Source organism: Caloramator sp. (assembly GCF_020054765.1).
Lineage (GTDB): Bacteria > Bacillota > Clostridia > Clostridiales > Caloramatoraceae > Thermobrachium > Thermobrachium proteoclasticum.
Genome location: NZ_JAIHAO010000004.1, coordinates 1 through 94,711 on the forward strand (window position 1 = coordinate 1; position 94,711 = coordinate 94,711).

General features: G+C 32.2%; 117 protein-coding genes, 2 pseudogenes and 1 other annotated feature. Of the genes and pseudogenes, 14 read left to right on the forward strand and 105 right to left on the reverse strand.

Features of this window, described 5'->3' with window-relative positions:
• Window positions 1–175: 175 nt before the first annotated feature.
• From JG776_RS02190 to JG776_RS02205, 4 genes are all read right to left on the reverse strand, one after another.
• Complete coding sequence (locus JG776_RS02190; RefSeq protein ID WP_291964262.1) at window positions 176–1,093, reverse strand: patatin-like phospholipase family protein; 918 nt, start codon at window positions 1,091–1,093, stop codon at window positions 176–178.
• A gap of 120 nt (window positions 1,094–1,213) precedes the next feature.
• Entirely contained in the window at window positions 1,214–3,865 is a 2,652-nt protein-coding gene (locus JG776_RS02195; RefSeq protein WP_291964264.1) for a valine--tRNA ligase, read from the reverse strand.
• 16 nt (window positions 3,866–3,881) lie between these two features.
• Window positions 3,882–4,040, reverse strand: a complete 159-nt coding sequence (locus tag JG776_RS02200) for a hypothetical protein (protein WP_291964266.1) — start codon at window positions 4,038–4,040, stop codon at window positions 3,882–3,884.
• Window positions 4,041–4,073: 33 nt separating this feature from the next.
• Window positions 4,074–4,281 (reverse strand) — a binding site (T-box leader).
• A gap of 52 nt (window positions 4,282–4,333) precedes the next feature.
• Window positions 4,334–4,822, reverse strand: coding sequence for a hypothetical protein (locus JG776_RS02205; RefSeq protein ID WP_291964268.1), 489 nt, complete (start codon window positions 4,820–4,822; stop codon window positions 4,334–4,336).
• Window positions 4,823–4,962: 140 nt separating this feature from the next.
• On the opposite strand from JG776_RS02205, the pseudogene JG776_RS02210 reads away from it, so the two are divergent.
• Window positions 4,963–5,193 (forward strand): annotated as a pseudogene (locus JG776_RS02210) (ABC transporter substrate-binding protein); the annotation flags it as partial.
• A 174-nt stretch (window positions 5,194–5,367) separates the two neighbouring features.
• Here the strand turns inward: JG776_RS02210 and JG776_RS02215 are convergent.
• From JG776_RS02215 to JG776_RS02345, 27 genes are all read right to left on the reverse strand, one after another.
• Window positions 5,368–6,141 carry a hypothetical protein gene (locus JG776_RS02215; protein ID WP_291964272.1) on the reverse strand — a complete coding sequence of 258 codons (774 nt, stop codon included), beginning with the start codon at window positions 6,139–6,141 and terminating at the stop codon, window positions 5,368–5,370.
• Between the two features lie 2 nt (window positions 6,142–6,143).
• Complete coding sequence (locus JG776_RS02220; RefSeq protein ID WP_291964274.1) at window positions 6,144–6,770, reverse strand: type II toxin-antitoxin system antitoxin SocA domain-containing protein; 627 nt, start codon at window positions 6,768–6,770, stop codon at window positions 6,144–6,146.
• A 184-nt stretch (window positions 6,771–6,954) separates the two neighbouring features.
• Window positions 6,955–7,128 (reverse strand): hypothetical protein, encoded by a 174-nt coding sequence (locus tag JG776_RS02225; protein ID WP_291964276.1) that lies wholly within the window; start codon window positions 7,126–7,128, stop codon window positions 6,955–6,957.
• Between the two features lie 10 nt (window positions 7,129–7,138).
• Window positions 7,139–7,831, reverse strand: coding sequence for an N-acetylmuramoyl-L-alanine amidase (locus tag JG776_RS02230; protein ID WP_291964277.1), 693 nt, complete (start codon window positions 7,829–7,831; stop codon window positions 7,139–7,141).
• 4 nt (window positions 7,832–7,835) lie between these two features.
• Window positions 7,836–8,135 (reverse strand): hypothetical protein, encoded by a 300-nt coding sequence (locus JG776_RS02235; protein WP_291964278.1) that lies wholly within the window; start codon window positions 8,133–8,135, stop codon window positions 7,836–7,838.
• Between the two features lie 83 nt (window positions 8,136–8,218).
• Window positions 8,219–8,395 (reverse strand): hypothetical protein, encoded by a 177-nt coding sequence (locus JG776_RS02240; protein WP_291964280.1) that lies wholly within the window; start codon window positions 8,393–8,395, stop codon window positions 8,219–8,221.
• A 33-nt stretch (window positions 8,396–8,428) separates the two neighbouring features.
• Window positions 8,429–8,743, reverse strand: coding sequence for a hypothetical protein (locus tag JG776_RS02245; protein WP_291964282.1), 315 nt, complete (start codon window positions 8,741–8,743; stop codon window positions 8,429–8,431).
• Window positions 8,744–8,791: 48 nt separating this feature from the next.
• Window positions 8,792–12,505: a hypothetical protein gene (locus JG776_RS02250; RefSeq protein ID WP_291964284.1), complete on the reverse strand. Its 3,714-nt coding sequence runs from the start codon at window positions 12,503–12,505 to the stop codon at window positions 8,792–8,794.
• 16 nt (window positions 12,506–12,521) lie between these two features.
• Window positions 12,522–12,869, reverse strand: a complete 348-nt coding sequence (locus JG776_RS02255) for a DUF6711 family protein (RefSeq protein WP_291964286.1) — start codon at window positions 12,867–12,869, stop codon at window positions 12,522–12,524.
• 18 nt (window positions 12,870–12,887) lie between these two features.
• A complete protein-coding gene (locus tag JG776_RS02260) occupies window positions 12,888–15,695 on the reverse strand; it encodes a tape measure protein (RefSeq protein ID WP_291964288.1) in 2,808 nt (935 codons plus the stop codon).
• Window positions 15,692–15,940 (reverse strand): hypothetical protein, encoded by a 249-nt coding sequence (locus tag JG776_RS02265; protein WP_291964290.1) that lies wholly within the window; start codon window positions 15,938–15,940, stop codon window positions 15,692–15,694. Before JG776_RS02265 ends, JG776_RS02260 begins: the two co-directional genes overlap by 4 nt.
• An 80-nt stretch (window positions 15,941–16,020) precedes the next feature.
• Window positions 16,021–16,341 (reverse strand): hypothetical protein, encoded by a 321-nt coding sequence (locus tag JG776_RS02270; RefSeq protein WP_291964291.1) that lies wholly within the window; start codon window positions 16,339–16,341, stop codon window positions 16,021–16,023.
• A 19-nt stretch (window positions 16,342–16,360) separates the two neighbouring features.
• On the reverse strand, window positions 16,361–16,969 hold the full coding sequence (locus JG776_RS02275) for a hypothetical protein (RefSeq protein ID WP_291964293.1): 609 nt from the start codon (window positions 16,967–16,969) through the stop codon (window positions 16,361–16,363).
• A 2-nt stretch (window positions 16,970–16,971) separates the two neighbouring features.
• On the reverse strand, window positions 16,972–17,133 hold the full coding sequence (locus tag JG776_RS02280) for a hypothetical protein (protein WP_291964295.1): 162 nt from the start codon (window positions 17,131–17,133) through the stop codon (window positions 16,972–16,974).
• Window positions 17,134–17,191: 58 nt separating this feature from the next.
• Window positions 17,192–17,578, reverse strand: a complete 387-nt coding sequence (locus tag JG776_RS02285) for a phage tail tube protein (protein ID WP_291964297.1) — start codon at window positions 17,576–17,578, stop codon at window positions 17,192–17,194.
• 3 nt (window positions 17,579–17,581) lie between these two features.
• Window positions 17,582–17,944, reverse strand: a complete 363-nt coding sequence (locus JG776_RS02290; protein WP_291964299.1) for a minor capsid protein — start codon at window positions 17,942–17,944, stop codon at window positions 17,582–17,584.
• A 1-nt stretch (window position 17,945) separates the two neighbouring features.
• Window positions 17,946–18,305 (reverse strand): HK97 gp10 family phage protein, encoded by a 360-nt coding sequence (locus tag JG776_RS02295; RefSeq protein WP_291964301.1) that lies wholly within the window; start codon window positions 18,303–18,305, stop codon window positions 17,946–17,948.
• The gene (locus JG776_RS02300; RefSeq protein WP_291964303.1) at window positions 18,305–18,598 is read right to left on the reverse strand and encodes a hypothetical protein; all 294 of its coding nucleotides are present in this window, start codon (window positions 18,596–18,598) and stop codon (window positions 18,305–18,307) included. The genes JG776_RS02295 and JG776_RS02300 overlap by 1 nt, the downstream gene beginning before the upstream one ends.
• Complete coding sequence (locus JG776_RS02305) at window positions 18,595–19,068, reverse strand: DnaT-like ssDNA-binding protein (RefSeq protein WP_027309355.1); 474 nt, start codon at window positions 19,066–19,068, stop codon at window positions 18,595–18,597. Before JG776_RS02305 ends, JG776_RS02300 begins: the two co-directional genes overlap by 4 nt.
• 100 nt (window positions 19,069–19,168) lie before the next feature.
• Window positions 19,169–20,134 carry a major capsid protein gene (locus JG776_RS02310; RefSeq protein ID WP_291964305.1) on the reverse strand — a complete coding sequence of 322 codons (966 nt, stop codon included), beginning with the start codon at window positions 20,132–20,134 and terminating at the stop codon, window positions 19,169–19,171.
• Window positions 20,135–20,158: 24 nt separating this feature from the next.
• Window positions 20,159–20,773, reverse strand: coding sequence for a phage scaffolding protein (locus tag JG776_RS02315; protein ID WP_291964308.1), 615 nt, complete (start codon window positions 20,771–20,773; stop codon window positions 20,159–20,161).
• Window positions 20,774–20,910: 137 nt separating this feature from the next.
• The gene (locus JG776_RS02320) at window positions 20,911–21,156 is read right to left on the reverse strand and encodes a hypothetical protein (RefSeq protein ID WP_291964310.1); all 246 of its coding nucleotides are present in this window, start codon (window positions 21,154–21,156) and stop codon (window positions 20,911–20,913) included.
• Window positions 21,146–23,683 carry a phage minor capsid protein gene (locus JG776_RS02325; protein ID WP_291964311.1) on the reverse strand — a complete coding sequence of 846 codons (2,538 nt, stop codon included), beginning with the start codon at window positions 23,681–23,683 and terminating at the stop codon, window positions 21,146–21,148. Before JG776_RS02325 ends, JG776_RS02320 begins: the two co-directional genes overlap by 11 nt.
• Window positions 23,683–25,119, reverse strand: a complete 1,437-nt coding sequence (locus JG776_RS02330; RefSeq protein ID WP_291964313.1) for a phage portal protein — start codon at window positions 25,117–25,119, stop codon at window positions 23,683–23,685. Before JG776_RS02330 ends, JG776_RS02325 begins: the two co-directional genes overlap by 1 nt.
• A gap of 4 nt (window positions 25,120–25,123) precedes the next feature.
• Window positions 25,124–26,341 carry a PBSX family phage terminase large subunit gene (locus tag JG776_RS02335; RefSeq protein WP_291964315.1) on the reverse strand — a complete coding sequence of 406 codons (1,218 nt, stop codon included), beginning with the start codon at window positions 26,339–26,341 and terminating at the stop codon, window positions 25,124–25,126.
• On the reverse strand, window positions 26,328–26,795 hold the full coding sequence (locus JG776_RS02340; protein ID WP_027309415.1) for a hypothetical protein: 468 nt from the start codon (window positions 26,793–26,795) through the stop codon (window positions 26,328–26,330). The genes JG776_RS02335 and JG776_RS02340 overlap by 14 nt, the downstream gene beginning before the upstream one ends.
• Window positions 26,796–26,827: 32 nt before the next feature.
• Window positions 26,828–27,112: a hypothetical protein gene (locus JG776_RS02345; protein ID WP_291964318.1), complete on the reverse strand. Its 285-nt coding sequence runs from the start codon at window positions 27,110–27,112 to the stop codon at window positions 26,828–26,830.
• A gap of 61 nt (window positions 27,113–27,173) precedes the next feature.
• On the opposite strand from JG776_RS02345, the gene JG776_RS02350 reads away from it, so the two are divergent.
• Window positions 27,174–27,344: a hypothetical protein gene (locus JG776_RS02350; protein WP_291964320.1), complete on the forward strand. Its 171-nt coding sequence runs from the start codon at window positions 27,174–27,176 to the stop codon at window positions 27,342–27,344.
• A 19-nt stretch (window positions 27,345–27,363) separates the two neighbouring features.
• Here the strand turns inward: JG776_RS02350 and JG776_RS02355 are convergent, their stop codons facing one another.
• The 24 genes from JG776_RS02355 to JG776_RS02470 all read right to left on the reverse strand — a co-directional run bounded on the left by JG776_RS02355 (window position 27,364) and on the right by JG776_RS02470 (window position 37,900).
• A complete protein-coding gene (locus JG776_RS02355) occupies window positions 27,364–27,498 on the reverse strand; it encodes a hypothetical protein (protein ID WP_291964322.1) in 135 nt (44 codons plus the stop codon).
• Between the two features lie 145 nt (window positions 27,499–27,643).
• The gene (locus JG776_RS02360; RefSeq protein WP_291964324.1) at window positions 27,644–28,165 is read right to left on the reverse strand and encodes a hypothetical protein; all 522 of its coding nucleotides are present in this window, start codon (window positions 28,163–28,165) and stop codon (window positions 27,644–27,646) included.
• Between the two features lie 4 nt (window positions 28,166–28,169).
• On the reverse strand, window positions 28,170–28,418 hold the full coding sequence (locus JG776_RS02365) for a hypothetical protein (protein WP_291964326.1): 249 nt from the start codon (window positions 28,416–28,418) through the stop codon (window positions 28,170–28,172).
• Window positions 28,412–28,645: a hypothetical protein gene (locus JG776_RS02370; protein ID WP_291964328.1), complete on the reverse strand. Its 234-nt coding sequence runs from the start codon at window positions 28,643–28,645 to the stop codon at window positions 28,412–28,414. Before JG776_RS02370 ends, JG776_RS02365 begins: the two co-directional genes overlap by 7 nt.
• Before the next feature lie 3 nt (window positions 28,646–28,648).
• Window positions 28,649–28,981 carry a hypothetical protein gene (locus JG776_RS02375; protein ID WP_291964330.1) on the reverse strand — a complete coding sequence of 111 codons (333 nt, stop codon included), beginning with the start codon at window positions 28,979–28,981 and terminating at the stop codon, window positions 28,649–28,651.
• Window positions 28,982–28,992: 11 nt separating this feature from the next.
• Window positions 28,993–29,541, reverse strand: a complete 549-nt coding sequence (locus tag JG776_RS02380; protein WP_291964332.1) for a DUF5651 domain-containing protein — start codon at window positions 29,539–29,541, stop codon at window positions 28,993–28,995.
• Window positions 29,498–29,665: a hypothetical protein gene (locus JG776_RS02385; RefSeq protein ID WP_291964334.1), complete on the reverse strand. Its 168-nt coding sequence runs from the start codon at window positions 29,663–29,665 to the stop codon at window positions 29,498–29,500. Before JG776_RS02385 ends, JG776_RS02380 begins: the two co-directional genes overlap by 44 nt.
• A 1-nt stretch (window position 29,666) precedes the next feature.
• On the reverse strand, window positions 29,667–30,041 hold the full coding sequence (locus JG776_RS02390) for a hypothetical protein (protein ID WP_291964336.1): 375 nt from the start codon (window positions 30,039–30,041) through the stop codon (window positions 29,667–29,669).
• Window positions 30,038–30,439 (reverse strand): HNH endonuclease, encoded by a 402-nt coding sequence (locus JG776_RS02395; RefSeq protein WP_291964339.1) that lies wholly within the window; start codon window positions 30,437–30,439, stop codon window positions 30,038–30,040. Before JG776_RS02395 ends, JG776_RS02390 begins: the two co-directional genes overlap by 4 nt.
• 17 nt (window positions 30,440–30,456) lie before the next feature.
• Window positions 30,457–30,789 carry a MazG nucleotide pyrophosphohydrolase domain-containing protein gene (locus tag JG776_RS02400; RefSeq protein ID WP_291964342.1) on the reverse strand — a complete coding sequence of 111 codons (333 nt, stop codon included), beginning with the start codon at window positions 30,787–30,789 and terminating at the stop codon, window positions 30,457–30,459.
• Between the two features lie 106 nt (window positions 30,790–30,895).
• Window positions 30,896–31,081 (reverse strand): hypothetical protein, encoded by a 186-nt coding sequence (locus tag JG776_RS02405; protein ID WP_291964344.1) that lies wholly within the window; start codon window positions 31,079–31,081, stop codon window positions 30,896–30,898.
• Complete coding sequence (locus JG776_RS02410) at window positions 31,075–31,536, reverse strand: hypothetical protein (protein WP_291964346.1); 462 nt, start codon at window positions 31,534–31,536, stop codon at window positions 31,075–31,077. Before JG776_RS02410 ends, JG776_RS02405 begins: the two co-directional genes overlap by 7 nt.
• Before the next feature lie 10 nt (window positions 31,537–31,546).
• On the reverse strand, window positions 31,547–31,933 hold the full coding sequence (gene ssb, locus JG776_RS02415) for a single-stranded DNA-binding protein (protein WP_291964348.1): 387 nt from the start codon (window positions 31,931–31,933) through the stop codon (window positions 31,547–31,549).
• 13 nt (window positions 31,934–31,946) lie between these two features.
• On the reverse strand, window positions 31,947–32,291 hold the full coding sequence (locus JG776_RS02420) for a DUF5406 family protein (protein WP_073249309.1): 345 nt from the start codon (window positions 32,289–32,291) through the stop codon (window positions 31,947–31,949).
• Window positions 32,288–32,470, reverse strand: a complete 183-nt coding sequence (locus JG776_RS02425; RefSeq protein ID WP_073249311.1) for a hypothetical protein — start codon at window positions 32,468–32,470, stop codon at window positions 32,288–32,290. Before JG776_RS02425 ends, JG776_RS02420 begins: the two co-directional genes overlap by 4 nt.
• 170 nt (window positions 32,471–32,640) lie before the next feature.
• A complete protein-coding gene (locus JG776_RS02430) occupies window positions 32,641–32,793 on the reverse strand; it encodes a hypothetical protein (RefSeq protein WP_291964352.1) in 153 nt (50 codons plus the stop codon).
• On the reverse strand, window positions 32,790–34,049 hold the full coding sequence (locus JG776_RS02435) for a replicative DNA helicase (RefSeq protein WP_291964354.1): 1,260 nt from the start codon (window positions 34,047–34,049) through the stop codon (window positions 32,790–32,792). Before JG776_RS02435 ends, JG776_RS02430 begins: the two co-directional genes overlap by 4 nt.
• Window positions 34,050–34,060: 11 nt before the next feature.
• Window positions 34,061–34,825, reverse strand: coding sequence for a DnaD domain protein (locus JG776_RS02440; protein WP_291964356.1), 765 nt, complete (start codon window positions 34,823–34,825; stop codon window positions 34,061–34,063).
• Window positions 34,826–34,841: 16 nt separating this feature from the next.
• A complete protein-coding gene (locus tag JG776_RS02445) occupies window positions 34,842–35,297 on the reverse strand; it encodes a hypothetical protein (protein WP_291964358.1) in 456 nt (151 codons plus the stop codon).
• Window positions 35,298–35,315: 18 nt separating this feature from the next.
• On the reverse strand, window positions 35,316–36,065 hold the full coding sequence (locus tag JG776_RS02450; protein ID WP_291964360.1) for an ORF6N domain-containing protein: 750 nt from the start codon (window positions 36,063–36,065) through the stop codon (window positions 35,316–35,318).
• Window positions 36,066–36,079: 14 nt separating this feature from the next.
• Window positions 36,080–36,355: a LysM domain-containing protein gene (locus JG776_RS02455; protein ID WP_291964362.1), complete on the reverse strand. Its 276-nt coding sequence runs from the start codon at window positions 36,353–36,355 to the stop codon at window positions 36,080–36,082.
• A 115-nt stretch (window positions 36,356–36,470) separates the two neighbouring features.
• Complete coding sequence (locus JG776_RS02460) at window positions 36,471–37,214, reverse strand: hypothetical protein (protein WP_291964364.1); 744 nt, start codon at window positions 37,212–37,214, stop codon at window positions 36,471–36,473.
• Complete coding sequence (locus tag JG776_RS02465) at window positions 37,215–37,757, reverse strand: host-nuclease inhibitor Gam family protein (RefSeq protein ID WP_291964367.1); 543 nt, start codon at window positions 37,755–37,757, stop codon at window positions 37,215–37,217. It abuts the gene before it with no gap.
• Window positions 37,757–37,900: a hypothetical protein gene (locus tag JG776_RS02470; protein WP_156897906.1), complete on the reverse strand. Its 144-nt coding sequence runs from the start codon at window positions 37,898–37,900 to the stop codon at window positions 37,757–37,759. Before JG776_RS02470 ends, JG776_RS02465 begins: the two co-directional genes overlap by 1 nt.
• Before the next feature lie 84 nt (window positions 37,901–37,984).
• Here JG776_RS02470 and JG776_RS02475 point away from each other — a divergent pair, with 84 nt between their 5' ends.
• Window positions 37,985–38,209 (forward strand): DUF2188 domain-containing protein, encoded by a 225-nt coding sequence (locus tag JG776_RS02475; protein ID WP_291964370.1) that lies wholly within the window; start codon window positions 37,985–37,987, stop codon window positions 38,207–38,209.
• Here the strand turns inward: JG776_RS02475 and JG776_RS02480 are convergent.
• The 4 genes from JG776_RS02480 to JG776_RS02495 are packed head-to-tail and all read right to left on the reverse strand — an operon-like array spanning window position 38,206 to window position 39,759.
• A complete protein-coding gene (locus JG776_RS02480; RefSeq protein ID WP_035166532.1) occupies window positions 38,206–38,433 on the reverse strand; it encodes a hypothetical protein in 228 nt (75 codons plus the stop codon). The two genes, JG776_RS02475 and JG776_RS02480, sit on opposite strands and share 4 nt — an antisense overlap.
• A 16-nt stretch (window positions 38,434–38,449) precedes the next feature.
• Window positions 38,450–38,617: a hypothetical protein gene (locus tag JG776_RS02485; protein ID WP_291964374.1), complete on the reverse strand. Its 168-nt coding sequence runs from the start codon at window positions 38,615–38,617 to the stop codon at window positions 38,450–38,452.
• Window positions 38,618–38,649: 32 nt separating this feature from the next.
• Window positions 38,650–39,471: a phage antirepressor KilAC domain-containing protein gene (locus tag JG776_RS02490; RefSeq protein ID WP_291964376.1), complete on the reverse strand. Its 822-nt coding sequence runs from the start codon at window positions 39,469–39,471 to the stop codon at window positions 38,650–38,652.
• Window positions 39,472–39,522: 51 nt separating this feature from the next.
• Window positions 39,523–39,759, reverse strand: a complete 237-nt coding sequence (locus JG776_RS02495) for a helix-turn-helix domain-containing protein (protein ID WP_291964378.1) — start codon at window positions 39,757–39,759, stop codon at window positions 39,523–39,525.
• 173 nt (window positions 39,760–39,932) lie between these two features.
• Here JG776_RS02495 and JG776_RS02500 point away from each other — a divergent pair, with 173 nt between their 5' ends.
• The 4 genes from JG776_RS02500 (at window position 39,933) to JG776_RS02515 (ending at window position 43,114) form a co-directional block, all read left to right on the forward strand.
• A complete protein-coding gene (locus JG776_RS02500; protein WP_291964380.1) occupies window positions 39,933–40,388 on the forward strand; it encodes a helix-turn-helix domain-containing protein in 456 nt (151 codons plus the stop codon).
• 60 nt (window positions 40,389–40,448) lie between these two features.
• Window positions 40,449–41,492, forward strand: a complete 1,044-nt coding sequence (locus JG776_RS02505) for a tetratricopeptide repeat protein (protein WP_291964382.1) — start codon at window positions 40,449–40,451, stop codon at window positions 41,490–41,492.
• Window positions 41,493–41,579: 87 nt separating this feature from the next.
• Window positions 41,580–42,002: an ImmA/IrrE family metallo-endopeptidase gene (locus JG776_RS02510; protein WP_291964384.1), complete on the forward strand. Its 423-nt coding sequence runs from the start codon at window positions 41,580–41,582 to the stop codon at window positions 42,000–42,002.
• 134 nt (window positions 42,003–42,136) lie between these two features.
• Window positions 42,137–43,114 carry an exonuclease domain-containing protein gene (locus tag JG776_RS02515; protein WP_291964386.1) on the forward strand — a complete coding sequence of 326 codons (978 nt, stop codon included), beginning with the start codon at window positions 42,137–42,139 and terminating at the stop codon, window positions 43,112–43,114.
• A gap of 691 nt (window positions 43,115–43,805) precedes the next feature.
• Here the strand turns inward: JG776_RS02515 and JG776_RS02520 are convergent.
• Together JG776_RS02520 and JG776_RS02525 are read right to left on the reverse strand one after the other, a co-directional pair.
• Window positions 43,806–44,210 (reverse strand): type II toxin-antitoxin system HicB family antitoxin, encoded by a 405-nt coding sequence (locus tag JG776_RS02520; RefSeq protein WP_291964388.1) that lies wholly within the window; start codon window positions 44,208–44,210, stop codon window positions 43,806–43,808.
• A gap of 54 nt (window positions 44,211–44,264) precedes the next feature.
• Entirely contained in the window at window positions 44,265–44,447 is a 183-nt protein-coding gene (locus JG776_RS02525; RefSeq protein WP_291964389.1) for a type II toxin-antitoxin system HicA family toxin, read from the reverse strand.
• A gap of 74 nt (window positions 44,448–44,521) precedes the next feature.
• Between JG776_RS02525 and JG776_RS02530 the strand changes: the two genes are divergently transcribed.
• The 4 genes from JG776_RS02530 to JG776_RS02545 all read left to right on the forward strand — a co-directional run bounded on the left by JG776_RS02530 (window position 44,522) and on the right by JG776_RS02545 (window position 48,639).
• Complete coding sequence (locus JG776_RS02530) at window positions 44,522–46,162, forward strand: recombinase family protein (protein WP_291964392.1); 1,641 nt, start codon at window positions 44,522–44,524, stop codon at window positions 46,160–46,162.
• A gap of 42 nt (window positions 46,163–46,204) precedes the next feature.
• Window positions 46,205–46,990, forward strand: coding sequence for an ABC transporter substrate-binding protein (locus JG776_RS02535; RefSeq protein ID WP_291964486.1), 786 nt, complete (start codon window positions 46,205–46,207; stop codon window positions 46,988–46,990).
• 94 nt (window positions 46,991–47,084) lie between these two features.
• The gene (locus tag JG776_RS02540) at window positions 47,085–47,852 is read left to right on the forward strand and encodes an ABC transporter ATP-binding protein (protein ID WP_291964394.1); all 768 of its coding nucleotides are present in this window, start codon (window positions 47,085–47,087) and stop codon (window positions 47,850–47,852) included.
• Window positions 47,842–48,639 (forward strand): ABC transporter permease, encoded by a 798-nt coding sequence (locus tag JG776_RS02545; protein ID WP_291964397.1) that lies wholly within the window; start codon window positions 47,842–47,844, stop codon window positions 48,637–48,639. Before JG776_RS02540 ends, JG776_RS02545 begins: the two co-directional genes overlap by 11 nt.
• Window positions 48,640–48,671: 32 nt before the next feature.
• Here the strand turns inward: JG776_RS02545 and JG776_RS02550 are convergent, their stop codons facing one another.
• The 11 genes from JG776_RS02550 to JG776_RS02600 form a co-directional block, all read right to left on the reverse strand.
• Window positions 48,672–50,414 (reverse strand): aldehyde ferredoxin oxidoreductase family protein, encoded by a 1,743-nt coding sequence (locus tag JG776_RS02550; RefSeq protein ID WP_291964399.1) that lies wholly within the window; start codon window positions 50,412–50,414, stop codon window positions 48,672–48,674.
• Between the two features lies 1 nt (window position 50,415).
• Window positions 50,416–50,817, reverse strand: coding sequence for a 4Fe-4S binding protein (locus JG776_RS02555; RefSeq protein ID WP_027307688.1), 402 nt, complete (start codon window positions 50,815–50,817; stop codon window positions 50,416–50,418).
• Between the two features lie 104 nt (window positions 50,818–50,921).
• Complete coding sequence (gene clpB, locus JG776_RS02560; RefSeq protein WP_291964403.1) at window positions 50,922–53,513, reverse strand: ATP-dependent chaperone ClpB; 2,592 nt, start codon at window positions 53,511–53,513, stop codon at window positions 50,922–50,924.
• Between the two features lie 12 nt (window positions 53,514–53,525).
• Complete coding sequence (locus tag JG776_RS02565; RefSeq protein ID WP_291964405.1) at window positions 53,526–54,134, reverse strand: hypothetical protein; 609 nt, start codon at window positions 54,132–54,134, stop codon at window positions 53,526–53,528.
• Between the two features lie 88 nt (window positions 54,135–54,222).
• On the reverse strand, window positions 54,223–55,509 hold the full coding sequence (locus JG776_RS02570) for a helix-turn-helix domain-containing protein (RefSeq protein WP_291964407.1): 1,287 nt from the start codon (window positions 55,507–55,509) through the stop codon (window positions 54,223–54,225).
• Window positions 55,510–55,523: 14 nt separating this feature from the next.
• Entirely contained in the window at window positions 55,524–56,819 is a 1,296-nt protein-coding gene (locus JG776_RS02575; RefSeq protein WP_291964408.1) for a helix-turn-helix domain-containing protein, read from the reverse strand.
• A gap of 114 nt (window positions 56,820–56,933) precedes the next feature.
• Window positions 56,934–57,110, reverse strand: a complete 177-nt coding sequence (locus JG776_RS02580) for a YtxH domain-containing protein (protein ID WP_073249605.1) — start codon at window positions 57,108–57,110, stop codon at window positions 56,934–56,936.
• 71 nt (window positions 57,111–57,181) lie between these two features.
• Complete coding sequence (locus tag JG776_RS02585; RefSeq protein ID WP_291964412.1) at window positions 57,182–58,120, reverse strand: hypothetical protein; 939 nt, start codon at window positions 58,118–58,120, stop codon at window positions 57,182–57,184.
• Window positions 58,121–58,201: 81 nt separating this feature from the next.
• Entirely contained in the window at window positions 58,202–58,744 is a 543-nt protein-coding gene (locus JG776_RS02590; protein ID WP_291964414.1) for a flavodoxin family protein, read from the reverse strand.
• 198 nt (window positions 58,745–58,942) lie between these two features.
• The gene (locus JG776_RS02595) at window positions 58,943–59,338 is read right to left on the reverse strand and encodes a hypothetical protein (protein ID WP_291964416.1); all 396 of its coding nucleotides are present in this window, start codon (window positions 59,336–59,338) and stop codon (window positions 58,943–58,945) included.
• A 44-nt stretch (window positions 59,339–59,382) separates the two neighbouring features.
• Window positions 59,383–60,558 (reverse strand): FprA family A-type flavoprotein, encoded by a 1,176-nt coding sequence (locus JG776_RS02600; protein WP_291964418.1) that lies wholly within the window; start codon window positions 60,556–60,558, stop codon window positions 59,383–59,385.
• 149 nt (window positions 60,559–60,707) lie between these two features.
• Here JG776_RS02600 and JG776_RS02605 point away from each other — a divergent pair, with 149 nt between their 5' ends.
• The gene (locus JG776_RS02605; RefSeq protein ID WP_291964420.1) at window positions 60,708–61,769 is read left to right on the forward strand and encodes a hypothetical protein; all 1,062 of its coding nucleotides are present in this window, start codon (window positions 60,708–60,710) and stop codon (window positions 61,767–61,769) included.
• Between the two features lie 308 nt (window positions 61,770–62,077).
• On the opposite strand, the gene JG776_RS02610 is transcribed toward JG776_RS02605, so the two are convergent.
• From JG776_RS02610 to glp, 8 genes and pseudogenes are all read right to left on the reverse strand, one after another.
• Entirely contained in the window at window positions 62,078–62,572 is a 495-nt protein-coding gene (locus tag JG776_RS02610) for an ECF transporter S component (RefSeq protein WP_291964422.1), read from the reverse strand.
• 67 nt (window positions 62,573–62,639) lie between these two features.
• Window positions 62,640–63,026 carry a (deoxy)nucleoside triphosphate pyrophosphohydrolase gene (locus tag JG776_RS02615; protein ID WP_291964424.1) on the reverse strand — a complete coding sequence of 129 codons (387 nt, stop codon included), beginning with the start codon at window positions 63,024–63,026 and terminating at the stop codon, window positions 62,640–62,642.
• 377 nt (window positions 63,027–63,403) lie between these two features.
• Window positions 63,404–63,865 carry a peptide deformylase gene (def, locus tag JG776_RS02620; protein WP_291964426.1) on the reverse strand — a complete coding sequence of 154 codons (462 nt, stop codon included), beginning with the start codon at window positions 63,863–63,865 and terminating at the stop codon, window positions 63,404–63,406.
• 17 nt (window positions 63,866–63,882) lie between these two features.
• The gene (locus tag JG776_RS02625; RefSeq protein ID WP_200790233.1) at window positions 63,883–64,317 is read right to left on the reverse strand and encodes an MOSC domain-containing protein; all 435 of its coding nucleotides are present in this window, start codon (window positions 64,315–64,317) and stop codon (window positions 63,883–63,885) included.
• A 12-nt stretch (window positions 64,318–64,329) separates the two neighbouring features.
• Window positions 64,330–64,803 (reverse strand): annotated as a pseudogene (moaC, locus tag JG776_RS02630) (cyclic pyranopterin monophosphate synthase MoaC); the annotation flags it as partial.
• On the reverse strand, window positions 64,800–65,744 hold the full coding sequence (moaA, locus tag JG776_RS02635) for a GTP 3',8-cyclase MoaA (RefSeq protein WP_291964427.1): 945 nt from the start codon (window positions 65,742–65,744) through the stop codon (window positions 64,800–64,802). The pseudogene moaC and the gene moaA, both read right to left, overlap by 4 nt.
• A 12-nt stretch (window positions 65,745–65,756) precedes the next feature.
• Window positions 65,757–67,625 (reverse strand): molybdopterin biosynthesis protein, encoded by a 1,869-nt coding sequence (locus JG776_RS02640; RefSeq protein WP_291964428.1) that lies wholly within the window; start codon window positions 67,623–67,625, stop codon window positions 65,757–65,759.
• A gap of 4 nt (window positions 67,626–67,629) precedes the next feature.
• A complete protein-coding gene (gene glp, locus JG776_RS02645; RefSeq protein WP_291964430.1) occupies window positions 67,630–68,817 on the reverse strand; it encodes a gephyrin-like molybdotransferase Glp in 1,188 nt (395 codons plus the stop codon).
• Window positions 68,818–68,926: 109 nt separating this feature from the next.
• Here glp and JG776_RS02650 point away from each other — a divergent pair, with 109 nt between their 5' ends.
• On the forward strand, window positions 68,927–69,424 hold the full coding sequence (locus JG776_RS02650) for a MogA/MoaB family molybdenum cofactor biosynthesis protein (RefSeq protein WP_291964431.1): 498 nt from the start codon (window positions 68,927–68,929) through the stop codon (window positions 69,422–69,424).
• 11 nt (window positions 69,425–69,435) lie between these two features.
• On the opposite strand, the gene JG776_RS02655 is transcribed toward JG776_RS02650, so the two are convergent.
• The 25 genes from JG776_RS02655 to JG776_RS02775 all read right to left on the reverse strand — a co-directional run bounded on the left by JG776_RS02655 (window position 69,436) and on the right by JG776_RS02775 (window position 93,069).
• The gene (locus JG776_RS02655) at window positions 69,436–69,669 is read right to left on the reverse strand and encodes a MoaD/ThiS family protein (RefSeq protein WP_291964433.1); all 234 of its coding nucleotides are present in this window, start codon (window positions 69,667–69,669) and stop codon (window positions 69,436–69,438) included.
• On the reverse strand, window positions 69,662–70,384 hold the full coding sequence (locus tag JG776_RS02660) for a HesA/MoeB/ThiF family protein (protein WP_291964435.1): 723 nt from the start codon (window positions 70,382–70,384) through the stop codon (window positions 69,662–69,664). Before JG776_RS02660 ends, JG776_RS02655 begins: the two co-directional genes overlap by 8 nt.
• 273 nt (window positions 70,385–70,657) lie before the next feature.
• Window positions 70,658–71,086 (reverse strand): hypothetical protein, encoded by a 429-nt coding sequence (locus JG776_RS02665; RefSeq protein WP_291964437.1) that lies wholly within the window; start codon window positions 71,084–71,086, stop codon window positions 70,658–70,660.
• Window positions 71,087–71,198: 112 nt separating this feature from the next.
• Window positions 71,199–72,938, reverse strand: coding sequence for an NADH-dependent [FeFe] hydrogenase, group A6 (locus tag JG776_RS02670; protein WP_291964439.1), 1,740 nt, complete (start codon window positions 72,936–72,938; stop codon window positions 71,199–71,201).
• A 15-nt stretch (window positions 72,939–72,953) separates the two neighbouring features.
• The gene (locus JG776_RS02675; RefSeq protein ID WP_291964441.1) at window positions 72,954–74,744 is read right to left on the reverse strand and encodes an NADH-quinone oxidoreductase subunit NuoF; all 1,791 of its coding nucleotides are present in this window, start codon (window positions 74,742–74,744) and stop codon (window positions 72,954–72,956) included.
• A gap of 10 nt (window positions 74,745–74,754) precedes the next feature.
• Window positions 74,755–75,120: a (2Fe-2S) ferredoxin domain-containing protein gene (locus JG776_RS02680; RefSeq protein ID WP_291964443.1), complete on the reverse strand. Its 366-nt coding sequence runs from the start codon at window positions 75,118–75,120 to the stop codon at window positions 74,755–74,757.
• A complete protein-coding gene (gene nuoE / locus JG776_RS02685; protein WP_291964445.1) occupies window positions 75,117–75,611 on the reverse strand; it encodes an NADH-quinone oxidoreductase subunit NuoE in 495 nt (164 codons plus the stop codon). Before nuoE ends, JG776_RS02680 begins: the two co-directional genes overlap by 4 nt.
• Before the next feature lie 177 nt (window positions 75,612–75,788).
• Complete coding sequence (ptsP, locus tag JG776_RS02690) at window positions 75,789–77,498, reverse strand: phosphoenolpyruvate--protein phosphotransferase (protein ID WP_291964447.1); 1,710 nt, start codon at window positions 77,496–77,498, stop codon at window positions 75,789–75,791.
• A gap of 20 nt (window positions 77,499–77,518) precedes the next feature.
• Entirely contained in the window at window positions 77,519–77,779 is a 261-nt protein-coding gene (locus JG776_RS02695) for an HPr family phosphocarrier protein (protein WP_027308403.1), read from the reverse strand.
• A gap of 44 nt (window positions 77,780–77,823) precedes the next feature.
• Window positions 77,824–78,306 carry a PTS glucose transporter subunit IIA gene (locus tag JG776_RS02700; protein ID WP_291964449.1) on the reverse strand — a complete coding sequence of 161 codons (483 nt, stop codon included), beginning with the start codon at window positions 78,304–78,306 and terminating at the stop codon, window positions 77,824–77,826.
• Window positions 78,307–78,410: 104 nt separating this feature from the next.
• The gene (locus JG776_RS02705; RefSeq protein ID WP_291964452.1) at window positions 78,411–79,244 is read right to left on the reverse strand and encodes a PRD domain-containing protein; all 834 of its coding nucleotides are present in this window, start codon (window positions 79,242–79,244) and stop codon (window positions 78,411–78,413) included.
• A 150-nt stretch (window positions 79,245–79,394) separates the two neighbouring features.
• The gene (locus JG776_RS02710) at window positions 79,395–80,033 is read right to left on the reverse strand and encodes a V-type ATP synthase subunit D (protein ID WP_291964454.1); all 639 of its coding nucleotides are present in this window, start codon (window positions 80,031–80,033) and stop codon (window positions 79,395–79,397) included.
• 2 nt (window positions 80,034–80,035) lie between these two features.
• Window positions 80,036–81,418 (reverse strand): V-type ATP synthase subunit B, encoded by a 1,383-nt coding sequence (locus JG776_RS02715; protein WP_291964456.1) that lies wholly within the window; start codon window positions 81,416–81,418, stop codon window positions 80,036–80,038.
• Window positions 81,411–83,183, reverse strand: a complete 1,773-nt coding sequence (locus JG776_RS02720; protein ID WP_291964458.1) for a V-type ATP synthase subunit A — start codon at window positions 83,181–83,183, stop codon at window positions 81,411–81,413. Before JG776_RS02720 ends, JG776_RS02715 begins: the two co-directional genes overlap by 8 nt.
• A 4-nt stretch (window positions 83,184–83,187) precedes the next feature.
• Entirely contained in the window at window positions 83,188–83,511 is a 324-nt protein-coding gene (locus tag JG776_RS02725; protein ID WP_291964460.1) for a V-type ATP synthase subunit F, read from the reverse strand.
• Entirely contained in the window at window positions 83,504–84,493 is a 990-nt protein-coding gene (locus JG776_RS02730) for a V-type ATP synthase subunit C (protein ID WP_291964462.1), read from the reverse strand. Before JG776_RS02730 ends, JG776_RS02725 begins: the two co-directional genes overlap by 8 nt.
• A 33-nt stretch (window positions 84,494–84,526) precedes the next feature.
• Window positions 84,527–85,120, reverse strand: coding sequence for a V-type ATP synthase subunit E (locus tag JG776_RS02735; RefSeq protein ID WP_291964464.1), 594 nt, complete (start codon window positions 85,118–85,120; stop codon window positions 84,527–84,529).
• Window positions 85,121–85,133: 13 nt separating this feature from the next.
• Entirely contained in the window at window positions 85,134–85,640 is a 507-nt protein-coding gene (locus JG776_RS02740; protein WP_291964466.1) for a V-type ATP synthase subunit K, read from the reverse strand.
• Between the two features lie 14 nt (window positions 85,641–85,654).
• Window positions 85,655–87,565: a V-type ATP synthase subunit I gene (locus JG776_RS02745; RefSeq protein ID WP_291964468.1), complete on the reverse strand. Its 1,911-nt coding sequence runs from the start codon at window positions 87,563–87,565 to the stop codon at window positions 85,655–85,657.
• A complete protein-coding gene (locus JG776_RS02750; RefSeq protein ID WP_291964470.1) occupies window positions 87,552–87,878 on the reverse strand; it encodes a V-type ATPase subunit subunit G family protein in 327 nt (108 codons plus the stop codon). Before JG776_RS02750 ends, JG776_RS02745 begins: the two co-directional genes overlap by 14 nt.
• Before the next feature lie 130 nt (window positions 87,879–88,008).
• Window positions 88,009–89,697 (reverse strand): radical SAM protein, encoded by a 1,689-nt coding sequence (locus JG776_RS02755; protein WP_291964473.1) that lies wholly within the window; start codon window positions 89,695–89,697, stop codon window positions 88,009–88,011.
• Window positions 89,609–90,208, reverse strand: a complete 600-nt coding sequence (locus JG776_RS02760) for a hypothetical protein (protein ID WP_291964476.1) — start codon at window positions 90,206–90,208, stop codon at window positions 89,609–89,611. Before JG776_RS02760 ends, JG776_RS02755 begins: the two co-directional genes overlap by 89 nt.
• Window positions 90,209–90,281: 73 nt before the next feature.
• Window positions 90,282–90,869, reverse strand: a complete 588-nt coding sequence (locus JG776_RS02765; protein ID WP_291964478.1) for a flavin reductase family protein — start codon at window positions 90,867–90,869, stop codon at window positions 90,282–90,284.
• A gap of 5 nt (window positions 90,870–90,874) precedes the next feature.
• Window positions 90,875–91,597: a zinc dependent phospholipase C family protein gene (locus tag JG776_RS02770; protein WP_291964480.1), complete on the reverse strand. Its 723-nt coding sequence runs from the start codon at window positions 91,595–91,597 to the stop codon at window positions 90,875–90,877.
• A 65-nt stretch (window positions 91,598–91,662) separates the two neighbouring features.
• Window positions 91,663–93,069: a hypothetical protein gene (locus tag JG776_RS02775; RefSeq protein WP_291964482.1), complete on the reverse strand. Its 1,407-nt coding sequence runs from the start codon at window positions 93,067–93,069 to the stop codon at window positions 91,663–91,665.
• A 305-nt stretch (window positions 93,070–93,374) separates the two neighbouring features.
• On the opposite strand from JG776_RS02775, the gene JG776_RS02780 reads away from it, so the two are divergent.
• Complete coding sequence (locus JG776_RS02780; RefSeq protein ID WP_291964484.1) at window positions 93,375–94,490, forward strand: aminopeptidase; 1,116 nt, start codon at window positions 93,375–93,377, stop codon at window positions 94,488–94,490.
• Window positions 94,491–94,711 lie beyond the last annotated feature (221 nt).

The window sequence follows — 94,711 nt, forward strand, 5'->3', positions numbered from 1 at the left end:
ACAGGACGTGCCGAGCCGAGCGGCCATCAGGACGATGGCATCGCGAGGGTAGGACTTTTTCAAATAAAGAAAAGCTTAGAATTGCTTGGCGAAATGAACGAATGCATTAAAATCCTTCATGGGTCTAATCAATATATAACTTTTTCAACAGACTGAGGGTATTTAAAAACACCCTTTATTTCATCCTATATCTAATTATATACTCATCAAAATCCCAAGTTTCAAGAAATTTTTGTGCTGAATTATATCCTGACATATATAGTTTTTGCTTCATAGAATTAGATATAGAAAAATCAGTAGTATTTACTCCAAGAGTAGGAATCAAAATAGTTCTTACAAAATCCTTATTTTTTATATACCTTAATTCATTCTCCTCAAGCATTGTATTTACAATGTCCATTATATAATCTCTTAAGGATATATAATCCTTTTTAGGCTTTGGTGCTGGTTCCTGCAACTTAAATCCAAAGGTTGGCCAACGTGGGACACCATCAACATCAAATATCCAAACAGGAAAATTACTTAAAATTCCACCATCAACAATATAATGCATCTCTTCCTTTACCTTTAATTTAACTGGTTTAAAGTAAAGTGGAATACTCATACTCATACGTACTGCCTTTGCTACCTCAAATTCTAAAGGATCTATTCCATATTCCTTCAAATCATCTGGAAGTACTAATATATCCTTTTTAGTTATATCTGATGCAATTATCTTTAGTATAGGTTCATCATTTCTAATGAAATCTTTAAATTTTACCTTTCCCTTCTTCTCTAAAAGACATCTAAGCCACTCTTCAAACGCATCTCCTGAATAGATTGCTTTACTAATAATAAGCCCCAATATCCCCCCTATTAATGGCAACGACTGAATCGAATCTTTATCTTGAAATTTAATAAAATCAAAATTAAATAGAATCTGTTTCAATTCATCAGCGTTATAGCCCGCTGCAATTAAAGAAGCTACAATTGAACCTGCCGATGTGCCTGCAACCTTGTTAAATCTATATCCTCTCTCCTCCAAGTATTTTATTGATCCTAAGAAGGCAATCCCCTTTACTCCTCCACCCTCAAACACAGCATCAATATACATCCAAATCATTCCATAAATTACTTACAATATTATATTATGAGCAAATTCTTAAATTGTTTTTAATTATAATAAAAAGACATAGGCAATGTATAGCTACATTACCTACGTCTATTTAATCTACTACTTAAGTTCATTAAGTCTTCCCATAACCTTCTCAAGCATTTCTTTATACTTTGCAAGTTTTTCCTTCTCCTCATCAACAAGCTTTTGTGGTGCCTTTGCTACAAAGTTTGGATTATTAAGTTTGCCTTCTGCCCTTTCTACTTCCTTTTCAAGCTTTTCTTTTTCTTTAGTTAGCCTTTCAATTTCCTTTTGTTTGTCAATCAAGTCTTCAAGAGGCATATATATTTGTGCACCCTCTGTAACCTGAGATACTGCATCCTTTGGTATTTCATTTTCGCCTATAAATACAACCTCAGATGCAAAGGCAAGTTTTTCAAAATAAACAGCACCATCTTCAAATGCCTTCTTTGCGGCTTCATTTGAAGGTATAATCATTATCTTTGCTCTTCTTGAGTTTGGAACATTCATTTCTGCCCTTACATTTCTTATGGCTCTTATAGCATCAATTACATATTCCATTGATTTCATATCTTCTTGATAATTTCTATCTTCCCTAAATTCTGGCCATTTAGCAATTGTTATTGATGGTGTTTCATCAGTTATATGCTTGTAGATTTCTTCTGTTATAAATGGCATAAATGGATGTAGAAGCTTTAAGCTATCCTTTAATACTTCAATTAATGTTATTTGTGCTGCAGCCTTTGACTTTTCATCATCTCCATATAATCTTGGTTTTACAAGTTCAATATACCAGTCACAAAGCTCTGACCAGATAAAATCATATATTTTTTGTGCTGCAATACCAAGTTCAAATTTATTTAGATTATCAGTAACTTCCTTTGCTACTTCATTTATTCTACTTAGTATCCATCTGTCTGCTGTATTTCTTATATCATTTGCTTCACTCTTGTATCTATTTACAAGCTCCTCATCATAGTTCATAAGCATAAATCTTGATGCATTCCAAATCTTATTAGCAAAATTTCTTGATGCCTCTACCCTTTCCATATAGAATCTCATATCATTTCCTGGTGAATTTCCTGTAACAAGGGTAAATCTTAATGCATCTGCACCATATTTATCTATTATCTCAAGTGGATCTATACCATTGCCAAGGGATTTTGACATCTTTCTTCCCTGTGAATCTCTAACAATACCGTGTACTAATACGTGTTTAAATGGAACACTTCCCATTTCATTTATTGCTGAGAATATCATTCTTGCAACCCAGAAGAAGATTATATCATAACCTGTAACTAAAACATCAGTTGGGAAGAAATACTCTAAATCCTCTGTCTTATCAGGCCAACCCAATGTTGAAAATGGCCATAGTGCAGAACTAAACCAAGTATCTAACACATCTTCATCCTGTTTCAAATTAGATGAATTACACTTTGTACAAACATTTGGCTCATTTGATGATACTATTACCTCTCCACAGTCTTGGCAGTACCAAACAGGAATTCTATGTCCCCACCAAAGTTGTCTTGAAATACACCAGTCTTGAATATTTTCCATCCAGTTGAAATAAACCCTTGCAAATCTCTCTGGAACAAATTCAACTTCTCCATTTTTTACAGCCTCAATTGCTGGTTCTGCAAGTGGCTTCATCTTTACAAACCACTGCTTTGACAAAAGTGGCTCAACTGTTGTTCCACATCTATCGTGAGCACCAACATTATGATTATGCTCCTCAATTTTTACAAGTAGCCCTAATTCTTGAAGATCATTTACTATTTGCTTTCTTGCATCATATCTATCAAGTCCAGCATATTTACCTGCAAGCTCATTCATTGTTCCGTTATCATTCATAACAACTATTTGTTCAAGATTATGTCTTTGACCTACTTCAAAGTCATTTGGATCGTGAGCTGGAGTAATCTTTACAGCACCAGTTCCAAATTCCATTTCAACATATTCATCAGCTATTATAGGAATTTCTCTATTAACAAGTGGAAGAATTAGAGTTTTTCCTATTAAATACTTATATCTTTCATCATTTGGATTAACTGCAACTGCAACATCTCCAAGCATTGTCTCTGGTCTTGTTGTTGCAATAACTATATATTCATCGCTATCCTTTACAGGATATTTAATATGCCATAGGTTACCTTGCTTTTCTTGATATTCAATTTCTGCATCTGAAAGAGCTGTCATACATCTTGGACACCAGTTTATAATTCTATTTCCTCTGTATATAAGTCCCTTATTATATAATCTAACAAATACTTCTCTAACAGCCTTATTTAAACCTTCATCCATAGTAAATCTTTCGCGAGTCCAGTCACAGGATGCACCCATCTTTTGTAACTGTTTCTTTATTCTCTCTCTATAGGTATGTGTCCAATCCCAAACGTGATTTAAAAACTCTTCCCTTCCTATCTCCTTTTTGTTTATACCCTTCTTTGCAAGTTCAGCCTCAACCTTTACCTCTGTTGCTATACTTGCGTGGTCCTCTCCTGGAAGCCATAGTGTTTCATATCCCTGCATTCTTTTCCATCTTATCAATGCATCTTGAAGGGTATTATCAAGGGCGTGCCCCATATGAAGCTGTCCTGTAATATTTGGAGGTGGCATTACTATTGTAAAAGGTTTTTTCTCTCTATCAACCTTTGGTGTAAAATATCCCTTTTCTAACCATTCATTATATAATCTTTCTTCAAACTCCTTAGGATCATAATTCTTTGCTATATTCTTGTTATCTTCCATTTTAGAACCTCCTTTATTATATAATACTCATAATCTTCAAACATCCTATTGCTGCTATTGTTAGTCCTATTAACTTTATAATAAGTTCTTTATTTTGGCTAAAGCTAAATAGTTTAATTATTTTTTTAGAGCCATAGGTTAATATGCCACCAACTACTGCAAGTATGTATCCCACCAAAACACCTCCATATAAAAAGGTCCTTCGCACGCTAAGGGCGAAGGACCGCGGTACCACCTTAATTCTGCAAAAATGCAGCTCTTATTTTAATAACGGTTTCCCGTTTCATCCTACTCAATTTCAGATGAAAAGCTCCAAAGCTACCTTCGATAGTACTTTACCTAAGAAGACCTCTCAGCCTATGAGTCTTCCTCTCTTTTAGGTGTTACTACCTACTCCTCTTCTTCACAGCTTCTATCTATTAACTTTTATTTATTATTATATTACAAAATACTACATTGTCAACATATTTATCTTCTATTTTGAAGAAGAAGATAAAAACCACCCAATACCATAACTACGGGTATAAAATACTGCTTAACAAAGGATTTAACCATTATGTACAATTCATTTGTCCCAAAAGCTTTATTTACTATTGAAAGTACACCAGCCAATATTAACAAAACTGCTAATATGTTAATTAAATATTTTATATCTATATTTTTTTTATTGCCGTATGCATCCTTGCTATAAAATCCACTAAATATAAAATAATCGTCCTCTACATATTTACCTGCATCTAAAAGCGAAGCAGTTTTGAAGGTATCCACAAAGGCATATATCCAAATAAAAAATTGCAATATACTTCCAATAGCACTTAACCCAAAAACCGAAAATACGGGTTTAATTAATAAAAATAGTGCAAGTGCCTCCAATCCCTTTCTATAAAGACCTAAATACATATATCCAACACCTGGAATTAGTGCTGCTATAAATGTAGAAAGTGAATTTCTCCTCATATTTCTCACCTCTTCCCTTTATTTTATATAATTATTACATTTTTTAACCATAAAATCAAGATTAACACAGACGAAAAATGTAACTAAACACCATCAAGCAACATAATATAAATTGATATAAAAAAAAAGGAGATGTATGTATGAAATTTAAAAAAACAATAGCTATACTATCGATATTGATTTTAACTTTATCAGCTTTTTCTGGATGTAAAAAAGAAGAAACAAAGAAGGATTTAGTAAAGGTAAGACTTAATGAAGTAGTTCGTTCAATCTTCTATGCACCTATGTATGTTGCAATAAGTCAAGGATTCTTTGAGGAAGAAGGACTTGAAATTGAGCTTTCAACAGGGCAAGGTGCAGATTCGACTATTACAAAAACACAATATTAAAAATAGTCATCTAGGATAATTGTTTTTTAACCCTAGTTGACTATTTCATATAGCCAATTCTTTACCATACCACCACCTCTATTATATTATTCTACGCTGAGGTAGGATTTCCTGCAAAAATAAAAAGCCCATGGAGGGCTTTTATTATTTTATTTTTTAAATTTTTTTATAGTATGCAATTATAGTAATTATAATCAAAACAAAGCAAACCAAATTAAATATGTATGCTATTGGATATTTCTTAAAACATTGTATTACACGTAATCCATACCACCCTTTACAATTATCACACAAATATTTTTTGCATTCTGAACTTATTTCTTTTTTTGTTAATTTGGATATAGAATGCAAAAGCATAAATATTATGTTAAACGTAACAAATCCAACTATTAATATCACAAAAGTTAAACGATATTTACTTACCAAGTGCATATTATTTAATGCACTGCCTAAAATATTTATACCTCCAAAAAAAGCTATTATTACTGCTGAAAATATACCTAAAATAGATATTATATCTCCATATATCATTTTAAGTTTTTCCTCTTGTTCATTAAATAAAGTTTGTAGTTCCTTTTTAGATTCATCTGTATAGTTTTTAACTATTTTTAATTGTTCTTCATTGTGTTTCTTCCTTATAGTTTCTAAAACTACATGATCGTACATCTTATCAACTTTTTCTGCATATTCATTCATATTATTTTTTTTTAAATAATCTACAAGTAATAATAAATTACCAATTAAATATTCTGTATCCTGATCATCTAATTTATACAAAACATAAGAGGATATTCCTGAATAATGGTGTCTTTTATTTTTATCATAAAAATCAACAATATTAGCAGCAATTTCTTCTTTACGTTTATCATTATCTTTTTCTATATCAAAATCAGAAATTTCTTCTAGTAAATTATGTATTTTATCCCTCATTACTATCCCCCATATATTCTATTTTTATTTTTTTCAAAATAATCCTTTATACTATCAATTGAAATTATTTCATTTCTTTCACTATATTTTTCCCAAGGGTCCTCCATATGCGTTCTTTTTACTAATTCCCACGCATCAATTCCCAAATACCCATCTATCACTTTATCAATTAACCTTTTGTCTTCATTCAAAATTTTATTTTGTTCAAATTCTTCAAATTTTGTAATAAACTTTAAGTTCTCTTTGTCTAAAAGAAGTTTATAATAACCCTTTTGAATATCCGAAATTTCATTATTTGCGTAATCTTTATATTCATCATAAACTTCCTTCACGACAGGCCCATGTCTCCAATTTAAAATTTCCTCTTTAAAACAAGGAATCCCTTTTTCAACTAAAAATGCAGCTTGAATATAATACAATATTTTTTGTAATTTTAAGTTACTTACTGGATTCCCTTTTTCAATAGCATAATTAATTACATATTGAGCTATATCTAAAGCGTTATATTTTCCCTCCTTGTTCATAATAAAATCCCCCTTATCTTTTATTTCTTCATCTGTAATATATTTCTTGCCATTGTCAGAATTAATGAACAATTTCATCAAATTAAATAATACTTTTTTTAACATATATTATATACCTCCATTGCTGTTAATACAATACATTTAATGTTAATATTTTCAAATACATATTTACTAATATTTATTTTGATTCTTCCACATTTAGAATTAAAATATAACTCAAAAAATAAAAAATCCTGACACTATCTTTCGACAGTACCAGGATAAAATTAAAAAAAGAAAAAGCCCCAGCCTATTTGCTGGGGTTCTTCGCAACTGATTGTCCGAAATATACACCTACAACCATCATATATGCAGCCATGAACTGTTCTGATGTGATTTTGCCTATCAATGCTAAATAGCAAAATACAAGTGTCATAAAAATTGATATAAGCCACTTCGCACTTAAGAATTTATTCCAATTCATACTATCCCTCCTATTCAAATAAAGATTTTCTTGTAGCAGGTCCTACATATCCATCTACAACAAGGCCCTTCTTTTTCTGAAAATCTCTCACAGCTCTATCAGTAGCAGGGCCAAAACTACCATCTACTGCAAGATTATATCCAAATTCATTCAGTTTCTCTTGTAGTTTTTTAACATATTCTCCCTTATGGCCCATCTTCATAATAGGCCAGTCTGGGATTTTTCTTTCTTTCAATTGTTCCTTGAACAATTGCCATTTTGACCAATTATTCGCTGACATTGAAGCAGGACAAAGTTTCCTTGATGTGTCATAATGTCGCACAACTCGGTCAAGTGGAATGTTGTACTTCTTCATCAAATACTTTGTTAGTTCAATAGTGTTTGCAACTGCTTTGTTGTAGTCTCCGTCTGCATTTACACAAATTTCAATCCCTATGCTGTTTTTATTAGTTATGCCGAACTTGCCTTTCCCATCCCCACAATGCCAGCTTGCGTTGGCTTCATCAACTATTTGTAATATTTTTTTATCGTCTACAAAGTAGTGTGCACTTGCGTTTCTGTTGCCACCATTGAAATAATTGTAGTGTGCGTCTGCGTTTGCACCTTTGTTTTTGTTGCCTGTATCGTGAATGACAATATATTTTATTGTTTGTCCATTTCTTGAGCTGTAGTTATATTTTATCAGCTTTTTTTCGATGTTCATACTTTCACCTTCCTAATACATTTGATACTAAAAAAGCAACAGCTCCCGAAATGAGAGCTGTTATAACCTTATCCCAGTTATTTGCTGGTCTTTTTTCTATGTCGTCTATTTTATCCGCTATCTTACCTACTGCTTTTCTTATATCGTTTATTGCTTCAAATATCCTGTCAAACTTTTCTTCAAACTTTGCATTTGTTTGCTTCATATCAATTATGTCGGCTCTGATGTTGTCTACATCTTTTTCAAGCTCAGACACTCTTTTTGCAAGAGTGTCTACATAGATACAGTCTTTGCAGTCATTCATGTTGCACCTCCGATTATTTTGTAATTAAATTAAAGTCCACTATGTCACCCCCCTCTCTTTAAATAGAAAGAGGGGGAATAAAACTATTCACCCTCTTGTTGTGTTTCTTTATTTGCTTGTTGTTGTTGCTTTTGATTATTAATGTTTAAAATTGTTATTTGTTGTAAAATGTTTTCAAGGACTAGTTCTACCACTTCGGCAGGTAAACCACTATCATTAATCACTTTCACAATGTCATTTCTAAAATTTTTAAGTTGCATATTTCTACCCCCTTTATTAAATATATTCTGTTATTAAATATCTTCTGCGTTTACAAACGTTTTATCATATAACTCATTATTTTTAACAAATTCATATGCTTGTCTTAATGGGTTGTTATTTAATTCATTTAACAAGTCAGTATTAAAGAATTTATCAAATTCTTTTGGATTACAATTAAAAGTTTTAATATCAAGTGGGGTTGAGTTATTATCTCTTGCTTCCTTGTTTAAATACCCCGCTATACGTATTTTTGCTATTTTATATTGATAATTAACTCCTAACTCAATAATTCTCCAATATGAAGCATTTACTCCATATAAAGTTGGCAATTCTTTTTGTAACGCCATTAAACCACCTCCTATATAATATAACCCACAAGGAAAGGGGTTTGTGAATTATTCCCCTAACCTTGTGTTTAATTCCTGAATTTTTATTGTTAATTCTTCAACTTTATTTTGAAGTTCTTTAACGACTGCCCCTATAAAAGCGGAGAATTCATAAATGCCTAAACTCTTTGTAAATTCTCCTGTAGACGCTTCATAATCTTGAACGTAATATGGAAGGTCTTGCACCATAGCGCCCAAATGATAATCCCATTCGCCTTCTTTGCTGTTTAATTTATATGTGTAGAAGTTTATACTTTTAAACGTTTCGTAAAGGTCTTGTGTATCGGCAGGTAATATATCAGCCTTTTCTTCAATGTTTGACGATGTTGCGACACCACCGTAAGAATATATTTTAAACATTCTTCTATTTGGAGTCCCTACATAACCAAATGCGTCTGCGTGGGGAATTAAAGTAGGTTCTCCATAACCATTACTACTTGTTCCATCATCATTCATAATAAATTTTCTATTGTTATCACCATAGGTATACATATTAAAATGTATTTCTGATGAAGTACCTGTTGCCGCATTGAAATAAAGCCCAGCATCTGCTTCTTGTGATATTGACATATTCAAATTGCCCGGGACACCAAAACCTATCCAACCATATCTTGTGGACTGTGCATCACTATCTGGATAAAATGCCATATATATGTGGTCAGTTGAACTACCTGCTTTTAAATTTAATACCTTTCCGCTACCTGCTTGTAGGGTTAATTCCCCAACAACGTGTAGTTTTGTATCAGGGGACATTGTTCCAAGTCCCATTTTACCGTCTGTGGTAATTGTTGCTATTGGCTCTGCTACCAATGTTCCACTACCGTTACGACGCACTGGTGCTGTTGATATATGCAGGTTAGGGGTAACACTACCATAATCATACAGATGCCCTATAAAGAAATTTCCTGTTTCACTTGCTTGTGCTGTATTACCAAACAGTATTCCTGCAACATCTTTCTCATCAGAACCACGTTTAACTTCTATGAGAGTGTTACCTCTTGTTACATTAAACCCCGCCTTCATTGAAAGAGTGCTACCATTTACTGTAAAGTTGCTGTACCCAGAAATTTCAAAGGTATTTGTTGCCCTATATGTTGCGAAACTCACATCACCTTCGGTTGAAATGTTAACCAACCCAGACGCCCACGAGTCATTTGATACTAATGTTATATCATATATTGCAGGACACCTTTCCGCATATTGCCCTCTACCTGTTTCATTCAAGAAGTATATAGCGTGTTGATTAACATCTTCTTCAACCCAATAATTCCCAGAGAATATATTAAGATTAGAGTTAGATACTTTGATAGCTGTTCCAAGTTCATTTACAACAATGGGGTTATTGTTTGGGTCAGTTCCTACTGTAAACGCTATGTTTCCAAAAGCGTCTTTCACTGTAATTGCACCATTATTAACAGTTATACCATTTGTATCCAACACTACCACATCTTTATTACTTGCGTCTTTAACAAAGATTTTTGCACCATTTACACCATCTTTTACTGTCAATGCCCCTGTTGTTATTTTTGTTGCGTCTAAATCTGCTATTTTCGCATTTGTGATTGAGCCATCAGCAATTTTCACAGTAGTTATTGCACCGTCTGCTATAATCGCACTACCTGCTGTTATTGTATTTGCTGCTATCTCATTAGCTGTTATAGTCCTTGAAGCTATTTTGTCTGCCGTTATAGCACCTGCTACAATCTTGTCCCCTGTTATTGAATTTGCTGATATATGATTGTTTTGAATAGCGTTATTTGCAATTTTATTTGCATCTACTGCACTATTTGCTATCTTATCACTTGTTATAGCACCAGTTGATATTTGTTCATCAGTGTGTGGTTTCCATTCACTCGCCACACTACCTCTTTGTAGCATAGGTCTTGCAACCCATATTCTACCATTACGAGTAGGATTGCACCTTATTCTAACTCTTGTCGTTCCTGTGGGGGCTGTTCCACTTACTATAAATCTTTGCCACGTATTGTTGTTTGTAGGTAATATAGAAGTGGATGTTGTTGATATTCTTGATGTATCGTTATACCACTCAAATGCTAAATCTACACCTCTATCAAGTGTTGTTTTATCATCTGTATAACTATAAACACTTGCTACAAATTTTTGCCCTGCGGTTGCGGGTATAAACTCGCTATATATTGCATACCACTTATCGGCTGTTTCACCTGTTATATCTGCTTTCATTGTATTAGAGGTATCATATTTTACACTTGTATCTCTTGTCCATTTACCAGTCGTTACAGTCCAATACGATGCATCATTTAACCATGCGGTATTATGAATTAAATTGTCGCCATCAATGGTTAAAGCACCTGCTACTATATTATCAGCCTTTAAATTTACTATATTTACCTTATTAGCATCAATAGTTCCTGCTGTTATTTTATTCGCTGTTAGACTTACTATTTTAGCATCTGTTATGCTACCGTCTGCAATTTGTGCTGTTCCAACTGCACCCGTTCCTATTAGGGCTGTTGTTATAGCACCATTTTGAATTTTTGCTGTACTTATTGAAGCATCAGCAATCTTTGCATTTGTGATTTGTCCATCTCCAATCTTAGCACTCGTTACTGCTAAGTCATTTATCATTGCAGTATCTACTTTTAAGTTATCTATTCTAGCATTTACAGACTGTAAATCTGTAATATTTGCTTTTTCAATTAAAGCCTCTTTTATAGCTACTTGTTCACTTGCAATTCTTTCAACTTTTGTTATTACCGTTCCTTTAAAGGTGTATTCTGATTGTCCTTGTGTTTGAGATAAGGCAAATATTTCAGTTTTAAAAGGTGTATGTGTAATCTGCATAATAGGGATAACTATATTTGTATCGTTTATATTTACAGTTATTTTATCCCCTACATCTAAATAAGGAATAGATTGTAATACTATTTTATAAGGTGTATAAGTAAATCCATTTAGTGTAGAATGAATAGAATTTAATATTGTTTGTGTTATGAATGGATTAGATATAACTAATTCTTTTCCATCTGCTGATAATGTTCCTGCTGTTATAGTATTGCCTGCATCGTCTAAAACTACTGTTATTTTGTCTAATCTATAGTCTGTATCACTTATTTTTTGGACTTCTATATAATTATCATTTGTAAATGTTTCTGTTGTATTTGTATAAGTATAAAATTCTATTTTATTTTCTCTTGTAAACCTTACATTCTTTCCTAACATACCAGCAATAAGACTTAAAACTTCTCTATAAGTATATCCACTTAAACTGTTTTGTATTGTGTATGCTGGTAGTGTTCCTAATAAAGTAGTGTTTAGTTTTCCTGCTATTTCATTAACTATTTGTGTTATAGTTGCAGGATAAGTTAAGGCACTATAATATATAGACTCTGCTTTTATCATTGTATCATAACAAATAATCTCATATACATTATTTTTGTTGCTTATTGAGTCTACCCAAAACACTCCCATAGGTAGATATTCTATATCCCCGTTTATATCTAACCCAATAAAAAATTCTATTTTTTTAGGACTAACTAATGTTACATCAATTAATTTTATATTTAGTTGTTTTGATATAGCATTTCCTATTTCAAATCCTTCAATTCCTGCCATATCATTTATAGTAAAATCAACTAACTTATCTTCATATATAACTGTGTTTGTGTCTATTACTATTTTATATTTAAACTCTCTTGAGGGCTGTTTAACAAGAGTTTTATAATTGCTACTTACATTATACATTCATCTTTACCCCCTTTTATTTTTCTATCAAAGATAACTTCAAACCTTCCCAAACATAATTATTACCATCGACTTTAAATAGTGGTGCTGTTCTATCACCTACGTAAAATGTTTTTGTAACAACTTGTCCTGCTTTTGCGTCGGGATATTCTACAGTAAAAAATACGTTTGATGTTGCGTTTAAAATAGTTGAAATTTCAGACATTGTTAATACAGACCATTCTAAGTCTAATTTAACCTTCGTTGCTATTCTATCTCTTATTAATTCTCCTTTTAGGTTTCTATTACTTTCCCCGTCAATATCATATAAGCTATATCTAAAAATTGACGGGGACTTTACTGTCTGCCCATTGATTTTAAGCATTTAAAGTCCCCTCCTTTGTTATCTTATTAATGTTTTACCTGCTTGTTTCTGATAATCATTAATTCCATTGATTATTTCTTTATATATTGTTCTATCTCCAAGTTGAATATTTATTTGTATAGGTTTATTATTTGTATTATGTTGTTGTGGATTTACCACCCCATTTATTGAGCCTATACCAGCAATAACAGGCTGTATTTGTGGACTTATTTTATATGAGCCGTTTAAACCTGCAATTAAATTACTTGTTTCTCCTATTACGGACTTTAACCTTCCTTGTCCGTGCTTTAACCCGCCAACTAACATATTTGTTAAGTTCGGCATCCATTTGTCTGCATCACTGTTAGGTCCTTCTTTAGTAGGAGAGTGGAAACCTAAAAAGTCTGCAATTACTCCTGCTACATTCTTCATTGTTCTTTTTAGTTCATTATATTTTGCTTTCATTCCTTCGACGATTGTGTTAATTAGGTTTTTACCCCAATCTTTTATTTTAGAAGGGACTGTTGTAAATTTTCCTGTTATAGTGTTCCTTAAGGAGTTCCATTTTGAATTTACTTCATTGTTCTTTAAATTATCCCAAGCCTTAACTAAATCATTTTTTATTGTTGTCCACTTTGTAGATAAACCTGTTTTTACCTCTCCATATTTATCAACTATTTTATTTTTTATTTCATTCCACTTGTTAACAACATCACTGTTTTTAAAGTTATTCCAATTAGTAATTATATTGTTTTTGATTTCAGTCCATTTTGAAGGCAAGCTTGATTTTAATTCACCGTATTTATCTGCTATTTTATTTTTTATTTCATTCCACTTGTTAACAACATCACTGTTTTTAAAGTTTTCCCAAGTATTAACTACAGTTGTTTTTATACTTGACCAACTATTGCTTAAACCTTCTTTTAAACCATTCCAAGTATTAACTACACTATTTTTTATTTTTTTCCATAATGAAGGTGTATCTTTTTTCTCAAAGTCTTCCCATTTTGAAGTTAAGCCGCTTTTTATATCTTCCCAACTACTAAATAAGTTTGAGCCGTCTAATTTAGGTAATTGTATACCATTTATATTATCTAATTTAGGTGTTTCTACTCCCCCACCACTTGAATTTTGTTGTATTTTATGGAGTTCATCAAAGGACTGTAAATTTTCTTGTATAGCCTTCTTTCTGTCTTTTAAGGCTTTTGTATTCTTCTGTATTTTATTTGTATTATCTTGTGTTGCTTTTGAAGTTTTATTGATTAGGTCTTTTGCTGTTTTTTCTAAACTGTTTGCGTCTTTTGTTGCATTTTTACTTTGAGTATATACATTTTTACGGCCTGCAAGAATTTGCTTTTCCTTTTGGATAGCCCCTTGTATAACTCCTAAAGCTTTGTTGAATGTGCCTTTTAAGAATGGGAATATAACCCCTAAACCTTTCATACCATTGATAATACCATATATAGCATATAGTATACCTACCTTCATATATCCCCAAGCTTGAAGGGTGTAATACTTCACTGCGTCCCAATGTTTCACTAAAAACATACCAGCTGTAATTAGTAAGGAAATTCCTAATACTATCCAACCAATAGGGCCTAATGCTGTCCATAGGCTGTATAATGCTACTTTTACCTTCCCTAAAACTCCTGTGAATACAATCCCTTGCATTGACGCCAACGCCATTTGAACTTTATATATTCCTATTGCCCTACTTACTAATCCTAATAACCCGCCTGTCGCTGTCAATTGCCCATTTATCACGGCTTGAACTACTCCCCAAGCCTTTGTCGCAATTGTTGCAAGAGTTGTTAAGACTGTAGTTATTTTTAAGGCAACTGCATAGATTAAAGCCCCCGTCACTATAGGACTAAATATATTCCAATGTTGCATAATAAAGCTAAACATTGAGGACAAAGTATTTATAACTGATGATATTGATAATCTTAAAACCTCAAATAATGCAAATGCATTACTTCCAAACGTTTGAAGTATAGCAAAGCCTAACCCGCCTTCTCTAAAAGCTTGCACAAATCTACTTGAAAAATCCTTTACTTTAACTAACCAACCGTTTATATTTGTGAATAGTTTTGAGGACAACTCACTTATAAACTGTGTCCAAATATCTTTAATAGTTGATACTGTTCCTGTCCAAGTGTTTTCCATTTTAGACATCATATTAGGAAACCTTTGTTCCAGACCATTTATTAAAGCTTTTACGGCAAATTCTGCGGGGATTAAACCTTCTTCGGACATTTTTCTAACTTCTGCTGTAGATTTACCCATTGCGTCGGCTAATATTTGCCACGCTGGCACTCCTCGGTTTACAAGTTGTAGCATATCTTGAGCATTAACACGACCTGCCATTCTCATTTGACCTAAGGCAATTATAACCCCTTGCACCGACTCTGTTCCTTGCCCCATTCCTGCCATTGCATCGCCTATTGCTTTTAGTGAGGGTAATACTTCATCGGCACTAAAACCCATTGCTAACATTTGCTTACTGCTTTCTAATAGTTTGTCGGCTGTAAAAGGTGTTTTTGTTGCAAACTCTATTAAACTATTTATAAACTCATTAGCACTATCTGCACTTCCTAATAAACTTTCAAATGCTATTTTATTATTTTGTAATTGTGAATTAAATCCTATCGATGTATCCCAAGCGTTCTTTATCCCTTGTCTAATTAGTTCAAACATTCCTTGTCCTATTGTAAAAGATACTGCATTTCTGAATATATTGCTGATACTATTTCCTGTTTCTTTTGCTTTTTTTTGGGCAGTCTCTAAATCTTTTTCATACCTTGTTAAATTAGCACTTAGCTTAACAAACAATTCTCCTACATTCATCTTTTCACCTCCTCATTTGAAGTGTATTTTAAGCCTCTCTGTTGTGCTATATTTCTCCACTCTTCTATTACAGTATTTTGTGTGCTCTCTGTTTCAATAAAAGAGGTAACTAATTTATCATAAGCCTTAGTTACCTCTTTATAAAGGTCGTTCTTTCCTCCAAACATAGCATTTATAACTTGCCCTAACCATGCAAACTTAGTTAGGTCTTTCATATAGTCAATCTGCTCTTGCTTTTGTATCATCTCTAACAACTCATAACATTCTTTACAAGTTAATTCTTCTATGTCTGATTTTTTATAGCCTATCCTACTAAATATAAATATTATCTCGCTTGTAATTGAGCCATAGAAGTAAGTACCTTCTTTACTCCGAAAAAATTTACATCTATAAATGCCCTAATCAGTTCCTCAATTTCAGAAGGGTAAGCCTCGTCAATGTCGCCCTCTGCCACATCATTAAATATTTTTGGTATATTATCCTTTAGGGCTGTGATTAAAGCTGTTTTTACATCGTCTGTATTTTCAGCCTTAAATACCTTATCAAATTCAACTCCTAATTTATCAGCTAATGCGTTAAGCTCCTTTATTTTCATCTCTCTTACTGTGATTTTCTTTCCTGCAAATTCAACTGTTTTTACTCTCATATATTAAACCTCCCTTTTCTTATCCGTGATATACTAATATTCCTGTACCTTCAAAGTCTATACTTTCCTTCACTACATCATCGCATGGTGTATCGACACTGCACTTTTTAATAACTGTGTAGCCTTCATACACTTTATTGGTTGTGCTGTCAACATATAAAGATACAATAAACCTACTACCTAATCTACTAAAGAATGTACCGTCTGCCCAATAGCCTTCTGCACTTGCACTCCAACCATTAGTCGCAACAATTTGCTCCTTCCATCCGTTAGATGTAAATGTAGTAACTTCTTTTAAATCTTGTTCAATATCAACCTTCCAATTAAAGAATGTCGCACATTGTGTCGGTGTGTAGTATTTACCACTAACAGTTATTACATCACTTCCACTATTAGCGGTGTCAAATATTATATAACCACCTGCGTGATGTATAGTAAACCCTGTTGTAATAGTTGTCCCATTTTTCTTAACTGTGATAGGGTAGCTATCGTCCCAATATCTTTTAGCTCTATTTGTTATATAATAAATTTTATAAGTTGCATCATTAGATGTTGTCGCCTCATCTGTAAAAGTTGTACTTGTTCCGTCTGCTATATATATAGCTCCTACTTTACCTATTAGAGCCATTTTTATGCCCTCCTTTCTTTCTTGGGCTTATATTCTTCAAATTTACCTGTTTGTATTAATTTTTGTCCTTCTTCATCATTAATGTCTATGATGTCACCTTCTTTTGCTGCAAACCTTAAATTTAAATCTATATATTCATCCTTACCTATATATTTTATTAACAATAATGCCACCTCCATATAAAAATAAAGAGTTAGGGATATAACCCCTAACTCTCAATTATTAAGCATAAGATAATGCTCCAGTTCCTTCTAAATCGACGCTAAACTTTACAGCATCATCTACTTGTTCGTCTATTGATATTTTCTTAATGTATGCTGTACCTGTGTATTTGTTAGTTCCGTTGACATTCAATTCAAGTGATACAGTAGTACCGTTTAATAATGCGTCTTGTAGTGCCTTTTGTCCATTTGTATCTGATGATACATTCCATGTTCCTTCTGCGGATGCACTCCAAGACTTGATACCTGCAATTTGAGTTTTCCATCCGTTTGAACTAAAGTTTGTGGTTTCTTTTAGGTCTGCCTCAAGGTCAAGTTTCCAGTTTTGAATTTCTGTTACTGTGTTAGTTCCTATTTTAACAAGTCCGCTTTTTCCTGTTATCGCCATAATTTATACCTCCTTAAACACCTTAAAATTCACACTAAATTCCCACCTATTATTTTCATCTAATCCTAAACTAACAGGACTTTGCATTGCTTTAATTAGTGGGTATATATCTGTATTGCCATTTAGAAGCTTAAATATTTCTTGTATTCTATTTCTTGTTTCTTCATAACCTAAGCCTCTTACCCATATTTGGAAAGTAGGATATTCAATTGCCTTATCGAATAATAGTTCAGGTTCATAACCTCCTGTTTCAAATATAGCTATTAAATTATCTGGGTTTTCTGGAATTTGAGCAAAAAATACATCTTCTCCAACTACCCCTATTCCTTTTTGTTCAAGGTAACTTCCTATTTCATCTAAAAGCATCTTAATCACCTATTACTTGTTTTATTTTATCAGCAATATACTTTTCATATTTTTTTACATTTTCTTTATATGGGTCTTCCAAATATTTAGCCTTTCCACCCTTAGGATGTTTAAAATGCAATCCCTCATGCTGCCTTCGTGCATAAGGTAAATCATAACCTACCATTACAGTCATTTCTCCATTATTATCTTGAATTGGACTTACACTGCAATTTCTTTTTAAATCTCCCATATCAATAGGAGCTTGTTCTGCTGACTTCCCTTGCAAATCAGCACCACAAGTTAATAAGGCTTTTTTTGCTGCTTTTCTCACTATTTTTTTTGCTAAATTACCTTTCCATTCAAGTTTATAATCGCTCATTATACCCACACCTTCCTAAAAAGAAAAACACCGTCCAAATCAACGGTGTCTAAATAATTCATAACATTATATTGTTTACCTTCATATTCCAGCTTATCATCAAGTCCTACTTTTTCTGACATATAAAATATACCTTGTGATACTGATTCTTTTCCTTGTTTGTCTTTTATAAGCTTCATTCCACCTTGGAACCTGCACATTACTTCAACTGCTGGAGCATATACAGGTTGGCCATAGGCATTATTACCTGTTTTCCTATACCATTTAACCCTTTGATTAAAATAATCCTTCATCTAATCACCACCGCCCCAGCAATATAAGGCTTCAATAGTTCTAATGCTTCTTTACTAAGTAGCTTCCCATACCCTTTATATTCTTCTGATACATCACCAAAAGTCACTCTAACTACATTCTGTTCTTGTGCTTTAGTCCTTGCACTATTCCCATATTTAAGTAATGCTAAAGCTTCTTCGCAAGTTGCGGCTTTAACTTCGTCTGGAATTGTAGGCTGTTCAATTACTCCAAAAAAGCCTATTTTTTGTCCAACACCAACTACTATCCTTGGAAATTGAAGTATCTGCCCTGGTTCAGCTTTTGTCCCTTTAAAACTTAGTCTATTTATTCGTCTTGTTGCTTCTTTGAGAGCCTTTTCTTTTGTTCCTTGGTCTGATCCTGTCCATTCGTCGCAGTAGAGTTTCCCTCTAAAATATTCTTCTGCCCATTCAAGTGTGCAGAAGCTGTCAATTCCTTCTGTGAGTGCCATTGTTCTTCACTCCTTAATCTTCTTACTCTATTGAATGCTGTTACACTCATTATACCACTCCTATTAAAATTTTATAAGGCAGGTTAAACCTGCCTTATTATCATATCTTATGTTTAAATGCTACTATTCTAATGTTCTTGTTCTCATATACTCTGTTCCAATTTGCAGCAGTTGCTAATTCTGCATTTGTTGGAGATGACCCTGCAACATTTGCTGATGTAAATGCTACTCCTCTTGGATGTAATATAAATGTCTTTCTATTGATTAAGTAATCTTCTCCAGCAAGTGAATCTCTATCTGTTTCTGTTGCTACAAATCCTACTGGATTACCACTACCGTATGCAATTGCACCTTCTCCAAAGATGTAAGTTGTAAATATACCTGTTCCACTATCATATGGGCATCCATCATCAACTATTACTCTCTTACCCATGTATGTTTTAATTGATGAAGAACCATCAGAAGGTTGAACAGTTTGAATTAAGTTTTGCTTAGCAAGTGCAGCTTCAACAGCTGAATGCATAATAATAGCAGTTAATTTATCCTTAGCATCACCAAGCTTTTGAACTGCATCTATGAATGTCGTACCTGTGAATTTTGATGCATCTCCTGATTCTCCTGAAACATCGTGTAAATTTCCTACCATTGAATTTGAAGCAAATACACCCCTAAGTAATGATAATAATGCTTTTTGCATTTGTCTTGCCCAATATCCAGCAACTAAATCTGCTATTGCCCTCATTGGGTCATCTCCTGCTAAATTTGCTGCTAAATCATTTACTGCCCAAGCTTTTCCTCTTCTTAATATTACTGCTACATCTTGCCCTGCAGTAATCTTATCTGGTGTTAATGCTGAATTATCACTTAAGACTTCATCGTCACCAGTCAAATCATTCCAAAATGGCATATTTATTGTTTTTGCTCCCGCTGAAGCAAGTCTGTCAAACTCTGGAGTATGTGATAAAATGCCACTTTGATATAGAGCTGAAAGTTCAGCTGTTCTTTGAATTACATAAGGATTAAACACCTCTGGAATTATAACATCTTGAATTTTTGTAATAGCCATAATTTATTCCTCCTTTTTCGTTTATTATTTTACTCCTGCTGCAGCCTTAAGTTGTTCTGCTAATGCAGGGTTTTCTTTTAAAATTTTTGCTTGTTCTGTTAAATTAAATGTTTCTTTTGACCATGGGTTTTTAATTGCTGAATTTGCTCCTCCTGCAGGATTAGAGCCACTACCTATTTTTGTTTGCGGCTCACCAAATAAAAAAGCCTTTGATTCAGCAATTGATTTTAATTGCTCTTCAAGGCCTTCGATGGATCCATCTTCTTTGATATTAAGCTTTGATTTATCAATTAGCATTGAAACAATATCTGGGTCTTTTGCATTTGCCTTTATCGCAGCCATTTTTATTGCTGCAGTTAAGCTTACATCTTTAATCTTATTCTCTGACTCTTGAAGTTTTGCTTGGAGCTCCTGAATTTGATTTTGCAATTCTTCATTACCTTTTGCTTGTTTTTTCATATCCTCAAGCTGTCTGTTTAAATCATCAGCTTGCTGCTTATAAAGTTTCTTTTGCTCATTAATTTCATCAAACTTTGCTTTTGGGATATATGAGCCATCGTTGACGATTAGTTCCTTATCCCCTATTTTTTCTTTTACTTTGCTGTAAAGTTCTTCTCCTAAAAGTTCTTTTAAGTCCATAACATAAACCTCCTTTTATTATTCCCACTTGCCTTTTTATGCTGGTCGGCTCCAGCTGCGGTCTTGTTCTTTATGCCCTACAATACCAAAAAGGGCAATATAAAAAGCACCTGCAGTTGCAAGTGCCTGTTAACAAATCATATTTCATAAATAGAGATTATTTCGTTCTCATAAATACAAATTACTTCACCTATGTTATTTTTTATATCATTATCATTATTTGTTATAACTTCATCAAGTCTTACACATATACTGTCATATTCTTCATCAAAATCTTGTCCAAAGTTATAATCTTCTACAAAACCTTTTATTTTAATATTACCTTCTATTTCTATCAAAACATACTTTCCATGATAATCCTCCAAAAATCTATCATGCATCATCCTTCAACTCCTTTAGTGGTTTTATCGGAACAACATGAATTCCTGTTTTAGAGAAATGTATACAACATCTATTTGTCTTATATTCTTTTCCTTCTTTATCTCTATATATTCCAATAATTTTATCACATTCAATATATAGTCGATTATTCCATTCTTGATGTTTATTTAATCGTATTTCCCCTTTTGAAATGTAATTATCAATTATTTCCTGTGCATTTGCAGTTAATATACTAGGTTTATAATTTTTATTTTCTTTTTTAAGCCTATCTAAATATTCTTCATATTCATTTGTTCCGTATATATGCCTATTCTGTTTTTCAATATTAATATTTGTATTATATTTTCCATTCAATATATTCTCTTTAATTTTCTCTTTTATTTCAATTATATCACTACTACCATCCTTTGTCATTGCTGTTTCCTTTTTATTCTTAATATATTCTTCATATTGCTTTATTATGCTTGCGTCTTTTCCAGTTGGTCTTTTGCCTTCTTTTTCATAGGAACGCTTTAACCTTTCTGCAGCTTTAACCTTGTCTTCCAGCTGTGCATTCTCATTATACAAAACTTCCCTTGCTTTACGTCTATTACTCTGAATAGTTACCTTATCTCTTATTTCTTTGTATGCTTCTTTTTCTTTCTCGTTGCGTGGATCTTTACTCAAAGATATATTACTAAACCTTTCTGTTTCTTCTGCATTATCGTCAAATTCTCTAACATAAGGATGAATTGAGTGTCTGCAATTACCCGACCATACGCATTTCCCATTTCGCCTCACATACAAAGTATGATATTTTTCAAGTTCTACACAATAAACATAATCATTGTATTCAATGATTTCTCTGTGTAAATTACTTAAAGCTGATGTTTCTGAATTGCATTCTCTTATAATCCAAATATCTGTTTTAATTTCGTATTCACCATTACTAAATCCTATAAGTTTTCCTTTTCTCTTTGCAAAATAAAATGAAGGTCTTTTACCAACTTTTAGTATTAACTCTCCTATCCCATCAGCAAGTCTTTTGGATGAGGTAAAGTAAATTTTTTCGTTATCAAAATTACCACCCTTATATTTATTTGTTTTTCTTTCACTACCATCTCCTTTCCTAAAAGTATCTAAAAATACTCTAATAATTTTTGAATTCGCATTTTTAATCTCATCAGGCACATATTTTTCGTAGCTTTTACCAAACTGCTTGAAATAGTCATATAGACCACAATAGATTACAAAACGTTCGTTATTATAAGAATAACTGCAACCTATTTCGTCCAATAAATCTTTAATTTCTAACCATTTCTGTTGATTTTTATTTTTGCTTTGTGCTATTTGAATGCGTTTTAATTTATGGTCGCATGAACCTTCTGATAAAAACCACCCCATTAACTTTGCATATTGTTCACCTGTTAGTTCAAAATTACCAATTTTAATTTTCCCAATGTCTTTACCTCTCCAATACCCAACCCTTAAAAATCTACCGCTATTATTGTTTAATAGTTCTTGTGCCTCAATAAAACGCCATCCTTTATTTAGTCCATATTTTTTTCTTGCCTCATCATTCTGCCACAAGCACAAGTGATTAAATGTTACCATCATATCAAAATGTTTGTGGTAAAAATGGATCAGTTTTTCAGCTTTATAACTAACGGTATCAATAACCTTTACAAATTCCATTTCAAGTGTTTCAGGATTTAGAGACAAACATTCGTCCCCAACTTGAACATCTTTAATTAATTTCCAACCATTTATAGTATAAACTTCTGTATCTTTCGAATAACAGTTAGGGTGAACTGGTGGCCTATATCTATCTTCAAGCTTTGGATAGCGTTTATCTTTGCCGCTTATACTAAACACTTTCCCCTGCAGCGGTGCACATTTTTCACATGTAGGATAATGGGTTGTTATCTTCACTAAATCAATGTCTGCTTCTTCGCATGTATTCAACGTTGCAACACTTGCTATTTCTGCTGTTGTAGTCCTTGCCACCATTTCTGCGTATCTATCTAATCTCCATTCTCTACCTAACTTATCTCTAAATCCTGTTAACCCTTGGGTTAATAACTTCTGCTGCAGTTCCTTTTTCATATCTTTTATTGTTTGCCCTGATGAATATTTTTTAGCCGATGTTTCAAGAGCTGCTTGCCTATAATAATCATTTACCCTTCTCCCTGCAAACTGCGTTGCTTGACGTAAGTTGTTATACATATTCTGTGCAATAACATCTATTGCCCTTTGATGAATTTGAGCAAACTCTGGTCTTATGTCTTTCTGCATTCCCACTTTATTTATATAAGCTAAAACCTGCGTGTAATTTTCTTGATATACTTGAGGTATTACCTCTTGTATCCACTTTGCAGCGTCTTTATCTATTTGATTGAGTATCTTCATTATTTGTTTAAGTTGGTCTTTGTAAAATACTGGATTTAGTTTTTTAGATTCTTTCTCTAATAATATCTTTAAAACTTCTAAAAAACCTTGTCTGTATATTTCAACTAATGCTTGTATTTGCTTTTCAACATCATAAGGCATTATTCTTCACCGCCTGTTTGTCTACCTTCTTGCAGGTTCACTGTGAATAATGCTGGTACTTCTTGATTAGCTTCAACTGCTATTTTTAATAATTCTTCTCTTAGAGTCTCTGCATCAAACTCAAATAAATGTTTTAATGCTGTCTCTCTTGAAATTAATCCATTTTGAACTAATATTGAATAAATTTCCGCTTGTTCTTTTTCGTCATTTGGTAATCCATCTTTCCATGCAATGTTTATATTTTCAAGCTTAATGCCTTTGCCTAGATTAAAATCAAGCTGACTTGCTACCATTAGCACTTTCTTTATAGCAGGGTCAAGTCTCATTCTAATTCTATTTACCTTAGCAAGTGGAGCCATCATTAGTCTTCTTAATGCTGTTCCACTCTCTGCAAGTCCTGATTTTAATTGTCCAAATGTAGCTGCACTTGTTTCACTTAATGCATAGAATTGCTCTAATAACTGTTCTATATGCTTAAATGCAGCTTCAAGCTGTCCATCCCATGTTACATATCCAGGCGGATTTTCTCCTTGACTTATAGGGAAATATTTTCCGCCACCTTTTACATACCAATTACCATATTCATCTTGTTCAAGTGCTGTATCTGGACCATACATATTAGGGTCTGCATGCTTATCAAGAATCCTACTTATTTGTGATAATCTTATTTCAAGCTCTTGTATAATTCCATCTAAATCATTATAATCATCTAACCCATAAGCTCTATCGCTTGTCATTAAGTTATGAACAGGAATAACAAGGAAATCATCTATACCTGTTTCTTGTTCTTCTGGTAAATCAGGATAAAATGTTTCAAGTGGCAACTGTGATTTTATAAGTCCATTATCAAGTTCAAATAACTTATTTGTTATTTTGCCTTTCTCATGTATTTCAACCCTTAAAAATGTTCTTTTTCTTTTTCCTCCAAGTAGTGTTTTTTCTGTTATTTCAAACATCCATGCAATAACATGTGCTTGAACATCTTTGATATTGTCAGGGCTAACTACTGGGAACCATAGGCTTGGTGGAATCGCTTCTATTATGGGCTTTTTATCGTATCTAACTTTAAATATTCCTGTTCCGTATCTTGAAATATCTAAAGCTACTTCATAAGCTACATTAAAAAAATCATTATCGTTTATTATTTTTTCTAATTGCTGCTGCTCTTTAGATTTCTGCTCTCCTGCTGTTATTCTTGGCCTTTCTCCTAAAAGTAAATCTGCCCATAAAGTAGATAATTTCTTAGCCCAGTTAGTTACAATAAAAACTGCTGTATTATATTCATCTCTGTATAGCCTTTTAACCCAATCACCAAAAACTATATCATGATAACCTTCAAATAAGTTTTTGTTTGCTTCATATCTTCTTAATCTTTCTATTTCACTTTCTGCTGGCCAAGGCTTTCCTATATCTATTTGTTTTAGACTTATTAACATATCATCACCATCCTTGAGGCTTGTTTATTACTCCTTTTCTCTTTACTCCAAATGGATACTCACTATGAAGTGCATATCGTAAAGCATCTAATGCGTGGTCTGCTACTTTTAAAGGCTTATCCTCCCCTCTTTCTTGAGCTTTCTTATCCCAAGCATAAGAGTAAAACTCTCTTATAAGATTTTTGCAACTACTATAAATGAATAATTGATTTTGACCAAGCATGTTTCCTACTGTTGCAATACCATCTAATACATCGTTATTTGCTTCCTTTACATTAAAAAATCCATCGCACTTAAGCTGGTATATTAATGCTTGTGCTGATGGGTCTATATAAATTTTATGTGGTTTTACATCACCTAAAAATTGCTTTAAATCCCTTGAATACTTCTCAATTGTCTTCTTCCCTTCTTCTCTTCCTTCATGGTAATATTCCTTAATAACGTATTTTATATTATTTCTAACACCAATAAGTAAAAATACAGTCGGATTTCCCATACCAAAGTCAATACCCACTATGTATTTATCAAATATATTAGGTATCTCTTTAACCACATGTAGTTTTTCATAAAACATATCATAAATTATTCCATCTGCTGCTACCCATTCACCAAGAATAAATCTTTTATAAAACAAACCTGTGTATGTGTTTTTAATAAACTCTATATATTCCTTCGGTAAAAAAGGATTATCATCTAAATAAAACTTCATCACATAGTAGCCTTTTTCATCTGCTTTTTGGATATAGTCAGTATAAAGCCAATGATATGGGCTATCTGGATTAGTAGTAGCGTATATTTTGGCTCCTTCTATACTTGTTCTTGCCAGTATTTGTTCAAATACACTTCTTGGATATGTTGTAACCTCATCAAGCATTCCTCCCGCTAATGTCATACCTCTAAATCTCGTTTCTGCTTTTTCATCATTAGCACCAAGAACATATATTTTGTGTCCAAACAGTTTTATTTCATCTCTTGCAACTGTGTAATTTATTGAACTTTCTCCAAAGTATTTTTGTACTACATCAACAACATTTCTTTTCGCTGTATCTCTTGTTTTTCCTACTATAACAAAGTTTTGCGATTCTTTGAACTTTAAAACGTGCAAAATAAATGCAATAGCAGCAACAACAGTTTTCCCAGTTCTTATACTTCCTACTGCTATATTTAATTTTTTATTTGCGTTTTTTATAAATTCCTTTTGTTTTTGACTAAACATTATCATCTTGTAATGCCCTCACTATTTCATTAACCTTATTTAATAACTCTGTATTATCTTGCTTTTGTTCATCTAATCCTAATGCTAATCGCTGTCCTTTTTGAGCTTTATCCATTACATTTGCTAACTTTTCTAATGCAGCTGCACTTATTTTTCCATCTCTTGTTTTAATATTTTCTATATCTTTTAAAGCTTCACTCAATATATTTAAAAACTCACCCCAAAGTTTAAGGTGAGTCGTATTATAATCTACTTCATGTTCAATTTGTTTTTCAATAGTTTTTTCTATAATTTTGTGACTCTTTTGTGATTGTTTTGTGACTCTTTCCTTTAACCAACCTTTAGTTTTTCTTCTCAAATAATCATAGTTTATTCCTTTTTTATCTGCAAATTCTTTGAGGCTTTTATAGTCACCTAACATAAACTCTTTTTTCAACTCTTCCCAATTTCTCCTCGCCACATCACCTCACCTGCCTTTTTAATTTAAGCCACCTATTCAAAGCTAATCTTATTATCTTTAAATACTTGATACAAACAACTTGCTAAACTTGTAATTTGCCTATGTTCTAAATCCAATTCATATTCTCCATTTATTACTTCAATTATTTCATGTATTAAGGTAACTTCTTTATGGTCATTTGGTTGTGTTTCATCAATAACTATCCTCCCTCTCATTCTATCGCATTCACCAAATTTATCTTCTGCACTTGCTAAATGTTTATCTAATATTACTTCAAGCATTATTCCGCCAATTTTTATTTTGTCTGGAAACTTCATTTTAATCACTCCAATTGGTATAATTTATATAAGGGTGTTGGTATTTAAAGAAGGTGATATAATGGCTAAAAATACTGGTAATGGTTACCGCATAGGTGCTGTTGATAATCGTTCACAAACTTATAACCCTAAAACAGATTCTTGGGTTAAAAGAGATACTTCAACTGGAAGGTTTATCGACCAAAAAACAAGTGACAATAAACCCTTCAAAGGTGTTCGCAAAGAAGGTTAAATTTTGTAACCAACACCCTTTATCTTATTTGTTTAATAGCTCCACCTTTTCCTCGTTTGTATATATGTCCTTCTTCCATAATACTTTTTATATCATAAAAGGAGAGGTGCTCCTTTTTCCTCTCCTTCTTCTTATCCTTTTTCTTTTGTTGCACCTCTCCCACTCCTTTCTAAAAAAATAGCACCAGTCTATGACCAGTGCTTTTGTTGGGGGATAAATCTTTTTAGATGGGGGGTTTCACTATCTCTATATTATCATATATTTTCTATAAAAAACGTCATTTTCTCGTCAAAAACTCGTCACGATATATTCATCCATTTTGCTATTGCTTCAACTATCTCTTTTCTTTTTCTCCTAATAGTTGCTTCTGCCATATTCAACCTCATACCTATTTCTATATTGCTTAGCTTTGGGTATGTACCATATCTAAGCTCTATTATTTTCTTTGCTTCATCTGATAATTGAATTATTGCAAATTCTATGTTTGATTTTGATTCTTCTATTTGATTTAATCTTAACTTAGTTTTAATTAATTTTACCCTTGTTTGCTTTAGCTCTTTCTCTAAATTATCTATGGCTTTTACTAACTCTGATTCTATTGATGAACTTGTTACTCCACTTTGTATTTTATCCTTGCTATAATCTATTCCCCTTATATCACTGTTTAAATTTATATTGCAATTTTTTATGTCTTGCTCAAGTCTTTGTATTTTATTCTCCAACACTTCTATTCTGTAGTTTAGTTTTTCTTTTAGTTTTAACTTTTCATAATATCTATATAGCATTCCTTCTGTTTTTCTGAATATGTCATCTCTTATCATGCCCTCACCTCAATTTGATATATGCCTGTCCACATTTGTCTGGATTGCCATCACATCTAAAGCTACATTCATTGTATTTTTCGCATTCTCTACAACAATTATCACTACATCCGCTTGCTTGGTTAATTTTGCACTTATGCTCCACCCATTCTTTTTTTAAATTCTCATCACTTTTCTTTGATACTTGCAATATTGCATATATTAAGAGTCCTGCATATGCTCCTAACATAAATGAAATGCCTATCTTTAACATACCTGTTCCCCCTTTTGTTTTTCTATGTAACCACACTTTGTACATAAAAGTATCTTTTCCTTTGTCTTACCCTTCTTACCCTCTACCATTGCATTTTTACAATAAGGGCAAGTTATTATATTGCTTATCCTAATTGCTTCATTTACAAGCTTATTGTATCTTTCTATGTCTCCACCCAAGTAGTCGATTATACATCTATAAGCTAACTTCACTACCTCTGGGTTCATTTATTACACCTCACCTTGATTTTTATATAGGCTCTGTAATCCACTTAATTGAGACTTCAATGCTTCAAGCATATCCCTGGCTGTCTTATAGCTTACCTCTGACAAATCCCTTTTATATTTCAGTTCTGCTACATTTCCCCTTGCTACATCATTTATTAAGGTAGCAGGTAGCCCTGCATCTCTTAGACACAATATTTCTTTTGCCAGGGCCAACCTGTATTCCTTTTCCGCTTCTGCATAAGCCTTTGCATACTTATAAAGTTCATTTGTGCCTTTTTCTATCCTCTTTGCTGTTTCAAATATAGCTTGTCCTATATCTTGCATATCTAAGGCCATAAGTTCACCTCTTACACTATTCTTTTTCTCCTATCTTCTATCATCTGCCTTAATACTCTCAATTCATCCTCTGTAAATTTATTTACTCCCTTTGTTACCTTATATGGACATCCTTTTTGTTGTTCATCATAAGCTGGTATGTTTCTTCCTCTAAACAACTTATACATGTTGCATTCTTTATAATTTTTACATCTGCATTTCTTTTCATCACAGTTTAATTCCAGTAACAACTCTACTAAATCATACAACTTTTGTTGTTCTATCTTTTCTCTTTTTGGTACATCAAACTGTAAATGGTCTGGTAACCTCTCATTTAGTTGTTGCATTAACTTCATTAATCTTTTATCTCCAAATCCATATTCTGTTCTAAATACATCTTCCATTGCCATTGATAAACTTTTCATTATATCCATTACTGCAGTAATTGCTATCTCTTTTGCTTTTTTATCTGCAAATTCATCTGCTGCTTTAGCTGCAGCTTGTAATATTTTATTTGTATTTGCCTTTCTTATTTGATTATTCATTGCTTTTCTCTGCATACTTCTTAATGAATTGCTCATCTTTCTTTACCCCCTTAACAACACATTCATCATTTGCCATATCTGCTAAGCTCAATTCTCTATAGTCCAATTCACATCTTGCTTGTCCATCTATCCAATACACATAAGGACAATTCCAACACATCCTATTCATCTCCTATATGTTTTTTAGTTATGTTCATTATTTTTTCATTGAGTGGAGCTGTTTGCGTCATTTCCCACTCTCTATATATCTCAATCCAATCCTCAAGTTCCATTGTTACAAGCCAGCTGCAATTATTCTTCCTGTGAAACACTGCAGGCTTTTGCCCTGCTTTTCTATCTCTCTTTGCTTGTGCTATTGCGTCATGTATATTCAGCCTTTCTACTCGCTTGCATTCTATATGTATGCCTGGAAGTCCTACAACATCTTCCCCTTCTATTCCTGAATACTGTTGCCCTCTCCTTGTATCGTATCCATATTCTTTGAGCTTTTTCGCAAGCTCTCGTTCTCCTCTTGCTCCTTTTTGTTTTGAATTCATAGTTTACCTCCCATAAGCCACCTAATAATTTCTTCTCCTTTTGCTTTTGTTACTCCATCTACAAACTCCCATTTTAGAATTGCTTTCTGCATTGCTTTTTCTATTTTTTCAATCTCAATGCCGCATATTTGAGAAATTTCCTCAATATTGTAGTGTTTATTCCTCAATATCAATTTTTCTAATTTGTTTTTTAGTTGCCTTTTCAGCATCTTCTCTATATTCTTCTTTGCGTGTATTTGAGTATGGCATTCACGACATACATATATCAAATTTAATTCAATATCCATTCCGCCCTGGCTTCTTCGGACTATGTGGTGCAGGTCATATCCCTGCCTGCCACACAACCCACATCTATATCCTTGTTTTTCCTTTACTCTCTCCTTTAGTCCTGCGTTCAACAAACCCATCCCCTTTGTTAGAATTCTTTTCCATGCTTGTATGGTCTTTGTTTGTTTTTCTCCATTTTCTTTTCTATTTCATGTTCAAGGTCTATTGATAAGCCCCCGCAGAGGTCAAATACCCTAATCACTATGTCAGCCAGTTCTTCTTTGAAATTTTCTTTGTCTCCCTTTCTAATTGCCTCAAGTGCTTCCGATACTTCACTATGTATCAATGCTAATCTTGCAGCTATTGCATTATTAAAATGTCTTGCTGGCATTCCTTCAAGATATATTTCTTTGATGTCTTCCCAAAATCCCTTGCTTTCTGCATTTTCATAGCACACTTTGCATAAATCATTTATCTTCATTTTTATGCCCCTCCAATACTTCTTTTATCGCTTTATTTAGCTCTTTGCCTTTTTTGATGAGTTCGTATATCTCATATAGCTTGTCCTTCGCTGTCATATACTCCTCCTATATAAACATCTTGATGAATTCTTTATGCTCTATCCCAAGCCTAATGCAAGCTTCATCTAATGCCTTGTTTAAGGCTTTGGAATAATCTTCTCCTGTTCTTTCTGTTTCCTGCAATGCCAAGCTTGTTGCTAAGCTCAGTACTTGCTTCCTAATCATCCATATATCCTTATTTTCTTTCAACATACCTTTACCCCCATTTCTTCTGTTGCAATTATCAAATCTTTTACACTGCCTTGAAAATTCATCCTTATGCCTATATCAACTAAATCGTTCTTTTTAATTTCCATACGCCCTTTTAATCTCTCTTGGAGTTCTTCTTTTGTTTTTGCAGAAACCTTTATTGTTTGTGGTTGATCTGCTTTTATCATAATTTGTACTTCGATTTTTTCCTTGACTCTATACTTTTTGACTCTATTTTTCTTTATATAAAATCCACCTTTTCTATATCCTGTAATTTCAACAACTTCTGTCTTAACTTCAAGTATATCTTTTATTTTTTCTAACCATTTTGTAACTGTTGGCCCAGATACTAATGTCTTTTCTAAAATTTCATCCATACTATGGAATTTTTTATCATTCATCAAATCTACGAATTGTTTTGCACTCTTTATATTTTTTTCATATACAACAAACTTCATATTCCCCCTCCTAAAATGGTATTGGCTCGTTTGTGTGCATTTCTATAAAATCTGCTTGTTCTTTTTCTTGTGTATTTTTAGGCCAATCTAAAAATTTAACCTCCTCTGCTACAACCTCTGTTGCATATCTTGTGCTTCCATCTTGAGCCTGATATTTTCTTGTCTGAATAGACCCAGATACTGCCACAAGCCTTCCTTTATTTAGGTTGTTTGCTACATTTTCAGCAAGTTTTCTCCAGCAAATAACTGGTATGAAGTCTGCTTCTCTCTTGCCTTCTTGGTTGGTATAGTTTCTATCTACTGCAAGTGTGAAATTCGCAACTGCTATTCCTGAAGATGGCGTAAATTTTAGTTCTGGGTCTTTTGTTAGTCTGCCGATAAGTATTGCCTTGTTCATTTATCTTACCCTCCTATATTAATTTGCAGTCTATTATTTCAACTTTCACAACATAATTTGGCAAATAACTTAATTCATCTTCCACAAAGAGAGCTCCCCCTTCATCATTTTTTAGTATCATTCTAAACCATTCGTTGCCGTCATCGTCTTCCCCAAGCAATCTAAAACCCACATTGTTTTCTTTAAAGTCATCCTCACATATATCCTCAAAGTCTATAAAATTTATAACTTCGTACCCTAATGCACCTCGTGTTTTCATTTCCATTATTGCTGTGCCTTTATACTCCATTGTTTGAAAAACAATTTCGATTGTGTGTAATCTCTTTTGAAAATTATCTGTGTTGTTGTAAGATTTCATAATTCTTCAATCTCCTTTCTGCATTCTTCACATATTGTCTCCCAGCCATCTGTATGTTTGATACTTTTCCAACTGTTTTCTCTCTTATATTTCAATGCCTCATCAAATGTGCTAAATTCTCTTTCTTCTCCGCAATAATCGCAAATTAATATATATTTGCCATATTGTTTATCTATCATTTCTCATTTCCTCCCTATCATATTCTTCTATAGTTTCATACTCAATGATTTCTGCCCAACCAAACATTCTTGTATGTTGTTGTGCCAGTTCCCTTGCTTCTTCCACTGTTTCGCACTCTCTGAAACATACTGTCCTTTGCCAGTTGGGACTTATTACTCCGATTTTCATATTACCTCTCCTCCCTCATTCTGCTGATAATAAATTCAATAATTGCTTCTCTCATATCTTCTTCATTGACCTTATTTAGTTTGTTTATTACTTCTCCTATTGTTTGCTCTCTGCCACCTTTGAGCATTTCGTACACAACCCATTTGTCCATCATATTATCCCCCTTACTAATTGAATTTCTGGCTTCCAGAGTAATTTAACTACTCCTGTTCTTCCGCCTCTTTGTTTCGCTATATCAACCTCTATAATTCCCTTATCCTCTGTTTCTGCGTTGTAGTATTCATCTCGATATAAAAGCATTACCACATCCGCATTTTCTTCTATACCAGAGGACTCTTTGAGGTCGCTTAATTGAGGTCTTTTATCTGCCCTTTGTTCTACACCTCTGTTAAGCTGGCTTAGTGCAAGGACTGGTATTTCAAGTTCCTTTGCTATGTTTTTAAGTTGAATACATATATTTGTTACTTGTTCCCTTACTGTGTCCCCTTCTGCTCTCACAAGTCCTATGTGGTCAATTACAAGCATATCCAATTGGTTTCTTAGTTTCTGTCTTTTTGCCATTCGGTATATATCTTGAATGTGAAGTCCTGGAATGTCGTTGATAAGCATTTTATATTTGCTTAGTCTATCTGCTGCTCTTGTCATCTTGATGACCTCTTGGTCGTTCAATATCCCCCTTTCTATGTTCGCCATATCTACAAAGCTTTCTATTGCCAACCTTCTCAAACCAATTTCCTCTGCTGTCATTTCTAATGAGAAATACAAGACATTGTATTTTTTCGCTATCTCATTCGTTATATTGATTGTTACCGCCGATTTCCCCATTCCAGGTCGCCCTGCTATGAAGTAGAGTTTGCCTTTTTGAAACCCATTCAAACAGGCATCTATTGCGGATATATTGCACCTTATTCCTTGTATCTTTGTTTCTGATTTCATTCTTTTGTCAATTGAAGGAAATATTATCTCTTTGTACAAGTAATCATCATTTATTAGAACGTCTGTGTCTTGGTCGTCTATTTTTAATATTTCGTTCTGCATTTCATTTATTAGCTCTTGGAATGGTTTATTCTCCATTTCTTTTTTTGCTTTATCTATAACCTTATTTAATTCTCTTTGCTTGTACTTCTCTTTGATTATGCTTGTCTTTGCTTTATCCAAAGTTATGTCTGCATAGGTTATTAGGTCAGCAAGGTAACTTAACCCTCCAACTTCATCAAGTTTTATTGCTTGTCCTATATTAATAAAGTCTATTTTCTTCCCTTCTTGGTAGAGCTTCTGCATTGTTGCGTATAGTTTTCTATGCTTCATATCTCCGAAGTGTTCAGGTTTTAGGTCTATATCAAGGATTGTTTCATTATCCTTGAGTATTAATCCAAGCACCGCTTGTTCTGCTGGTATGTTATAGTACATTCTTCTCACTCCTATAATAAGCCTGTGAAGTCAAATTCTTTTTTCTTTTTTGGTTGGTTAGGTTGTTCTTTCTTCTTGTTCCAATTCCTCAAATATTCTTCTACATCTGTTTTAGTTTTTAAACCTTGTGAATACCAATTATTAAGTATCTTATTTATATAATTAAAGCTTCTCTTGTTATTAATAACAGCTTCTTCTATTGCTTTAATAATTACTTCTGTTTCTATATCTTCTAACCAATGATTAATCTTTTCTAATTCTATTGGTGTCATATTATGGATATTGTTATTAAATACCTCAATAATTTTTTTGATTTGTTGATGTTGCTGTTGCTCCTCATCATCAATCTCTGTAGTAATCTCTGTAGTAATCTCTGTTATAGTTTCGTTGTTTTCAACGTGTGGTTTTGTTGAATTCAACGAATCGACTTGTTGAAATCGTAAAATCCATTCGATTAGCTTGTCTTTTTTTACTCTGTAATGTGTTGTTGGACTACCATTTGCTTTTTTAATTTTTGTTTCTATCACATCCATTTCTAATAATTTTTTAGTAGATTTTCTTATTGCATAATCTGTTAAGAATATTTCTTCTTGCCATTCTTTACTGCTTTTATAAACCCAGCCATCTTTAGTCCTGCTTGACCAGTAGACTAATTGAGATAACATTAGAGCAGTTTCTAAACTTCCTGTGAGCTTGACATAAAATGTTGGTATAGTTAGAATATTATTTTGACCTGATACACTTTCAATGACTTTGTACATTTCTTGTTGGTTCATCTAATCACTCCTTGAATTATAGGTAATTCTGTAAAATTTGTATTAATAATTCTGTTGTTGGAATTTCTTGATTTATTGCTTCTATTTTAAGTTTTTTATCTAAATCAATTGGTATGTTGAAGGTTCTTTTAACATATTCAACATCTTTCGCTTTTATTGTTGGTCTGCCTACGTTTCTTTTTTGATTCTGCTTTTCTTTGCAAAATTGTTCTTCTATAAATTTTTCTAATTTTTCTTTTCTTTCACCCCACATTATATTTTTTAATTGTTCTAATCCTTCTTTTGTCCAAAGCACAAAGTTATTGTTTCTAAATTGTGATGGTTCATTTATTTGATAACCTTTGACTGTAAAATAATGTATGTTTTCTTGAAATAAACCTTTATAATACGATTTATAAGTAGTTAGAGCTTTCAAACCAGTTGCTTTTTCTATTTCTGCTGTTTTTAGAACTTTTCGATTATTATAAATCATTTATTATCCCCCTTTTTTTTACGATTGTTGATTTAACATCTTATCTGCTACTCTTAATGCATCTTCTATGTACCCTATCCTTTCTAAAAATTCAGGATAAGATATATCTTTTATGCTATTCCTTGCCATAAAATTAGACCTTCTTTGTTCTATGTTCATTCCGTAAGCTCTATTGAAATTGCTTCTAAAATGTTGCCAAGCTGTGTTATAAGGTATTCCATTTTGAAGTGCATATTTTCTTATCATTTGATTAAGTCTTTGTCTTGGTGTTCCTTCTATGTTTGTTGCATCTAAATTGTTTAATCTATGTTCTAAAATCTGTTGTTTTTGCTCTATTTCCTTTTGCTTTAACTCTGCTTTTGCAAGTGTGTCAAATATATGTTTAAACATTTGTAGTTCTGGACTTAACTGACTTATCATAATATTTTGTTCTCTTACTTTGAAATATGTTTCTTCTAATCTCTCATACACTTCCCAGGCTTCATCAGTATCTAATATCTTTGCATGTCTTGCTGCTCCTCGGTCAGTCCATAAAATAAGTTGTGATACATATTTCAAAGGCTCTCTAATATCATTGGGTAGGCTTTCTTTGAAATTTTTTAATTCATTACCTTCTAACTTGTAGTAATGTTTACCTAAAAAAAATCTGCCTTGATTGTTTAGAAAATTCATTTGTATATTTTTTTCTTCCGTCCCAAATTGTTCTGCTAAAACCTTAGTTGTCATCACTCTTTGGTCTTTGTATTCAATTGGAACTATATAATTCATTTTGAACCCTCCCATCATTTGTTCAAAGGTATTTCAATAATTTGTCCCTCTCTAATCATTGGTGATATGTTGTTATGTTGCCTTATCTCGTATATCAACTTTCTTATGTCTTCTCCTTGCTTGTTGTACTTCTTTGCTATACTCCAAAGGGTGTCCCCTGCTTGAACGACATATGTTTCATATTTTTGAATTTTTTCTTTTTTCTTGGTATAATTCATAAATGAAGTGGATATAATAGTAAAAGAGGAAACTATGCAAAAAACAGCTATTAAAAAAAGTTTCTTTCTCAATTTTTTTCAACCCCCATTTAAAAATTTAATATTATCTGTTATAATGAGGGTGAAGGGAGCGGCAACTCCCATTCACCAGTCGGTTTCTTGAAGAGCCCTTTGCCGAGGGCTTTTTCTATTGCCCTTCAACTACTTCAAATGGTGTGCCTTCAAATGTCTTGTTCGCTTCTTCCTCTATTTCTTTTGCTATCTTTTCATAGTCAATTAGTTTTATATCATCTGATTTCTTATATCCGTACTTTTCAATTACCCTTTTGCATAATTCTGCATTACCATTGGATAATGCGTATAATCTCCTTGCTTGTGCTTTAGATATAGTCTTATCATCATCAAATGTTGTCTTTACATTTACTACTGTATTGCCTTCCAAATCCAAATCCTCTAAGTCTTGAGTAAATATGTCGCTTAAACTTGCTACTAATAAAGTTGCATCAACTAATGCCCTCTTTTTAGCCATTTTTAAAACTGTATTATCAAGTGTAAATGCGTCTTGGTTTCTGTATTTCTTCTCTCTTGTATTACAAGCTCCTAATCCTTCTGTAATTAAAGTGTCTCCCTTGAAAAGCTTACATCTAACTTGATATTGAAAGAATCCATTTTCAAAGTCTCTTGTTGAATCAACTATTTCAAATTCACTTCTAAGTCCCATCATCATTAGGATTTTTTCAGCTCCTGGCTTTAGAAGTGTTGGCTTAGCACTCCCTGGGACTACGCCAAAGTCATGATTTTGATGTAATGTTTGTTGAATGACCTTTTGGAATTGAGTTATCTTTTGCATTGTGTTTTGGACCTGTTGAATTGATACTGTGTCAATTATTGAAAGATTATTTTGCTGATATTCAATTACTCTGTTATCCATTTATTCCACCTCCACATCTATTACAACCTTCTCTGGTTGTTCCTCAATTGTAATGCCTTCTATAATTTCTCCGTTTTCATCTACTACTAAATTACCTGCAATTTTAAGCTTTTTCTTGAGTTCTGACTTGTTTACCTCTTCTTTTATTCTTACGAATTCAGTTTTGCCAGCTTGTTTTAAGAAGTTGAGCAATTTTTCATCATCATAGTTCCACTTAGGTTGTTGCTTTCTAAATCCAACTTTTCCGTAAGGTGTGCTTAGTTTGAATTTTGAGTCTTTTTGTCTTTGCACGATTGCATATTCTTCAAGTAACCCTTCAAAAAATTTTAAGCTATCGTCAAGTTGTTTATTTTCTTTATCTAACCATTTTTGAATTCTTTCAATTTCTGCTTTTGCAAGTTCTTCATTCTCCTTTTGTTTTTTCTTTAATGCGGCAATTTTTCTTAAACACCAATTAGCTTGGTCTATGTTAGTTACCTTAAATTGCTCCTTTCCCTCTAATTGTTCAACCTCTTGAATTTCATAAATTTCCAATGCGTTCATCACTTTACCTCCTCTAAGTATTCTTTTATTTTCTCTTTACCAACTGTCTTTACTAAAGAACGTATAATCTGCCACTCCTTAAAGTGTTTTAGTAAGTCCTTTATCACTTGGTCGCTATCTATAATCTTTATGCTTTCGTTCATTATCTTGCCTCCTTTGTCGAATTATTTTTGAAGGATTTTCCTCTTTCTTGTAGAACTTTATCTACAGGAAGGAGGTGAAAGTTTATGGGTAAAAATCAACATGTTACTCCACATCCTGATGGTGGTTGGCAAGTAAAAGGTGAAGGTAATAATAAATCTACTAAAGTAACAGAAACTAAGAAAGAAGCAATTGATATAGCAAGACAAATTGCTAAAAATCAAGAATCTGAATTAATTATTCATGGCAAAGATGGTAAAATTCAAAGTAAAGACAGCTATGGCAATGACCCATATCCACCCAAAGGTTAATCATACTTAGGTTTTAGTCTAATCCTGTAACCAACTGCTGGTATAGCATCGTTCTCAGTTATTTCAGCTATGGTTACAGGATTTTCCTCGTCTGTTTCAACAATTAACCTTGTATAGAGTTCTGACAAAATATTGATTCTGTTTCCTTCCATTTTTTCATTCATCCCTCTTACCTCCTCTGTTTTCTTATTCACATTCAACTTTTCTACTGTTTGAACCTTCATATTCCCCTCTCCTTTCCTATTTCAAATTTCCTTTTGCAATTTCTTCTTCCATTCTTTTTATAAGCTCAAGTCTTTGCTCTGGTGTTAACATTCTCTTTATTATCTGTGCGACTGCTTTTGATAACCTCTCTTGTACCTCTTTCTCTCCACCAGGTGGATAATTAGCTACAACCTTAATAGCCATTTTCTTTTCCCTCTTTTCTTATTAGTATTAATTTATGCTTGTTGTAATTGTGGTTTATCTTGTCCACTGAATTTATTTATGAAATATATCTGTCCTTTACCTGTAACCTTTGGTGTTTTAGATATACTTATATGCCCATCTGCGTGTGTTATAGTTGTTTCTTTTACTTCGAATAACCCTAATTCCATTGCATATTGCGTTGGCATATTGTAGTCTGTACCTTTTCTCTTGATTAGGTATCCATTATCTCTTAGCCATTGGAATAGCCTATTTTGTCCTATGTCTATTCCATTTTGTTTAAGTAGTTTTGCAAGCTCTCCTACTAAAATCGAATTCTTTGCTGTTGCTACTGCGTCTGCAAACAGTACCTTTGGTTTTTGTTCTTCTATCTTTTGTTGAAGCTTTGCTCTTTCCTCTCTTTCTTTTTTTAGTTCAGTTAATACCTTTATCATTGCGTCAGGATTTAATAAAGCTTCTTCTAATTTTTCAGGCGTCATATAAGCTCCATGTTTCCTTATGCTTGGTATTACTTCATCAAATATCCATCTCTCAAACTTTTCTGCTTTTGCTTTTATTTCTGTGTTTTTGCTTTGGTCAGCTGCTTTTACAATTAATCTGTAAATGTCTCCTTCATTAATTAAATTTGTTTCTGTCTTTACCACCATCCCATTTTGGGATTGTGCTTCTAAAACTTCTTTTCTAATGTTTTTACAATGGTTTATTACGGCTTTAGTTGCATTTTCATATCCTAAAGCTCTTGCTACATCAACACCAACGGCATAAGGCTTACCGTCAATCTCAACCATTCTTACCTTCCCAAATTCTTGGTTTTCAAATATTTTTAATTCATTCATCTTTAGCCCCTCCATCCTTTGTATCTTTAAGTTGCTTTTGCATAAAATATATTAGATAACTAAAGTTTTCATTTTGCTAACTTCTTCGTTAAAAAAAATTTCATCCATAGTTATGTTTGGTATTTTTTCTTTAAATGTTTTAGTTATCAACACCATCTCGTTTTGTTTAAAAGGTATTTTACCATTTTCTTTAAAGGAATAACTTGTTAGGGAAATATTAAGTAGTTTTGCCATGTCCGCTTGTGTTAATTTTAATAAATTCCTATATGCAATCAATTTATTATTCATAATACCACCTCCTTTTGTTATCGTATTGATAACTTTCAATTATTATTATAGTTTTCAATTTGTTAACTGTCAATATTATTTTATTATTTTTTTTAAAAAAATATTCATTTTGATAACTTTAGTTTTAATTTATCTTTAATATTGTATAATTTAATTAAAAGGAGGTTTTCAATATGCAAACCTTTGGAGATAGATTAAAAATGTTGAGAAAAGAAAGAGGTATGACTGGGACAGAGTTAGGGAGGTTATTAAATGTAAGTAAAGTTGCAATATCTAATTGGGAAAATGGTAACAGATTCCCTGACAAGGATATGCTTTTAAAAATAGCCGAATTGTTTAATGTTTCCGTTGATTACCTCCTTGGAAAGACAGATGTAAGAAATCAAGAACCTTCAATATCCAAGCCAGATATGCCAAGATTCACCCCTAAGGAAGAAAGAGACATTGCAAAGAGATTAGAGAAAATGAGAGAAGATTTACTTCAACAACAAGGTCTTATGTTCTATGGTGAACCAGTTTCAGAAGAAGCTATCGAAAGTATTTTAGCTGCTCTTGAGTTTGGTATAAGGCAGGCTAAAATTATCAATAAAAAATATACTCCTAAAAAATATAGAAAAGATAATGAATAATATTATTAAGTGTGTTTAATAATTTAATTTTAAAATGTTTTATTAAAAGGGGTTGGAAATGTGAAATTTATAAAGGCAAATGATGACTTTATCGTTGCAAAATGTCCAAACTGTGGAAATATCAAACACATACTTAAAAATACTTGTTTCCCATCCAAAGAAGGTTTCATTTTAAACCTACCAGTTTCGTGTGAATGTGGTTGCGTTTATGATACTATTACTAATCCTAATGTTAAATCAGGCAAAAACTTAAATTTTATAACAAAAATACTAAATATATTTGCTCACAAATCAATAAATATCTCATCACAAGAAGAAAAATACAATGATAAAAAAGGTAGTAATACATCCCCAAATTACAGTAACACAAGCAAAGAAATCAATTTAAATAATTTATCTAATAATGCAAAACTTGAACTCGCTAAAATTTTATTTGATAGTTTAAAATTAAGTGTTGGATTTGGAAATTCTAATTCACAATTAAACAAAATTGCAGAAAAAATCCTTAAAGAAGCTAAAGATAGGCATAAAATTTTAGATAAAATTATTGAACTATGTAAAGATATAGATGACCCTAAAGCTTATTTAATAGTTGGAAGAGCTTATGTTTGGAAAGGAGCTAAGTTCAGAAAAGAAGCAATAAAATATTTAGAAAAATATTTAATAAATCCTACTGAAGATAGTTATGAAAAAGGATATGTTACTCGAGATGGGGAAAACGTAGAAATAACCTTAGAAATTCATTTATTTTGGGTATATAGCGACCTAGGCGAATGTTATGAAGGAGTATATGACTTTGACAATGCTTTAAGATGTTACAAGTTAGCTAATAAAATGGATCCAGCTATGCCTTCTGGATATATTCGTATTGCACAAATTTATACAAAATTAGGGCAAATAAATGAAGCTATTAAACTCTTAGAACAAGCAAAAAAAACACCATATTATCAACCTAAAAAAGTAAAAAATGTATTAGATAATTCGTATCATATTGATGATTCTTTTAAAGTTGTAATTGATAATTCGTTAAAAGATTTTATAAATAAAAAAGAAAAAGGCTATGTTTATAGACCTCGAAAAATAAAGCACAATATTGTGGAGTGAGTAAAATGATATTTTCAAAGTATTATTTAAAATTATGAATAATTTCCCCTAGGGTTATATGGTCGCCATTTTGGGGAGGGGATTTTTTTGAATTATATCAAGTGTAAAACAAATGAAATAATAAAAAAATATAAAACTAACAATCCTTTTGAAATAGCTGATTTGTTAGGTATTAATGTCAAAACCTTTGATTTCCCTACGGAAGTCAAAGGTATTTATCAATATGAGAAGAAAAATAAATTTATATATCTAAACAGACAGTTATCTTATCATGAAAAAATGTATGTTTGTGGTCATGAACTTGGACATGCTGTGCTACATACTAAAATTAATTGTACTTTTTTAAAACAATATACACTTTTTAATGTAAACAAATTTGAGCATGAAGCTAATCAATTCTGTTCATATTTATTAATACCTGATGATGTACTCAAGCAATATTCAGAACACTCTTTAGAGTATATTGCCGCAACTTTTAATATACCAGTAGAATTATTGATGATTAGATAAATAAATTAAAAGGCGACCAGAATTCGAGAGCCTTTGAGCACCAACCGATTTATTTTAGATATGACAATAGAGCAAATAGTCTTTATTGCAAAAGGGCTGGTGGAATATAAGTTTTATAAAGGAGTTGGGGTTAAATGAAGATTATGTTCACTATTTCTGATAACGGAGAAATTGAGTTAATAGAAAAACCTAAAATAGTTAGAGAAAAAGGTAAATCATTAATATGCATACCAGACAATTTTACTGTTATTGATTTAGAAACAACAGGACTTGATTCTTATTATGATGAAATTATTGAAATAGCCGCAATAAAGGTTAGGAATAAGGAAATAGTTGATAAATTTGAAACATTAGTAAATCCTAATTTCCCTGTAGATGATTTTATAACACAACTTACAGGTATAACTAATGAAATGTTAGAAAATGCTCCTTCAATAGAAGAAGTGTTACCTAAATTTTTAGATTTTGTTAAAGATGATATTATACTTGGGCATAACGTAAATTTCGACATTAATTTTTTATATGATTCAATGTTAGAGATTTTAAACTATAAATTTAACAACAATTATGTTGATTTATTAAGATTAGCAAGAAAAGTATATCCCAATTTCCCTAATCATAAATTAAGAACCATTGCAAAAGAATTAAATATTGAGTTCCCAGATTTACACAGAGCGTTAGATGATACAATTATAACTTATAATTGTTTTATGCGTTTATTAAAAGATTTGAAAAATAATAATATTGATTTGGAATCATTGTTCAAACTCAATAAATCACATTCTAAATTAAACCTTAAAGAATTACAAAGCAACAAAACTGAATTTAACCCAGAACACCCATTTTATAAAAAATATTGTGTTTTCACAGGTAAATTAAATAAAATGACACGTTCTGATGCGGCACAAAAAGTTTTAGATGTTGGAGGTTATTGTGAAAATAATGTAACTAAAAACACAAATTATCTTATATTAGGTAATTTTGATTATTGTAGTAATATAAAAGGTGAAAAAAGTAATAAACTAAAGAAAGCTGAAATGTTAATTTTAAAAGGTCAAGACTTACAGATTATAAGCGAAAATGTATTTGAGGAATTATTAAATGAACTTTAATTCAATTGTGATAAATATTTTAGATTAGCAGGATAAAGAAATATGCTGAACTATATGGAAACATATAGAGGTATCGGATAAAAAGCCGATACGATAACAAATTGAATGTTGCTCTTGCAAGTAATGTGGTAAAATTACCAACATATAAAATTTCCGGTTTAGAAAATATAACTAAACATAATCAACAAATGGCAGAAATTTTAAATCGTGAGGTGATTGAACCAGTAAATAAATTAAGCAAATCAATGGGTAGAACATTTGGTCAAATGCAAGAGGTTTTAGGTAGCTAATTGCCCATCTATGAAGTAATTCATAGAATTGCATCGGGTAAATTCATAGAAAGCCCTAACGTAAAGTCGAGGGTAACTATGAGCCAAACTGTAAGAATTCGTCTTGTGTATTACAGAAGGTGCAACGCATAGATAGTGAGGAACGATACCAATAACCTATCCACGAACACCCGATATCCTGCTAATCTTATATATATTATATCACTATATAATTATTAACATAACAAAAGAATTGGTAGAATATAAGTTTTATAACGGTATTATCAACAAAAAATGGAATAGGTCCTGGTGAGCCACATCCAAAACTTTTAGAACGTTTAGAAACAGTTCGCAGAAAAATGGAGATAAATTAGGTTGGAGATGAATTGCTAAAACAGATAAAACCGCCAAATATATGGCGGTTATCCTTTTATACCTAACTTTTCTTTTAATGCTTGTTGAAGTACTTGAGAAAAATTTATTTTGGCATCTTCTGCTGCTTTATTAAGCCACCTAGGTAATGTAACTGTTTTATTTACACTTTTGTTTGCCATTTCATCTCTAACAGGTTGCATATAAACTGTAATAGGCACAACAAATGCTCCTTTAGGTATATCAAATTTTTCTGGTGGCGTTGAAGATGGAATTTGTTCATTATCTTCTTCCATACCATATAAATGAAGTTCAAGAGCATCTTTTGCCATATATATAGCTTCTTCTAGTGTAGAACCTTCTGTTATACAACCAGGTAAATCTGGGAATGATACGAAATAACCACCATTTTCACCTGGTTCAAATATAGCTGAAAATATATATTTATCAAGCATAATATATCCTCCTTAAAAATTTAATTTTATAATTAACTTTAAGCAAGAGGGTTATTATTTTAACCCTGCCTGCTTAAATATACTGTTCATTGTTTTAGGGTCAAGGTCTTTGTTATGATACGGTACAGTTACCAAACCACTTTTAGAAGGATGTTTAAATTGTTTGTGTGAACCTCTTTGTCTAACCTCTACCCAACCATTATTTTGTAAAATTTTTATTATTTCTTTTGGTTTCATTCCACCTCCTCCTTACAATTTTATTATAACACACGTAATTTACACGTGTCAATACTAATGAAAGGAGTTTTAATATGAAATTTGCCATATACTCAAGAAAATCTAAATTCACTGAAAAAGGTGATTCTGTTGAAAATCAAGTTATAATGTGCAAAGAGTTTATAGAGAAAAACTTTAAAGATATAGAATCTATATTAGTTTATGAAGATGAAGGATTTTCAGGTAAAGATATAAATAGACCTCAATTTCAAAAATTAATTAAAGATGCAAAAGCTAAAAAGTTTAATGTAGTTGTTTGCTATCGTCTTGATAGATTTAGCAGAAATGTAGCTGACTTCTCTACTTCAATTAATCTTTTACTATCTCAAGGCATTGATTTTATATCTATTAGAGAACAGTTTGACACAACTACTCCAATGGGTAGAGCTATGATGAATATTGCTGCGGTATTCGCACAACTTGAAAGAGAAACAATTGCAGAAAGAATAAAAGATAATATGCTTGAGCTTGCCAAAACAGGTCGTTGGCTTGGTGGCACTCCCCCACTTGGTTATAAGTCGGAACCTATATTATATAAAACAGAAGATGGCAAGAGCAAGAAGATGTATAAATTAAGTATAGTCCCTGAAGAAATCGAAACAGTTAAACTCATATATAATCTTTATCTTGAAAAAAGAGGATTTAATACAGTTGCTACATACTTATGTAAAAATCACTTTAAAGGTAAAAATGGTGGTGAATTTTCAAGGGCTACTGTTGAACAAATTGTAATTAACCCTGTTTATTGCATAGCAGATGAAAAAATATTGGACTGGTTTAGGAAACAAGGTGCTAAGGTTTGTGGTGAGCCAAATGGAGTAAATGGTCTAATGGTCTATAATAAGCGTGAAGGTGGTAAAAAAGATAAACCTGTCAATGAATGGATAATATCTGTTGGGCAACATGAAGGAATAGTAACTTCTGATGTATGGCTTAAATGTCAAGAAATAATTAATTTTAATAAAGAAAAATCCTCTCCACGCTCTGGAACAGGTGAAAAGTTTTTATTATCTGGTATGCTTGTATGTGGTGAATGTGGCAGTGGAATGGCATCTTGGAGCAAATATAATAAGAAATATGATTACATGGAACGATATTATAGATGTAACTTAAAAAATAGAGCTTCAAATAGATGCACAAACAAAATGCTTAATGCCTCTAAAGCAGAGGAATACATAGTTGATTATCTAAAGAATATAAGTCCTGAAATAGTCATGAAAGAATTGGCATTAGATAAAGATACTCTAATAAACACTAATATTATAAAAAGCGAAATAAATAATCTTCAAAAACAGATAGAAGAAAACGAAAAAGTAATTAAAGGGTTAATAAGAAAAATTGCTATTTTAGATGATGATATGGTATCAATAATTCAAGAAGAAATTCAAACCTTAAAACAAGAAAATATAAACTTAAATAAAAAAATACAGGAATTAATATCATCACTTGACGAAACAAATGATAAATACAATATAATAAATAATATCGTTGATAGTTTGAATAATATTAAAAAGTTCTATGATTATGTTGATATAAACACTAAACGTCAATTAATCAATGAATTAGTAGATTATATTGTATGGCATGGTGAAACTGAAACATTAGAAGTTAATTTTAAAGGTAGTATAAAAACTCTACCAAATGGGAAAGTTAAAAGAAGAAATAAAAATAATTAGTGTATATTTTACTGTGTTTTTGTGGTGGTTGATGATAAAACAATGCAACAAGTTTTATCAAAAAACGCAGACATAGGTTTTTGTGGACCTGAACAGGTTATATATCTTTATAATCAAGGAAGAGAAGACTATGCAGTTTTATTTGCACAACTCACCAAAAGAGATGGCTCCTTCCTTGTTTCAAGAAATAAAGAAGACAATTTTGCTTGGGAAAGCTTGAAGGGTAAAACAATTATAGGTGGTCGTCCTGGAGGAGTTCCTGAAATGACATTAGAATATGTACTAAGAAATCACGGACTAACTCCTAATAAAGATGTAAATATAATAACAAACATTGCATTTACAGCTACAGCACAGGCCTTTAAATCTGGTACTGGTGACTATGTTGCCCTATTTGAACCAACAGCAAGTATGCTTGAAAAAGAAAATGGAGGTTATGTCGTTGCATCAATTGGTAAGGCCTCTGGAGAAATTCCTTATACCTGCTTCTTTGCAACCAAATCATATATAAAAGAAAATCCTGATATCATACAAAAATTTACCAATGCAATTTATAAGGGAATGCTCTGGACTGAATCTCATTCTTCAAAGGAAATAGCTGAGGCAGTTAAAGATTTCTTCCCCGGTTCTGATATCGATATATTAACCAAGGTTGTTGAAAGATATAAACAACAGGATACTTGGGCTAAAACACCAGTTTTAGAGGAGGACTCCTTATCAAGACTTATGGATATTATTCAATCCTACAACCCAAACTTAATTCCAAAACGTCCTCCTTATAAGGATATAGTAACAACCGAATTTGCTAAAAAAGTTATTGGTAAATAATATTTATGTATATGCCCCTTGATGAATTTAGTATATCATCAAGGGGATAAAGCTAAAACATAACAAAAATTAAATATAAGCGAGAGTGATAAATATGGGCAAACTAACTCTGTGTAACGTATCTATGACATATCATACTCTACACACCGAAACAAAAACCCTTGATGATATAAGTATTAAAGTAGATGAAGGTGAATTTGTTGTACTTGTTGGGCCTTCAGGATGTGGTAAATCTACTCTACTTTCAATTATAGCTGGTCTTATTACTCCAACAAGTGGTGAAGTTTATTTAGATGACAATATTATATCCTATCCCTGCAATAAAATAGGGTATATGTTTCAAAAGGATACTTTATTTGAATGGAGAAGCATTTATAAAAACATTACTTTAGGACTTGAAATAAGAAAAGAATTAACTAAAGAAAATATAGATTTTGCAAATACCTTAATTGAAAAATACGGCCTTTCCTCCTTTAAAAACTATTACCCAAATCAACTATCAGGCGGAATGAGACAGAGGGTTGCATTAATAAGAACTTTAGTTTTAAACCCTGAAATACTATTGTTAGATGAACCATTTTCTGCATTAGACTACCACACAAGATTATTAGTTTCTGATGAAATATATAAAATTATTAAAGCAGAGGAAAAAACTACTCTAATGGTAACCCACGACATAACAGAAGCAATTTCTCTTGCAGATAGAATTATTGTATTGAGCTCAAGACCTGCCAAAATAAAAAAGGAGTTTAATATAAATCTTAGTATAGAAGATAGAACACCCCTTACCTCAAGAAATGCTCCAGAATTTAAAGATTATTTTAACTTAATATGGAAGGAGCTTGATAAATATGATAAATAATACTCCTTCAAAGGAACATTTGGAATATATCTCCAAAATTAAACGCAGAAATACATTAATAACACTAAGTAGAATTTTAATATTGATAATTTTTATAGCACAATGGGAAATAACAGCACGACTTAACATCGTTGACCCTTTCTTAGTAAGTCAGCCATCTAAAATTGTAACTACCTTCTTTAAGTTGATGCAGGAGGGACATCTTTTAAGGCACACATATGTTACCTGCATAGAAACTATAATAGGTTTTATTTCTGGTACTATAATTGGTACCTTAATTGCTATTATACTCTGGATTTCAGATTTTATTAATAAAGTTTTAGAACCATATCTTGTTGTACTAAATGCCCTACCTAAAATTGCATTAGGCCCAATACTAATCTTCTGGGTTGGTAATGGTCAGCCTGCCATAATTATAATTGCGCTTACAATATCTTTAATTGTTACCATTATTTCTGTTTTAACAGGATTTAATGATGTAGATGAGGATATGATAAAGCTTGTAAAAACGTTTGGAGCAAATAAATATCAAATACTAAAATATGTCGTTCTTCCTCATAGCCTTCCTACTTTAATTTCAACATTAAAGATAAACGTAGGGTTATCTTGGGTTGGTGTTATAGTTGGTGAATTTTTAGTAGCAAAAGAAGGATTAGGATTTCTTATAGTTTTTGGTGGTCAAGTTGCCCAATTAGATATGGTTATGTTAAGTATAATAATACTTTCTATAATTGCCTATATAATGTATGCAATAGTTAGTAAAATAGAATCAAAGTATATAAAATAAAAATATGGACTGAAAACCAGTCCATATTTTTATTATTCATTCATTAAATCTTCTATCATCTTCTTGTATTCATTAACCATTTCGTGGGCCTTTTCACTGCTTAGAACTCCATTTAGAGTCTTAGTTTGGAAAAATCTTTCTGGAATCTTTATGCTGTCTAAGCTGTATCCAAGTTTTGCCTTTATTTGATATTTAAGCTTTTGTATATCCTTTGCAAATTGAGTAAGTTCTTCTTTTGTCATATTAATTCCAACAGCCTCTAATGCTTCAAGAACTATATCTCTTGTATATACCTTTCTTGCAAACAAACATATTACTAAGCTTGTTAGAATGTTTCTTTCTAATTCTTCGTCATATACCTTCTTAACAATATCTTCTTCCTTTGGTTTTGATTGGTCTATTGAATATCCACCATTATCAAGGTGTGAGTGTCTTGAACCAACAGCAAATCCTACAACATTTCCATATCCTGTATGATATCCTGCCATCTCATTTCCACCTAAATGGCAAGCAAAATCTGAACCACCATAAACCTTTGAAGCGTGAACTACACCTTTTCCTAAATCTTCATAGAACTTATTCTTTCTTGTTGAAATATACTTAACTGCTGCAATATAGTTTTGAACAATACCAAATTCAAATGGTACAAGTGTCTCTTCAAGTGAAACATATCCTCTCTTGTATGCTTCTGTTGCCCATCCTAAAACAACACCTGTTGATATTGCATCAAGTCCTTCGCTTTCAACAACGTCAATTAGTTCAAGTATTTCGTCAGTTGACTTTATACCAAGGAATGTACCAAGTGCGAAAATAAGCTCGTGGTCATATGATACATTTATTGTTTCATATTCATATCCTGCATCAAATTCTCTTCTTACTTGACCAATGTGGATACATCCTATTGGACATCCTGCACAAGCAACCTTTCTTACAAGATTATCTTCTGCAAACTTTTCCCCGGATACATCTTCTGCAAAATCTATCTTGTTCTTTTGAAGGTTGAAGGATGGTAGTGAATGCATTTCATTTAGAGGAATAACGTTAACTGGAGTACCAAGTTCGTGATACTTCTTCATAAGGTCAGTGTTTAGAACCCTATCATATATCTTGTCGTAAACTTTTCTATATTTTACCTTTAATTCCTGTGGTATATCTACTGTATTGTTTCCTATAACAACTATTGCCTTAAGATTCTTTGAACCCATTACAGCACCAAGACCAAGTCTTCCAAAGTGTCTGTATGTATCTACGTTAACACCTGCATAAGTTACAAGGTTTTCACCTGAACGACCTATTCTAATTGAGCTTCTTACACCACTTCCGTGTGTTGTTTGTCTTAATATTTTACCTGTTTCTTCAACAGATAATCCCCACATAGCTCTTGCATCTCTAAATTGTACCCCATCATCAATTAGAAGATATTGAGGATGTGCTGATTTACCAGTTACAACTATAGCATCAATACCAGCAAATCTCATTGCCATTGCAAATCTTCCACCTGCATGGCTCTCTCCATATTCCTTTGTATGTGGAGAATAAAATGTTGCAACTGTCTTTGTACATACTGGCATTACAAAAGAAAGAGGTCCTATTGCATAAATCATTGGTTGAGCTGGATCAAGTGGGTCAAGCTCTGGCTTTATGTTTTCATCAAGAAGCTTTGCTGCAAGACCTGTACCTCCAAGATATTTAACAAGGTCCTTTCTTTGTTCGTATCTATATTCTTGCTTTTCAAGGTCTATATAAAGAACATTAATGTAGTCTCTTGCTAGCATATTATAAAACCTCCTTCGTTGTAATACATCTGTGTGGACAATACTTTGTACAATATCCACAGTGAGTACAAATTATTGGATAACCCTCTTCATCAAATCTAATTGCATTTACTGCACAAGCCACTCCACAGGCACCACACTTTGTACATTTATCTTTGTGGAATACTACTCCTCCACCTGTTCTCTTTGTTAGAGCACCAAACTTACAAGCCTCCATACAAGCTGGTTCTTCGCATCCTCGACAAATATTTATAACAAATTCACCTGTATAACCACCTGATGTTTTAACTTCTATTGCTGAGTTAGCAATTGAATATTCTCCTCTAAGTCTTGCACAGGCTTGACGGCAAGATAAACAACCTATACATCTTCTTCTGTCTGCTACCTTCAATACCTTTGCCATTTTTACACCTCCAATATTTAAATATGCAATTGTTTATTATATAACTTGCAATATAAACAAATGCTATTATATCACAAAATAATAAAAAATTTGTTAACAGTTTGTTAATTTGTTATCAAACACTCTAACCTTCCTTGCAATTCCTTGATTTCTACTTTATCACCATCTTTAACCTTTCCTGACAATATCATTTTTGCCAATTCTGTCTCAATATATTTTTGAATAAATCTCTTTAATGGTCTTGCACCATAAACCTGATCATAACCAACGCTTGCTATATAATTTAAGGCACTTTCATCCACATAAAGCTTTATATTCTTTTCATTAAGCCTTGATTGTATTTCATTTATAAATATTTTTATTATTCTCTTAATTGATTCATTTGAAAGTGGCTTAAATATGACTACATCATCTACTCTATTTAAAAACTCAGGCCTAAACCTCATCTTAAGAACATCCTGAACCTCTTTATAAATCTCATCTAAATCTTTATTCTGAATTAAACCCTGCTGTATAACATCACTTGCTATATTAGATGTCATTATTATTATTGTATTTTTAAAGTCAACTATGTGTCCTTTGCTATCTGTAAGCCTTCCTTCATCTAAAAGCTGTAAAAATATATCAAACACCTCCTCATTTGCCTTTTCTATTTCATCAAATAAAATTACACTATATGGTTTTCTTCTAACAGCCTCTGTTAGCTGTCCACCCTGTTCATATCCTACATATCCCGGAGGTGCTCCTATTAGCCTTGAAACTGAGAACTTTTCCATATACTCTGACATATCAATTCTAATCATATTATCCTCGCTGTCAAACAACTCCCTTGCTAATGTTTTAGCAAGTTCTGTTTTTCCAACACCTGTAGGTCCTAAAAAGATAAAGGAACCTATTGGACGCTTTGGATCCTTTATTCCTGCCCTTGCTCTTAAAACTGAACCTACAACTACCTCTACAGCTTCATCTTGACCTATTACTCTTTCTTTAAGTAATTTTTCAAGATTTAATAGTTTTTCTCTTTCTCCCTCAACAAGCTTTGAAATAGGGATATGCGTCCACCTTGAAACAATTTCACATATTTCTTCTTCTGTAACCTCCTCCTTAAGAAGAAGATTTGCATCCTTTATTTTATCTTCTAACGCCTTTAGTTCATTTTCAAGTTGAGGCAATCTTCCATATTTTATTTCCGCAAGTTTATTTAAATCATATTCCTTTTCTGCCTTTACCATTTGTGCCTTTAAATTATCAATTTCTTCCTTTATATTCCTTATTCTTTGTAACTCTTCCTTTTCCTTACTATATTTTGCGTTTAATTCCTTCTCCTTATCCTTTAAATTTGCAATTTCCCTTTCAACATCCTCTAATCTAATTTTTGAAAATTCATCTATTTCACCCGAAAGTGCTCTTTTCTCTATTTCAAGTTGAAGTATTTTTCTCTTTACTTCATCAAGTTCATAGGGAACACTTTCTATTTGAGTTTTTATCATTGCACAGGCCTCATCTACCAAATCTATTGCCTTATCTGGTAGAAATCTATCTGTTATATATCTTTTAGACAATTTTGCCGCAGATACTAATGCACTATCGTGTATTCTAATCCCGTGATGTATTTCTAATCTTTCCTTTAAACCTCTTAGTATTGCAATAGTATCCTCTACAGTTGGTTCGTTAACATAAACAGGTTGAAATCTTCTCTCAAGAGCCTTATCCTTTTCTATATATTGTCTATACTCATCAAAGGTTGTCGCTCCAATACAGTGAAGTTCTCCACGAGCCAGCATAGGCTTTATTAAATTACCAGCATCAACAGCTCCCTCTGCTTTACCTGCCCCAACTATTGTATGTATCTCATCTATAAAAAGTATTATCTTGCCTTCACTTCTTTGGATTTCCTTTAGAACTGCCTTAAGCCTTTCCTCAAATTCACCTCTATATTTTGCCCCTGCAATAAGTGCACCTAAATCTAAGGAGAATATTTTCTTATCCTTTAATCCCTCAGGTACATCTCCCTTTACTATTCTCTGTGCCAATCCCTCTACTATTGCTGTCTTACCAACACCAGGGTCACCAATTAACACAGGATTATTCTTTGTTTTTCTTGAAAGTATCATAATTACTCTTCGTATTTCATCATCTCTGCCTATAACAGGATCTAATTTGTTTCTTCTTGCCTCCTCTGTCAAATCACGACCATATCTTTTGAGTGCATCATATGTACCTTCTGGATCATTAGTCTCTACCCTTTGTCCTCCTCTTGCCTCCATAAGCACCTTTAAAAATTTTTCTTTATCTATTCCATTTTGAATCAACATCTTCTTTAGTGGATGTTCAGTTTCTAAAATTGCTAAAAATATGTGTTCAACACTAATATACAAGTCATTCATATTAGCCATTATTTTTTCTGCATTCACTAATACCTCTTCTAATCGGCGTGTTGCATAGACATATCCAGAATCAGCTGCTTGACCATACACCTTTGGAAGTTTATCTAAATATGCCTCAACCTCATTTTGAAGCTTTTTATTATCAATTCCCATTCTCTCTACTAAGCTTGGTATTAGACCATTCTCCTGCGTTAAAAGAGCAAAAAGCAGGTGTTCTACATCTACCTGCTGATGCTTAAAGGAAACTGCAATCTGCTGGGATAGATTTAATGCATCCTGTACCTTAAGCGTCATCTTATTTACGTCCATAAAACCATCTCCTTATAGTGTTTTATATAAATCATAAATTTTTAAAAATTCCTCATAAAAATGATTTGCAAGCTGTCTTTTTTGTTTTATACATTCTGATTTTGTATAAAAAGCACCAATATATAAGTTTAATTTGTCTTCTTTATTTTCCTCCAAAACAGTCTTAATATTATCATAGGCCTTTGAATTCATCTCTAAGCAATTTATTTTTAAAATTTCAGTATATTTAGTTTTTGTAATTCTATTTAAACTTATAAAGGATTTTTTATTGCTTAAAATATAATTCCATATTTTATCCTTTGAGTTTAATATTATTTCTTTATTTTGTGTATTATAATAAATGCCAACCCCATATTGATTAATAACAATATCTATGTAAACATTTTCATCTATCCTATGTCTTGCCTTTAAACTATCACTTTTTTTATTACTCTTCAAAAAATCCTTTTCAAGCTCTAAAAAACCGTTAGTATTCTTATGATATATCTTTTGAAGTTCATAACAAAATGCTCTAAAATTTGTTTTAACATTCTCCCTCTGCTTTAAATTCTCCTCATTATGTATTTTTTCTAAATTTTTAAAATATTCAAAATCCTGTGCTTCAAACCCTAAAAATTCCATATTAATCCCCCCCAATAACAAAAGCGTGATTTCTTTTATAATTAATTATACCAAACATTTCTAAAAAAGAAACCACGCCTAATATTTTTTATTTATTGTTTTGAGAAAGAAGTAAATACTCGATTGCCTGTTTATTATCTCCCATATTTTTATACATTTGAGATAGTTTTATGTAAAGCTCCACCTTTTGTTCTTCCCTATTACACTTTTCCATAAAATCTAATGCATAGAAGGCATAATCCTCTGCCCTTTGATAATCTTTAATTTTGTATAGATAATCAAACCTTGACATTAATATTTTTATTATTCCTTCTTCATAGTTTTTCTGAAGCATTACTCCTTCTGCTTGATTTATCACATTTAATGTTTCATCCAATCTTTTCATTTCCAACAAGCAGTCTATTAAATTTAAATAAACATCTAAAATAAAGGCTATATTTTCCTTATTAATCTCCTTCTCGCACTGTATAATATCTTTAAACAATTGAATTGCTTGTTCTTTTTTGCCAGATTCCCAAAGACAAACAGCCATATTATTTTTTGCCTTTAACATACCCTCAAGATCACTATTTAGTTTATATTTTTTATATGCATTTTCAAATCTTTTGAAACTATCCTCTGCATCCTTTATCTTTAAGTCTACATTACCCTGCATCATTTCTATACCTGGCAAATATTGTTCTTTATTATGCCAGTCATTTTGCTTTATGAAATCCTTAAGTTTATTTAAATAAACATCTGACAATGTATATCTATTCAATGCTATTGAGCATAAAGCTAAATCATAATATGTTCTTGCTATATTATCTGAAGAAATTCCCTTATCAATTAGCTCCTCTGAATTTTTATAATAACCAAAGGCTAATTCATATTTGTTGTTAAAATAGCTACAATTACCAAGACAAATATACATATCAGAAATAATATCATAATTATTTGTTTTTAGGTAATAAACAAGTGCTTTTGAAAAATCAACGAAACTTTTATCATAGTCCTCTTTAAAGTATGATTGTTTTGCAAAGCAGTAATAATAATATCCCTTTTGAGCATCTGAAAGCATATCTAAACTTTCTTCATAAATACTTATTCTATCTAACACCTCATTAATGTTTTCTCTACTTAAGTTAAAATTAGTCTCATTAATTATTCTTTGAAACTTCTTCTGCATTCTTTCTCTATCAGTTAATGTAAAATATTCTACATCTACCTCTAACTTTTCTGCAATGTATGATAGCAACTCATCACTTGGATTACATTTACCATTTTCAATTGAACTGATTTGAGCAGCAGTAACCCTGTCCCCCGCAAGCTCCTTTAAAGTCATTCCCTTTTGCTTTCTTAAATTGCGTATCTTCAATCCTAAATTCTCACCCATATCAATCCCCACTTTTAAATTATTCCTAATTCCTTATATAAATCCAAACTCCTATTCATATATTTAAGTGCTAAATCCTGCATATTTAAATCAACATATAACTTTCCTAATAGAACATAAAAATTTGCAAGCTCCTTTTTATATTCTGTTGTCTCAAGATATTTTATGGAATTTATTAATATTTCTTCAATTTTAGAAACATTATTTTCAATACTATATATCTTGTACAAATATTCATACGCCTTTATTCTATATTCGTGCTCTTCATATTTAAGAGAATCAAGCAAATCCTTAACTACTTCCTTAGCCTTATCAATCTGACCAAGTTTAATATAATTATCACAAAGTTTAAATAAGGTTAAAGGCACAGTATTATCCTTTATCTCCTGTTTTATTTTTAATGCATTTGTTAAATGGCTAAAGGACTCCTCAAAGTTATCAAACTTTGCAAAAATTTCACCAATACCATCTTCAATCTCTGCTATGTCCTTTTTATAGTCAAGCTCTGAAAGTATTCCCTTTGCCTTTTTTGAATAGTTAATTGCCTTTTCTATCTTACCTTCCTTTGCATAGGATAAACTCAAAAGTACAAGAACATCTGCGTAAGCCTTTTTATCATTAAATACTTCTAACTTTTTCTTAGCAATATATGCATAGTCTATTGCTTGAGATATTTTATTTAAATATAAATTAGATATAGCAATATAATAATTTATTTTTGCCTTTAAGAATTCATCCTCTAAGAAATTCTCTGAAATTATTGTATCTCCTTGTATAAAATAATTTAATGCCGTTGAATAATACCCCATATTTATACTAATTTTACCTAACAAAATAAAACTTTTAATAACATCTTCAACTAAATTAAGTTTTAAAAACATACTATTTGCGATTAAGCAATATTGTTGTGATTCTTCATAATTCTTGTCGTGATATTTTATTATGGCTAACACCATATTAAATTTTCCCTTATACAAAATAAGGTTGTATTCATTTGCATAATGAATGCCTTTTTCTACATATTCCTTTGCCCTTTCAAATTCCTTAGAAGAAATAGCGACTTCAGCTATATTTAAATAGTATTCGCATATCTTTGACGCCTGCTTCTCTTCGCTTTCAAGGAAATAATCAACATCTGTCTCAAGCTTCTCTGCAATATACTCAAGAAGTTCAATACTTGGATTAGCCTTTCCTGACTCCACTAAACTTATCTGGCCAGGCGTAACCCTATCCCCCGCAAGCTCCTTTAAAGTTAAATTTTTTTCTTTTCTTTTTGCTTTTATCTTTTCACCTAAAGTTAATATTTCCATATTCATCCCGCCTATTAGTATTATTATTATTTAATTATATAAAATTTTTATTAAACATTACAACTAAAAAATGATTAAAATTTTCATTAAAAAAATAAATAGGGGTAAAACCCCCTATTTCATATAGTCTCTTAAGTCTTCAACAATGTCCTCAAGCCTATGTGCCATTCTCTTTCCTGCTCTGTTAACCTTTCTTCTTGTTCTATAGTCCATTCTTGGCATAGCCATCAAGCTGGCTGCTGCACCAATTAACGCTCCTGCTGCAAGTCCTGTAAATAATCTATTTTTCATAGGACACACTCCTTTCTTTTTTCTTCACTATTTAGAGTGTACATTATTTAAAATTATAAACAAGAAATTTATTATTTAATTGTATTTATTTGTATTATTTTGTAATTTTCTCCCATCTCAACATAGTATCTATTATATTGTGTATTTATATTTGTACTTTCATTTTCATCTGTAATTATTTTAACTTCCCAATCCTCTTTGACATCTATTTCTATCACTCCTGAATGTTTTAATTTTGCAGAAACAACCTTCCAATCTATTAGTTTTTTATAATATCTGTAGTCTACAGTCTTTAACCATTCTATTTCATTTAGTACCTCTTTATATAAACCTGAATCAGTGTACAAACATTGCACTTCAGTTATTTTTTTATTTTCTATAGCATTTTCTTTAAACTTTAAAAAATCATATATTGCTTCCTTGCATTTATCTACTACATCCTTTGCAAGTTCAAGCTTTACCTCTACCTTTTGTCCTGCAAGTATTCTATTTTCATACTCCTCACATCCCTTAAGTTTGATTTTAACATTGTAGGATGCAAAGGGTATTTTTTCTATAGTAACAAAACCGTTTTTATTCTCGTAAATTTGACCACATACTTCAACACTTGAATAAAGAGGCACTTGCAAAGTCCAATTATAAACATAATCATTAAAATCCCAATATAGTTTATTTTTTTCTTTTTTTATTTTTAATATTTTATCTCCCGTTTTGCTATTTACCTTTAAGACATAACCATCTTCAGTTTTTTGTTTTTCTTTTATATTAATTTCATCTCCAAAATTATATTTTATATATTCTTCAAAAACTTGATAAGTAAAATCTTTATTCATTACCATATTATATAATGCTTTATAATCCTTTTCCTTTAAGGATTTTTCAAAGGCTGTATAATCATTCTTTGGTTTTATTAATAATAATAGAATAAATATAAAAATAAAAAATAGAATAAATATCAACCTTTTTAAAAGATATTGCCTCTCCAAATCATATAAACCACGGGTATGCATAAAGACCTCCTAAAATTACTACAAAATATTTTATTAATGATTATAGTCATTTATTACTATATTTATACATTTGAGGTCATTTCATACTTTACTCAATATTTCTTGTATATCTTTGTATATTGATCCATAATCTAAATCATCATTGTCTGTATTGAGCTTAAATATAGAACCAATAAATTCCGCATTTAAAGATAGAAAAGCATATTTAGTTTGGAGCATAAGTGCATCCACCATTTTTTCACTCTTTCTTCCCGCAGTAAATATGTAAATACCTTTTTTAGGTTTAATATATTTATTTAATATAAATTTTCTTGCATAAATAACCTGGAGTCTATCAATTAAGGCCTTCAAAGGACTTGTAAAGGAAGCAAAATATACTGGTGATGAAATAACTATTAAATCTGCATCTTCTATTTTTTTATAAATATCATCTAAATCCCTATATATACATTCACCTGTCTTTTCACATTTTTTGCAACCTATACAATATTTGAAATTCAATTCATAAACATTTAAAACATCAATTATATTATTTTCATCTTTAAGTTCGTGTAAAAATTTATTAAGTATGTAATATGTCTTACCCTCTTTGTTAAAACTTCCATTTAAAACGATAACATTCATATATTCACTCCTTTAAAAAGCTAAGGCACCACGAAGGTGCCTTAGCTTTACCTATAGGGGGTAACACCATTTATAAAATGGCATCACTTACTAATTTAATGTTTATTTATGTAATAATTTTACCAATTTAAAATTTTAAAGTCAATAGTAAATTCGAAGTTATTTTCTTAACAATTTCTTATTTCAGAATTTTAAATTTTACAATTCTAAATCATCCAGCACCTTATCTATATCAAACTGAACATCTTTATCGCTCACAACTAATACAAACTCACATTGTTCAAAGAAATTTCTATCCAGTTCGTAAGTAACAAAATCAAAGTTCAAATCAAACTCCTCTGATAAATCCTCAACAATGTCCTTCACATTATCAACTGCAATGTCAACTAAATATGGCAGAAAATATTCATCATACCAAACATCTTCACCTTTATCCTCATAATTATCATTAGCATATGCCTTTGCTGCTTCAATTTCTGCCTCATCAAAGGTATAGACAAAGTTAAAAACAGCTATTTTTTCCTTATATTCTATTTCGTCAATTTCATCTAACCCTTGCTTTTCTAAAAATTCATAAATTCTTTTTGTATTCATATTTATCACCTCGTTTACATTATATCCCTTTTATATTAAGTTATTCATATCTTATTGGCAATTGTTTTTCCCAGTTCTACTGCTCTTTGTATATCCTCCTCTGAAGGCTTAAACTTAACCTTTAGAGCTTCAAGTTCTGTATTAAACTTTAATCCCTTTAATCTATCTGTAAGCATTGGTATTGCCTCACCACTCCATCCATATGAACCAAAGGCAACTCCTAATTTACCCCTATTAGTTATTGGACAAATTAGAGATAATAAATCCCAAACAGGCTTTACAGCATCTTGATTTATTGTTGGAGAACCTACTATTAATGCCTTTGCTCTTTCAATCTTATCCACAATCTCACTTAAATCTGTCTCAGATATATCATATAGATAAACATTAGCACCGTTATCCTTTAGTCCCTTTGCTATATTTTCTGCAATAGTTTTTGTATATCCATAGGCTGAAACATAGGCAACCACTGCTGATTTTTCTTCTTCATATATTCCTTCTCTACTCCATTTTTCATACATATCTATATATTTATTTATATCTCGTCTTAAAACCGGACCGTGACTTGTGCATATCATATCAAACTTTAAATCTTTAATTTTATCTATTGCAGATAATACATATTTTTTAAATGGCCCCATAATAACATCATAGTAATACTTAAATTCCTCTGAAAAATCTCCAACTTCATCATTAAAGATGCTTTTTTCATCACAGTAATGGCATCCAAATGCATCACAGGTAAACAATACCTCATCCTTTTCACTATATGTAAATATTGTATCTGGCCAGTGCAAAAATGGTGCTGATATGAATTTAAGTGTTCTTTCACCTATACATAAATCCTCTTTTGCCTCAACAGAGTTAAAATTCATATTAGTGATTTCCTTTATGTTAATTAAGGCTGGTTTTGAAGCATATACAACTATATCTTTATATGCTTCTAATATTTTTCTTAAAGAACCACTATGGTCTGGTTCAGTATGTTGAACTATTAAATAATCAATATTTCTATCTCCAATTATGCTCTTTATGTTGTTTAAAAATTCTTCTTGGTAGCCATCCTTAACTGTATCAACCAGAGTTATTTTTTCATCGACAATTAAATATGAGTTATATGTAGTACCCATCTTAGTAGTCATTATAATATCAAAAACTCTAAGCTCTGGATTTTTGACTCCTACCCAATATATTCCCTTCTTCAATTCAACTGATGCCATAAATTCCACCTCCATCTATTATATATTTACATTATACACCAAAATAACAATTGATAAAATATTAATAGATAATTTTTTTCCTTTGTTTTTAGTTATATTATTATTTATTTCTTCATATATTTTTTATGTAATAATTTGGGAGGTATTATATGATTATTCTATTGTTTGGGGTACTTTGGGGTATTCTATTATGTCTTTTGCTCTCTGCCCCTTTTCCCTACACACCTCTTTTTACAGTTCTTTTTATTATATCAATCGCAGTATTAGTTTCTGCTAAAAAAATGTTAATTATTAATAAAAAGTATATTATCTATTCTGTTGCTGTGTTTATTTTTTCTTATATATTAACTTGTTATGTAATTTTCAAACCACCTTCTCAAGACTTTATAAACTTTGGTACTATTTCTCAAAATAAAAGGGCTGTAATATTTTTATGTGAGGGAGAAATGGAAAAATATACTCCATATTACACCAATTATTTTTTGCAGGATAAACCCTTTTATTTAAAACCCATATACAGCTATAGAATAAAAAAAATATATTCAAAACTTGACGTAAACAGCAAAAACAACAACCTAAGCCTTATTGCAAGGGATGTTAAATCCTCTATTTTAAGCTATAAACCCTACTACTTTTATATTGCCTATTTAGGATATACCCCCTCTTTAAGTGATGCTATAACCTACGCAGTAAACGATGGTTGCTCTGAAATAATTATTATAAACTATACCTTCGATAATAACTTATTTGAAAAGACAAAAAAGTTTGTAGACTACAACAAACTAACCTCTAATGGAATAAGCATTAAATTTTCTAAAAGCGTACAAGAAACAGGTGAATTTCAGCAATACATAACTGAAAAAATAATAAATATGCCTGCAAAATTTGATGGGATTATCCTTTTAACAAAAAACAGTGAAGTAGCAACCATAATAAAATCTCATCTTAATGAACACTTTAGAAAAGATGATATATTTTTAATCACAGATGATTTAGATTATGGTATTAATTATTTTATTAAAAAGCAATGTAGTAATATTTTATATGTCTGCCTTGATGAATCCTCTTCTGGAATAATGACAGAGTATTTCTACCCTAAAATTGCCCTAAAGTATTCTGATAAGATAAAAATTGTTGGAATTAAGGATTGGGGATATGATAAGCTTCTTGTTAAGGCTGCAATAAAATGCTTTTTAGAAAATGAAAAATAAATCACCCTAATTGGCTTGTCAGATTGTTAACAAACCCATTTGTTAGCTAAAGTATGGAAAAGCCCCATGAAAGGATTTCAAAAGGGCATATTTCATAAGCTTTAGCAATTATTGCTTTTCGACTTTGAAAAAGTCCGTAATTCGGCACAGGACGTCCCGAGCCGAGCGGCCATCAGGACGATGGCATCGCGAGGGTAGGACTTTTTCAAACAAAGAAAAGCTTAGAATTGCTTAAGCCGTAGAACAAATGCCTAAGAAATCCTTCATGGGGCTTATCAATATATAACTTTTTCAACAGCCTGTTCAGACTAATTGACTGATTTTTTTAATGTATATAAACCTGTTGTTCTTGCAAAGAAAACTGATATTGCAGAATCTATTAAGTGATGTATTGCTGTTCCTACTGCAACTATATAGAACATTCTATAGTCAAGACCCACAATAGGTATTACAATAAATGCCTCAAGTAGTGCGTGTATAGGTAGTACAATAAGTAGTACAATTTCATATTTTACTCCTCTTTTAACAAGCCATCCACCAAAATATCCAACTATAATATGCATCAGTGCTCTTGCAGTAACCTCTGGTCTTCCAAGCTTTATAAAGAATCCGAGTGCTGAGGATGCTCCAACCATTGCTGCTACCTGTGGGCTAATTAGCATTGATAAGAATAAAGGAACGTGTGACATTATTGTTGCTGTAAATGGGCCTAAATGTAATGTTAAAAAACCTCCAAAAGCAAGTGGTATTAGTATTGATAATGCCGCAAAAACTGCTCCTATTGTTAACTCTCTTGTCTTCATATAAATCCTCCTTTACACCTGTCTTTACACCTATTATACTGTAAAGACAGGTGTAAGTCTATATCTTTTATATATTTTTAGTAATTATTTTTTGAACCACTCCAACATCTGCCTCTAAAAAATTATAATTATTTAACTCCAAAAGGGTAACCCATCTAAAATCTTCAACTTCCTTTGCTGTTATTTCCCCTCCCTTAAGCCTACACCTATACACTAACATTAACATATTAAACTCTATATACCTATGAAAAACCACATCAAATATATCTATAACCTCAATATCAATATTTAACTCTTCTTTTATTTCTCTAATAATACACTCTTCAGGTGTCTCCCCCTCCTCAAGTTTTCCACCAGGAAATTCCCAAAGAAGCCCTCCCTTTTTTCCTTTTTTTCTTTGAGTTATAAGTATCTTATCTTCATCTACAATAAGTGCTGCTGTTACAATTAACATTTTTTATTTCCCCTTTATATGCTAAAATTATTATATATAGATTTGGAGGTGTATATATGAAATTTAATATAAATAAGCGGGCCATAGATTATATTGCCTCAAAGGGTGGCAATTTAATAATAACTGTTGTAAAATCCTCCTGCGGATGAGCAGGTAGTGTAAAAAGTCTCTGGATAGAGGCTGTAAAATACGTTGATAATATTGAAAACTACTATTATTATGAGCAAGATAAAATAAAAATATATATCCATAAAAGTCTTATTATTGATAATGAGATAACTATTGAACTAAAAGCAAAAATTCCACTAATAGGGCCGTTATTTAATGTTAAGGGAGTAAAAATAAATTCCATATAGGATTACCTATATGGAACTTATTTACTCATCCTTATAAATTTCATACGCCCTATCTACATACATAATTCCGTCTAAATGGTCAATCTCGTGACAGAAGGCTCTACATAGAAGCTCTGTTGCTCTATATCTTACCCTTTTACCTTCCTCGTTCAATCCCTCAACTTCGACCTCAACAGGTCTTTCTAAAAATCCATAATATCCAGGATAGCTTAAGCAGCCCTCTTCACTCTCCTGCTTTCCCCTTTGTTTTGTAATTTCAGGATTTATAAGAACTATTGGTTCCATTCCATCCCTTAAATCTATTAGTATAACTCTTTTATTTACTGCAATCTGTGGTGCAGCAAGCCCTATACCTGTTGTACTGTATAGAGTATCCTTTAAGTCTTGAATGAGCTCTTTAATTTCATTATCAATTACCTTAACTTCCTCACTTTTTGTTTTAAGTGCAGGATGTCCTAATTTTACTATTTCTCTAACTGCCATAAAACAACCTCCAAAAACTATTCTATAACTATTATATCATCACCTACTCTAACCTTTCCACCCTTCAATACCTTAACAAATATTCCCTCTCTTGGCATTACACAATCTCCAACAAGCCTTTTTATTTCACATCCACCGTGACACTCTTTACCTATCTGTGTTACTTCAACCTCTGCCTCTCCAATTATCAATCTTGTACCTATTTTTAAACTTGGGAGGTCTATACCTTGAGTAGTTATATTTTCTGCAAATTTTCCATAATCTAAATGGTCAAGCCCCATCTTTTTCATCTTATCAATACTCTCTTCCGCCAGAAGGCTAACCTGTCTATGCCACTTTCCTGCGTGGGCATCTCCCTTTACTCCAAAATCCTCAACAAGCTCTATCTCATTTACTGGATTTTTAACAACTCCCTTTTTTTCACTAACATTAACTGATACTACCTTTCCCATCTTTATATCACTCCTTACAAAATGTCCTGATTTTCCACCTTTTTTTTCAATTAGCTTTATATCTCCTATTATCATCTCTTTGTCGATTGCTTTACACATATCGTATATAGTTAAGGCTGCTGTAGAAACTGCTGTTAAAGCCTCCATTTCAACTCCTGTTTTTCCAACTGTCTTTGCTTTAGCTGTAATATATACCCTTGATTTTTCTTCATCTATTTGAAACTCTATGTCGCATCCACTTAAAAATATGTTGTGGCACATAGGGATTATATCACTTGTCTTTTTTGCTCCCATAATGCCTGCTACCTGTGCAACCGCCAAAACATCACCCTTTTTTATAGTCCCCTGCTTTATAGCCTCAAGGGTTTCTTTTTTCATCTCAATATATCCTCTTGCTACTGCAATCCTTTTTGTATCATCCTTTTCTCCAACATCAACCATTCTTGCTCTTCCTTCTTCATTAAAATGCGTTAAATTCATATTTATCCTCCTGTTCTAACCATATCTCTACTACTCTTGCTTATTTTATCCTCTAAAAGGGTATGTCTTTCATACTTATTATAAATTCCCATCTTTAAAACTTCTAATAGCCTGTCTACATCATCAATATATGGTCTTAAATCATATTCATCTGGATTATGAAGGCAGGTTTTTAATTTACCGTCCGAGGTTATTCTAACTCTATTGCACCTACTACAGAAACTGTGGGACATTGTTGTAATAAATCCCACTCTACCAGAATGTCCATCTAATCTATAAACCTCAGATGGGCCTCCACCGTTATTTTCTATCTTTACAATATTGGCACCCTCCAAGTATTTCATAATATCATCTTTTGTAACTCCTGTAAACCTTGTTGCTTCACCAATTGGCATAAGCTCAATAAACCTTACATCTATGTTTAAATGTTTTGTCATCTCAATAAAGTCAACGATTTCATCATCATTAATGCCCTTTATAGGAATCATATTAACCTTTACAACAAGTCCATGTTCTAACGCCTTGTTAAGACCATCTAATACCCTTTTTAAATCTCCACCCGTCAATTTTTTAAACCTATCTTCCTTTAAAGAATCAAGGCTTATATTCACTCTTTTTAAACCATACTCAACTAAATCAAAAATCTTATCACCTAACAGTATGCCATTTGTTGTAATACCTATATCCTCTATCCCATCAACCTCATTAATTGTTCTTATTATATCTAATATATCCTGTCTTACTAAAGGTTCTCCACCTGTAACTCTTATTCTCTTTACGCCCAAATGTGATAGGGCAGTAACAATATTTTTAATTTCTTCTACAGTCAAAAAATTATAATACTTAGCAATATAACCATTTGGCATACAATATAGGCATCTCAAATTACAAGCATCCGTTATTGATATTCTTGCATAATTTATCTCTCTATTAAACTTATCTAACATTTCACCACACCTTTAATAAATTATATCTAAACTATTTATCTCATAGCCTCCAATTTCATAAAGTTTATTTTTAAACTCCTCTGATTTTACAACCTCTAAGAAGCATTTAAATCTTTCATCACAGAGCATATCCCTTGTTATTGCAATATCATATTCTTCAAAGCAAACAGGTATAAATTCAAGCCCCATAAATTGTGCTGCAGATAGCACCCCAAGCCCACAATCTGCACTTCCTGAAGCTATCTGTGCTGCTACATTAAGATGAGTTATTTCCTCCCTTTCATATCCATTAATTTCCTTTGAATTTATCGAAAGCTTATTTAAATAATAGTCAAGAAGCATTCTTGTACCAGAACCTTTTTGTCTGTTTACAAATCTAACCCTCTTTAAATCTTCAAAACCTTTTATATTTAGAGGATTACTTTTTTGAACCATAAATCCCTGAACCCTTTTTATAAACTTTAATAAAGCAAAATCTCCTAAATATCTTTTTAGATAGCTTGTATTATATTCTCCCTTTTCATCAAGAAGATGTATAGGTGCTATATGAGTCTCTCCCCTCTTAAGTGCCATAATACCACCCATACTTCCAACGTGGGTAGAATTGAGATTAAATCCTTTTTTATTCATCATATCGGATATAATATCAAGTACAACATCGTGACTACCTATACAAACAAGTGCACTATCTACATCCTTTATATCCCTTAATAATCTAACGTTTACCTTCTCTCCTGCCTCAAGTCCCTCTGTATTTTTATCTATAACCAAAACACCATCTGCAGTTGTTAAGGACATTGTAACACCAGCACCTCTTCCTATTGGAGATGCAATAAGTTTATCCTTTACTTTACCAAGTTTTACCCTTACAAACTCATCGTTCTTTAAGGAGGAATTTATCTTCTTTGTTAAGATAGCTTCAACTTCTCTTTTTTCCTCGGTTTTTGCCTTTAAAACTGTATCAAATCCTACTTTTACAATATTCTCCATAACAAAATAGGCTGAAACAGGATATCCAGGAACTCCAAACATAGCCTTACCTTTTGCTATTGAAAAACTTGCAGGTCGTCCAGGTTTTATTGAAACACCGTGAAATTTTAATTCTCCAAGAATACTTAATATATCCTCCGCAAAATCACCTCTTCCCTTTGCTGAACCTGCATTTACAATAACAATGTGGCACTCTTCAAGGGCCCTTTGTGCTACCTCCTTTATTTTTTCAAAGTCGTCCTTAACTATGTCATATCTTATAGGTTCTCCACCCCATTCTTTTACTAATGCCGCAAAAGTCCAAGAATTAAAATCTATAAGTTCCCCTCTTTTAGGTATAATTCCAACATCTACAAGCTCATCTCCCGTTGGTATAATTCCTACCCTTACCTTTTCAAAAACCGGTACTTTGTTTACTCCACCTGCAAGAAGTGATGCAATGTCGATTGCCCTAATTTTATGATTTGAAGGAAGTATCATTGCCCCCATTGGTATATCTTCACCTACTGGTCTAATATTTTGATAAGGGTGGGCTGGTTTTCTAATAATTACTCCCTCATCAGTTGTTTGTATATCTTCAACCATTATAACACAATCAAAACCCTCTGGTATTGGATCTCCTGTATCAACTACTTCATATTGATCATTTTTTAATAAAACTGATCTATTTAAATCAGCATCTAATGTATATATAAACTTTGTTGCTATACCATCCATTGCAGAGGCAATAAAATGAGGAGAAGATATTTTAGAAAATATAGGCTCTGCAGTAACTCTGCCAAGAGCCTCCCTGGTATCAATATATTCTACTTTAAGCTTTATATTACTACATTCATTTTTTATAATTTCTCTTGCTTCTTTTAAATCTATGTTTTTAAGAAAAAGAGCCATATTATCACCTCATAATTTTAACTTCTTGTTCCTTAACAATTCCCTCAAGGTCACGCTCTATCTTTATGAAACCATCACACTTTGCCATAACACTAATTGCTGATGACTTAGCATATATAGGATATGCGTAGCCTCCCTCAATCTTAACAGGCAGATATTCCTCTCTTCCTTTGGCCTTGTGGTAATTTTCTCCCATCTTAAGAATTAAAGAATTGTCAATTTTTGTTCTACCAAGCATTCTATCTATTAATTCTGACATTATAAATCTATAGACAACAGCACAGGATAAAGGGTGTCCAGGGAGCCCTACTATGAATTTCTCTCCTACCTTTGCCATCAATGTAGGCTTACCTGGCTTTATTGCAATTCCGTGAAACAATACCTCACCAAGCCTCTCCATTATATTTATAGTAAAATCCCTATTGCCTGCAGAACTGCCTCCTGAAATAAATACTATGTCTGATTCCTCAAGTGATTTATTTACAAGTTCAAATAATTCCTCCTCATTATCCTTTGAAATCCCTTTATATTTTGCATCACATCCGTCCTTAATAAGTGCTGCTGTTAAGTAATAACCATTTATATCTCTAACCTTTGGAATTTCTCTTTCTTCATAGGGCGAGATTAGTTCATCTCCTGTTGAAATTACAGTTGCTTTAACCTTTCTTTTTACATTAATATTAGTTACTCCAAGCCCTGCTAAAACTGCTATATGCCTATCTTCTATTACAGTTCCCTTTTTTATTACAACCTCTCCAGCCTTAACATCATCATCTTCAAAAACAACATTTTCCCATCTGCTTGCTGGCTTATTTACAAGAACTTCATCTCCTAATTCTTCACAGTCCTCAATCATAGCCACAGCATCTGCTCCATCTGGAAGCATTGCACCCGTTGGAATATAAACACATTCGCCTTCATTTATAGAATACTTTGGCCTTTCACCAATTACAATAGAACCCTTGTTTTTTAGCATAGCAGGCATTGATTCACTACATAGATATGTATCATTTGAAATAAGTGCATATCCATCTACAGATGACCTTTTAAATCCTGGAAGATTTTCATAAGAAACAACATCCTCCGCCAATACTCTACCAAGTGCATTATTTATATCAACCTTTTCATTATCTACTTCTTTTGCATTTTTAAATATATCTAAAACTTCTGAAACAGTTAGAACCTTAAGCATAGTATATGCCTCCCTTCTATTATAATAATTTTAACATAATTTATAATGAATAGATACAAAGTTGAAATATTGTGATAAAATAAACTATATATATAAAGGAGGGTTTAAATTGAAGGCAGGAGTTATAACTGTTAGTGATAAAGGTTACGCAGGACTTCGTGAAGATAGCTCAGGTCCACTAATAAAGGAGATGTTAAAGGAAATAAACTGTGAAGTTGTTGAGTACATAATTGTACCAGATGAAAAAGAAGATATAAAACGCGAACTTATTAGAATGTCAGATTTAGACCTTGATTTGATTTTCACAACAGGAGGCACAGGTTTTTCTAAAAGAGATGTAACTCCAGAAGCAACCCTTGAGGTATTAGAGAGACTTGCACCTGGAATCCCAGAGGCAATGAGGCTTCGTTCTCTTCAAATAACGCCAAAGGCAATGCTGTCCCGCGGAGTTGCAGGAATTAGAAAAAACAGTATTATTATAAACCTTCCTGGGAGTGCAAAGGCTGTGAAGGAACATCTTGAAGTTGTTCTTCCAGTTTTAACCCACGGAGTTGAGATATTAAGGGGAATAGCAAGTGAATGTGGAACAAATAAGGTGGCTAAATAGCCACCTATATTTTAGCCCCCTCCTAAATAAGGATAAAAACCTACGTTGTCTCCGTCCTTTACTTTGTCATCAAGCGTTGCATTTTCTCCATTTATTGTACAGGTGAATATCTCTTCTTCAGGAAGACCAAGCTTTCTTAAAACATCCCTTAAAGTTGCACTCTCTTCAAGAGTTATTTCAAAATTTTTGTTAGTCTCTATGTATTTGGATAACATTGCAAAGGCCTTTGCATTTACTTTAATCATTTTTTTCACCTCCACATACAGGACAATTTATATCTCTTTTTACTTCTATTGTTTGAAAATCATCTTCAAATAAATCTATATAGATAAGTTTAGTTGAAGGTTTACCTATAATGTATCTTAGAGCCATATTAGCCTCTATTGCACCAATTACAGCTGTTATACCATTTATTATACCAGAATTTCTTGCTGTATACTCCTCATTTGTCTTTTTCCTCATAAAACATTTCAAGCAGGCAGTCTCTTTTGGTATTATTGTCTTTGCCATACCAAAGGCAGCCGCAACTCCTCCATATATCCAAGGAAGATTATTTTTTACTGCATACTCATTTATAATCTCCCTTGTACTGAAATTATCTGTTGCATCTATTATTATATCACAACCTATGGCATATTTACCTATTGTGTCTGATGTGATTTTATCAAAAATTGGCTCAAGTTTAACTTGCGAATTTATAAGCTTTAATTTATTCACTGCTGCTATAACCTTCTTTTCACCTAAATCCATCTCATCAAAAAGCATCTGTCTTTGAAGATTTGAAAGCTCTACAACGTCCATATCAGCAACCCTTATAAATCCTACTCCAGCTCTAACAAGACTATTTAAAATGCTTGTACCAAGTGCACCCGCTCCAATAACCAAAACCTTTGCATTTAATATTTTATTTTGTGCCTCCTCACCAATTATGGCAATCTGTCTATCATATCTTTCAAGCACTCTAACACCACCTACAATTCATATTTAAAATAATTTATATCATCTTTTTTGATTTAAGTAAAGTATTTTTATACTGTAATTTATTTAAGTCCAACTCTTTTTATCTTTATCAAAAACAATTTCAACAATGTTATAGCCCCATTATAGATTTTATTGGATTGTAAACTTAATTAAAGTACCAACTAAATCCTTTAATGGGGCCTTTCTGCATTGTTTTTATAGAATTCTATAAAACATTAGCTAAATATTTTTAAAAGATATAATTAGTTAAAATCATAGAAATCCCTTGTATTCATCAACACTTTTTTGTTCAAACTGTAAAAGTCCATTTGCTATATCTAACGTCTCCTTTTCTACTCCTTGATATTCCTTTATCTTCTTTGTCATATCTACTATTCCCATTGTACTCCCCTGTATGAGCATTTCTGCCATATGAGAAGGTGATTTATCCCTAAGAGTCTTTAAATTTATCATTAAATCAGTAAATGCTTTAGATAAAAGATTAAGCTCCTTAGGTTCTATATTGTTAGATTTAAGCTTGTTATCAGCCATATCATAAAACTTTTGGTATTCATTAAGGTGTTTTTGAAGTACATTTTTCATATTTTCATCCTTAGTTTCCTTTAACAGTTGTTTTATAGTTTCTACCCCCATTTGTGCATTTTGATGAATATAGTTTAATAGCTCTATATTTTTATCCATACAATTCCCTCCTACATATTATTTTCCCCAAAACAAATACATATATTTAAGTTTATGTAATAAATAATATCCATTTGATTATAGTAGTCAAATGGATATTATTTTAAATAAATTATATAGTTTCTCTTGGAGTATAATGAGTATGTAATATTTTATGAGCCTTATGACCTCCATATTCACCCAAATACTCTTGATATAACTTAATAACAGCTGGGTTCTCGTGGGATTTTCTAATTGGCTTTCTTCTATCCTCCTCATAAATTGCATTCATCCTTGCCTTAACTATTTCAAGATTTCCGTGATGATAAGGCTGACCTCCACCATCTATGCATCCTCCAGGACAAGCCATTATCTCAATTGCGTGATAGAATCTCTTGCCATCCCTTATATCCTCCAATAGTCTTCTTGCATTACCAAGACCGTGGGCAACACCAATCTTAAGTTCCATATCTTTAAGCTTTACTGTAGCTTCTTTTAACCCATCTTCAAAGCCTCTAACTCCGTGGAATTCAACATCTTGTAATGTTTCACCTGTTACCCACTCATAAGCTGTTCTTAATGCCGCCTCTATAACTCCACCTGTTGTACCAAATATTACTGATGCACCAGTTGATTCTCCAAGCGGATTATCAAAATCCTCATCAGGTAGTTTTGTAAAATCTATTCCTGCCTCTCTTATCATCTTTGCAAATTCCCTTGTAGTTATAACATAATCAACATTTTCAACTCCATCTGATTTTAACTCTTCCCTTTGAATCTCATACTTTTTAGCAATACAAGGCATTACTGATACTACAACTATCTTATCAGCAGGTATGTTGAATTTTTCTGCAAAATATGTCTTTGCTATTGCTCCAAACATCATATGAGGAGACTTACAGGTTGAAGGTATATCTAAAAGCTCAGGAAATTGATGCTCTATAAACTTAACCCAACTTGGGCAACAACTTGTAAGAATTGGAAGCCTTCCCTTTCCATTAAGCCTATCTATAAACTCCTTTGCCTCTTCAACTATTGTTACATCGGCTGCAAAGTCTGTATCAAAAACCTTTTTAAATCCAAGCCTTCTTAAAGCGGCAACCATCTTTCCTGTAACTATAGTTCCAGGCTTTAAACCAAACTCTTCACCTAATGCGACTCTTATTGCTGGTGCTGTTTGTACTATCACATATTTATCAGGATCGTGGAGTGCATTCCATACATCCTGTACATAACTTACTTCTGTAAGTGCTGCTGTTGGGCATACTGATACACACTGTCCACAGAAGGTACATTGGGTATCAATCATTGATAGATTAAAAGCAGGTCCTACTACTGTTTCAAAACCTCTATCAACTGCAGAATAAACGCTACAGGTTTGAACTTCATTACACATTGTCTCACAACGTCTACACATTATGCACTTATCTGGATTTCTATAGAGTGCACCACTTGAACTATCCTTCTTATATGTTGACTTTTCACCTTCAAATCTAATCTTTCTAATCCCTAAGTCTGCCGCAATCTTTTGAAGGTCACAATTTCCATTCTTTTCACATACCAAGCAATCTGTAGGGTGATCTGAAAGCAAAAGCTCTACCATTGTCCTTCTTGCTCTTATCGCTCTTTTTGTATTTGTTTTAATTACCATACCTTCAAAACATTCTGTAGCACAAGCAGGTGCAAGATTTCTCCTTCCTTCAACTTCAACTAAACATACTCTGCAGGATGCTGTTCTGTTTACCATCTTTATATCGTGTAAATTTAGGTGGCATAATGTAGGAATATTAATGTTTGCCATTTTTGCAGCATCTAATATTGTTGTACCCTCTGGCACCTGCAATTTTATATCATTTATAGTTACATTTATCATGCTATCCCTCCCAACTTACTTCCTTGTGATAGCTCCAAATCTACAAGTCTTGTAGCACTGACCACATTTTATACATCCATCTCTATCTATTACGTGTACCTTCTTAGGTTCTCCGTGGATTACATTGACTGGGCAAACTTTTGCACAGGCAGTACATCCTACACATTTTTCCGGAATAATATAATACTTTAAAAGTTCCTTACATACACCTGCAGGACATTCCTTATCCCTAACGTGTGCTAAATATTCATCATAGAAGAATTTCATAGTGGATAAAACAGGGTTTGGTGAAGTTTGACCAAGGCCACAAAGGGATGAATCTTTTACTGTTTCGGCAAGCTCCTTTAACATTTCTAAGTCTTCCATCTCGCCCTTTCCCTCTGTAATTTTATTTAATATTTCAAGTAGCCTCTTATTTCCCACTCTACACGCAGTACATCTTCCGCAGGATTCATCACAGCTAAATTCAAGATAGAATTTGGCAATATTAACCATACAGTCGTCCTCATCCATTACAATCATTCCACCAGAACCCATCATTGAACCAAGTGCTGTTAAATTATCATAGTCTATTGGTGTATCAAGGTATTCTGCTGGTATACATCCTCCAGATGGACCACCTGTTTGAACAGCTTTAAACTTCTTTCCTCCTTTAATTCCTCCACCTAATTCGTAAATTATTTCTCTTAATGTAATTCCCATAGGAACCTCAACAAGCCCTACATTGTTTACCTTTCCAGCAAGTGCAAACACCTTTGTTCCTTTGCTCTTTTCGGTTCCTATTGATGCAAACCATTCTGCTCCATTTAATATAATAGGTGCAACGTTTGCAAAGGTTTCTACATTGTTAATGTTTGTAGGTTTTTTCCAGAGTCCAACCTGTGCTGGATATGGTGGTTTTACAGTTGGCTCTCCACGTCCACCTTCAATGGAATTTATAAGTGCAGTTTCCTCACCACATATAAAGGCACCAGCACCAATTTTTATTTCTACATCAAAGCAAAAATCTGTTCCAAAAATATTCTTACCTAAAAGCCCTAATTCCCTTGCTTGTTTTATTGCAATTCTCAATCTATGAATTGCAAGAGGATATTCTGCCCTAACATATATATATCCAAACTGTGCACCTATGGCATAGGCTGCAATTGCCATTCCCTCTAAAACTGAATGTGGATCTCCTTCAAGTATACTTCTATCCATAAATGCTCCTGGGTCACCCTCATCAGCATTGCATATCACATATTTTATATCTGACTTTGATTTTCTTGTTGCTTCCCATTTTACACCTGTTGGAAATCCACCACCTCCACGTCCTCTAAGTCCGCTCCTTTTAACAATATCAATTACTCCCTCTGGAGTCATTTCTGTTAACACCTTACCAAGTGCCATATATCCTTCAGCTGCAATATATTCATTTATATTTTCAGGATCAATCTTCCCACAGTTTCTTAAAGCAATTCTAATCTGCTTTTTATAAAAAGGTATTTTACTCTGTTCTGGAAGCTTTTCATTTGTATCTGGTTCAACATATAATTTTTCTTGATACACTCTTCCCTTAACAATATGCTCTGCCACTATTTTTCTTGCAGAATCCTCATCAACTTCAACATAAAATACATTATCTGGCATAACCTTAACAATTGGTCCCTTTTCGCAAAAACCAAAACATCCTGTCATAAGAACACTAACTTCATTTTCAAGGTTAGAATTCTTTATTTCCTCCCTTAAAACCTCTAAAACCCTATTGCTATTGGAGGCTTGACACCCTGTACCACCACATACCAAAAGTTCCATTCTAACTGGCATATTATCCCTCCTATCCTCTTAAAACCCATTCTCTTATTACTTCTCCATTTTTAACGTGCCTTTTTACAATCTCCTTTGCCTTATCACTATCAACCTTTCCATATAAAATTGGTTCACTGTTTGGCATCCTAACTTCAACCGTTGGTTCTGCATAACAAAAACCCATACATCCTGTCTGTACAACAACTGCATTATCGATATTTTGGTTTCTTATTTCTTCAATTATTGCGTTTATTGTATTTCTTGCACCTGCAGCAATTCCACAAGTGGCCATACCAACAAGTATTTTTATATTTTTTTCTTCTGTTTCTCTATTTTGTAATGTGTCCTTATACTGTTCTCTTATTTTTTTAAGTTCCTCTAATGATTTAATCATTGAGTGCTACCTCCCTCTCTATATTCATCTAAAATAGCCTTAACATCCTCAACCTTAACCCTTCCATACACCTTGCCATCCACCATTACTACAGGTGCAAGCCCGCAAGCACCAACACATCTTAAACTATCTACAGTAAACATACCATCTGGTGACATATTGCCCTCTGTTATATTAAGTTGATTTCTAATTTCCTCTAATACCTTATCAGCACCCTTTACAAAACACGCTGTACCCATACATACATTTATTACGTGTTTACCCCTTGGCTCCATTGTAAAATAGGAATAAAATGTTGTAACTCCATATACCTTTGCCGCTGGAATTTTAAGCTTTCTTGCAATAAAAAGTTGAACATCCTTAGGTAAGTATCCAAATATCTCTTGAGCCTTATATAGAACTCCTATAAGTGCTCCTTCCTTCTGCTCTATAGAGTCAATATAGTCTTCAAGTCTTTTTAGTTTTTCAGCATCGACATCATATTTAGCCATAAAATTCCTCCTCTTTTAAAAATCTAATCAAACCTAATAAATATTTTTTCCAAAAACGTAAAATAAAATACAATTTAAATATCATAAAAAAGTAGGAGTCTAATATATTTTTACAAAATAAAAAAACACCAATTGGTGTTAATGAAGGGGGAACGTAACCAATTGGTGTTTCCTACTTTATCTATTTACAAAATTTTGTATTTTGCTCTTTATCTCTTCAGAAGTTGCACACATTATAACTTCATCTGATAGTTTCTTTGCTTCTTCATAGTTTAGACTTGTTATTAACTTTCTTGCCTTTAGTATTGAGGATGCACTCATACTAAACTCATCAAGTCCAAATCCCAATAGAACTGGAATTATTCTTTCATCTCCTGCCATTTCTCCACACATACCAGCCCATTTTCCTTCTTTATGTGCATTGTCTATTACCATCTTTATTAATCTTAAAACTGCTGGATGGAATGGATCATATAGGTATGATATCTTTTCATTCATTCTATCAACTGCTACTGTATATTGAATTAGGTCATTTGTTCCTATACTAAAGAAATCTACTTCCTTTGCTAATATGTCTGAAATAACTGCAGCTGATGGAATTTCTATCATTATACCTATCTCTACGCTATCGCTGTAAGCAATGCCTTCTGCCTTAAGTTCATTTTTAACTTCCTCTACTACTGCTTTTGCTTGTCTTAACTCATTTACACCTGATATCATTGGGAACATTATCTTTAGGTTTCCATATACAGATGCTCTAAATAGTGCTCTAAGTTGAGTCTTAAATATGTCCTTTCTATCAAGGCATAGTCTTATTGCTCTATATCCAAGGAATGGGTTCATTTCCTCATCAATCTTAAGATATGGTAGCTTCTTATCTCCACCTATATCTAAAGTTCTTATAACTACCGGTCTTCCTCCCATTCCCTCTAAAACTGCCTTGTAGGCTTCAAATTGTTCTTCTTCTGTTGGAAGGCTATCCTTATCCATATATAAGAACTCTGTTCTAAATAGTCCTACACCCTCTGCACCGTTTTTAAGTGCTCCTTCAACATTGCTTGGTGTACCTATATTTGCCGCAAGTTCTACCTTCCTTCCATCAACTGTTATTGACTCAGCATTTACAAGTTTTGATAGTTCCTTCTTGTATTCTATTAGCTTTTTTTGCTTTTCTCTATACTTTTGTAGAGTTTCTTCATCTGGATTTACTATTACAACGCCTTCATCACCATCTAATATCAGCATATCACCTGTTTTAACTGTAGTTGTAACATTTGATAGTCCAACTACTGCTGGTATTTCAAGTGATCTTGCCATTATTGCTGAGTGAGATGTTCTTCCACCTATATCTGTGGCAAAGCCTAATACCTTTTCCTTATCCATTTGTGCAGTATCTGATGGTGTTAAGTCATTTACAACTATTATACATTCTCTATCTATTTCTGCAATTGATGCAGTCTCTATTCCCATTAATATGTTTATTATTCTCTTACTTACGTCTCTTATGTCCGCTGCTCTTTCCCTCATATATTCATTATCCATTGACTCAAACATCGAGATAAACATATCAGCAGTTTGTTTTAATGCATACTCTGCACAGATTGATTCTGATGATATTTGTGCTTCAACTGCACCAATAAATTCTGGGTCTTCTAACATCATAAGATGTGCTTCAAAAACCTGTGCCTTATCTTCACCTATTTTTTCCCTTGCTATCTCTTTTATTTTTTCAAGTTGCTCCTTTGCAGTAGCTACAGCATTTTGTAATTTTGTAGTTTCAGCCTCTATATTATCTATAGCTCTTCTCTCTATTTCTACTTCTTTATCTACTATTACAAGTGCCTTGCCGATAGCTACTCCTGATGACGCAGCTATTCCCTTTAACATTTAGCTTCTCCTCCTTAGAATTATTCAAGGCCATTTAATATAAGGTTTGTAAGTGCTTCTATAGCTTGTGCCTCATCTTCTCCATTTGCCTTTATTACTATTTCTTCACCCTTCTTTGCAGCCATAGTCATAAGGCTCATTATGCTCTTTGCATTGTATTCTTTTCCTGACTTTTCAATTGTTATAGCTGACTTGAATTTTGCAGCCTCTTTTACTATTATTCCTGCTGGTCTTGCATGTATTCCTGTTTCATTTTGAATAACTATCTTCTTTTCCATCATATTAACTACCTCCATTTATTTTATTTTTATCATTTATACACAAATTATTTCACCTTAACAGTTGCAACTACTGAATTTGAATTAACATCGCCACTATTTATAGTTAATTCCTCAACCATATCCATATTTGTAATTAGCATAGGTGTTATAGTTGATTTTGCTTTTTCCTTTACTAAATTTAAATCAAATACAACTAATTTGTCTCCCTTTTTAACTTTGTCTCCCTCTTTAACAAAGGCTTCAAATCCTTCTCCTTGCATTTGTACTGTATCAATACCAATATGAAGAAGTATTTCAAGGCCTTCCTTTGTCTTTAATCCAACTGCGTGCTTTGTTGGGAAAACTTGAACTACTTCAGCATCGCAAGGTGAATATAAAACACCTTCCTTAGGTTCAATTGCAACTCCATCACCAAGCATTTTTGAAGAGAAAACTTCATCTGGAACATTTGCAAGTTCTACTACAGTACCAACCATATGTGCATTTAATTCTATCCCGTTGTTTTTCTTTTTGAAAAAACCAAACATTGTAATTACCTCCCATTTTTTGAATATTTTAAAATTTAAAAGGCATAAGCTAATAAAACCTTGCGGTTTTATTAGGCTCATGCCTGATCGAATCAGTAACACGCCTATGAATTAGTTTTAATTCTACCAAGGTGAACTGCAATATACCCTATTTCATCTTCGGGTACCTTTTTATCTAACTTTTTTTCTATAATCTCACAAACCCTCTTTGAAAGCTTGTATTCTTCCTTGAGCTGTCTTTTGATAGAACCCAATAATATATTTTTAATTGGTTTATTGTTTTCAATTCTATAGAGTGCGTATCTTAGATGAGATATCAGTCTAATATAATCAAGGGATTTTTCATCTATTTTTATATTTAACTCCCTCTGTATAAAATCTATCACATCTTTTACTATTTGAGTATATTTTAATGTTTCACCAACTGTTTGATTTACTTTTGCAGAATAAATATGCAGTGCTATAAAGCTTTTTTCCGACTCTGGAAGTTCTACTCCTATTCTTTTTTTTACAAGTTCTATAGCTTCCTCTGCAATTGAATATTCTGTAGGATACATAGTTTTAATTTCCATCTCAAAAGGATTTATAATATTTATTCCTTCCTTTAATCTGGTTATTGCAAAGTTAATATGGTCTGTAAGCCCAATGTGAATATGAGGATTTAATTCAGTACCTAATCTTTCTCTTGCAAGTTCAATTATTTCTTCAGATACTGCAATTATTTCATCATTTACTGTCTTTAATAATCTGTCATAGTTTTCTTTATGTTCATTTGTTATTTGAATAAATTTTTGTTCTATTATGTCCTTCTCAGTTATAGGGTCACCCTTCTTCTTACCAAACCCTATTCCCTTACCTGTAAGAACAAAAATTTCATCGCCCTTTTGTGTTATAACAACATTGTTACTCAATACTTTAGTAACTACATACCCTTCCATAATCATTACTCCTTATTAGGATACTACTATTTTAATAAAAATAAAATAAAAATTCAACACCTTTTTATTTACAAAATTGAGAAGTATATAAAAAACATAAATTAGTGCCATGAACAGTTTTGTTCATAGCACCAACATAAACACCAAGATTTAAACTCCTCTTTGTTCCATCATAGATTTTACCTTCATAAGTCTTGTTAAGTTACCTCTTTCATTTTCTTCAAGTTTCATTGTTATATATTTTATTGTTTCTTGAAGTTGAGGTATCATTACATATTCAAGAGCATTAACTCTTCTTCTTGTCTTTTCAATTTCATCAGCCATAAGCTGACAAGACTTTTCTATCTCAGCAAGTTCTAAAAGCTGTGGAAGGATATTATAAAGTTTATTTATTGCACCGTCAAGCTCTGCAGTAGTTAATGCATATCCATATGGGTATATACTTGCACCCTCTGCTCCTTCTCTTATAAACTTCATAACCGGAACGTTTACACTCATTATATTTTTCTTAGATATTTCAAGGTTTATTGTTTCACTTGGCATAATTATTGATTCTTCAAGTATTTCAGAACCCATAACTGCCTTTGCCATCATAAACTCCTTTAAAGATTCTGTTAACTCTTCTTCTACTTTAATTCTAAGTTCATTGTTCTTTTTTATCAAATCAATGAACTTTTTCATTAATTCATCCTGCTTATCCTTTAAAAGTTTATGACCTCTCTTTGCTACAACCAAACGCTTTTTAAGCTTAGATAGCTCCATTCTGGTTGGGTTAACATTTAATCTCATACCTATTCATCCCCTTTTTTAGGCAAGTACTTCTCTATATACTCGTCCCTAACTCTCTTTAGTTCTGACTTAGGTAATATTGACAGAAGTTCCCAACCAATATTTAAGGTTTCTTCTATGCTTCTGTTTTCATATTCTCCCTGTGATACATACCTCTTTTCAAACTCATCTGCAAACTTTGCATAAAGCTTATCTATATCTGAAAGTGCAGATTCTCCAAGTATTACTGCAAGCTCTTTAGCTTGTTTTCCTTGAGCATATGCAGCAAAGAGCTGGTTCATTGTATCTGCGTGATCTTCTCTTGTTTTACCCTTACCAATCCCCTTATCCTTTAATCTTGATAGGGATGGAAGTACATCTATTGGAGGCATTACTCCCTTTCTATATAGCTCTCTACTTAATATAATTTGTCCCTCAGTAATATATCCAGTAAGGTCTGGAATTGGGTGCGTCTTATCGTCTTCTGGCATTGTTAATATTGGTATTTGTGTAATTGATCCTTCTTTTCCTCTAATCTTACCTGCTCTTTCATAAAGAGTTGAAAGGTCAGTATAAAGGTATCCTGGATATCCACGTCTACCTGGAACTTCCTTTCTTGCAGCAGATACTTCTCTTAGGGCTTCGCAGTAGTTTGTCATATCAGTCATTATAACAAGTACGTGCATTCCCTTTTCATAGGCCAAATACTCTGCACAAGTTAATGCCATTCTTGGAGTTGCAATTCTCTCAATTGCAGGGTCATTTGCTAAGTTTATAAAAAGAACTGCTCTATCTATAGCCCCTGTCTTTTTAAAGTCTGATATAAAAAAGTCTGCCTCTTCAAATGTAATACCCATAGCAGCAAACACAACCGCAAATTTACTCTCTGCATTTAAAACCTTTGCCTGTCTTGCAATCTGTGCTGCAAGGTTTGCGTGTGGAAGACCTGAACCTGAGAATATAGGCAATTTTTGTCCTCTAACAAGAGTATTTAGTCCATCTATCGCTGATATACCTGTTTGAATAAACTCTGATGGATAGTCTCTTGCAACAGGATTTAGAGGGTTACCATTAACATCAAGTCTCTTTTCTGGAATTATCTTTGGTCCTCCATCCTTTGGTCTTCCAAGACCATCAAAGACTCTTCCAAGCATATCTAATGAAACACCAAGTTCAAGCGTCTTCCCTAAAAATCTAACTTTACTATCCTTTAAATTAATTCCTGCTGAACTTTCAAATAGCTGAACAAGTGCTTTATCTCCATTTATTTCAAGTACCTTACCACGTCTTATTTCACCTGTTTGAGTTTCTATTTCAACAAGTTCATCGTAGACTGCCCCTTCTACTTGGTCAACAAGCATAAGTGGACCTGCTACTTCTCTTATAGTTCTATATTCCTTAAGCATTTACTTCTCCTCCCTTCACAAGTGTATCCATCTGCATATGAAGTTCTGAGGATATTTCATCTATTTTTGTCATTTCTGATTCTGGGATATATTTTGCTCTTGCTATCTTTTCACGTACAGGAAGAGAAGTTATTTTACTTAAATATACACCCTGCTTTAATGCTTCTTGTCCAAGATGATAAAAATCCAATATTAGTTTTAACATCTTTAGCTGTTTTGTTAGTGAAGCATATGTGTCAACTTCGTGGAAGGCATTTTGATGTAGGTAATCTTCCCTTAGTGACCTTGCAGCCTCTAAAGTTAATCTGTCCTTCTCTGATAATGCATCAATACCTACAAGTCTTACTATTTCTTGTAGTTCTGCTTCCTCTTGAAGAATCTTCATCGCTTCTCTTGTCATTTCACCCCAGCCCTTATGTCCTTGCTCTTCAATATAATTTGATATTTTATCTAAATACAGAGAATAGCTTAATAGCCAGTTTATAGCTGGGAAGTGTCTTCTATATGCAAGGTTTGAATCAAGTCCCCAGAACACCTTAACTATCTTAAGAGTAGCTTGAGTTACTGGTTCTGAAAGGTCTCCTCCTGGAGGTGAAACCGCACCAACAACAGTAAGTGCACCTATTCTTTCATCACTTCCAAGGCAGTAAACTTTACCTGCTCTTTCATAGAATTCTGCAGCACGTGAAGTAAGATATGCTGGATATCCTTCTTCACCTGGCATTTCTTCAAGACGTCCTGACATTTCTCTTAATGCCTCTGCCCAACGTGAAGTTGAGTCTGCCATTATAGCAACTGAATATCCCATATCTCTAAAATATTCAGCAATTGTTATACCAGTATAAATTGATGCTTCTCTTGCTGCAACCGGCATATTCGATGTATTTGCTATTAAAACAGTTCTTTTCATAAGTGGTTCACCAGATTTTGGGTCCTTAAGCTCTGGGAATTCCATAAGAACGTCTGTCATCTCATTTCCACGTTCTCCACATCCAACGTAAACAACCACTTCTGCATCTGCCCATTTAGCAAGCTGATGTTGAACAACTGTCTTTCCGCTTCCAAATGGTCCAGGAATACAAGCAGTTCCTCCCTTTGCAACTGGGAAGAAAGTATCTATAATTCTTTGTCCTGTAAGCATTGGTTCTGCTGGTGGAATTTTTCCCTTATAAGGTCTTCCCTTTCTTACAGGCCACTTTTGCATCATAATTATATCCTTAATCTCTCCCTTAGGAGTTTTAACCTTTGCAATAGTTTCAACTACTGTAAATTCACCTTCGTTTATTTCTACTATTTCACCTTCAACTCCGTAGGGAACCATTATTCTATGTTCAATTATAGTTGTTTCTTGAACAACCCCTATAATGTCTCCTGCAACAACATAGTCTCCAACATTCCTTGTTGGTTTAAAGTACCACTTTTTTTCTCTATCAAGTGATGGGACTTCAACACCTCTTGTTATAAAATCTCCTGCAACCCTCATAACAGCATCAAGAGGTCTTTGAATACCATCAAACATAGCTTCTATAAGCCCAGGTCCAAGTTCAACTGAAAGAGGTTCTCCAGTTGTTTCAACTGGTTCACCAATTCCAAGACCTGATGTTTCCTCATATACCTGAATGGAGGCTCTATCCCCTCTCATTTCAATTATTTCACCAACTAATCTTCTATTACCAACCTTAACAACGTCAAACATCTTTGCATTTTCCATTCCCTCAGCAATAACAAGAGGACCGGAAACTTTAATAATTCTACCGTACTTCAAGCTATCAACCTTCCTTCTTTGATAATATATCTACACCGACAGCTTTTTCTACATTATCCCTAATCTTTTCAAGACCTATTCCAAGACTTCCTTGAGTACCAGGGATTAATATAACTGCAGGAACCATTTGATTTTGATATCTAAGTAGTGTTTCTTCCATATCCTTTGCAAAAGTTTCTGTTAAAAATATCAATCCGTAGCCTTCCCTTGCCATTTTATCCACAGCTCTAATAGCTTCATCTACTGTTTCAACTGCTTTTACAGCCATACCAAGGGATAAAAAGGCTATTACTGCGTCCTTTTCTCCTACAACTCCTATCTTATACATATATATCACGCAGCCTTTCCCTTATCGTATCTGCACCAACACCGTTCTTCTTTCCTGTTAATATAATTCTTAGCACTTTAATTTCATTTTCCTTTGCATAGATATATGCAACTACTGGTTCTGCCCCAAAGCTAATAAATTTTGAATTTTTTAGAACACTTATTAAATAGTTATCAGCCATTTTTTCAATTCTTCCTAAATCCTTTGTTTTTATATATTCTTCTATTCCTTCCTTTAACCATTTAAAGTGTTCTGTGTGGAATACCTTGTTTGAAAAGTTTTCTATATCTTCAATAAAATTATTTATAAATACGTCAAGGTCAACCTTTCCACCCTTTATTAGTACCTTGTTTAAAAATTCTCTTTCTCTATTTTGTTCCTTTGCTCTTATAAATGTTCTAATGTTATAAACATCTATAAGTAGCTGAATATAATCCTTAATAAAACTAATTCTTGTTTCCTTTGCTATTTCAAGCTGCCTTTTAAACATTGCAGCATCAATAATTATGTCTATATCCTGCGGATTTTTGTTTGAATTATATTCATCAATTGCCTTAAAGACAGCATCTCTGTAAACTTCATATAAATCACGTAAATTGTCGTCCTTAAAAATATCCTTTAATTTACTTACTTCTATTGTACCTGCATCAATCAATATACTGTCTAAATCCCTTTGTAAAAACCTATTTTTAACTAAGGTTTTTATATTGTGGGCATCATACTTTGTTCTAAATACATCTACTACCTCTACTACTGGGCAAATCTTGACCATTTCTCTATAAAAATCTTCCAAAGTCTTCTTTAAACCGTCTTCATAGGATGGCATATTTATGTAGTCCCCATACACAGTATCCTGTAATATTCTTTTTGCTTCATTAAAATCCTTTGCCTCAAGTAAAGTTTCAATCTTTGCCCTATCAATCATCTTTGTTTCAAGAACCTTAATTCTTGCAATACATTGAGCAAATATAGTGTTATCCATTACTCACCCTCCTTTTATAGAACTGGAGGCTATTTAAAATAACATTGAAGCAATATCTGCCTCAAGCTCATCCCTTAAACCCCTAATTAGTGCTTCAAAGGTACAATTAATCTCAAGTCCATTTTTTCTCAATATAAAGCCTGAAGGAATATTAGCATATTCATTATTTAATCTTAATAGCCCTCTTTTACCCTTTGATACTAATTGTTTATTGATTTCATCAAGATTAATCTGTACCCTATCCTTATCTTTAATTGAAAGTACAATTTCCTCTTCTCCTGTTTCTACATTATTCAAAATCATTCTATTAATTAAATTTGAATATTCTTCCTTTGACATACTATCTATTTTTTTTATCACTTCATTTAAGATTAAATCTATTGCCTCCTGCTTTGCTTGTAGAACTATATTTCGTGCATCAAGCTCAGCTCTTGCAATCATTCTCTCCTTTTTATCCTTACCATCCTTCTGTGCCTTTTGTCTTAATTCATCCTCTATTTGAGCTGCCTTTATATTGGCAGCTTGTATAATCTCTTCTGCCTTTTTTCTTGCTTCTAATTCTATTTCTGAGGCCTTTATCCTATCTTCACTTAAAAGCCTCTCCCTTAGGCTATCTATTCCATTCATTTTGGCCACTCCCTTATAGCTTTATATTAACAATCATTAATATTGAAGTTATAAGTGCAATAACGGCATAAGTTTCAACCATAACTGCATAGATAACTCCATTGAACATCTTTTCTGGTCTCTTTGCAAGAATTTGAATACCTGCTGCTGCAGTCTTTCCTTGTGATATAGCTGAACTATATCCTACAAATGCCATTGGAAGTGATGCCATAAGTAGCATAAAACCTTGGCCTAATGTAACATTAGCTGTACTTCCTGTTAAAATTCCTACTTTGTTAAGCACTAAAAGTGCTGTAATGAAACCATAGAATCCTTGTGTACCTGGTAATACTTGTAGAATAAGTGATTGACCAAACTTTTCTGGGTCTTCTGTAATTAAACCTGCTGCTGATTGACCAACAATACCAACACCTTTAGCTGAACCAATTCCTGCAAATAATGCTGCAAGTGCTGCACCAAGCAGTGCAAAAATTAAACCTCCATTTTGTTTTAAAAATTCAACGAATGTTGTGAATTCCATAATTGACTCCTCCTTTAAATTTCTTCTTCTACTTTTATAAATTTTGTTGATATTTTTAAAGGCTTAAATGCCTTTCCGCCACCTTGATAGAATTTGCCAAAGAATTCAAGATACTGTAATCTGCAGGTATGCACAAAGGTTCCAAGTGCACCTATTAAAAAGTTAAATGTATGTCCTGCTATAAATATAATAGGTCCAGCTATAAAAGCTGCTGCTCCATTACCTAACAGTTCAATTAAAAGATTAAATGACCAGCCAATCAATCCTGATGCTAAACCTAATGCTAAAAGTCTTGAATATGATAATATGTCTCCTAAATATCCTGTTACTCCATATAAGCCATAAAGTCCTCCAAAGAACTTACCAGCTATGGTTTTATTATTTCTTCCTTGTGTTAACACAATTGCTAATGCACTAATTAAGGATATCATTTTAGCTGGAGTGCCTCCTCCAAGTAACAACCAAATAAGCCCTGATACCAAACCATACCAAGTTACTACATCATAAACTGCATCTATTATCTTTCCTTCTTTTATTAACTGATATGCCTTTACAGCTAACCCAAAATAAATGTGTATTACACCGAATATTATAGAATACTTTAGTATAGTCATAGGATCTGAAACAGGATCTACCCAAATTGGCTTAATTTTAATTATACCACCGAAGAAACTTCCATAAAGAACACCAAATATAACAGTAGGAATACTTGTTAGTCCTATAAGCTTAACCATCTTTTTTAAAGAATCACTTAAATCTGCCTTAAAAAGCAAAAACAAACTTACTGCCCCAAGCAACAGTCCATATCCAACATCAGCCATCATCATTCCAAAGAATAGTAGGAAAAATGGTGCTAATGCTGGAGTTGGGTCTACCTCATTAGGTAAAGGTAATGCATACATTTCTGTAATTGCTTCAAAAGGTTCAATTAAAGGATTGTTCTTTAGTAATACTGGTGGATTATCTTCATCCTTTGCATCCTCTACTTCTAAATAAACCTGAAGATTGAATTTATTTATAGACTTTTCAAGTATGCCGATTTTCTCTCCAGGTACCCATCCTTGTAAAATAACAGATTTTTTCGTATTTATTATTTTTGATGTTTGTCTTTCAATTTCAAGCTGAGAACTAAAATAATCATAAACCTTTTCTAAATCATCAAGGCTTTTCGAAAGCTTTACTGCTTCATTCTTTGTTTGTTCTTCTTTTGTTTCAATATCGCTAATCTCGTTAGTTAATTTAGTTATAATATTCTTCGGAGTATCCTCAAGCTCAAGTGTAAGCTTAGTAAAGCCATACTTCTTTAGTATTTCATATGCCTGATTATAGTCATCCCTGTGGCATACTACAAAGATATTTAAATCCTGCTGCTTTTCTGATATCCTCTCTATGTAGATGCCATCTATGTTTTTAAACTCATTTATCAATTCTGCCTCATATTTTTTAGCTACAGTACCTATAAAGTAGGATACTTTCTTTAACTTATTAAGTTCCTTTAAGGATACATCAAGATTTTTCCAAACCTCATAATGTTCAATTTGTAATTCAAGCTTTGATTTTTTAGCCTTTAGATTATTTATTTCTTCTTCAAGTGATTTTGCTCTGCTACTTAATTCCATCCAATTAAAGGTATTTGCAAAATCTTCAAACTTTTCAGCATCCAATACTTCTCTCTTTTGCAAAATACCCTTTTTATTATCACTAAAGGCTCTTAGAAATTCATATGCCTGCCTTACTCTATTAAAATTGAATTCAGTTTCAGTTATTGTCTTATTTTCAAAGGCTACTCCTTCTAACTCTTCCTTTACTATTTCCCTAAGGTCAATAACCTCAACTGCAGATGCCCTTTGAAGAGCCTTTAAAATCTTATATTTATCTTCCTTTGCACCTGTTATGGTTACTTTTTTCATTTTAACTATTGCCATAACTATTCACTATCCTCTCGATAACCATATTTACGGCTCTTTCCATCTTATCCTTTGGTATATTTGTTATCTCCTGTTTTTTTCTTTCTGCATCAGCTATCATTGGCTCAATTTGATTTTTTGCTTCTTTTTCAAACTTTTCAATTACCTCTTTGTAATATACTTCAGCACTATCTTGGGCTCTTTGTTTAATATTTTCTGCTTCATCCTTTGCATTTTTTAAAATATCATTTGCCCTCCTTTGTGCCTCTTTAATTAATTCTTCCCCTTGCTTTTCAATTTCACTAATTTTCTTCACTACATCAAGAGCCAAAGTATCACCACCTTCATTATTGAATATTTAAAAAATTTTAACTTTATTATACTAAATTTTTTTGAAAAATAAAAGTCAATTTTTGTCGATTTTCATTATATTTTTTAGTTTTTTTCATATTTACATTTGTTTATACTAATTCTTTCACACTTATTGCATAATGTCTATTATTTTTTAAATCAAATATCACTAAAAAATCAGAAAAATTAAATTCTATACTTCTATTTATTTTTCTTACATCTAAGCACATTGGCAAAATTAAAAGTCCCTTTAGATTGTTTAAACCTAAAGTGTCTATTATCCTTTCTTTACATATTTTAATTTTTACTTCCATATCTTCATCTATATCCTTCTTTAGAAACTCTGGTAAATTTATCTTCTTTGTATTATATAAATAATCATAAATTAGCAAGTCCTTTATAGTATTCCCTTCAAAACGCTTTATTAAAAAATTAAAAATTTGAAAAAACTTCTCCTGCAATCCTATACTTCTTTCAAAAAATCCATTTTGTATTAAGTAATCAGTTAATTCTTTAAAGAAAATATAATAATCATCTATATAGCTAAAAACATAATTAAAGGTTCTTTCAAATATATGACTATTATAGTAGGTTTCAAAAACTTCTTCAAACTTTAAAAGATAGCTTATTTCTTGACTACTTAAAGCACTTGTTTTTAATACCTGATATGGAGCATATCCACAATATTTTATACCATATTTATCCTTATCGTAATAAATAGGTGAACCCTTTAGTACCTTAAGAAAACCTATTTGTAATTCATCTGGATTTATACTCATTACAGCATTAAAGGATTTTCTAAAAGAGTTTATATCTTCCTCAGGAAGGCCAACTATTAAATCTAAATGACAATGAATATTACCTATTTGTAGAATTTTATTTATATTGTCCTTTACCCTTTCAAAATTCATTCTTCTATTTATATTTTCAAGAACCTTTATATTTGTAGTCTGCACTCCTACTTCAAATTGAAAAAGACCTTCCTTTGCCCTCTTTAGAATTTTTATATCCTCATCCTCTAACAAATCTGCAGCTATTTCAAAATGGAATTTTGTAGTTGGAGATAAGTCAATTAAGTATTTCCATATCTCCCTTGAAAAATTTTTATTGGCATTAAAGGTTCTATCCACAAATTTGACAAGCTTTACATTATTGTCGATTAAATATTTTAATTCCTTCTTAACTAATTCTAAGCTTCTAAATCTAACCCTTTTATCTATTGAAGACATACAATAGCTACATCTAAAGGGACATCCCCTCGATGCTTCATAATAAATGATTTTATCTGGTATTTCATTTTCATATGGAAACTTAATGCTGTCTAAATCAGTTATAGTTTCTGCAAAACCTGTGTCAACTATATTTAAATTTTCTCTATATGTTAAACCCTTTATATTTCTTAATCTATCTAAGCTATTTAAACGTATAGAATCTATAAGGGGTTTTATTACTTTTTCTCCTTCACCCTTTATAACAAAATCAACAAAGTCGTATTTATTTATTAACTCCATTGAATCAAAGGATACTTCAGGTCCTCCTAAAACTATTTTAATATTTTCATTTATATTTTTTAACGTATTTGCCACCTTTAATGTATTTTCTATATTCCATATATAGCAAGAAAATGCTACTACATCAGGCTCTTTGCTTCCTATGTCAAAGGATATCTTTAAGATATCCTCATTTATCGTGGATTCATACAATTCAACATCATAATCCTCTATTTCTCTTTTTAAATATCTTATTGCCAAATTTGAATGAACATATTTTGCGTTTAATGCTGCTAATATAATCTTCATTTTTAACCTTTGTTTCCTCCCCTTTAAATTCTGCTTCTACAAACAATATTCCTTGATTTATTAAACTATTTTTTATTATGAAACTATTATTTTCTAAAACCTTGATTATGTCAAGGAATTTTATACTATAAGGTTTAAAGTAAACCTTAATTGGCAATTTAATCAATCCAATATCAGATTCAACATTAAGTTCGTATTTCGATACCAATTTATTCCTTTCAACTATATCCCATATATAAATTTTGCTATCTTTATCAATTACTTTAGCTATACCTTTTATTGTTTTATTAAATTTAAACTTTGTAATTCCCCTTGATAAGACAAAGAAAAAAATACAAGAATCATATGCTAAGTTTTTATTGTCTAATTGTTTTAAATTTGATATATCCTTTTCAATATTACTATATTTAGAACTTACTATTTTATTTATGGCACTATCGCCTCCATTACACACATCAATAATATTTTCTCCAAACTCTATATTTCTTATATCTACATATAATTTTTTCATCAATACCACCCCAACCCTTTATATACTAATTAAATTCAATTTAAAAAAATAATTCCTGCCTTATAGGCAGAAATTATTTACTTCTTCTTTTATTTTTATTCTTTTTCTTTTCTACTGAAAAACCAAATTTACCTAAGCTTTTTCCAACAACACAATACTGTCCGTGATTGTAACATATAAGCTCTGCTTTATCTAAGTGTAATTTTCCAGTATCATCTAATAATGTTTCATCAACATTTACTGCCACGACCTCTGCAACAAACATATCGTGACTACCAAGCTTAATAACATCCTTAACCTTACATTCTAATGAAAGTGGACACTCTTTAATTAAAGGAGCACCTACAACTGACGCCTTCTCCTTTGTTAAATTTAATATCTCAAATTTATCTAAATCTCTTCCTGATTTTACACCACAAAAGTCAGTTGCATAAGCAAGATTTTTGTTAGGTATGTTCATAACAAATTCACCTGATTTTTTAATAATATCGTATGAATATCTTTCTGGGCGTATTGAAATAGACACCATAGGTGGATTAGTACAAACAGTTCCAGCCCAGGCAATTGTTATAATGTTATCTACCCCATCATAGCTACAAGAAACTAAGACAGCAGGCACAGGATATAGCATAGTACCTGGCTTCCAAGTAAGTTTAGACAAAGCAATCACTCCTCAGATAAGTTTTTTAGTTTTCTTACATCATTTAAAAACTTCAACATAAGTCCAGCTGTTGTCCTTTGTGCCAATTTTAATATAACAGAAGTTATTTTATAATAACGCAGTTCTTCATTCAACTCATTTTTAAACTTATTATAGGTTCTCATTGATGAATTTGCATTAAATTCTATAAACTCCTTTATAGATTTAAAATATAGACCACCATCATAGGCATTAAAACTGTCGTGGTTTCTGTATGTTTTTATTATCCACTGCTCGTATTTTCTATGACTATCAAGTAATTTTACATTAACGTGCTGAGGTACAGTAACATCTTGAATTAAATGGCAGGCTGCTCCAAGATAAAAGTATGCCTTATCCTTATCTCCCTTTTTAAATTTAGTTAATGCTCTTGCATAATAGTAGGAACATTCTTTTAGAGCATTGCTACATCCATAAAGACCTTTGCTCCTTTGTGGATTATAAAAATGATTGCTACTTTTAAAATCCTGATCAGCCCAAACAACACCCTCATTTATTTTATCAATATTAAGACTCATCTCTCTATAGGCATAATCATAACCATCATTTTTTAAAATAATTATAGCTTGATGGTTTATATACTGGTGTACTTTGCACTCAGTTTTTATTATTCTTTTTTTAATAGGATTTACAGCCTTTAACATTCCTTTAAATATAGTTGAATAGGAATTTTCTATAATCTTCTTCATATATCATCATCCCTGTGTACTTTTATATTTATTTTAATCCTTTTTAGAACAATTATCCACCACCATTATTTAGTTTTTCTAATCTGAAGTATAAGTATTACAATCAAAGCTATGACTACTGTTCCAATTAAATACTCAACAGGGATGTATATCCTATTGACACTCTGCTGCTTCTCTTCTACTTTTTCAACAGAATATATACAACCATTTCCTTTATCTAATATATATAATATACCATCTTTAGAGAAGCTACATTGAATAGGTTCTTTTATTATTTTTTCTTCTTTATTTTTTATAAAGTCAACTGATAAGTTGTCTTTTATATCATAGGCAACTATTTTTGCCTCCTCATTTTTTCCGCTTTTTAGAGGTATAAATAAATTACCAACATACCCAAAGGCATTTTGTCTTGAAATATCCATAACTCCTATCCTTCCACTTTCATTAAAGGATATTAGTGGCTTTGGTGGAGTTGTTGTTGGATGTATTTCGGTTATAAATTGAGGTTGAGGTGCATTTTTAGGTTTAAATTTTTTTAATGTTACAGGCTCTCCACCTTCATAATCAGGCCATCCAAGCCAATCACCTTTTTTTATTTCGTATATATAATCGCATCCATTTTCAATCGGTCTTTGACCTCTATTTTCCATACCCTGAACGGAAACATATGCTTTGTTATCACGGGTAAATACTATATTTATAGGGTTTCTTATTCCATAAGCAAATAAATCAAGATTAGTAGAACCAACATAGGTTCTGTAAATACTTGCATTTCCAGGAGTTTTACCCTTTATTACAGAATCTTTACTCGACTGCATATTAAAGGGCATAAAAGCACCTGTTATAGCCTTATCGTTTTTTGATTCTGTCATAGGATTGGATGATTTAAAATTTATACCAGACAATACAACATCAACAGGATAAAAATCGTGAAAATACGGATTTTCCTTAAGCCATCCTCTTTCATAGTTGTCAAGACCAACAACACCAGAATTAGTGGCTGAACCTTGACAGATATATAAATGACCATCATAGCCTATTTGAATACCATTATTTGAATAATCACCATAGCTTGGCAGCCCTGTTATTATGTCCTCAACTTTATTATTTATAACCTTACTTATCATTCCTTTGTGAGATACTAATAAATAGTCTTTGTAGACTAAAATTGATGTTATAGGATAATTAAACCCTTTTGCCCAAGTTTCATTCTTTCCATTTTTATAGTACTTATTTATTACGACTTCACTTCCTATTCTTTCTGCTATATAAATATTTCCATTTGCATCAACTGCAAATGATGTAGGTTCAATTAAACCCTCTATTATTTTTTTTACATTATATCCGTCTTGTATTATAAGTTTATTTGTTATATCACTGTTTTCTTCATTCAATCTTATTAAAAAATTTATAGACAGAATTCCTAATAATAAAACTAAAATTAATATGATAAATAAATTTTTGTTTTTCATCTTACTCCCCCTATATTCTATTCACATAAAATATATGAATAGAAATAAAAAAAAATGCCTTTATAGGCATTTTAAAGGTGGAGCTTTTAAATTTTTATGTTTAAGACCTTACGTTTTTCCAACACACTTTTATTATTTTAGCTAATTTTCGACAAGTTGTAAATAGTTTTTTAAAAAAAAATAGCTATTAATTTTCGTACAAAATTGAAATATTTCCTTCATAAAATTTAATATTATTTTTGTAAAATTTCAAATTTCGTGTTATAATAAATTTGCATATAGTATAAAGACAGGGGGTAACTGAAATGGTAGATCCAAGAATAACAACATTAGCCCACAATCTAATCAACTATTCTTGTAGACTTAAGGAAGGCGAAAAGGTTCTTATTGAAACAATAGGACTTGAACTTCCACTTGTTAAAGAACTTATAAAGGAAGCCTACAAGGTAGGTGCTGTACCATTTGTAACAATTAAAAACAAATCTGTTGACAGAGCTATATTAATGGGTGCAACAGAAGAACAAATGAAAATGATGGCTAAATATGAAGCTGCAAGAATGAGTGATATGGACGCATACATAGGTATTCGTTCAGGAGATAACTCATCTGAGTTATCAGATGTTCCATCAGAAAGAATGGACCTATACTTCAAGTACTTCTGGAGTGAAGTTCACGGAAAGATTAGAGTTCCAAAAACTAAGTGGGTTGTATTAAGATATCCATCACCATCAATGGCTCAACTTGCAAATACAAGTACAGAAGCCTTCGAAGATTTTTACTTTAATGTATGTAACCTTGACTACTCAAAGATGTCAAAGGCGATGGACGCATTAGTTGACCTTATGAATAAAACAGATAAGGTAAGAATAGTAGGACCTCAAACTGACCTTACATTCTCAATAAAGGGAATACCTGCAGTAAAATGTGATGGTAAGATGAACATTCCAGATGGCGAAATATATACTGCACCTGTAAAGGATTCAGTAAATGGATACATTACATATAATACGCCAGCTGAATATCAAGGATTTACTTATGAAAATATAAGACTTGAATTTAAGGATGGTAAAATTGTAAAGGCTACAGCAAATGATACAGAAAGAATAAATAAGGTATTTGATACAGACGAAGGTGCAAGATATGTTGGTGAATTTGCTATAGGTGTTAATCCATATATAACTAAACCTATGAAGGATACACTATTTGATGAAAAGATAGCAGGTTCAATCCACTTTACACCTGGAAGTTCCTATGACGATGCATTTAATGGAAACAAATCAGCAATACACTGGGATTTAGTTTATATTCAAACACCTGAATACGGTGGAGGAGAAATCTACTTCGATGACGTGCTAATAAGAAAAGATGGTAGATTCGTAATACCTGAACTTGAGGGATTAAATCCAGAAAACTTAAAGTAATCTATAGACTTTCATTATTACAATCATAAAGAGTGCCGCTTATAATAGCGGCACTTAGATTATTTACAAACCTAATTGTTAGCTAAAGTTTGAAAAAGCCCCATGAAAGGATTTCAATTGGTTCTTTCATGAGCTTTAGCAATTATTGCTTTTCGACTTTGAAAAAGTCCGTAATTCGGCACAGGACGTGCCGAGCCGAGCGGCCATCAGGACGATGGCAT

What these genes read in the sequence shown, in the direction of transcription:
- JG776_RS02605 (WP_291964420.1), top strand. Translation starts at nt 60,708, where the DNA reads ATGATTATTCTATTGTTTGGGGTACTTTGGGGTATTCTATTATGTCTT.
- JG776_RS02550 (WP_291964399.1), bottom strand. Translation starts at nt 50,414, where the DNA reads ATGCTAGCAAGAGACTACATTAATGTTCTTTATATAGACCTTGAAAAG.
- JG776_RS02245 (WP_291964282.1), bottom strand. Translation starts at nt 8,743, where the DNA reads ATGGCGTTACAAAAAGAATTGCCAACTTTATATGGAGTAAATGCTTCA.
- JG776_RS02450 (WP_291964360.1), bottom strand. Translation starts at nt 36,065, where the DNA reads ATGAATTATATAGTTCCAATTGAATACAAAGACCAAAGAGTGATGACA.
- JG776_RS02530 (WP_291964392.1), top strand. Translation starts at nt 44,522, where the DNA reads ATGAAATTTGCCATATACTCAAGAAAATCTAAATTCACTGAAAAAGGT.
- JG776_RS02290 (WP_291964299.1), bottom strand. Translation starts at nt 17,944, where the DNA reads ATGCTTTTAGATGAAATAGGAAGTTACCTTGAACAAAAAGGAATAGGG.
- JG776_RS02350 (WP_291964320.1), top strand. Translation starts at nt 27,174, where the DNA reads ATGGCTAAAAATACTGGTAATGGTTACCGCATAGGTGCTGTTGATAAT.
- JG776_RS02725 (WP_291964460.1), bottom strand. Translation starts at nt 83,511, where the DNA reads ATGTATAAGATAGGAGTTGTAGGAGAAAAGGACGCAGTAATAGCCTTT.
- JG776_RS02260 (WP_291964288.1), bottom strand. Translation starts at nt 15,695, where the DNA reads ATGAATGTAGGAGAATTGTTTGTTAAGCTAAGTGCTAATTTAACAAGG.
- JG776_RS02585 (WP_291964412.1), bottom strand. Translation starts at nt 58,120, where the DNA reads ATGCATACCCGTGGTTTATATGATTTGGAGAGGCAATATCTTTTAAAA.
- ptsP (WP_291964447.1), bottom strand. Translation starts at nt 77,498, where the DNA reads ATGTTAAAGGGAATAGCTGCGTCATCAGGAGTAGCTATCGGCAAGGCA.
- JG776_RS02335 (WP_291964315.1), bottom strand. Translation starts at nt 26,341, where the DNA reads ATGATAATGTTTAGTCAAAAACAAAAGGAATTTATAAAAAACGCAAAT.
- JG776_RS02195 (WP_291964264.1), bottom strand. Translation starts at nt 3,865, where the DNA reads ATGGAAGATAACAAGAATATAGCAAAGAATTATGATCCTAAGGAGTTT.
- ssb (WP_291964348.1), bottom strand. Translation starts at nt 31,933, where the DNA reads ATGAACAAGGCAATACTTATCGGCAGACTAACAAAAGACCCAGAACTA.
- JG776_RS02220 (WP_291964274.1), bottom strand. Translation starts at nt 6,770, where the DNA reads ATGTTAAAAAAAGTATTATTTAATTTGATGAAATTGTTCATTAATTCT.
- JG776_RS02300 (WP_291964303.1), bottom strand. Translation starts at nt 18,598, where the DNA reads ATGAAGGATTATTTTAATCAAAGGGTTAAATGGTATAGGAAAACAGGT.
- JG776_RS02360 (WP_291964324.1), bottom strand. Translation starts at nt 28,165, where the DNA reads ATGATAAGAGATGACATATTCAGAAAAACAGAAGGAATGCTATATAGA.
- JG776_RS02760 (WP_291964476.1), bottom strand. Translation starts at nt 90,208, where the DNA reads ATGAAAAAATTATATGTAGATATAAGAAATATAGAGTTTGGAGAAAAT.
- JG776_RS02755 (WP_291964473.1), bottom strand. Translation starts at nt 89,697, where the DNA reads ATGAAGATTATATTAGCAGCATTAAACGCAAAATATGTTCATTCAAAT.
- JG776_RS02270 (WP_291964291.1), bottom strand. Translation starts at nt 16,341, where the DNA reads ATGAGAGTAAAAACAGTTGAATTTGCAGGAAAGAAAATCACAGTAAGA.
- JG776_RS02230 (WP_291964277.1), bottom strand. Translation starts at nt 7,831, where the DNA reads ATGAACATCGAAAAAAAGCTGATAAAATATAACTACAGCTCAAGAAAT.
- JG776_RS02410 (WP_291964346.1), bottom strand. Translation starts at nt 31,536, where the DNA reads ATGAAGTTTGTTGTATATGAAAAAAATATAAAGAGTGCAAAACAATTC.
- JG776_RS02215 (WP_291964272.1), bottom strand. Translation starts at nt 6,141, where the DNA reads ATGAGGGATAAAATACATAATTTACTAGAAGAAATTTCTGATTTTGAT.
- JG776_RS02520 (WP_291964388.1), bottom strand. Translation starts at nt 44,210, where the DNA reads ATGCTTGATAAATATATATTTTCAGCTATATTTGAACCAGGTGAAAAT.
- JG776_RS02325 (WP_291964311.1), bottom strand. Translation starts at nt 23,683, where the DNA reads ATGCCTTATGATGTTGAAAAGCAAATACAAGCATTAGTTGAAATATAC.
- moaA (WP_291964427.1), bottom strand. Translation starts at nt 65,744, where the DNA reads ATGTTAGATAAGTTTAATAGAGAGATAAATTATGCAAGAATATCAATA.
- JG776_RS02460 (WP_291964364.1), bottom strand. Translation starts at nt 37,214, where the DNA reads ATGGATAACAGAGTAATTGAATATCAGCAAAATAATCTTTCAATAATT.
- JG776_RS02190 (WP_291964262.1), bottom strand. Translation starts at nt 1,093, where the DNA reads ATGTATATTGATGCTGTGTTTGAGGGTGGAGGAGTAAAGGGGATTGCC.
- JG776_RS02515 (WP_291964386.1), top strand. Translation starts at nt 42,137, where the DNA reads ATGAAGATTATGTTCACTATTTCTGATAACGGAGAAATTGAGTTAATA.
- JG776_RS02470 (WP_156897906.1), bottom strand. Translation starts at nt 37,900, where the DNA reads ATGAACGAAAGCATAAAGATTATAGATAGCGACCAAGTGATAAAGGAC.
- JG776_RS02595 (WP_291964416.1), bottom strand. Translation starts at nt 59,338, where the DNA reads ATGAATACAAAAAGAATTTATGAATTTTTAGAAAAGCAAGGGTTAGAT.
- JG776_RS02730 (WP_291964462.1), bottom strand. Translation starts at nt 84,493, where the DNA reads ATGGATAACACTATATTTGCTCAATGTATTGCAAGAATTAAGGTTCTT.
- JG776_RS02770 (WP_291964480.1), bottom strand. Translation starts at nt 91,597, where the DNA reads ATGAAGAAGATTATAGAAAATTCCTATTCAACTATATTTAAAGGAATG.
- JG776_RS02540 (WP_291964394.1), top strand. Translation starts at nt 47,085, where the DNA reads ATGGGCAAACTAACTCTGTGTAACGTATCTATGACATATCATACTCTA.
- JG776_RS02655 (WP_291964433.1), bottom strand. Translation starts at nt 69,669, where the DNA reads ATGATTAAAGTAAATGCAAAGGCCTTTGCAATGTTATCCAAATACATA.
- JG776_RS02625 (WP_200790233.1), bottom strand. Translation starts at nt 64,317, where the DNA reads ATGGGAAAGGTAGTATCAGTTAATGTTAGTGAAAAAAAGGGAGTTGTT.
- JG776_RS02425 (WP_073249311.1), bottom strand. Translation starts at nt 32,470, where the DNA reads ATGATAGATAAACAATATGGCAAATATATATTAATTTGCGATTATTGC.
- JG776_RS02405 (WP_291964344.1), bottom strand. Translation starts at nt 31,081, where the DNA reads ATGTTGAAAGAAAATAAGGATATATGGATGATTAGGAAGCAAGTACTG.
- JG776_RS02375 (WP_291964330.1), bottom strand. Translation starts at nt 28,981, where the DNA reads ATGGCCTTAGATATGCAAGATATAGGACAAGCTATATTTGAAACAGCA.
- JG776_RS02665 (WP_291964437.1), bottom strand. Translation starts at nt 71,086, where the DNA reads ATGGATAAAAATATAGAGCTATTAAACTATATTCATCAAAATGCACAA.
- JG776_RS02475 (WP_291964370.1), top strand. Translation starts at nt 37,985, where the DNA reads ATGGGTAAAAATCAACATGTTACTCCACATCCTGATGGTGGTTGGCAA.
- JG776_RS02480 (WP_035166532.1), bottom strand. Translation starts at nt 38,433, where the DNA reads ATGAAGGTTCAAACAGTAGAAAAGTTGAATGTGAATAAGAAAACAGAG.
- JG776_RS02295 (WP_291964301.1), bottom strand. Translation starts at nt 18,305, where the DNA reads ATGAGCGATTATAAACTTGAATGGAAAGGTAATTTAGCAAAAAAAATA.
- JG776_RS02255 (WP_291964286.1), bottom strand. Translation starts at nt 12,869, where the DNA reads ATGCTTAAAATCAATGGGCAGACAGTAAAGTCCCCGTCAATTTTTAGA.
- clpB (WP_291964403.1), bottom strand. Translation starts at nt 53,513, where the DNA reads ATGGACGTAAATAAGATGACGCTTAAGGTACAGGATGCATTAAATCTA.
- JG776_RS02430 (WP_291964352.1), bottom strand. Translation starts at nt 32,793, where the DNA reads ATGATGGACAAATGGGTTGTGTACGAAATGCTCAAAGGTGGCAGAGAG.
- JG776_RS02320 (WP_291964310.1), bottom strand. Translation starts at nt 21,156, where the DNA reads ATGATGCATGATAGATTTTTGGAGGATTATCATGGAAAGTATGTTTTG.
- JG776_RS02330 (WP_291964313.1), bottom strand. Translation starts at nt 25,119, where the DNA reads ATGTTAATAAGTCTAAAACAAATAGATATAGGAAAGCCTTGGCCAGCA.
- JG776_RS02305 (WP_027309355.1), bottom strand. Translation starts at nt 19,068, where the DNA reads ATGGCACTCACAGAAGGAATTGACAGCTTCTGCACACTTGAATGGGCA.
- JG776_RS02225 (WP_291964276.1), bottom strand. Translation starts at nt 7,128, where the DNA reads ATGAATTGGAATAAATTCTTAAGTGCGAAGTGGCTTATATCAATTTTT.
- JG776_RS02310 (WP_291964305.1), bottom strand. Translation starts at nt 20,134, where the DNA reads ATGGCTATTACAAAAATTCAAGATGTTATAATTCCAGAGGTGTTTAAT.
- JG776_RS02495 (WP_291964378.1), bottom strand. Translation starts at nt 39,759, where the DNA reads ATGAATAATAAATTGATTGCATATAGGAATTTATTAAAATTAACACAA.
- JG776_RS02445 (WP_291964358.1), bottom strand. Translation starts at nt 35,297, where the DNA reads ATGATTTATAATAATCGAAAAGTTCTAAAAACAGCAGAAATAGAAAAA.
- JG776_RS02380 (WP_291964332.1), bottom strand. Translation starts at nt 29,541, where the DNA reads ATGAGCAATTCATTAAGAAGTATGCAGAGAAAAGCAATGAATAATCAA.
- def (WP_291964426.1), bottom strand. Translation starts at nt 63,865, where the DNA reads ATGGCAGTTAGAGAAATAGTAAAATTAGGACATCCTGCACTTAAAACA.
- JG776_RS02385 (WP_291964334.1), bottom strand. Translation starts at nt 29,665, where the DNA reads ATGTGTTGGAATTGTCCTTATGTGTATTGGATAGATGGACAAGCAAGA.
- JG776_RS02435 (WP_291964354.1), bottom strand. Translation starts at nt 34,049, where the DNA reads ATGTACTATAACATACCAGCAGAACAAGCGGTGCTTGGATTAATACTC.
- JG776_RS02610 (WP_291964422.1), bottom strand. Translation starts at nt 62,572, where the DNA reads ATGAAGACAAGAGAGTTAACAATAGGAGCAGTTTTTGCGGCATTATCA.
- JG776_RS02700 (WP_291964449.1), bottom strand. Translation starts at nt 78,306, where the DNA reads ATGTTTGGTTTTTTCAAAAAGAAAAACAACGGGATAGAATTAAATGCA.
- JG776_RS02705 (WP_291964452.1), bottom strand. Translation starts at nt 79,244, where the DNA reads ATGGAAGGGTATGTAGTTACTAAAGTATTGAGTAACAATGTTGTTATA.
- JG776_RS02390 (WP_291964336.1), bottom strand. Translation starts at nt 30,041, where the DNA reads ATGAATTCAAAACAAAAAGGAGCAAGAGGAGAACGAGAGCTTGCGAAA.
- JG776_RS02315 (WP_291964308.1), bottom strand. Translation starts at nt 20,773, where the DNA reads ATGGACTTAAAAGAACTTTTAGGAGAAGAACTTTACAGCAAAGTAAAA.
- JG776_RS02345 (WP_291964318.1), bottom strand. Translation starts at nt 27,112, where the DNA reads ATGAAGTTTCCAGACAAAATAAAAATTGGCGGAATAATGCTTGAAGTA.
- JG776_RS02490 (WP_291964376.1), bottom strand. Translation starts at nt 39,471, where the DNA reads ATGAATGAATTAAAAATATTTGAAAACCAAGAATTTGGGAAGGTAAGA.
- JG776_RS02675 (WP_291964441.1), bottom strand. Translation starts at nt 74,744, where the DNA reads ATGCCAGTTAGAATGGAACTTTTGGTATGTGGTGGTACAGGGTGTCAA.
- JG776_RS02465 (WP_291964367.1), bottom strand. Translation starts at nt 37,757, where the DNA reads ATGAACGCATTGGAAATTTATGAAATTCAAGAGGTTGAACAATTAGAG.
- JG776_RS02535 (WP_291964486.1), top strand. Translation starts at nt 46,205, where the DNA reads ATGCAACAAGTTTTATCAAAAAACGCAGACATAGGTTTTTGTGGACCT.
- JG776_RS02370 (WP_291964328.1), bottom strand. Translation starts at nt 28,645, where the DNA reads ATGAACCCAGAGGTAGTGAAGTTAGCTTATAGATGTATAATCGACTAC.
- JG776_RS02365 (WP_291964326.1), bottom strand. Translation starts at nt 28,418, where the DNA reads ATGTTAAAGATAGGCATTTCATTTATGTTAGGAGCATATGCAGGACTC.
- JG776_RS02670 (WP_291964439.1), bottom strand. Translation starts at nt 72,938, where the DNA reads ATGATAAATGTAACTATAAATGATATAAAATTGCAGGTGCCAGAGGGT.
- JG776_RS02745 (WP_291964468.1), bottom strand. Translation starts at nt 87,565, where the DNA reads ATGGCAATAGTTAAAATGAAAAAAGTAACCATAACAGGTGCAAAGGAA.
- JG776_RS02640 (WP_291964428.1), bottom strand. Translation starts at nt 67,625, where the DNA reads ATGGCTCTTTTTCTTAAAAACATAGATTTAAAAGAAGCAAGAGAAATT.
- JG776_RS02265 (WP_291964290.1), bottom strand. Translation starts at nt 15,940, where the DNA reads ATGATACAAAAGCAAGAGCAGATTGACTATATGAAAGACCTAACTAAG.
- JG776_RS02440 (WP_291964356.1), bottom strand. Translation starts at nt 34,825, where the DNA reads ATGAACCAACAAGAAATGTACAAAGTCATTGAAAGTGTATCAGGTCAA.
- JG776_RS02565 (WP_291964405.1), bottom strand. Translation starts at nt 54,134, where the DNA reads ATGGAATTTTTAGGGTTTGAAGCACAGGATTTTGAATATTTTAAAAAT.
- JG776_RS02570 (WP_291964407.1), bottom strand. Translation starts at nt 55,509, where the DNA reads ATGGGTGAGAATTTAGGATTGAAGATACGCAATTTAAGAAAGCAAAAG.
- JG776_RS02485 (WP_291964374.1), bottom strand. Translation starts at nt 38,617, where the DNA reads ATGGCTATTAAGGTTGTAGCTAATTATCCACCTGGTGGAGAGAAAGAG.
- JG776_RS02500 (WP_291964380.1), top strand. Translation starts at nt 39,933, where the DNA reads ATGCAAACCTTTGGAGATAGATTAAAAATGTTGAGAAAAGAAAGAGGT.
- JG776_RS02715 (WP_291964456.1), bottom strand. Translation starts at nt 81,418, where the DNA reads ATGCTTAAGGAATATAGAACTATAAGAGAAGTAGCAGGTCCACTTATG.
- JG776_RS02615 (WP_291964424.1), bottom strand. Translation starts at nt 63,026, where the DNA reads ATGTTAATTGTAACAGCAGCACTTATTGTAGATGAAGATAAGATACTT.
- JG776_RS02735 (WP_291964464.1), bottom strand. Translation starts at nt 85,120, where the DNA reads ATGAATGGAATAGATAGCCTAAGGGAGAGGCTTTTAAGTGAAGATAGG.
- JG776_RS02205 (WP_291964268.1), bottom strand. Translation starts at nt 4,822, where the DNA reads ATGAGGAGAAATTCACTTTCTACATTTATAGCAGCACTAATTCCAGGT.
- JG776_RS02285 (WP_291964297.1), bottom strand. Translation starts at nt 17,578, where the DNA reads ATGGCGATAACAGGAAAAAGCGGACTTGTTAAAATAGGAACTAACACA.
- JG776_RS02580 (WP_073249605.1), bottom strand. Translation starts at nt 57,110, where the DNA reads ATGAAAAATAGATTATTTACAGGACTTGCAGCAGGAGCGTTAATTGGT.
- JG776_RS02680 (WP_291964443.1), bottom strand. Translation starts at nt 75,120, where the DNA reads ATGATTAAATCATTAGAGGAACTTAAAAAAATAAGAGAACAGTATAAG.
- JG776_RS02545 (WP_291964397.1), top strand. Translation starts at nt 47,842, where the DNA reads ATGATAAATAATACTCCTTCAAAGGAACATTTGGAATATATCTCCAAA.
- JG776_RS02575 (WP_291964408.1), bottom strand. Translation starts at nt 56,819, where the DNA reads ATGGAAATATTAACTTTAGGTGAAAAGATAAAAGCAAAAAGAAAAGAA.
- JG776_RS02695 (WP_027308403.1), bottom strand. Translation starts at nt 77,779, where the DNA reads ATGATGGAAAAGAAGATAGTTATTCAAAATGAAACAGGAATACATGCA.
- JG776_RS02250 (WP_291964284.1), bottom strand. Translation starts at nt 12,505, where the DNA reads ATGTATAATGTAAGTAGCAATTATAAAACTCTTGTTAAACAGCCCTCA.
- JG776_RS02240 (WP_291964280.1), bottom strand. Translation starts at nt 8,395, where the DNA reads ATGCAACTTAAAAATTTTAGAAATGACATTGTGAAAGTGATTAATGAT.
- JG776_RS02590 (WP_291964414.1), bottom strand. Translation starts at nt 58,744, where the DNA reads ATGAATGTTATCGTTTTAAATGGAAGTTTTAACAAAGAGGGTAAGACA.
- glp (WP_291964430.1), bottom strand. Translation starts at nt 68,817, where the DNA reads ATGCTTAAGGTTCTAACTGTTTCAGAAGTTTTAGATATATTTAAAAAT.
- JG776_RS02775 (WP_291964482.1), bottom strand. Translation starts at nt 93,069, where the DNA reads ATGAAAAACAAAAATTTATTTATCATATTAATTTTAGTTTTATTATTA.
- nuoE (WP_291964445.1), bottom strand. Translation starts at nt 75,611, where the DNA reads ATGGCTAAATATGATGTCGATGCTGAAAAACTAAAAAGACTTGAAGAC.
- JG776_RS02740 (WP_291964466.1), bottom strand. Translation starts at nt 85,640, where the DNA reads ATGGAATTCACAACATTCGTTGAATTTTTAAAACAAAATGGAGGTTTA.
- JG776_RS02710 (WP_291964454.1), bottom strand. Translation starts at nt 80,033, where the DNA reads ATGAGATTAAATGTTAACCCAACCAGAATGGAGCTATCTAAGCTTAAA.
- JG776_RS02600 (WP_291964418.1), bottom strand. Translation starts at nt 60,558, where the DNA reads ATGGCATCAGTTGAATTGAAGAAGGGAATATATTGGGTAGGAGTCAAA.
- JG776_RS02555 (WP_027307688.1), bottom strand. Translation starts at nt 50,817, where the DNA reads ATGGCAAAGGTATTGAAGGTAGCAGACAGAAGAAGATGTATAGGTTGT.
- JG776_RS02275 (WP_291964293.1), bottom strand. Translation starts at nt 16,969, where the DNA reads ATGGCTCTAATAGGTAAAGTAGGAGCTATATATATAGCAGACGGAACA.
- JG776_RS02525 (WP_291964389.1), bottom strand. Translation starts at nt 44,447, where the DNA reads ATGAAACCAAAAGAAATAATAAAAATTTTACAAAATAATGGTTGGGTA.
- JG776_RS02235 (WP_291964278.1), bottom strand. Translation starts at nt 8,135, where the DNA reads ATGAATGACTGCAAAGACTGTATCTATGTAGACACTCTTGCAAAAAGA.
- JG776_RS02400 (WP_291964342.1), bottom strand. Translation starts at nt 30,789, where the DNA reads ATGAAGATAAATGATTTATGCAAAGTGTGCTATGAAAATGCAGAAAGC.
- JG776_RS02780 (WP_291964484.1), top strand. Translation starts at nt 93,375, where the DNA reads ATGGTAGATCCAAGAATAACAACATTAGCCCACAATCTAATCAACTAT.
- JG776_RS02420 (WP_073249309.1), bottom strand. Translation starts at nt 32,291, where the DNA reads ATGAAATCTTACAACAACACAGATAATTTTCAAAAGAGATTACACACA.